The sequence below is a fragment of the Corynebacterium sp. HMSC074A09 genome, from assembly GCF_001811545.1.
Taxonomy (GTDB): Bacteria; Actinomycetota; Actinomycetes; order Mycobacteriales; family Mycobacteriaceae; genus Corynebacterium; species Corynebacterium hiratae.
The window spans coordinates 139,359-223,005 of the sequence record NZ_KV805124.1 but is presented as its reverse complement, the minus strand read 5'-3'; the positions used below and the strand labels follow the sequence as shown (position 1 = coordinate 223,005).

The 83,647-nt window shown below is 60.9% G+C and carries 77 protein-coding genes, 1 tRNA gene and 2 pseudogenes; 38 read left to right on the top strand and 42 right to left on the bottom strand.

Annotation, left to right across the window (positions count from 1 at the left end; translation table 11 throughout):
* Window positions 1-241: 241 nt before the first annotated feature.
* On the bottom strand, window positions 242-952 hold the full coding sequence (locus HMPREF2807_RS03395) for a GAP family protein (RefSeq protein WP_070510511.1): 711 nt from the start codon (window positions 950-952) through the stop codon (window positions 242-244).
* A gap of 182 nt (window positions 953-1,134) precedes the next feature.
* Here HMPREF2807_RS03395 and HMPREF2807_RS03385 point away from each other — a divergent pair, with 182 nt between their 5' ends.
* Window positions 1,135-1,746: a TetR/AcrR family transcriptional regulator gene (locus HMPREF2807_RS03385; RefSeq protein ID WP_046647280.1), complete on the top strand. Its 612-nt coding sequence runs from the start codon at window positions 1,135-1,137 to the stop codon at window positions 1,744-1,746.
* 102 nt (window positions 1,747-1,848) lie between these two features.
* Here HMPREF2807_RS03385 and HMPREF2807_RS03380 read toward each other — a convergent pair whose 3' ends face one another.
* From HMPREF2807_RS03380 to HMPREF2807_RS03360, 5 genes are read right to left on the bottom strand one after another with little or no spacing between them, the layout of a single operon-like run.
* On the bottom strand, window positions 1,849-2,331 hold the full coding sequence (locus HMPREF2807_RS03380) for a mycothiol transferase (protein ID WP_046647282.1): 483 nt from the start codon (window positions 2,329-2,331) through the stop codon (window positions 1,849-1,851).
* Between the two features lie 18 nt (window positions 2,332-2,349).
* Window positions 2,350-3,477, bottom strand: coding sequence for an aminotransferase class I/II-fold pyridoxal phosphate-dependent enzyme (locus HMPREF2807_RS03375; protein WP_070510507.1), 1,128 nt, complete (start codon window positions 3,475-3,477; stop codon window positions 2,350-2,352).
* Window positions 3,478-4,116: a DUF3239 domain-containing protein gene (locus tag HMPREF2807_RS03370; RefSeq protein WP_049154135.1), complete on the bottom strand. Its 639-nt coding sequence runs from the start codon at window positions 4,114-4,116 to the stop codon at window positions 3,478-3,480.
* Between the two features lie 4 nt (window positions 4,117-4,120).
* Window positions 4,121-5,758 carry a DNA repair helicase XPB gene (locus tag HMPREF2807_RS03365; RefSeq protein ID WP_049154137.1) on the bottom strand — a complete coding sequence of 546 codons (1,638 nt, stop codon included), beginning with the start codon at window positions 5,756-5,758 and terminating at the stop codon, window positions 4,121-4,123.
* Window positions 5,759-5,794: 36 nt separating this feature from the next.
* On the bottom strand, window positions 5,795-7,897 hold the full coding sequence (locus tag HMPREF2807_RS03360) for a helicase-associated domain-containing protein (protein WP_070510505.1): 2,103 nt from the start codon (window positions 7,895-7,897) through the stop codon (window positions 5,795-5,797).
* Window positions 7,898-7,997: 100 nt separating this feature from the next.
* On the opposite strand from HMPREF2807_RS03360, the gene HMPREF2807_RS03355 reads away from it, so the two are divergent.
* Window positions 7,998-8,183 carry a hypothetical protein gene (locus HMPREF2807_RS03355; RefSeq protein WP_010187772.1) on the top strand — a complete coding sequence of 62 codons (186 nt, stop codon included), beginning with the start codon at window positions 7,998-8,000 and terminating at the stop codon, window positions 8,181-8,183.
* Between the two features lie 129 nt (window positions 8,184-8,312).
* Here HMPREF2807_RS03355 and HMPREF2807_RS03350 read toward each other — a convergent pair whose 3' ends face one another.
* Window positions 8,313-8,915: a TetR/AcrR family transcriptional regulator gene (locus tag HMPREF2807_RS03350; RefSeq protein WP_232751611.1), complete on the bottom strand. Its 603-nt coding sequence runs from the start codon at window positions 8,913-8,915 to the stop codon at window positions 8,313-8,315.
* 173 nt (window positions 8,916-9,088) lie between these two features.
* On the opposite strand from HMPREF2807_RS03350, the gene HMPREF2807_RS03345 reads away from it, so the two are divergent.
* Window positions 9,089-9,982, top strand: a complete 894-nt coding sequence (locus HMPREF2807_RS03345) for an SNG1 family protein (protein ID WP_232751609.1) — start codon at window positions 9,089-9,091, stop codon at window positions 9,980-9,982.
* A gap of 100 nt (window positions 9,983-10,082) precedes the next feature.
* Here the strand turns inward: HMPREF2807_RS03345 and HMPREF2807_RS03340 are convergent, their stop codons facing one another.
* The gene (locus tag HMPREF2807_RS03340) at window positions 10,083-10,721 is read right to left on the bottom strand and encodes a resuscitation-promoting factor Rpf1 domain-containing protein (RefSeq protein WP_070510501.1); all 639 of its coding nucleotides are present in this window, start codon (window positions 10,719-10,721) and stop codon (window positions 10,083-10,085) included.
* A 527-nt stretch (window positions 10,722-11,248) separates the two neighbouring features.
* Between HMPREF2807_RS03340 and HMPREF2807_RS03335 the strand changes: the two genes are divergently transcribed.
* The gene (locus HMPREF2807_RS03335) at window positions 11,249-11,629 is read left to right on the top strand and encodes a cold-shock protein (RefSeq protein WP_070510499.1); all 381 of its coding nucleotides are present in this window, start codon (window positions 11,249-11,251) and stop codon (window positions 11,627-11,629) included.
* A gap of 163 nt (window positions 11,630-11,792) precedes the next feature.
* On the opposite strand, the gene HMPREF2807_RS03330 is transcribed toward HMPREF2807_RS03335, so the two are convergent.
* Window positions 11,793-12,374: a DUF2771 domain-containing protein gene (locus HMPREF2807_RS03330; protein ID WP_070510496.1), complete on the bottom strand. Its 582-nt coding sequence runs from the start codon at window positions 12,372-12,374 to the stop codon at window positions 11,793-11,795.
* 11 nt (window positions 12,375-12,385) lie between these two features.
* Window positions 12,386-13,237 (bottom strand): glutaminyl-peptide cyclotransferase, encoded by an 852-nt coding sequence (locus HMPREF2807_RS03325; protein WP_083306670.1) that lies wholly within the window; start codon window positions 13,235-13,237, stop codon window positions 12,386-12,388.
* Between the two features lie 65 nt (window positions 13,238-13,302).
* On the opposite strand from HMPREF2807_RS03325, the gene HMPREF2807_RS03320 reads away from it, so the two are divergent.
* From HMPREF2807_RS03320 to HMPREF2807_RS03310, 3 genes are all read left to right on the top strand, one after another.
* Window positions 13,303-13,932, top strand: a complete 630-nt coding sequence (locus HMPREF2807_RS03320; protein ID WP_369816135.1) for a DUF3027 domain-containing protein — start codon at window positions 13,303-13,305, stop codon at window positions 13,930-13,932.
* A gap of 124 nt (window positions 13,933-14,056) precedes the next feature.
* Window positions 14,057-15,460, top strand: coding sequence for an NCS2 family permease (locus tag HMPREF2807_RS03315; protein WP_070510493.1), 1,404 nt, complete (start codon window positions 14,057-14,059; stop codon window positions 15,458-15,460).
* Window positions 15,461-15,504: 44 nt separating this feature from the next.
* Window positions 15,505-16,326, top strand: a complete 822-nt coding sequence (locus HMPREF2807_RS03310; protein WP_070510491.1) for a TrmH family RNA methyltransferase — start codon at window positions 15,505-15,507, stop codon at window positions 16,324-16,326.
* Here HMPREF2807_RS03310 and HMPREF2807_RS03305 read toward each other — a convergent pair.
* The 3 genes from HMPREF2807_RS03305 to serC form a co-directional block, all read right to left on the bottom strand.
* A complete protein-coding gene (locus HMPREF2807_RS03305) occupies window positions 16,278-17,108 on the bottom strand; it encodes a DUF6928 family protein (protein WP_070510489.1) in 831 nt (276 codons plus the stop codon). The genes HMPREF2807_RS03310 and HMPREF2807_RS03305 overlap by 49 nt on opposite strands.
* 6 nt (window positions 17,109-17,114) lie before the next feature.
* A complete protein-coding gene (gene sepH / locus HMPREF2807_RS03300) occupies window positions 17,115-18,299 on the bottom strand; it encodes a septation protein SepH (protein ID WP_070510487.1) in 1,185 nt (394 codons plus the stop codon).
* Between the two features lie 155 nt (window positions 18,300-18,454).
* Window positions 18,455-19,585 carry a phosphoserine transaminase gene (serC, locus tag HMPREF2807_RS03295; RefSeq protein ID WP_070510485.1) on the bottom strand — a complete coding sequence of 377 codons (1,131 nt, stop codon included), beginning with the start codon at window positions 19,583-19,585 and terminating at the stop codon, window positions 18,455-18,457.
* A gap of 151 nt (window positions 19,586-19,736) precedes the next feature.
* On the opposite strand from serC, the gene HMPREF2807_RS03290 reads away from it, so the two are divergent.
* The 6 genes from HMPREF2807_RS03290 to HMPREF2807_RS03265 all read left to right on the top strand — a co-directional run bounded on the left by HMPREF2807_RS03290 (window position 19,737) and on the right by HMPREF2807_RS03265 (window position 26,081).
* A complete protein-coding gene (locus HMPREF2807_RS03290) occupies window positions 19,737-21,029 on the top strand; it encodes a citrate synthase (RefSeq protein WP_083306669.1) in 1,293 nt (430 codons plus the stop codon).
* 128 nt (window positions 21,030-21,157) lie between these two features.
* Window positions 21,158-21,514 (top strand): FKBP-type peptidyl-prolyl cis-trans isomerase, encoded by a 357-nt coding sequence (locus HMPREF2807_RS03285; protein ID WP_010187736.1) that lies wholly within the window; start codon window positions 21,158-21,160, stop codon window positions 21,512-21,514.
* A gap of 174 nt (window positions 21,515-21,688) precedes the next feature.
* Complete coding sequence (locus tag HMPREF2807_RS03280; protein ID WP_070510483.1) at window positions 21,689-22,546, top strand: aldo/keto reductase; 858 nt, start codon at window positions 21,689-21,691, stop codon at window positions 22,544-22,546.
* 472 nt (window positions 22,547-23,018) lie between these two features.
* The gene (locus HMPREF2807_RS03275; protein WP_070510480.1) at window positions 23,019-23,363 is read left to right on the top strand and encodes a DUF485 domain-containing protein; all 345 of its coding nucleotides are present in this window, start codon (window positions 23,019-23,021) and stop codon (window positions 23,361-23,363) included.
* Window positions 23,364-23,366: 3 nt separating this feature from the next.
* Window positions 23,367-25,013: a solute symporter family protein gene (locus tag HMPREF2807_RS03270; protein ID WP_070510479.1), complete on the top strand. Its 1,647-nt coding sequence runs from the start codon at window positions 23,367-23,369 to the stop codon at window positions 25,011-25,013.
* 51 nt (window positions 25,014-25,064) lie between these two features.
* Window positions 25,065-26,081 (top strand): hypothetical protein, encoded by a 1,017-nt coding sequence (locus HMPREF2807_RS03265; protein WP_070510477.1) that lies wholly within the window; start codon window positions 25,065-25,067, stop codon window positions 26,079-26,081.
* A gap of 23 nt (window positions 26,082-26,104) precedes the next feature.
* Here HMPREF2807_RS03265 and HMPREF2807_RS03260 read toward each other — a convergent pair whose 3' ends face one another.
* Both HMPREF2807_RS03260 and HMPREF2807_RS03255 read right to left on the bottom strand, forming a co-directional pair.
* Window positions 26,105-27,031, bottom strand: a complete 927-nt coding sequence (locus tag HMPREF2807_RS03260) for a DUF1906 domain-containing protein (RefSeq protein ID WP_070510474.1) — start codon at window positions 27,029-27,031, stop codon at window positions 26,105-26,107.
* A 127-nt stretch (window positions 27,032-27,158) separates the two neighbouring features.
* Window positions 27,159-27,587: an OsmC family protein gene (locus HMPREF2807_RS03255; protein ID WP_070510472.1), complete on the bottom strand. Its 429-nt coding sequence runs from the start codon at window positions 27,585-27,587 to the stop codon at window positions 27,159-27,161.
* A 195-nt stretch (window positions 27,588-27,782) separates the two neighbouring features.
* Here HMPREF2807_RS03255 and HMPREF2807_RS03250 point away from each other — a divergent pair, with 195 nt between their 5' ends.
* Together HMPREF2807_RS03250 and HMPREF2807_RS03245 are read left to right on the top strand one after the other, a co-directional pair.
* A complete protein-coding gene (locus HMPREF2807_RS03250) occupies window positions 27,783-29,567 on the top strand; it encodes a flavin-containing monooxygenase (RefSeq protein ID WP_070510471.1) in 1,785 nt (594 codons plus the stop codon).
* Between the two features lie 203 nt (window positions 29,568-29,770).
* On the top strand, window positions 29,771-31,981 hold the full coding sequence (locus HMPREF2807_RS03245; protein WP_070510469.1) for a LamG-like jellyroll fold domain-containing protein: 2,211 nt from the start codon (window positions 29,771-29,773) through the stop codon (window positions 31,979-31,981).
* Between the two features lie 362 nt (window positions 31,982-32,343).
* Here HMPREF2807_RS03245 and HMPREF2807_RS03240 read toward each other — a convergent pair whose 3' ends face one another.
* From HMPREF2807_RS03240 to HMPREF2807_RS03220, 5 genes are read right to left on the bottom strand one after another with little or no spacing between them, the layout of a single operon-like run.
* On the bottom strand, window positions 32,344-34,116 hold the full coding sequence (locus HMPREF2807_RS03240) for an ABC transporter ATP-binding protein (protein WP_070510466.1): 1,773 nt from the start codon (window positions 34,114-34,116) through the stop codon (window positions 32,344-32,346).
* A complete protein-coding gene (locus HMPREF2807_RS03235; protein ID WP_070510464.1) occupies window positions 34,109-35,857 on the bottom strand; it encodes an ABC transporter ATP-binding protein in 1,749 nt (582 codons plus the stop codon). Before HMPREF2807_RS03235 ends, HMPREF2807_RS03240 begins: the two co-directional genes overlap by 8 nt.
* Window positions 35,858-35,864: 7 nt before the next feature.
* Entirely contained in the window at window positions 35,865-37,334 is a 1,470-nt protein-coding gene (locus HMPREF2807_RS03230; protein WP_049147404.1) for an ABC transporter ATP-binding protein, read from the bottom strand.
* Complete coding sequence (locus HMPREF2807_RS03225) at window positions 37,331-38,056, bottom strand: energy-coupling factor transporter transmembrane component T family protein (RefSeq protein WP_034969655.1); 726 nt, start codon at window positions 38,054-38,056, stop codon at window positions 37,331-37,333. The genes HMPREF2807_RS03230 and HMPREF2807_RS03225 overlap by 4 nt, the downstream gene beginning before the upstream one ends.
* Window positions 38,053-38,688, bottom strand: a complete 636-nt coding sequence (locus HMPREF2807_RS03220) for an MptD family putative ECF transporter S component (protein ID WP_070447309.1) — start codon at window positions 38,686-38,688, stop codon at window positions 38,053-38,055. Before HMPREF2807_RS03220 ends, HMPREF2807_RS03225 begins: the two co-directional genes overlap by 4 nt.
* 140 nt (window positions 38,689-38,828) lie before the next feature.
* On the opposite strand from HMPREF2807_RS03220, the pseudogene HMPREF2807_RS13370 reads away from it, so the two are divergent.
* Window positions 38,829-39,089 (top strand): annotated as a pseudogene (locus tag HMPREF2807_RS13370) (IS481 family transposase); the annotation flags it as partial.
* A gap of 43 nt (window positions 39,090-39,132) precedes the next feature.
* On the opposite strand, the gene HMPREF2807_RS03210 reads toward HMPREF2807_RS13370, so the two are convergent.
* The 5 genes from HMPREF2807_RS03210 to HMPREF2807_RS03190 all read right to left on the bottom strand — a co-directional run bounded on the left by HMPREF2807_RS03210 (window position 39,133) and on the right by HMPREF2807_RS03190 (window position 41,901).
* Window positions 39,133-39,205 (bottom strand) — tRNA-Arg (locus HMPREF2807_RS03210).
* 96 nt (window positions 39,206-39,301) lie between these two features.
* Window positions 39,302-39,589 (bottom strand): glutaredoxin domain-containing protein, encoded by a 288-nt coding sequence (locus tag HMPREF2807_RS03205; protein ID WP_070510462.1) that lies wholly within the window; start codon window positions 39,587-39,589, stop codon window positions 39,302-39,304.
* Window positions 39,589-40,134 (bottom strand): dihydrofolate reductase, encoded by a 546-nt coding sequence (locus HMPREF2807_RS03200; protein ID WP_070510460.1) that lies wholly within the window; start codon window positions 40,132-40,134, stop codon window positions 39,589-39,591. Before HMPREF2807_RS03200 ends, HMPREF2807_RS03205 begins: the two co-directional genes overlap by 1 nt.
* On the bottom strand, window positions 40,134-40,958 hold the full coding sequence (locus HMPREF2807_RS03195) for a thymidylate synthase (protein WP_070510458.1): 825 nt from the start codon (window positions 40,956-40,958) through the stop codon (window positions 40,134-40,136). Before HMPREF2807_RS03195 ends, HMPREF2807_RS03200 begins: the two co-directional genes overlap by 1 nt.
* Before the next feature lie 70 nt (window positions 40,959-41,028).
* The gene (locus tag HMPREF2807_RS03190; protein WP_070510456.1) at window positions 41,029-41,901 is read right to left on the bottom strand and encodes an NAD-dependent epimerase/dehydratase family protein; all 873 of its coding nucleotides are present in this window, start codon (window positions 41,899-41,901) and stop codon (window positions 41,029-41,031) included.
* A gap of 104 nt (window positions 41,902-42,005) precedes the next feature.
* Here HMPREF2807_RS03190 and HMPREF2807_RS03185 point away from each other — a divergent pair, with 104 nt between their 5' ends.
* Window positions 42,006-42,674 carry a TetR/AcrR family transcriptional regulator gene (locus HMPREF2807_RS03185; RefSeq protein WP_070510454.1) on the top strand — a complete coding sequence of 223 codons (669 nt, stop codon included), beginning with the start codon at window positions 42,006-42,008 and terminating at the stop codon, window positions 42,672-42,674.
* Between the two features lie 41 nt (window positions 42,675-42,715).
* On the opposite strand, the gene HMPREF2807_RS03180 is transcribed toward HMPREF2807_RS03185, so the two are convergent.
* On the bottom strand, window positions 42,716-43,474 hold the full coding sequence (locus HMPREF2807_RS03180; RefSeq protein WP_198531364.1) for a 3'(2'),5'-bisphosphate nucleotidase CysQ: 759 nt from the start codon (window positions 43,472-43,474) through the stop codon (window positions 42,716-42,718).
* 34 nt (window positions 43,475-43,508) lie between these two features.
* Here HMPREF2807_RS03180 and HMPREF2807_RS03175 point away from each other — a divergent pair, with 34 nt between their 5' ends.
* The 5 genes from HMPREF2807_RS03175 (at window position 43,509) to HMPREF2807_RS03155 (ending at window position 52,201) form a co-directional block, all read left to right on the top strand.
* Window positions 43,509-48,452 (top strand): Lhr family ATP-dependent helicase, encoded by a 4,944-nt coding sequence (locus HMPREF2807_RS03175; protein ID WP_070510452.1) that lies wholly within the window; start codon window positions 43,509-43,511, stop codon window positions 48,450-48,452.
* A gap of 87 nt (window positions 48,453-48,539) precedes the next feature.
* On the top strand, window positions 48,540-49,808 hold the full coding sequence (locus tag HMPREF2807_RS03170) for an alpha-hydroxy acid oxidase (RefSeq protein WP_070510451.1): 1,269 nt from the start codon (window positions 48,540-48,542) through the stop codon (window positions 49,806-49,808).
* A 27-nt stretch (window positions 49,809-49,835) separates the two neighbouring features.
* Window positions 49,836-50,657 (top strand): DNA-formamidopyrimidine glycosylase family protein, encoded by an 822-nt coding sequence (locus HMPREF2807_RS03165; protein ID WP_070510449.1) that lies wholly within the window; start codon window positions 49,836-49,838, stop codon window positions 50,655-50,657.
* 10 nt (window positions 50,658-50,667) lie between these two features.
* Window positions 50,668-51,081, top strand: a complete 414-nt coding sequence (locus HMPREF2807_RS03160; RefSeq protein ID WP_070510447.1) for a YccF domain-containing protein — start codon at window positions 50,668-50,670, stop codon at window positions 51,079-51,081.
* 52 nt (window positions 51,082-51,133) lie between these two features.
* Window positions 51,134-52,201 (top strand): HNH endonuclease signature motif containing protein, encoded by a 1,068-nt coding sequence (locus HMPREF2807_RS03155; protein ID WP_232751608.1) that lies wholly within the window; start codon window positions 51,134-51,136, stop codon window positions 52,199-52,201.
* 159 nt (window positions 52,202-52,360) lie between these two features.
* Here HMPREF2807_RS03155 and pgi read toward each other — a convergent pair whose 3' ends face one another.
* The 3 genes from pgi to HMPREF2807_RS03140 form a co-directional block, all read right to left on the bottom strand.
* Entirely contained in the window at window positions 52,361-53,995 is a 1,635-nt protein-coding gene (gene pgi, locus HMPREF2807_RS03150; protein ID WP_070510443.1) for a glucose-6-phosphate isomerase, read from the bottom strand.
* Between the two features lie 101 nt (window positions 53,996-54,096).
* Window positions 54,097-54,999, bottom strand: a complete 903-nt coding sequence (locus HMPREF2807_RS03145) for a trypsin-like serine protease (protein ID WP_070510441.1) — start codon at window positions 54,997-54,999, stop codon at window positions 54,097-54,099.
* 67 nt (window positions 55,000-55,066) lie between these two features.
* Window positions 55,067-55,429, bottom strand: coding sequence for a chorismate mutase (locus tag HMPREF2807_RS03140; RefSeq protein ID WP_070510536.1), 363 nt, complete (start codon window positions 55,427-55,429; stop codon window positions 55,067-55,069).
* 112 nt (window positions 55,430-55,541) lie between these two features.
* Here HMPREF2807_RS03140 and pcrA point away from each other — a divergent pair, with 112 nt between their 5' ends.
* Window positions 55,542-58,049, top strand: a complete 2,508-nt coding sequence (gene pcrA, locus HMPREF2807_RS03135) for a DNA helicase PcrA (protein ID WP_070510439.1) — start codon at window positions 55,542-55,544, stop codon at window positions 58,047-58,049.
* A gap of 4 nt (window positions 58,050-58,053) precedes the next feature.
* Here pcrA and HMPREF2807_RS03130 read toward each other — a convergent pair whose 3' ends face one another.
* The 5 genes from HMPREF2807_RS03130 to HMPREF2807_RS03110 all read right to left on the bottom strand — a co-directional run bounded on the left by HMPREF2807_RS03130 (window position 58,054) and on the right by HMPREF2807_RS03110 (window position 64,097).
* Window positions 58,054-58,809, bottom strand: a complete 756-nt coding sequence (locus HMPREF2807_RS03130; RefSeq protein ID WP_046646982.1) for a M23 family metallopeptidase — start codon at window positions 58,807-58,809, stop codon at window positions 58,054-58,056.
* 399 nt (window positions 58,810-59,208) lie between these two features.
* The gene (locus HMPREF2807_RS03125) at window positions 59,209-61,899 is read right to left on the bottom strand and encodes an FtsX-like permease family protein (protein ID WP_070510437.1); all 2,691 of its coding nucleotides are present in this window, start codon (window positions 61,897-61,899) and stop codon (window positions 59,209-59,211) included.
* A 1-nt stretch (window position 61,900) separates the two neighbouring features.
* Complete coding sequence (locus HMPREF2807_RS03120) at window positions 61,901-62,617, bottom strand: ABC transporter ATP-binding protein (RefSeq protein ID WP_070510435.1); 717 nt, start codon at window positions 62,615-62,617, stop codon at window positions 61,901-61,903.
* A complete protein-coding gene (locus HMPREF2807_RS03115) occupies window positions 62,614-63,156 on the bottom strand; it encodes a PadR family transcriptional regulator (protein ID WP_070510433.1) in 543 nt (180 codons plus the stop codon). Before HMPREF2807_RS03115 ends, HMPREF2807_RS03120 begins: the two co-directional genes overlap by 4 nt.
* 188 nt (window positions 63,157-63,344) lie before the next feature.
* The gene (locus HMPREF2807_RS03110; RefSeq protein ID WP_046646979.1) at window positions 63,345-64,097 is read right to left on the bottom strand and encodes a M23 family metallopeptidase; all 753 of its coding nucleotides are present in this window, start codon (window positions 64,095-64,097) and stop codon (window positions 63,345-63,347) included.
* Window positions 64,098-64,465: 368 nt separating this feature from the next.
* On the opposite strand from HMPREF2807_RS03110, the gene HMPREF2807_RS03105 reads away from it, so the two are divergent.
* The 3 genes from HMPREF2807_RS03105 to purH are packed head-to-tail and all read left to right on the top strand — an operon-like array spanning window position 64,466 to window position 68,347.
* The gene (locus tag HMPREF2807_RS03105) at window positions 64,466-66,127 is read left to right on the top strand and encodes a cell division protein PerM (protein WP_232751607.1); all 1,662 of its coding nucleotides are present in this window, start codon (window positions 64,466-64,468) and stop codon (window positions 66,125-66,127) included.
* Window positions 66,128-66,167: 40 nt separating this feature from the next.
* Entirely contained in the window at window positions 66,168-66,773 is a 606-nt protein-coding gene (purN, locus tag HMPREF2807_RS03100) for a phosphoribosylglycinamide formyltransferase (protein WP_070510429.1), read from the top strand.
* A gap of 41 nt (window positions 66,774-66,814) precedes the next feature.
* The gene (purH, locus tag HMPREF2807_RS03095) at window positions 66,815-68,347 is read left to right on the top strand and encodes a bifunctional phosphoribosylaminoimidazolecarboxamide formyltransferase/IMP cyclohydrolase (RefSeq protein ID WP_070510427.1); all 1,533 of its coding nucleotides are present in this window, start codon (window positions 66,815-66,817) and stop codon (window positions 68,345-68,347) included.
* A 222-nt stretch (window positions 68,348-68,569) separates the two neighbouring features.
* Here the strand turns inward: purH and HMPREF2807_RS03090 are convergent, their stop codons facing one another.
* A complete protein-coding gene (locus HMPREF2807_RS03090; protein WP_070510425.1) occupies window positions 68,570-69,388 on the bottom strand; it encodes a flagellar basal body-associated FliL family protein in 819 nt (272 codons plus the stop codon).
* 226 nt (window positions 69,389-69,614) lie between these two features.
* Here HMPREF2807_RS03090 and HMPREF2807_RS03085 point away from each other — a divergent pair, with 226 nt between their 5' ends.
* On the top strand, window positions 69,615-70,496 hold the full coding sequence (locus HMPREF2807_RS03085) for a hypothetical protein (protein WP_070510423.1): 882 nt from the start codon (window positions 69,615-69,617) through the stop codon (window positions 70,494-70,496).
* 17 nt (window positions 70,497-70,513) lie between these two features.
* A complete protein-coding gene (locus HMPREF2807_RS03080; protein ID WP_070510421.1) occupies window positions 70,514-71,374 on the top strand; it encodes a hypothetical protein in 861 nt (286 codons plus the stop codon).
* Window positions 71,375-71,380: 6 nt separating this feature from the next.
* On the opposite strand, the gene HMPREF2807_RS03075 is transcribed toward HMPREF2807_RS03080, so the two are convergent.
* Window positions 71,381-72,028, bottom strand: a complete 648-nt coding sequence (locus tag HMPREF2807_RS03075; RefSeq protein WP_046646972.1) for a hypothetical protein — start codon at window positions 72,026-72,028, stop codon at window positions 71,381-71,383.
* 144 nt (window positions 72,029-72,172) lie between these two features.
* Between HMPREF2807_RS03075 and HMPREF2807_RS03070 the strand changes: the two genes are divergently transcribed.
* Both HMPREF2807_RS03070 and HMPREF2807_RS03065 read left to right on the top strand, forming a co-directional pair.
* Entirely contained in the window at window positions 72,173-73,420 is a 1,248-nt protein-coding gene (locus tag HMPREF2807_RS03070; RefSeq protein ID WP_070510419.1) for a serine/threonine protein kinase, read from the top strand.
* Window positions 73,421-73,556: 136 nt separating this feature from the next.
* The gene (locus HMPREF2807_RS03065) at window positions 73,557-74,237 is read left to right on the top strand and encodes a hypothetical protein (protein WP_070510416.1); all 681 of its coding nucleotides are present in this window, start codon (window positions 73,557-73,559) and stop codon (window positions 74,235-74,237) included.
* Here the strand turns inward: HMPREF2807_RS03065 and HMPREF2807_RS03060 are convergent.
* The 6 genes from HMPREF2807_RS03060 to rpmB form a co-directional block, all read right to left on the bottom strand.
* Window positions 74,234-74,950 (bottom strand): TetR/AcrR family transcriptional regulator, encoded by a 717-nt coding sequence (locus HMPREF2807_RS03060; RefSeq protein WP_070510413.1) that lies wholly within the window; start codon window positions 74,948-74,950, stop codon window positions 74,234-74,236. The genes HMPREF2807_RS03065 and HMPREF2807_RS03060 overlap by 4 nt on opposite strands.
* Window positions 74,951-75,050: 100 nt before the next feature.
* Window positions 75,051-75,833 carry a hypothetical protein gene (locus HMPREF2807_RS03055; RefSeq protein ID WP_070510412.1) on the bottom strand — a complete coding sequence of 261 codons (783 nt, stop codon included), beginning with the start codon at window positions 75,831-75,833 and terminating at the stop codon, window positions 75,051-75,053.
* Window positions 75,834-76,051: 218 nt separating this feature from the next.
* A complete protein-coding gene (gene rpsR, locus HMPREF2807_RS03050) occupies window positions 76,052-76,306 on the bottom strand; it encodes a 30S ribosomal protein S18 (RefSeq protein WP_010187626.1) in 255 nt (84 codons plus the stop codon).
* A 15-nt stretch (window positions 76,307-76,321) separates the two neighbouring features.
* Window positions 76,322-76,627: a 30S ribosomal protein S14 gene (rpsN, locus tag HMPREF2807_RS03045; RefSeq protein ID WP_010187625.1), complete on the bottom strand. Its 306-nt coding sequence runs from the start codon at window positions 76,625-76,627 to the stop codon at window positions 76,322-76,324.
* Window positions 76,628-76,630: 3 nt separating this feature from the next.
* Window positions 76,631-76,795 (bottom strand): 50S ribosomal protein L33, encoded by a 165-nt coding sequence (rpmG, locus tag HMPREF2807_RS03040; protein WP_010187624.1) that lies wholly within the window; start codon window positions 76,793-76,795, stop codon window positions 76,631-76,633.
* A gap of 2 nt (window positions 76,796-76,797) precedes the next feature.
* Window positions 76,798-77,034, bottom strand: coding sequence for a 50S ribosomal protein L28 (gene rpmB, locus HMPREF2807_RS03035; protein WP_010187623.1), 237 nt, complete (start codon window positions 77,032-77,034; stop codon window positions 76,798-76,800).
* Window positions 77,035-77,533: 499 nt separating this feature from the next.
* Here rpmB and HMPREF2807_RS03030 point away from each other — a divergent pair, with 499 nt between their 5' ends.
* The 8 genes and pseudogenes from HMPREF2807_RS03030 to HMPREF2807_RS13365 form a co-directional block, all read left to right on the top strand.
* Complete coding sequence (locus HMPREF2807_RS03030; protein ID WP_005530151.1) at window positions 77,534-77,803, top strand: type B 50S ribosomal protein L31; 270 nt, start codon at window positions 77,534-77,536, stop codon at window positions 77,801-77,803.
* 15 nt (window positions 77,804-77,818) lie between these two features.
* The gene (rpmF, locus tag HMPREF2807_RS03025) at window positions 77,819-77,992 is read left to right on the top strand and encodes a 50S ribosomal protein L32 (protein ID WP_010187615.1); all 174 of its coding nucleotides are present in this window, start codon (window positions 77,819-77,821) and stop codon (window positions 77,990-77,992) included.
* Window positions 77,993-78,258: 266 nt separating this feature from the next.
* Window positions 78,259-78,957, top strand: a complete 699-nt coding sequence (locus HMPREF2807_RS03020) for a response regulator transcription factor (protein ID WP_049154197.1) — start codon at window positions 78,259-78,261, stop codon at window positions 78,955-78,957.
* Window positions 78,954-80,564, top strand: a complete 1,611-nt coding sequence (locus HMPREF2807_RS03015; RefSeq protein WP_070510410.1) for a HAMP domain-containing sensor histidine kinase — start codon at window positions 78,954-78,956, stop codon at window positions 80,562-80,564. Before HMPREF2807_RS03020 ends, HMPREF2807_RS03015 begins: the two co-directional genes overlap by 4 nt.
* Window positions 80,565-80,675: 111 nt before the next feature.
* Window positions 80,676-82,214: a S1C family serine protease gene (locus HMPREF2807_RS03010; protein ID WP_369816134.1), complete on the top strand. Its 1,539-nt coding sequence runs from the start codon at window positions 80,676-80,678 to the stop codon at window positions 82,212-82,214.
* A 110-nt stretch (window positions 82,215-82,324) separates the two neighbouring features.
* Window positions 82,325-82,918, top strand: a complete 594-nt coding sequence (locus tag HMPREF2807_RS03005; RefSeq protein WP_046646961.1) for a MogA/MoaB family molybdenum cofactor biosynthesis protein — start codon at window positions 82,325-82,327, stop codon at window positions 82,916-82,918.
* Window positions 82,918-83,184 carry a hypothetical protein gene (locus HMPREF2807_RS03000; protein ID WP_070510408.1) on the top strand — a complete coding sequence of 89 codons (267 nt, stop codon included), beginning with the start codon at window positions 82,918-82,920 and terminating at the stop codon, window positions 83,182-83,184. Before HMPREF2807_RS03005 ends, HMPREF2807_RS03000 begins: the two co-directional genes overlap by 1 nt.
* 230 nt (window positions 83,185-83,414) lie before the next feature.
* Window positions 83,415-83,620, top strand: a pseudogene (locus HMPREF2807_RS13365) (IS256 family transposase); the annotation flags it as partial.
* Between the last annotated feature and the right edge of the window lie 27 nt (window positions 83,621-83,647).

Here is an 83,647-nt window from a genome sequence, read left to right as displayed (position 1 = left end):
TAGGGACGCGAGATGAGAAGCCAATGGGTCATCAAAACTACAAGAGGAGAGTAATAGGGAGACAATACTAGTGAACCCTATCCGCGCCATCATGCGTTTCATTAACATAACCTCCTTCTCGTGCCTATCCTAGGAAAGTGTAGATAGCAGTCCAATGCTAGCCCAGAGGGCGCACTGGTTCAGAGCAGAAGCTTCAAGGAGCTCTTCAATCGACGATACCGCTCAAGGTTTAACCTGACACTTAACCGATCAATCCGAGCCCTTGTGCACTCGATGCCGCCATGTAGCCTCCCACAATTGCCGCGATCCACAGCAACGTCACTTTCGTTTCATACTCCAGCCGACGGATGGCGCGCTCCAGACGAGGAAAAATAGCCGGCCCCGCTGCGCCTGCAATGACGGCCACAAGAATTGCCGGTAGGACCATGATGATGCAGTACCCCGCAATAATCGCGACCTTGCCGCTAAACCCGAATGACATGGTCTGGATAATTCCCATTGCGCCTAGGTAGGGCAACATCGTCGCAGCCTCGACAACGGCAGCACCTAGCGCAAGCCCCACCATGCCGGTCGCACTCAATGACGCACTTCGTGCAAGGCGAGAAGCCCGACTCTTCGACACCTCGCCGTTGGTGGTCCGCGTGGCCGCGGGCTTTTTGGGGTTTGGCGAGAACACACCGAAGATGAAAAGCCCCGCGCCCAGAACGAGCGTCACCCACTGGAACCAATCAGTCTCGCTTACGCCAGAAAGCCTCGATACTGCCGCATCGAACCCTAATAGAAGCGCAATACCAAGGCCGCAGTAGGCCGTGGCGATCGTAGCGAGATAGGTGCTCAATAGGACTAAACGTACTCGTCGCCAGATAACAATCAGTGCAATAGGAATGACAAGGGTTCCTGCACTCAAACTATCTACGAGTGCAAGGCCAGCAAGGGGAAGGAAGTCTGACATGGAATTCTCCAGTAGTCGGGTGTTTGCGGGGAGGTTGACCTTAGATTCGCAAGAGGCCCCAATCCAGCTTCATACGTTTGTATTAATCGCGGGCTTGGTACGATTGTACGAGGCGCAATGCGCGAGTGCAACTACACTTATGAATGGCTCATCGCATCTGAGCTACGCAAGATTGGAGCTCCATGTCCGTTGATCGCAACACACCCATCACCGGCACCGCCGCAGTGATCGCTGATGCTGCCATTCGAGTGATGGTCAGCCAGGGTCTCGATGCCCTGAGCGTGCGCAACGTCGCCACTGAGGCTGGCGTTGCGCCTGGGACTGTCCAGTACCAGATGGGTAAACGGGACGACATCATCGCGAAAGCTTTTGTCAGGTCGTTGCAGCGCCAGGAGTCGCGGGCCCTTACTCAAACCGATGCGACGGATTTTCACGCGGCGTTCCACGGTCGCCTGGCTGAACTCTTGCCAATTGGACCTGTCCAGCGCGAGGATTCCGCTGTGTGGGTCATAGTGGGAGCTGCTGCCTCGACGCGCGAATGGCTGGCTGACTTATACGACGCCGAGGTGACGAAGTTTCGGGCGCGCGTGTCTGAAGGTCTCGAAGCAGCGCAACGTTTCGGAAAGCTGGCCCGAGGACTGTCTCCTGAGCAAGGTGCTCGTCTTGTCACTGCACTGGTCAACGGGCTGACGATCGACTACCTCAATGCTCCTGTGGACTCGGCGAAGCAGTTGTTGGCAGACCTTGCTTCGGGACTCGCGCTGATTGTAGAACCCGGTTCTCCTAAAGACTAGGACGGTACTGGGGCTGGAGGTGCAGCATGCCCCTTCATTCTCAGGAAGTCCTCTAACCCATGTCAGCGCGGAGGCACTGTGCCAGTCACCGGCGTGTGGATGTTAATCGACGGGTGAAAGCTCGAGTATCTCGCAAACGGCATCCATGTGTCCGGCGTGCCTGGATACTTCGGCCAGTAGATGGGACAACACCCAGTCGACAGTGGGGTGCCTGCCGTCCTCGTCAGCTTGGGATGCAGGCTCTCCCGGTGGATACGTTGCAAGCAAAGACAAGGCATCTTCCCACTCCTGTCGAAGGGCATCGACGAAGGTCTCGACTGTGACCTCGGGATCCGTGTTCCAGTCTTCATGTGGAGAGTCATCGGTCCACGGGACCGGAAGATCAGCGCCTACCACAACATTTGCGATCCAAAACCGGATGACGTACCGCTGATGGTTCAGAAGCCCCGCAACGGTCCAGCGACTACGAAGGGGAACGTGTGTCACGCCTGAGCGATCTACCTGAATGGCCATGTCGACGATCGAGTCGAGTTGGCGCTGGATCTGATCAGTCAGCTCGGAATAGGACTTTGGTGTGGTGGGCATGTGCAGGAGCCTGAATTCTTAGGACTCTGCAGTTAGACGCCGCACGGCCTCGCGGATGACCTCGGGGCGCTTGCAGAAGGCAAAGCGCACCTTGTGCTGCCACGGTTCCGGGTTGTCCGTGAAGGCGGCCAGCGGGATGGCGGCTACGCCCTTTGTTTCGGGCAGCTGCATGCAGAAATCGATGCCGTTTAAACCGGTAGAGGAGATATCGGCAACCACGTAGTAGGTGCCGCCGGTGTCATGCACGTGGAATCCCAGCTGCTTGAGGCCCTCCACAAGGATGCTGCGGCACTCTGCAAGCTCAGACACCATGCCGTCCAGCCATTCCTGTTCATAGCGCAGTGCATGGGCCACGGCCGGCTGGAAGGGCGTGGTGGAGACGAAGGTGGTGAATTGCTTGGCTTTGATGACGCCGTCGAGAAGCTTTGGCTCCGCGATGGCCCAGCCGGTCTTCCACCCGGTGCAGTTGAAAGACTTGGCGGCAGATGACACCGTGACGGTGCGCTCAGCCATTCCCGGCAGGGAGGCGATGCTGACGTGGTCGGTGCCGAAGGTGAGGTTTTCGTAGACCTCGTCAGCTAATACGAGGAGGTTCTTTTCCACGCAGAGCTCGGCGAGCTCGGTGAGTGCTTCGCGGGAGAAGACCGAGCCGGTCGGGTTGTGCGGGGTGTTGATGATGACCATGGCGGTCTTGTCCGTGATGGCTGCGCGCACGGCATCGACGTCGATGTCCCAGCTGTTGCCGGATTCTTTCAAGGGGACGGGGATGCGGGTGGCGTCGGCAAGCGCGATGGCGGCGATGTAGGCGTCGTAGTAAGGCTCGAGGACAATGACTTCGTGTCTGGGCTCCACTAGGCCAAGCACCGTGGCGGTGATGGCCTCGGTGGCACCGGCGGTGACTACGACGTGATCCTGCGGCACGGAGTAGGTCTCCGCGATGGCGTCGACCAGGTCTGGGACCCCGCGTAGGGGAGCGTATTGGTTGTTGCCGCCGGCGATATTCTCCTGGGCAATCTCCAGCATGCGCTGCGGGCCGTCGCTATCGGGGAAACCCTGGCCAAGGTTCACCGCGTCATTCTCCACGGCAAGGGCGGTCATGGTGGCGAAGATGGTTTCGCCAAATTCTTGTAGTCTCTCAACAGTCATTTAGAGCACCAATAGATCGTATTTCGTAGCCTTCACATCGGTCAGACGCTTGCGTGCGCGCTCGAGGCGCTGCCACTGATCCTCCGGAATGGACTTGCGGGCAATCGTCACGGTTTCCGCATCCGGGGTGCCCCAGGCAATCGGCATGGGAGTGATCTGCTGCCAGTGGTCTTTATCGCTTGAGCTGCGCTGGCCGGAGACCGCGGCCACCGGGACCTTGGTGCCCACGGTGCGCTTAATACCCGGGATGTTGCTGACGGTGCGCAGGCACGCGCCCCACCGCGGCGGTGCCTTCGGGTCAACGTTGGTATTTACCAAAGCCATGAGGACCATGTCGCGCTCGTTGACCTCCGCGACGACCGCGGGGGCTAGCGGATAGGAGTCGTAGAGCTTCTGGGCCGAGCCAACCTTGCTCGAAGCCAAGACACCGATGACGGCGCAAAAGATGCCGAAGAGCGCCATACCGACCGCCAGCGTGATGCGCCAGACGGCGTCGATTCCAAAATAGACGGCAATCGCGCCGATAATAAGCACGAGGCCCATGACGAGGCCGGAGTTGCGCAGGCGTGAGGAATCACGCAGGAGCTCGTTGTTCTTCTTGGCAAAGTCTTCGTTGACTTCAAACTTGAAAATCTTCATCAGCTCACAAGTCTACTTCGTCCACCAGCCGGTAGGCATAACCTTGCTCGGCCAAAAAGCGCTGGCGGTGCATGGCGTATTCCGCGTCGATCGATTCGCGCGCCACGAGAGTGTAGAAGGTGGCCTCCTGCCCGTCCTTCTTCGGGCGCAGCAGGCGGCCCAAGCGCTGCGCCTCTTCCTGGCGGGAACCAAAGGTGCCGGAGACCTGGATGGCCAGGGCAGCCTCGGGAAGGTCGATGGAAAAATTCGCCACCTTGGACACCACGAGGGTGGCCAGCTCGCCCTCGCGGAATTGCTGGAAGAGCTTTTCGCGCTTGGCGGTGGAGGTCTTGCCGTCGATTACCGGTGCGTTGAGGTGCTCGCCGAGCTCCTCCAGCTGGTCCACGTAGGCGCCGATGATCAGTGCCTGCTGGCCTGCATGTTTCTTCAGCAGCTTGTCGACGGCCCGCAGCTTCGCGCCTGCCGATGCCGCAATCCGGTAGCGCTCCCGAGCTTGTGCGGTGGCATAGAGCAGGCGCTCCTCCTGCGTCATGTCCACGCGCACCTCGACGCAGTCCGCGGTGGCGATATAGCCGGCGGATTCCAGTTCTTTCCACGGTGCGTCATAACGCTTGGGGCCGATGAGCGAAAAGACATCGCCCTCGCGGCCGTCCTCGCGGATCAGCGTGGCGGTCAGTCCCAAGCGGCGGCGCGATTGCAGGTCGGAGGTCATGCGGAAGACCGGGGCGGGCAAGAGGTGGACTTCGTCGTAGATGATAAGGCCCCAGTCGTGGGAATCGAAGAGTTCGAGCGCGCGGTATTCGCCCTTGGTCTTGCGCGTGACCACTTGGTAGGTGGCGATGGTGATGGGCTTGATCTCTTTCTTCTCACCCGAGTACTCACCAATTTCCTCCGGCATCAGGCTGGTGCGGCGCAATAGTTCATCGCGCCATTGGCGCCCGGCCACGGTGTTGGTCACCAGGATGAGCGTGGTGGCCTGTGCTTTGGCCATGGCGGCAGCACCCACGATGGTTTTGCCCGCGCCACAGGGCAGGACCACGATGCCGGAGCCACCGGACCAGAAGGATTCGGCGGCATACTGCTGATAATCCCGAAGCTCCCAGTCCACCTCCTCCGTGCTCAGCGCGATGGGGTGGGATTCGCCGTCGACGTAGCCGGCGCGGTCATCGACGGGCCAGCTGGCTTTGAGCAGCTCTTGTTTGAGCCGCCCGCGCGCGGAGGGTGGCACGGCGATGGTGTTGTCGTCAATGCGCGGGCCCAGAAGCTCGCTGACTTTCTTGGTGCGCGTGAGCTCCTCTAGGATGACGGGCTCGTCCGATTCGAGGATGAGACCGTGGGCTGGGTGGGCCAGCAGGCGCACGCGGCCGTAGCGCGACATGGTCTCGGCGACGTCGATCAGCAGCGCCTGCGGCACCGGGAAGCGGGAGTAGTTCTCCAGAACGTCGACGACTTGCTCGGCATCGTGCCCGGCGGCGCGGGCATTCCACAGGGCTAGTGGGGTGATGCGGTAGGTGTGAATGTGCTCGGGCGCGCGCTCCAGCTCGGCAAAAGGCGCGAGGGCTGCGCGTGCCTCGTTGGCTTGCGGGTGATCCACCTCGAGGAGGACGGTCTTGTCCGATTGGACGATGAGTGGTCCGGGCATGATGAGGCCTTTCTACTCTGGGCGTCAGGGAAAGATTTAATCCCTGTCGGCAAAGCGGACGGAGGAAATGCGGTGAACTGGGAAGCGCACGGGTTTGCCCGCTGAGCCTAGGGCATCAATGTAGCCGCCCTCAACGGAGAGTGGTGTCACGGTCACGGTGCGGATATCGCCGCTCTTATCGGCATAGGAAATCACGATATCGGCGTGGAAGCGCGCGGCGGCACGGGCGAGGGTGAGGGGATCTGGTTCCTCTTCCTTCTGCGCGCTGGGATTCTGTGCTGATTGCCGCAAGGCCTGCACAGCGTCATCCACCGAGGCGGGCTTGCGCTTGCGGGGCTTAGTGCGTGGCGTGGGCAAAAGGTAAGGCTCGGGGGCGACGGCCAGGGAGGCGCCGGATTCATCCTCCGCAGTGGGGGAGAGGCCCTTGGCGCGTAGTTTCTCCAGCAGCTCGCCCACGCGCAGCTGGGATACCGCCACGGTGGGCGCGAGCAGGCGCAGGCCGGGGACTGAGGCGACGGCGAGTTCCAACAGCGCGGGGTCCTCGCTGCGGAGGTAGGAGAGCGCAGGACCACTGCGGAGGGTGCCATGGCGCTTGGCGACGTCCCCGATGGCAAACCCCAACGCCTGCGGCACGCCCGTCGGGGAATGCTTTTCCAAGAAGTCGGTCATTTCCTGGGTGGTGAGGCCCTGGTCCATGCCGCGGCGGATGGTGGACTCACTGATGCGGTACACGCTGGCTAGGCCCGGGGATTCGAGGTCTGCTAAGGATGCGAGGGTGCGGTGTGTGTCTGGCTCAAGGGGGCCGGGCACGAGGACGGTGAGGTCCTGCTGGATGATGAACTCGCTGACCGTCTCAGGAACGAGGCTGGTGGCCGCAGCGGAATCTCCCAGCACGCGGGTGGCCTTGCCCAGTGCCACCGCGCCGATCCATTCGGCTTCGGCGCGCAGCTTCTCGATGGTCAGCGTGCGCGTGTGGCTGGCAAAAAGTGGGGAGCGAAAGCGCAGGTCTTCCCAGAACTCCTCGTCGTCCAGCGCGACTGCGGAGTGTGCATAGACGCCGAGGACGAAGGCACGAAAGTGCGGCAGGCGGCGCACAATACTGTCTTCTGCGAGCACCCGGGTCTCAGCCCAACTGGCCCAAGGGGAGGTGCGCCAGGCATCGAGAAGAATGCGCCACTTCTCCCCGAGATCGGCCTCGAGCCAGTCTTGGGACCCGGTGGTCGGGGCGAGGAAGTGTCCTTCCAGGCCATCCGGCTCGCCGCGGTGGAGAAGCCTGGCGTGGTGGCCCAAACAGATGAGTCGCGCGACCTCCTCCTTCTCCAGAGCGAGATCCTTGGCCAGCTGGTTGAGGGGGCGAACGCCGACCGAAGAATCCTTGAGCAGCGCTACCGGATGGCTTCCAAGCAACTCGATGAGCCGCTCCATGCCCCGCACGGCTTCCAGGCCAGCTGCGGCACCGGCGTCATCCGCCTTGGTATCCGGCTCCGGGGTGCCGGCACGCCCCGAGGGAGTGGTGGGAATGGGCGGGGTGGTATCACCAGCCAGCAGACGGGCAAGCGAGTGCGGCAGGCGCACCGAGTGCGCGTTGATACGCTCCAAGAAGCCCTTGGCCAGCAGGCGCTTGGCGGGATCCTCGGAGTTGATGTCTGGCTCGGTGTCGGTGGTATAGCCCATGCCGTCGCTAGCGCTTAAGGCATCGAGGACTCGGCGCTCTTCGGGAGCAAGTGTGGCTAAGTCCTTTTCATTGAACTCGACTTGGTTGCGCAGCGACCAACCGGTGGGAAGCGAGCCCATGACGGTGGTGACGATGCGCACCTGCGGGGCATCGCCGAAGACGAGGCCGCGCTCCTTGAGCTGCCGTGTTACTTCAGGGTTGGTGTCTTCCACCATGTTGACCTCGCCGCCGCGGTGGGCGATGTCCTCCAAGGCAGCTAGCTGCTCGGCATTGCTTGCTGCTAAGGCATCCGCGACGTGCATCGGAAGTGTCAGACGCGAGGCCAGCGCGTCGAAGTCCTTCGGTGCGGGGGAGAGAACATCGCTGCGGTTGCTCAGTAGGGCGCGTAGGTCCTCATCGGGCAACTGGCTGAGCCAGTCGCGGTAGCTCTCAGTGACGCGGGCGCGGTTGGAGGGGGTGGTCATAATGACGATCAAGCTTAGTAGTTAGTAGGCGGGGGAGGCGTGGGGCCCTCGTTGGGTGAATAAGTTACTTTTTGCCGCGGGGTTTGGAATAATGAGAAGCATGTCGAACGAGAACAAAGGCTTCGTATCCCCGGCTTGGCCGAAGAACAGCCCCCGCGAGCACGCTATTACTGAACTTACTGCACCTTTTGCTGGTGCTTCCAGCCCGTACGGTGACGACCTGATTCTGCCGATGCCGGCAGAAAAGCTCAACTACGTTCACCCGTACACCCGCATCAACCGCTAAGTAGGCGCGCAGAAAACTGCGCTTTGCTCAGCGGATGTGCCGAGCCTGACCGGCTTGCTTTCAGCCCCTCCGAGAATGTTCTCCTCGGTGGGGCTATACGTGTTTGTGCTGAATGCTTTTGTTCCGGCGTTAGTCGGCACGGGCTTGGGCTTTAAAGCCGTCGAGCAGGGTATCGATGAGTCGGGTTTGAATTTCTGAAAGACGCTCGATGTTCGCCAGTGCTCCGGGCGCCGGGCGGGTGATGAGACCGATATCGATGTGGAGTTCGAGTGGGGTGAGGGACTCGGGGCAGAGGCCCGCTTGTCGCGCGGGTTCGATAATCGGTTGGTAGATCGACTTCAGTTCAGCTGTGCGTTGAGCGGCGACCTTCTGCACGTCATTGTCTGAGAATGAGGCAGTATTCACCTCGGCTGCCGCTGCTTGAACAACCGCGGCGAAGTTAAGGCTGGCGATCCGATGAATAATATCGCGCCAGGTGCCTTCGGGATCCTCGTCGAAACCTTGTAGGTGGCTGTCCACCTCTTCTTTGATGTGTGCTACCTCCGCGCCGGTGACGGCATCGATGAGGGAGAGCCGTTCGGGGAAGTGGCGTGAGACCGTGGCAACGCCCACGCCGGCCTTCTTGGCGATGGAGCGCATGGACGCGCCCGGTCCCTCGCTGATGAGCAGCTGCCTGGCTGCTGCGACGATGGCCTGCTTGTTTTCTGCTGCAGCTTGTCTCACAGCTTGCATCATATCAAACGGAACACTATGCTCCACTTTGTAAGTGAAACACCCTGTTCCGTTTGGAGGTTAGAAGTGTCAGCGGTGAAAAGTCAGGAAGGAAAGCAGCCATCGGTTGCTGTGAAATCGATAGTTGCCATTGTGGGGATCCCCGTCGTCATCGGCCTTATGCTGTGGGCGTTTTGGCGCCCACCTTTGCGTCGGGTCCGGCTGGCGTTCCGGTTGCCATTTCGGCGCCGGAGCCCATGCTCGAAGGCATCTCGCAGAAGATTGAGAGTGCGGCGGGGGATGAGGCCCCGGAGATCGTCGTGAAGCACAGCGAGGCCGAGGTGCGCGACGCGGTGCTGCAGCGTGAAGCTGTTGGTGGACTGGTCATCTCCCCGCAGGGCGCGAGTGCGCTCACCGCTGCGGGAAATGGTGCTCCCTACGTGACGATGATTGATGGCCTCGCTGGCCAGCTTGAAGCACAAGGAATGTCCGTAAAGAAGCAGGAGCTGGCGCCGACGACGAAGGAGGACCCGCAGGCGAGCGGAATCACTCTACTTGGCCTGCCGCTGGCTTTTGGTGGCATTATTTCCGCTGTCATTGCCACCTTTGCATTTCGTGGCAAGAAATGGGTCAAGCTGGGGGTTCTCGTTGGTATTGCGCTTTTCGGCGGGCTCGTTGCTACGTGGATGCTGCACTCCGTCTATGGAACCCTCGGTGGCAGCTTCGCTGCCGAGTGGATGGCTATCGCGGCGGGCATCCTTGCGACGTCTGCGGTGACTGCAGGCCTTGCGGGGGTGATGGGTGCCGCGGGTATTGGAATCGGTGCCGTGCTGACTATCTTCTTAGCGAACCCGCTGTCGGGTCTGGCAACCGGCCCGTGGCTGCTGCCTACCGGGTGGTCGACGCTGGGGCAGTGGATGCCCATCGGCGCGACGGGTCACCTAGTCCGCTCGCTGTCCTTCTTTGATGGGCAAGGCTTCGGCCATGCGTGGTGGTCGCTAGGGCTGTGGATTGTTGTTGGCCTAGTGTTGCTGGCCTGTGATCGGTCGCGCGCTAAGGAAGACGCTGCCGTTGAGGAAAAGGCTTAGTCAAAACTAAAAGAGGCTGGATGGAGAAAACCATCCAGCCTCTTTTGTGTAGTTAAAGCTTTGCCTTTATGTGCTCAGCTTGCACGGCGCGGCGCGCTGCTTAGCGTGCAGCCAGAACCTGTGCCAGCGGGTCGATGACGTGGCGGTTAGCGGAGTAGAAGGCGTTGAAGTCGTGGCGGTTGGCCTTGTACTGCTCGGTGAAGGAAGCCGGGATGGTCAGGCCGTACTGGGTAGCGGTGTCCTCGATGAGGGTGTAGAGGGCATCGGAAGCCAGCTCGTCGGTGGGTTCCTCGGCAGCCTCTTGGACAGCCTGCGGTGCTTCGGCCGGAGCCTGCGGTGCAGCCGGTGCCGGAGCGGCGTTGACGTTGCGCGGGGTCGGGGCGGAGTTCAGGCCCAGGCTAGCGGAGCAAGCCGGCCATGCGCCCCAGCCTTGCTGTGCCAGGGTGCGCTCAGCAACAGCGATCTGCTGCTCACGGGTAGCCAGGTTGGCGGTTGGAGCGAATTCGCCGCCGCCGTATGCCTGCCAGGTCTGAGCGTTGAACTGCAGACCGCCGTGGTAGCCGTTGCCGGTGTTGATGGCCCAGTTGCCGCCGGACTCGCACTGTGCGAGGCGGTCCCAATCGGAATCCGGTGCAGCGGCAGCGTTCGGTGCCATGATGGCTGCGGCGGCGCCCACGGCAACAGTGGAGGCGGCAAACTTGGTGGCGATGGACTTGTTCTTAGCGGAGTGGCGTCCCATTAAAGTATTCCTTCTCTAGGTTGTTCTTGCTTTCTCGCGCCCAGATGATGCCCAGTCCGGCATATGGTTTTGCAATTGATGTTCATGTTCATGCACATCATGTATGGCCGCCGTGTGGAAGCCCGGACTGTGTTTGGGGCGAGACTTCCACGGCCGGCGGCCGAAGTGCCTGAGGGAGAGAGTAGCGGTTTATAACGAAACAGTCACGTTAAATGGCCCAAAACGGTAACGAAAGTGCCGATTCCTCTGCGTTTCCCCTGTTCGCGCCGTATATGTTAGCTACATCACATATGTAACGGGTGTGGTTGCTGGGGTGATATCTATCGTGGGTTTCTTTGTCGGGAGTCGGAGGGTTAAAATGTATCTCTTTAAAAGTTCCACGGATAGTTCCTCCGCGCGGCCGCATGAATTCGGATCACGCTTCGCCGCGCTTCCTCGTCCCAAGACTGGCGGAGCCTAAAAGCCTGGTGCCTGGCAGCGCCTAAGCTTTGAAAGAGGAGAGACGGAAAGAAAGTGAGTGAAGAGCCATGCCTATCGGCAAAGTGAAGTGGTATGACGCGGACAAGGGCTTCGGCTTTGTCAGCAACCCCGGCGATGAAGACGTCTATGTTGGTCGCAATGTGCTGCCCAAGGGCGTTGATGAGCTGTACCAAGGCCAGCGCATCGACTTCGATTTCGCGGCTGGCCGCCGTGGCCCGCAGGCGCTGCGCGTGAAGGTGCTGGATGCTCCGCGCCGCCGCACCCCGGCCCGCAAGCCGGAAGAGCTGGCGAGCATGCTCTCCGACGTCATGACACTACTTGAGACCCAGGTGCAGCCGGTGCTGAGCCAAGGACGCTATCCGGAGCGCAAGACTGGCCGCCAAGTTGCCGAGATTCTGCGCGCTATTGCCAAGGACTTGGATAGCTAAGCGCCTAGAGGCTTAGGTCTAAACCTACAAAAGGGTCTAAACCTGCAAAAGTGCCCTAGTTGCCAAAAGTTGGGCTGATTTTTCAATGATCAGTCCGAAGTTTGGCAACTAGGGCACTTTGTCGTTTGTGTAGGCGCGTGGGGCAGCGCGCGCCGCAGCGCTGCTACTTCTCAGCTGGAGCTTCGCCCGTGGCCTTGGACTCCTTGAGCTCCTCATCCGTCATGGTGGACAGTGACCATACCGTGTGCATTGGGGTCTCTTCGCCGTTGGCATCTTGGCCAATCATGAGGGTAGAGATTTCCACCACCATCAACTTCGGGCGTTCACCGGTGGAGGCTTCAATCGGCGGCACAGAGCCGGGGATCTCCAGCGAGGTGGTCTCGTTGGCGCCGTGAGAGGTGCTGTCATTAGCAGCCGGGTCATCGTAAATCGAAAGCACCGACCACTCATGGTTGGAGATGGCTTCGGGGATCTCCAATTTCAAGGTGTCATCGGGACCCACCGTCAGGTTAGGTACGTCGCCTTCTTCGCAGTCGGTGCCGGGCTCGCAGACGATATAGGGCGCGACCTCCAGTGTCTCATCACCTACCGTGGCAGTGATGGTGACGTCTTTCGGGTCGGGACCCGGGCGGTCATTCCACCACTTTTGGAACATCACCACCGCCACGACAATGACTGCCACGGCGATAATGAGCGCCAGAAATTGCAGCAGTGACTTCTTCCTTGCTTGCTTCACGGTAGCCATGGCTGAAAATCCTACTCGAAGCGCACCCGGTACAGCTCATTCCATAGCTTGCCGGTGATCCAGAACTCGTCTGTGCTCGGGATATGGGCAATGCCGTTGAGGACCGCGTTGGGATCTGCAGAGGGAACGTGGTTGAGGTTCGCGGTATCAATGACCGCAGTGACCACGCCAGATTCCGGGTCGATGCGCAGGATATCCTCGCTCATCCACACATTGGCATAGACCGCACCATCGACGCACTCAAGCTCGTTGAGGTTGTCCACGGGGGAGCCGTCGAGGGTGACCTCGGTGCGTGGGCCGAGCTCCTCGAAGGTTACTGGGTCGAGATGGCGCAGTGTGGCGGAACCATCGGACATGATGAGCTCGGAACCCGCGTTGCACAGGCCCCAGCCCTCGCCGTCATGGGTTGCGCGGTCGAGCTCGTCGAAGGTTTCGGGATCTCGGAGGAAAGCCGTACCGGATTTCCACGTCAGCTGCCAGATGCCGGCGTCGGTCTGAGTGATACCCTCGCCGAAGAATGAGCTCTCGAGCGCGATTTCTTCCGACGGGGTTTGCGCCCCCGGCTCAAGGCGCAGCAATCGAGACTTCCCTTTCAGTCCAGTGCCGATCAGCAGGTTGCCGGCGGGGTCGACCTCCAAGCCTTGGGTGAAGGTATCGGGAGGCAGCGGCGCGGTGTCGAGGACGGTGACGCCGAGGCGCTCTGGGGAGCTTGCGCTTGGCGACGCCCCACCCGTCCCCGTAGACGAGGAAGCGTCCTCGCGCGCGGGGTGAGAAGAGCATGACGCTAAGGGCGCGAGCAGTGTGGCAGCGGAGAGGGCAGCAGCAAGCGCGCGGAGGGCGCGGGCGGTGTGGGGGAGAGGCATGACTGTCATTGTGCACTATGGCGCGGTACGTGATTAATAATGGGAGAGTGACTCGCAAGAAAAAGATGCATTCCCCGCTTCTCGATTCGACGGCTGTCAACCTGGCGCGCCGGGCCGTGGAAGAGGTAGGTGAGGGGGACGTCGGCAAGCACCGCGGCGTTGCCGGAGTAGGCCGCAACGTGGCCACCCACCGTTTTGATGCGCACGTGCCGGGCTATCCGGGGTGGGAGTGGCATGCCGTCGTTGCCTGTGCGGAAGGCTCGCGCACGCCGACCGTCAACGAGGTCGCGCTCGTTCCCGGCGGTCAGGCCCTTCAAGCGCCGGAATGGGTTCCTTATTCCGAGCGCCTGCGCCCAGGAGACCTGGGCCCGGGCGACCTTATGCCGCCCGCACCCGATGACGAAAGGCTTGATGATGGGAAACTTTCCGAAGCGGGCATCAAGGAGGCCAAGGATCGCTGGCGCAAGAAGTATGGGCCTAATTCGGACATGGCGGCCCAAGCCCAGCTGCAGTGCAAAACCTGTGCTTTCTATCTCGAGTTGATGCCCAACTTTGGCGTCTGTGCCAATGAATACTCGGCGGATGGAAAAGTGGTGCACGCCACCTATGGCTGTGGTGCGCATTCCGGCACGACCATCCGTGAGGAGGGATCGGAGCAGGAGCGCCCCTTCGATGATGAAAAGCCTATCTATTAGAAGGTGCTCTTCTCCCCGCACGCAGCAGCGATGCCGCGTGCGGGGTTTGCGTTTTAGTGCCTGGATGGAGCACCCTTAGCAGGTAAAACTTCATTTCTCTAGATAGAAGGGGCGCTCTCTCACGATGAACGCAGCTATCGATCGCTATTTCAAGATTTCCGAACGCGGATCCACCGTAGGAACTGAGGTCCGCGCCGGCGTGGTCTCGTTCTTCGCGATGGCCTACATCATCCTCCTCAACCCTCTCATCCTGGGCACGTCCGCTGACGCTGCCGGCACCACCCTGGGCATCCCGCAGGTCGCCGCCGCCACCGCCTTGGTAGCAGGTGTCATGACCATCGCCTTCGGCATGATTGCTCGCTACCCGTTCGCCATGGCTGCGGGCTTGGGCATGAATACCTTCGTGGCCGTGACTATGGTTTCCCTCAACGGCCTGGAATGGCGCGAGGCCATGGGCCTCGTCGTCATTGAAGGCATCATCATCGTCCTGCTGGCCATCTCTGGCTTCCGCCAGGCGGTCTTTGACGCCATCCCGGCCTCCATGAAAGCCGCGATGGGCGTCGGTATCGGCATGTTCATCGCGCTCATCGGTTTCGTGGACGGCCACTTCGTCACCCGCGTGCCGGATGCCGCGATGACCACCGTCCCGGTGAGCCTGGGCGTTAACGGCTCGATCGCTACGTGGCCGGCCTTCGTCTTCGTCGTGGGCCTGATTCTCTCCGCCTTCTTCGTCATCCGTCGAGTACGCGGCGGCCTGTTCATCGGCATCGTCATCACCACCATCATCGCCATGATCATTCAGGCCTTTACCGGTTCCGAGGACTGGGGCATGGCCACCCCGGAGGTGCCCAGCTCCCTGGGCGGGCTGCCGGACCTGTCGATTGTGGGCCAGGTCGATCCGATTAGTGCCTTCACCAAGCTGGGCGTGGTCTCCACCGTGCTGCTCATCTTCACGCTGCTGCTCACCAACTTCTTCGATGCCATGGGCACCATGAACGGCCTGGGCAAGCAGGCCAACCTCGTGGATGAGAAGGGCAACCTTCCGGAGATGAAGACCGCCCTGGTGGTTGAGGGCTTTGGTGCCGTCGCCGGTGGTGCTGGTTCGGTCTCCTCCAACACCGTGTTCGCGGATTCGGCAGCTGGTATCGGTGACGGTGCCCGCACCGGCCTGGCCAACGTTGTCACCGGCATCATCTTCCTGCTGGCCATGTTCCTCACCCCGCTCTACGAGATCGTGCCCATTGAGGCAGCAGCACCCGTGCTCGTCATCGTCGGTGTGATGATGGCTGCACAGCTCAAGGACATCGAGTGGAACCGCATGGAAGAGGCCATCCCGGCCTTCCTCACCATCGTGGTTATGCCCTTTACCTACTCCATCGCCAACGGTATTGGCGTGGGCTTCATCGCTTATGCACTGATGGCCACCTTTGCCGGCAAGGCCAAGAAGGTGCACTGGATCATGTGGCTCGTGGCCGCTCTCTTCGTGGTCTACTTTGCCATGGAGCCCATCAGCTCGCTGCTGGGATAGCCCGCCTGGGTTGAGCTCTCAACCCTGCGCCTAAACTAGGGGCCATGCGTTTTGTCATCGATGACCCTACAGACCCTCGCCTGGACGATATCCGCGATCTCAAGCACGCGGATAAATCCGGCGAGGGTTTCGTCTTTGGTGAGGGCCCACTGTGCGTGGAGCGCCTGCTTGCCTCACGGTTCCCAGTACGCTGCATCATTGGCTTTGAAGGAAAGCTCGACACGTTCTTAGCGAACCACGATGTTGGCGATATCCCCGTCTATCAGGTCACTCGTGCCACCTTGGGGGAGGTCACCGGTTTCGACATGCACCGCGGGCTGGTTGCCGCGGCCGACCGCGCGGAAGCCTGGACCGTGGACGAGGTCATCGAGGGTGCTAGCACCCTGGCCATCATGGAAGGGGTGGGGGACCACGAGAACATCGGCTCGCTCTTCCGCAATGCCGCAGGCATGGATGTCGACGGCATCCTCTTAGGATCGGGGGCTGCGGATCCTCTCTACCGGCGCTCGGTGCGCGTGTCCATGGGTCACGTTCTGCGCTTGCCCTGGGCGCGTTTCGACGGCGGCTTTACCACCTGGCAGCGGGGTCTAGAGAAACTGCGCGAACAAGGTTTCAGGCTGGTGTCGCTGACCCCGCACCCAGACGCCGTGCATATTGCCGACGCCCTAGAAGGCGCAGACAAGGTAGCGCTGCTGGTCGGTGCGGAGGGGCCAGGATTGACCGAGCACGCCATGCGTGCGACCGATGTGCGCGCCCGCATTCCCATGGCCGAGGGCACGGATTCCCTTAATGTGGCGACGTCGGCAGCCATCGCCTTCTACGAGCGCCAGCGCTCCCAAAGGTTCCGCGAGGTCGATACCGCGTAGCGTCGCACCAGGCCGCCGAGGTGCTTGGCGGTGCGGATAATCTCCTCACCGGTAGATTCCGGCTCGAGGTCGTACTCTTCGTAGTCGTCATAGTCATTGAGCCCCAGCTTCGACACTGAGGTGGTGGCTACCTCGGCCACGCTGCGGCGCGGCGGGGGAGTATCGACCTTGGGCTCGGGGCGCCCGTCGGTGGCGTAGCCAACGACGTCCACGTCGGGGCCGTCCGCGCCGACCTCGATGCCCAACCAGAATTCCTGGGCCGCCTCGGTGATATTGAGTGGCTCAAAGGGAAGGGAAATCCCACCCACCGGCTCATCCATCTCCCCGGCCCAGAAAGGGGCCTCGAAGGTTTCGGGCAGACCATGGTCCTCGTAGAGGTTAAAACGCGTCCCGCACAACGAGCGGCGCAGGCGGCTGCCCGTCCAGTGGGCGAACCCGGCATAGCGAGTCTCCGGATTGGAGGCGAAGGCGTAGATTTCCGTGGCGGGCACGGCCTCGCGCAAGGTCCGGGACAGCTGGGAGAGAGTCAGCTGATCGTCGTGGATGATGGTTTGCACCACGGTCACACCGGGATAGCCGCCCACATAGAACTCGCTCGCGCCGGGCTCGGCGGAACGGTTGAGGGGGAATTGCCCAATGGGAGTCACCGGCAGTGCGGGATTGAGTTGAGCGATGAACTTGCGGCCGAAGCCGCGGTCGGCCTTAGGCTCACCGCGGAGGACCTCGGCGGGGTCGGCGGCGGTGACGTACCAGAGAGTGAGAACGGCGCTTTGAGTATCCACGGCAGGCTACTCGCGGGGGCGCTTAGTGGAGGAACGAACGCCGAGCAACACATCCTCCCAGTGCGGGGTGACGGCCTTGCGGCGGCGCTTGGTGGGCTTAGGTTCCGGATCCGGGTTCTGGAGGAAGTCCTCGTCCACCCCGGTGTCCTTCTCATCCGTCTGCTGTGTGGCCTCCTCGTTAGACGAGGCCGTGTCGGCATCGGCTGCGCTCTCGGCGGGGTGCTCCCCACCGTGCGGGGAGGGAAGAACGGAAGGCTCGGCGTACGCGCCGGCGTCTGCCTCGTTATTGGCGTCATCGCCGCCGGTGTAGGAGGACAGCTCCGTCACGCCAGGGGTACCGGCGCGTGCGGCTTCGTTGACCTCGCGGCCCTCGGCGTATTCCCGCCCGTCGATGGCTTCGTCGTAGCGCTCGCCGCGGCCCACGGAGGTCAGCGAACGCACCGGTTGCACGAAGTCCGGGTCGGTGAGGTCTGCGGCCACAGAGTTGCGTGCCTCCACCGTGGCCGGGGAGGACATGGTCTGCTTAAAGGTCCACTCCGCTTCGTTGGCGGACAGCCCAGTCTTCCACGTGATGCGCAGGATCCACGGTTCGCCTTGGTGGCGGTAGGCGTCCCACGTCGCCTCCGACAGGGAGTGCCCGCGCGCGGCAAAAGCGGTGGCCAGGATCTCCCACAGCGTGAGCTTGGCTGGGCCATCTTCGCGGATGGGGTGGGCCTGCTTGGCGACGTCCGCGATGCGCGCCCGCTCCAGCAGCACCGGGTGCGCGAAAGGTTCGATGCGGGATTCTGGAACCTCGAGCTCCTCGGCGATCTCCGCAGCGGAAGCACCGGCGCGGATGCGGGCTTGAATCTCGTTGGGGCGCAGGCGGATTTCTTGTGCCTGCGGTGCGGGCTGGCTCTGTGGGGAAGAAGGCGAGCCACCAGAGGCAGGCATGACGGTGCGCAGCCCGGTGGAGTGGTCTTGCTGCGCGGAGGCGGGGGAGGAGTCGCTTGCCTCCTCGTCGGTGCTTTCTGCGTCCTGCTCCGCCCCCTCGTTCTCGGAAGCGGGCTCGGTGGAATCAGCAGAATCGGCGGGAGCGAGAAGCTCGCGAAGCTCGTCGGTGACCTCGAGGAAGAACTCCTCACCATCCTCGGCCCGGAGGACGAGCGAGGTGTCAGTTGAGTCGCTGGGTGCGAGGAAAATCTCGCGCATGGTGGGCGCTCCTTAGCCTGGTAGCGGACATGTGATGAAGTCCACTTTACCCAGAACATGCCCCGAACTCTGGCAAGAGCGCGGGGCATGTTGTACGCGGCAACAAATAATTGCAACAAATGTTGTTGTGCGGCCTAATGGGTTTCGAGCGAATCCTAACGGTTGTCTAGGACGTAATCGATAGCCTTGGTGAGCTTGGTGACGTCCGCCGAATCGATCGCCGGGAACAGGCCCACGCGCAGCTGGTTGCGGCCGAGCTTGCGGTAGGGCTCGACGTCGAGAATGCCGTTGGCGCGCAGCGTGGCGGCGATAGCGGCGGCATCGACGCTGTCCTCGAAGTCGATGGTGCCCACCACGAGGGATCGTGCGGCAGGTTCGGCCACGAAGGGGGTGGCCTCCGGGCGGGATTCTGCCCAGTTGTACAGGATGGAGGAGTTCTCCGTGGTGCGCTTGACCATGCCGTCGAGACCGCCGTTGGCGTTCATCCACTTCACCTGGTCCTCCAGCATGAGGAGCGTGGCGACGGCCGGAGTGTTGTAGGTCTGGTTCTTGCGGGAGTTGTCTACCGCAGTCTGCAGGTTGAGGAAAGCCGGGATGAAGCGATCGGAGGAGTTGATCTTCTCGATGCGTTCCAGGGCTGCCGGGGACATAGCAGCCAGCCACAGGCCGCCGTCGGAGGCAAAGCACTTCTGGGGTGAGAAGTAGTAGACGTCAGCATCGGACATGTTGACTGGCAGGCCGCCGGCGCCCGAGGTGGCGTCGATGACAACAAGCTGCTCTGCGTTATCGGGGTTGGGGCGGGCTACCGGAACCATAGCGCCGGTGGAGGTTTCGTTGTGGGCCCAGGCGATGATGTCGGCGCCCTCGGCGTCGGCAGCCTTCGGGTCTGGGGCGGTGCCAACCTCGGCTTCGGTGACGAGCGGGGCGTCGAGCCAGGGGGCTCCGGCAGCGGCTTTAGCAAATTTAGAGGAGAATTCGCCGAAGCTTAGGTGCGCTGATTTCTTCTCAATCAGGCCGAAGGTTGCGGCGTCCCAGAAGGCGGTAGCGCCGCCCAGGGAGAGGACAATTTCATAGCCCTCTGGCAGCGCGAACAACTCGGAGAGCCCCTCACGGATGGAGCCGACGAGATTCTTGACGGCTGGCTTGCGGTGCGAAGTTCCAATGATGGTGTCAGCACCGGCGGTGATTGCCTCAATTTGGGCGGGACGGACCTTGGACGGCCCGCAGCCGAAGCGGCCGTCGGTAGGGAGGAGATCTGCTGGCAGGACGAGTTCTGAGTTGCTCATGTGGGCAGTGTAGCCTAGTTTCGTTCGCGCACTAGATACTTTGCCAGGATTGCCAATGTTGGCAGAGTCACAAGTTTTGCTAAAGTGTGAAGAGGTTTAGTCTTGTTGCGCCGGCCTTGGCCGGCGTTGAACATTGAGGAAAGGAAAACACGTGGCATCTGAAAACAACAAGGTTGTACTGCAGTACCCCGGTGGCGAGTACGAGATGGACATTAAGCAGTCCACGGAGGGTGACTCCGGCTTCGATATCGGCAAGCTCCGTAACGAGACCGGCCTCGTTACCTTCGACCCGGGTTATGCGGCTACTGGTTCCACCGAGTCCAAGATCACCTTTATTAACGGTGAGGAAGGCATCCTCCGTCACCGTGGCTACGACATCGCGGATCTCGCTGAGAACGCCACCTTTAACGAGGTGTCCTACCTGTTGATTAAGGGACACCTGCCGACCGAGGACGAGCTGTCGAAGTTCAACACTGATATCCGTCACCACACCCTGCTGGATGAGGATTTTAAGGCCGCCTTCAATATCTTCCCGCGCGACGCGCACCCGATGGCCGTTCTTGCCTCTTCCGTTAACATTCTCTCCGCTTACTACCAGGATCAGCTCAACCCGCTGGATGAGAAGCAGCTGGATAAGGCAACCGTCCGCCTGCTGGCCAAGGTGCCGATGCTGGCCGCTTACGCTTACCGTGCATCCCAGGGCAAGCCCTACATGTACCCGGATAACAAGCTGAACGCTCGCGAGAACTTCCTGCGCATGATGTTCGGTTACCCGACTGAGGAGTATGAGGTCGACCCGATCGTGGCCAAGGCTCTGGATAAGCTCCTTATCCTGCACGCTGACCACGAGCAGAACTGCTCCACCTCCACCGTTCGCATGATTGGCTCCGCGCAGGCCAACCTGTTCGTCGCCATCGCCGGTGGTATCAACGCCCTGTCCGGCCCGCTGCACGGCGGCGCGAACCAGGCCGTTCTGGAGATGCTTGAGGATATCCAGAACAACCACGACGGCGACGCCACCGACTTCATGAACCGCGTGAAGAACAAGGAAAAGGGCGTTCGCCTCATGGGCTTCGGCCACCGCGTGTACAAGAACTACGACCCGCGCGCGGCAATCGTCAAGGACACCGCACACGAGATCATCGATCACCTGGGCGGCGACCCGATGCTGGACCTGGCCATGAAGCTCGAGGAGATTGCGCTGAACGACGACTACTTCGTCTCCCGCAAGCTCTACCCGAACGTGGACTTCTACACCGGCCTCATTTACCGCGCCATGGGCTTCCCGACGGACTTCTTCACCGTCCTCTTCGCCATCGGCCGCCTGCCGGGCTGGATTGCTCAGTACCGTGAGCAGCTTGAGCTCAACACCAAGATCAACCGCCCGCGCCAGATCTACACCGGCGAGACCCTGCGCAAGGTCACCCCGCGCAGCGAGCGCTAAACAATAGCCCATACGCTGCATTTCTAGGGCCGAGCCCCACATCTCCCCTTATACTGGGGAGTGTTGTGGCTCGGCCCACGTGTATGCGGCCAGCAAAGAAGAAAACAGTCCAAGGAGGATAATCCCCAATGGAAAAGCCCGTAATTGAGCCGGCAACGGAGCCTGCTCCCCAGGACCTTGTCATCGAAGACATCGTGGTGGGTGACGGCGCCGAAGCCCAGCCGGGCGGCTTCGTTGAGGTCCACTACGTAGGTGTCGACTATGAGACGAACCAGGAGTTCGACTCTTCGTGGGGTCGTGGTCAGTCGATCGAGTTCCCGCTGACCGGCCTCATCGCCGGCTGGCAAGAGGGCATCCCGGGCATGAAGGTGGGCGGTCGCCGCAAGCTGGTCATCCCGCCGGAGAAGGCCTATGGCCCCGCCGGTGGTGCACACCCGCTGTCCGGCCGCACGTTGACCTTCGTTATCGACCTCATTCGTGCCTAAATCCAAAGCCTAAAGGAATGAAGGGATTGCCTCTGTCCTTCGGGCTGTCGACGCCCTGACCGTCCTGAGCGCCGCGCCTTGTGCGCAGTCGGTCAGGGCTTTGGCGCGTTAAGGGCTGTCCGTGCGAGTAGCGATGCCAGAATCTTGCCCCACAGCGCGCGGGAGTGCGGCACAATGGAAGTCATGAGTGTCCCACAAACCACGTTCAATGATGACCGCGAGATGCCCCTGCTGGGGCTTGGAACCTACAAGCTGCGCGGGGAGGATCTCGTCCGCTCCGTGCGTGAAGCAATCGAGCTGGGCTACCGCCACTTCGACACCGCTACCCTCTACGAGAACGAAGAAGAGCTGGGCCAGGCGTTGCATGACGCCATGAAGGCTGGCGACGTCACCCGCGATGAGCTCTTTATTACCAGCAAGGTTTGGCACGATCACCACGGTAAAGACAAGGTAGGCCAGGCCTTCCGTACATCCCTGGACAAGCTGCAGCTGGATTACCTCGACCTCTACCTCATCCATTGGCCCTGGCCGCAGGGCGGGCTGTACGTGGAGACCTTCGAGGAGATTGCCCGCATGCAGGGCATGGGGCAGATCGCGTCGATTGGCGTGGCTAATTTCTACGAGGAGACCCTGCAGACTCTGATCGATGAGACGGGTATCGTTCCGGTCCTCAACCAGGTGGAGTTGCACCCGGGCTTTACTCAGCCGGAGCTGCGTCAGTTCCACGACAACCACGGAATCGTGACGGAGGCGTGGTCCCCGCTGGCGCGCGGTGTGATCCTCAATAATCCCGAGGTCATCGCCGTCGCTGAGAAGCACGACATCACCCCGGGCCAGGCTGTGCTGGCGTACCTGTTGAGCAAGGGCATTTCCGTCATCCCGAAGTCCAGCCGCCGAGAGCGCCTAGCGGAGAACTTCGCGGCCGCGGAGGTGGAGCTTGTACCAGAGGATGTTGCCGCACTCGATGCGCTCGACGGTCAGGAAGGTTTTGGCCGCATGTTTAAGGATCCGCGTGAGTTCCCTGGCGCTTAAATAGCCGGGCACAGTCCCAGCGCGAGCGATAGAACCCGCCTTCCACGCTTTGCTTCTCCTTCACCATATTTTTCTTATTCCTTATAAATAGGGATAAATAGGGGAGGGGCGGAGCGGGGAAGGCGGGTTTTGTTGTGCCTTCTGGCAGTGGGCATGCAAGGGGGTGAGGGTGCTCTGAGGGGTGCCGCAGGGGGCGAAGATCTGCACAATGGCTGCGAAGTTTCGCTTTGCTAAATTAGATTCACTGTTTGGAGTTTCCTGTGGGGGTGTTGGCAACGCGATAGAAATCCCATGTCATCGCGGTGGTAGGGGGTAATAAAAGTGTGCGTTATTAACTTTTCTTGGCAGGATTTACAACCTTGCAAGAGAGGTTAGGTAACTTACTGGGCAAGGCAAAACGTGACTGAAGACACTGTAGTTAGTCTCTCACCGCGGTTTGTGGAGAAAAGATTCCCCTTGTAAGGAGAGCGACATGACTGACGCACCTGCTTCGATTGACTCGCGCCGCGAACCGACGCCGCAAGAGTTCGTCGAGATGCGCGATAGCTCGCAGTTTGCGAAGCTGCGCGGCACATACCGCAAGTTCACCTTCCCCATGACTGTGGCGTTCTTTGTGTGGTACGTCCTCTACGTGCTGGCCGCCGTTTTTGCGCCAGACTTCATGGCTATTGAACTTGGGGGAGGTTGGAACGTTGGCCTCATCTTCGGTCTGGCCCAGTTCCTGACCACCTTTATCATCACGTATATCTACGTCAATTACGCCAATAAGAACATCGAGCCGCAGGCGGCGGCTATTCGCCAGGAACTGGAGGGCTAAACAATGCAGACCATTACTTTGGCCGCAGCGGAATCCTCCGCCGGCAATCCGATTCTCAATATTTCAGTCTTCGCGGCGTTCCTTGTTGTCACCATGTACGTGGTGCTTCGTGCTGGTAAATCCACGAAGGAAGCCTCTGACTTTTATACCGGTGGCGGAAGCTTCTCCGGCCGCCAGAATGGCTTGGCTATCTCCGGTGACTACCTGTCCGCCGCGTCCTTCTTGGGCATCGTCGGTGCTGTCGCCCTCAACGGCTACGATGGCTTCCTTTACTCGGTCGGCTTCTTCGTTGCTTGGCTCGTTGCGCTGATGCTCGTCGCCGAGCCGATGCGTAACGTGGGCCGCTTCACCATGGCGGACGTGCTGTCCTTCCGTCTCAAGCAGCGTCCAGTGCGCGTGGCGGCGGCGATTTCCACTCTGTTCGTCTCGCTGTTCTACCTCATCGCCCAGATGGCCGGTGCCGGTTCCCTGGTGGCCGTGCTGCTGGATATTCACGAGTTCAAGTGGCAGGCCGTCGTCGTGGGCATCGTGGGCATCCTCATGATCGTCTACGTCCTCGTTGGTGGCATGAAGGGTACGACCTACGTGCAGATGATCAAGGCCGTGCTTTTGGTCACCGGCGTGGTTATCATGTGCATCCTGACCTTCGTCATGCTGAAGGGTGGCTTCAGCACGCTCTTCACCCAGGCAATTGATATGCACGCCAACTCCGCTGCTATCCAGGAGAAGGGTTACGAGGCCTCCCAGATCATGGAGCCGGGCCTGAAGTACGGCAAGAACCTCACCACCAAGCTTGACTTCATCTCCCTGGGTATTGCCCTCGTGCTGGGTGTCGGTGGTCTGCCGCACGTTCTCATGCGCTTCTACACGGTGCCGACCGCGACCGAGGCTCGCCGCTCCGTTACCTGGGCCATCGTCATCATTGGTGCTTTCTACCTCATGACCCTGGTGCTGGGCTACGGCGCTGCCGCCCTCGTTGGTCCGGACCGCATCCTCGCCGCACCGGGCGGTGCGAACTCCGCGGCCCCGCTGCTGGCGCTGGAGATCGGTGGCTCCATCTTCATGGCGGTCATCTCCGCGGTGGCCTTCGCTACCGTTCTGGCTGTTGTTGCTGGCCTGGCCATCACTGCGTCGGCCTCCATCGCGCACGATATCTACCACTCCGTCATCCGCAACGGTGAATCCACTGAGGCTGAGCAGGTCCGCGTCTCCCAGATCACCGTGGTCGTCCTGGGCATTGTCTCCATCATCCTGGGCATTCTGGCCATGACCCAGAACGTTGCCTTCCTGGTGTCCCTGGCCTTTGCCGTGGCTGCTTCCGCCAACCTGCCGACCATCCTGTACTCCCTGTACTGGCGTCGATTCAACACCGCAGGTGCCGTGGCGTCGATGTACACCGGTGTTATCTCCTGCCTGGTGCTCATCTTCCTGTCTCCGGCGGTCTCCGGTACCCCGACCTCGATGTTTCCGAACGCCGACTGGTCCATCTTCCCGCTGTCCTCTCCGGGCCTCGTGACCATCCCGCTGGCCTTCTTCGCCGGTTGGATCGTGTCCATCATGACCCCGCCGGACAACCTGGAAGAGCTGTCCGCCGAGATGGAGGTTCGCTCCCTGACCGGTGTGGGCGTGGAGGCTCCGGTGGACCACTAAGCGCCACCTCAAGCACTACATTCCAAACGGTAGCGGGTAGACTCTAACCTCGTGTTTTACCCGCAGCCTCGTTATAGGGCGGTACCAGCGCGTGCTGGTGCCGCCCTTCTGGCGTGCGTGCTCGGTGCCACGGCCCTTGTCGCGTGCTCGCCTGCGAATGAAGAAGACTCCACGGTGGGGCGCCCAACGCACACCAGCACGGCTACTCCCGGCCCCATCGCGCATAAGAAGGGCGATCCACAGCTCGCGGCGGTAGGGGACACCGTGGGGCAATTCCTTAAGGGGGATGACGAGAAGTCAATCACGTACTACCGCATTGAGACAGGCATGCACATGGGCTCGCCCACCGAGCACCAGCCGCGCTATGCGCTCAGCCTGATCAAGCTCTACATCGCCGCCTACGTGCTGGAGCACGGTTCCTTCGAAGACAAGTACCTAGCGTTGGACATGATTGCTGATTCTTCGGATGAGAGCGCCGGGAAGCTCTTTGAGAAGTACCCGCGGTCCATCGATGCAATCGCCAAGGAATATGGGCTGGACTCTACGTCAGCGGGGGAGGATTGGGGTCACTCGATGACCTCCACCTATGACGTGGTGCGCTTCATCGTTCAGCTCTTGGAAGATGATCCGACGCACCCAGTTTTGGTGGCGATGTCCCACGCCGATGCCGTCTCAGCCGATGGCTACCAGCAAAACTATGGCACCGCGAAGCTCAGTGACGTCGTGGGCTCCAAGTGGGGTTGGTCCGACAGTAAGGACCGCCATTCCTCGGTGTCGTTTGGAGAGAATTTTGTTGTGGCTGCCTCCATCGAGGGCTCAGCCGAGGAGCTCACGTCCTACGTGCGCAAGGAAATCACGGGTAAGAACCTCGTGAAGGGAAACAACTTGAACAAAGAGGCGCTGGCCCATCCCGGCGCTAGCACCACGCGCTTGACGACGTCTACCGCTGCCCCCTCCAGCATCTCAAAGCCAGCGGCGTCCACAGAGTCGCCGGAACCGGCGTCATCGACCACGTCGTCGTCCTCCACGCCGTCTTCTTCGGCGGCGAAGACAACGGCGGCGCGGTAGAGACCAGCGCCGCCGCGTGTTGATTAGCTCATGGATTTGCGCACGGTGTTGAGGATATCCACCGCGCCGCGCACCTGGTCATTGCTAATGGAGGAGCCGGCGATGGTGATGCCATCGCCGCTGACGCTGGAGCCGCGCCCGGTGGGATCCGGCAGGGAAACATTGGGCAACGGGATGTCGTCAGGCACTGCCGGGATGTCCTTGACCTTTGGCGGCTCCACAGCACCATCGCCCGGGGTCCACTGGCCCCAGTCGTTGGCATATACGGTGTTGATATCGCACGTAATGCCGTCGATAGTGGCTTGATTCTTGGCCTTCTGGTGGATGGTGGTGCGCGGGTGGAGCTTTCCGCCAGAGCCCCAGTCGTGCATCCAGTAGAACTGGCCGATGCGGTCGGCAACACACCAGTCGATGACGTTGTAGTTGCCATACACGCCAGTCTGGTAGCCCGCGGCGCTCAGCGCTGCGGAGAAGGCCTTGAGGTAGGGGCGGATCTGGTTCTCGTACTGGGCGCGGGTGGGATTGTCATCGATGGCAATGTAGATGGGGCGCCCGGTCGGCCCGCCCGCAGCCTTGTGGATGGCGATGGCCTGCGGCGCATGGACTGCGGCGCCCGCAGCGCCGTTGAGCCAGTCCGCAGTTTCCGCGCGGCCAAACTGGTAGATGGAAGCGGTCTTGAGGCCTGCCGCTGCGTTGGCCTTGGTCTCCGCCAGGGTGACAGGCTTGCCCTTCATCCATTCGGCGCCGGGGCGGCGTTGGGATACGTAGCGGATGGCGCCGAGGTGGCCGGCTGCCTTGATGGCGCGGGCGGAAGGAACACCGGCAGAGAAGTCGATGATGGTGCCCAAAGCTGGGCCCACGGCGAGAGCAGCGGGCGCCTGGCTACCGATGGCACCGGCGGCCAGCGTGAGGGCACCGGCCTTGAACAGGGAACGACGGGACAAGGACATGGTGTGAATTCTCCTTGGGAGGCGGTGAAGAAGAAAGTTTCCGCAATCACTTTAGTCACAATGGTTGAAAATTGCACCAGGGGTAGCATTTGCTGGGTGCGACGACAATCCCTTTGTCTAAAGGTGCTTAAGACTCTGTCGTGCGGAAAGTGACGTTAGTGGGGTTTTCCACCGTGCGGGATACGGTGCAGTCCTTTTCTTGGGAGATGCGCACGAGGCGCTCCACCATGGACTGGGCTTGGCGCCCGGCGTCGGTATCGGGAAAGCGGAGGGAGAATTTCACGTCGACGTCGCTAAGCCTTGAGGCGCCGTCTTCGTCGACGCGGGTGCCTTCCACCTGGATGTCGAAAACCTCCGGCTCCGTACGTCGGGAGGTAACTACGTCGACGTCCACGGCTGAGCAGCCCGCCACGGCGGCGAGGAGCAGCTCAACAGGACTCAGTAGTCCTTCGCCCGAGCCGAACTCGAGGCTGGCGCCCGCCGCGTTCGTGGCGCGGTAGTGGCCGGTATCGACGCGGGTGACATCGACGTTGTACTTCTTAGTGATGTTGCTCATGAGCGTTCATCCTAGCGGCGGAAACAGGGGTAGGGGCGAGGGCTTTGCAGGTTGCCACACCGCATGCGTCATGCTGCGGAACTTTTAAAATTCTCCCTTTACAAAATTGTCACGCGGGGGAGAGGGTGTGATGTGCATCTCGCTGTGGGGGTAGGAATGGGAGAAATTGTTTCCCTTGATGAAGGAGTTGTGGCTATGACGACTGCGGAAATTAAAGGCTGGCTTGACAAGCTCGTCCACCTCACTGACCGTGAAGCACCGACGGCAGCGGACGTGGAGGAAGTCTTTGAACCCGGGGGCTTCTGGCGGGATCTTGCCGCGGTGACGTGGAACCTGCACACCGCCGAAGGTTCGGAAGCCATCGCCGCGATGATTGCCGGCACTGACGCTGCGCTCGACAACCCGGAGATAACAGAGGTGGAGGACGAAGGCAATGGCGTGACGCGGGTCCACTTCACTTGTGAGTCTGCGAACTTCTATGTCACGGCAATTGTTCGCCTCCGGGGAGACAAGGCTTGGACCTTCCTCACCTCCGCGCGCGAATTGAAGAATTTCCCGGAGCCTAAGGGGCGCCGCCGCCCGCTGGGCACGGAGCATAAGGTGATCAAGGACGCTAAGAACTGGGCAGATTTGCGGGAAGAACGCCGTGCGGCACTGGGGCATACGGAACAGCCTTACGTCCTCATCATCGGTGGTGGCCAGGGCGGTATCGCGCTCGGGGCTCGCTTGAAGCGCCAAGGTGTTCCCACGCTCATCGTCGATAAGGCAGGCCGCCCCGGCGACCAGTGGCGCGGCCGCTACCACTCCCTGTGCTTGCACGATCCAGTGTGGTACGACCACCTGCCGTACCTCCCCTTCCCGGATGACTGGCCGGTGTTCACCCCGAAAGACAAAATGGGGGATTGGTTGGAGCACTACGTGGGCATCATGGACTTGGATTACTGGACCAATAGTGAGTGCGTGAAGGCCTCCTTCGATGAGTCCAGCGGCACGTGGAAGGTCACCGTTCGCAAGGACGGAGAAGAGATTCTTCTGGAGCCCACGCAGCTGGTTTTGGCCACGGGTATGTCCGGAGTTCCGAATCGTCCGCACTTGGAGGGACAAGAGAACTTCGCCGGGGAAATCCGGCACTCCTCGGAGCATCCGGGTGGTGCGGGCGATGAGGGCAAGGATGTCATTGTGCTGGGCGCGAACAACTCTGCTCACGACATCGCCGCGGACCTCTACGCGCACGGCGCGCGGCCAGTCATGATTCAGCGTTCGTCGACGCACATCGTGCAGTCGGATACCCTGATGAAAGATGTCTTCGGCCCGCTCTACTCGGAAGAAGCCGTGGAGGCCGGTGTGGACACAGATAAAGCGGACCTCCTCTTTGCGTCCTGGCCCTACGCCGTGCTTCCCGACGTCCACCGTGAAGTCTTCGATGGCATCCGTGAGGCCGATAAAGACTTTTATGACGGTTTGGAGAAGGCCGGCTTCCAGAATGACTTTGGCGATGACGGCTCGGGCCTTTACCTGAAATACCTGCGCCGTGGCTCGGGCTATTACATCAATGTTGGTGCCAGTGAGCTGGTCATTGATGGCTCCATTCCGGTGAAATCTGGTGTGTCCATCGCTGAGGTGAAGGAGAAATCCGTGGTGCTGACGGACGGCACCGAACTACCCGCCGATGTCATCGTGCTGGCCACTGGATATGGTTCCATGAACGGCTGGGCCGAGCAGTTGATCTCCAAGGAAGTCGCCGACACCGTGGGCAAGTGTTGGGGCTTGGGCTCGGATACCACCAAGGATCCGGGTCCGTGGGAGGGCGAGCTGCGCAACATGTGGAAGCCCACGCAGGTTCCGCAGCTGTGGTTCCACGGCGGTAACCTGCACCAATCGCGCCATTATTCGCGCTACCTAGCGCTTCAGCTTAAGGCGCGCTATGAGGGGATGGATACTCCGGTCTACGAACTGGCGCCGGTGTACCACACCTCTTAAGGCAGACGAGCGCAGGCAGGAGCCTGCGGAAGTAGATGGCAATGCCATGAGGAAGCTAAAAGGCGGGTAGTCATTTAAAAGGAAATTCACATTGTGGTCACGCGGTCGCAAACTCCGGGCCATAATCTTTCCTTGTCTCTGTCGGTTGTTCCATGGCTTAAACCATGGAACAACCTCACTACCTCGTTTAGATAGGAAGATCTATGACTGCTCGCCGCGTGCTCGGCACCCTGGTCACCGCCTCGGTGGCCGGTACGTTCCTCGTCGTCTCTGCCTCTGCTGCCGAACCTTCAGAAGGCCTGGGCTCGCGTTTTAGCATCGGCGTGCTGCCGGATACGCAGTTCTACTCCCGTTACTCCACCCCGGAGACCGGCAACTTGGCCCAGGCGCGCTACGGCAGCGAGCCTTTTAAGGCGCAGGTCGAGTGGTTGGTGAAGAACCAGGAAGCGCTCAACATGGACTTCGCTACGCACCTTGGTGACGTGGTGGACCAGCCGGACGTCGACGGCGAGTGGAAGGTTGCCGATGAGGCCATGAAGGTCCTCGACGGTTCCGACCTGAACTACTCCATCCTGCCAGGCAACCACGACATGATTGAGGATAAGTCAGCGCACCCGTACAACGACTACTTCAGCGCCGAGCGCGCCAAGACCGCCAACCCGGAAACCTTCCAAGAACGCCACACTGCGGTCAACAACGACTCTGAGTACCACATTTTTGAGGCCGAGGGTCAGAAGTACTTGGTCCTGGCGCTGGCCTGGCGCGCGGACGATGAGGCCCTGGACTGGGCCCAGGGTGTTCTCGATGCCCACCCGGACCTGCCGGTCATCCTCACCAGCCACGAGGTTCTCAACATCGATGGCGCCGGCGAGGTCTTCTACTCCGATGACTACGGCCAGGGGCTGTGGGACAAGTTCATTAAGAAGAATGACCAGATTTTCCTCACCATGGGCGGCCACCACCACGGCGCGGGCTACCGCGTGGATAAGAACGATGCTGGCCACGATGTCATTGGTATCCTGCAGGACTACCAGATGGCATACCAGGGCGGTAACGGCCTGCTCGGCGTGCTTGAGTTCGACCTCTCCGGCAACGAGCTGGAGATGACCGCCCTGTCCCCGTGGGTCGCGCAGAAGCCGGCAAAGGAGCTCACGCAGTTCGACAAGCTCATCCTCGATGGCAAGGGCGATAGCTACCACGTGCCGCTGAACTTCAAGGAGCGCTTCGCTGACTTCGCCCCAGACTGGTCCATCGGCGATGAGAATGACCCGGACCTTGGCCAGAAGGCCCGCGACATCGTTGAGGAAGGCTACACCCCGTACACCATTCCGCAGGACCAGCTTCCGGAGGGCCCGAACGACTTCGTGAAGTCCGACAAGACCGTCTTCCACTGGCGCCCAGGCCAGACCAAGGACAAGGACGGCGCGCAGCTTAGCGACGGCGACGTGGCCACCGAAGGCGCAATCATTCCGGATGCCTTCGGTTCCGACGGTGCCGGTGACCTCGTTCGCGAGGGTGGTCCTTCCAACACGGGTGAGCGCATCACCTACACCAAGGATCACCACCCGCTGTCTTCTGATTCTGGTTCCCTCTACTGGTCCGACCCAGCCGGCAAGGCCGCGATGGCGGAGTTCCGTTCCAAGGAAGGCGCTGAGATCAACAAGGTCGATACTTCCGCGGGCTACACCTTCGAGTCCTTTGTGAAGATTCCGAAGGATTTCAACGGCTCTGAGCACGGCTGGGGCAGTGCGCTCTCCCGCGACTCCAGCATCGCTGAGCTTGTCGACGGCTCCGAGGACACCGACCCCACCGTCATGTTCGGCATCTCCAACCTGCGTGAGCTGCGCTGGTGGGCGGAGCCCAAGGAAGGCGAAGGCTCGACCGTGTGGTCCCACGAGGTGCCCACCGATGAGTGGATGCACATCGCCGTGGTGAACAAGCCGGATTCCGACACCGTGGAGATGTTCATCAACGGTGCACCGATCCTGCGCAATGCCAAGGGTGCTGAGGGCCTCCTCCCGCGCGATTTGCAGTGGGTCATGGGCGCTGGCTTTGATAACCGCAAGCCGCAGGACCCGTGGTACGGCTGGATTGGTGAGACTCGCCTGACCCAGGGCGTTCTGGATTCCGACGAGTGGCTCACCGCCCGCCCGGCCGTCCAGAAGGACCCGTCCGAGGACGACAACACGCCGTCCCAGCCGACGGATCCAACCGACACGAATGAACCTTCCATCGACGACATGGGCCAGGCCTTCTTCGCCGGCTCCAGCCGTGGTGCGAAGGTCATCCTGCCCATCGTCGCTGTCATCGCAGTCCTCGGCGGCGCGGCCTATGGCCTCATCCCCACCATCAACCGCGTCTTTGGCCTGAACATCCCGCAGCCTCCGCTGCCGAAGATTCCGGGCCTGAACTAGCGCTCAGCCCACGAACCTCCGTCCCCCGACTCACATTGAGGCGGGGGTTATCTATTGTGTTGGCACGTTTCGCGGCGGCCTCTATTTGTTAGAAAGGTCGCTTGACTGATTCGGCTTCACAGTGCTTCGTGGGCCCGAAATCGCTAGGGCAGCATGTGCTTGCCCGTGCGCAAGGAACTGAAGATTAAGGAGAACCATCATGAACAACAAACTGGCGAAGGCATGGCCAACGCCGCGCAGTGGTCGCTCGTAGCCGCTACCGCATTCTTCGCTCTGAGCTTTGTCGGTGCACTTAGGGTGCTCCGTGCTGCGGGGGGGAGAGAAGGGTGCCCCCGCAAACAACGCCGATCTCGGTGCCCGCGTTAATCGCGTCCCGAACTGATTTTCCACCCGCGTGCTGCTTTGCGTTGCTGCCAGAAGTGACGGTAGATACCGGGGACATCGGAAAGCTCAGAATGCGTGCCCAGCTGGCTGACTTGCCCGTGTTCATCCAAGACTACGATTTGATCAGCAGATTTGATTGTATCCAGCTTATGGGCGATGACAATAAAAGTAGATTGCTCCCGTAGCTCGTCCATCGCAGCAAGAATGTTTGCCTCATTCTCTGCATCGAGCGCGGAGGTAGCCTCATCAAAGAGTACAATCGGCGCTTGCTTGAGAAGCGCGCGAGCTACAGATACGCGCTGGCGTTCACCACCGGATAGAAGCCGCCCGCCTTCACCAACAGGAGTATGCCACCCTAGGCGGTTGGCAATAGAAGTCACGCCTGAAAGATCAGCTGCGCGGAAGACTTCCTCATCGGAGGCGTCGGGACGACCAACGCGGATATTAGCGATTAACGAGTCGTCGAAGAGGTAGACGTCCTGAAAGACCATGGACAGTCTGGACATTAACTGTTCGGTTCCAAGCTCGCGGATATCTACGCCGTCAACCATCACCGCCCCGGAATCTACATCCCAGAATCGCGAAATAAGGCGCGCAATTGTGGTCTTTCCGGAGCCAGAAGGACCGACAATGGCGGTAACGGTGCCTGATCGAGCATGGAAAGTGACATCTACCAATACTGGTTTATCGCCGTATCCAAACGTGACATTACGCAGCTCTACATTTCCCGAACCATCGCCTGGGCGCGGAGTAGTGGGTTCTGGCAGGGAAGGAGCATCCGTGATGAGCTCAGTTTCTGCGAGCGCGATACGACCGGCGTCTAAACCGACGAAAGAAGAACCTAGCTGCTCAAGCGTGCGGGTAAACCTCAAGCTGATTCCGATGATCGCAATTGTTTCTAGTGGCGATAGGGCGCCTTCAACGGCAAGATCCGCGGAGACCATAATGAGAGCCACGATGAAGATCTGCACTACTATGCCGTTGAGTAGCAAAGCTAACGTGGATACGCATAGCTCGCGTATTCGTGCTTTATGGTCGATTTCTAGTGCTTGCTCTAGTGGCGCAAAAACTTGTGATTGTCCTGCCGCACGCAGGGCTGGTTGACGGTTAGCAAATTCTACGATGCGCTGGGAGAGCTCTTTACTCGGCCCCAGTGCGCGGTTCGATGCTTTCTCACGAATCCATGCAGCCAACTGCATCACCACGAGCGCCAATGGTGCGATGATAAGAAGGACCAAGCCCAGCTTCGGGTTCCAGAAACACGCTCCTACTAACAAGGTGACAAGTGCCGCGCTATCGCGGTATATCGTTCCTTGAACATGCGCAATGGTCTCGGACGCCACCATAAAGCGATCTGAAACGAGGCGAGATAGGCCGCCGGTATTAGCCGGTACGAACCAGCCGAGCGGTAGCGTTGCTAATTTATCGCCCACAGTCGTGTGCGCGGCTCGGATGAAATCCAAGGCCGTGTGGTAAGAGGCCAGGGTTGCGAAAAATCGTAGCGCAAAAGCTACGAGCGCAATTGCCAAAAGCGTCCACATCCATGGTGCGATCGTCGTATCCCCATCGAGTGCCTTTGTAAGTGGCACGAGCGTGAGAACGGCGAGGCCATCAAGCACGCCAACGATAAGCGATAGACAAGCATACCTTTTATTGAGCTTATGGCCTACAGGACTTTGCAGCTTTTTGACACTGCGAGTGAGTAGCGGATCACGAAGACGCGAACTAACAGGCGTAGTGGCATTAGACATGAGAATTATCCTTCATAGGCTTGAGGCAGATTATTTGGTCTGCTCCTTGGATGGACTCCGGCTTGTGGGCGATGACTAAGACGGTCTTGCCTCTGACGAGTGTGGCTAGAGCTGCTTGAATTTCTGCTTCGCAGTCAGGATCAGTTGCCGCAGTAGCTTCATCCAGGATCAAGATTGGGGCATTGGTAATGATTGCCCGGGCAATAGAAATGCGTTGCTGTTGTCCACCGGATAAAGAGGTGTCTTCACCAACAACGGTGTCGAGCCCAGCCGGTAAAGCGCGAATATCAGCAGCTATGTGCGCAGCCTCTGCGGCTTGCCAGATCTCTTCATCGCGGGCTTCTGGGCGTGCAAGGCGAATGTTTTCCCGAATACTCATACGCAGTAAGTGAGGATCTTGTAAGACGAAAGCCACAATGCGGTACAAACTGTCGAAAGTGAGATCACGGATATCCACGTTGTTGATAGTGATTGTGCCCGAATCTGGATCCTGGAAACGCGCCAGCATCGTTGCTGCTGTGGATTTGCCAGACCCGGAGGGGCCAATCAATGCCGTGACAGTGCCTGCATTTAGTTGCGCAGAAAAGTCTTGGAGGACTGGTTTGTCTGGGGCGTAGCTAAAGCTGACCTTATGGAACTCCACCTCCATGTCTTGACTACTGGCATCGAGGCTCTTTTGGCCTTCTTTCACATGGGAAATTGTCATGACTTCATCAAGGCGCAACGCCGCATTGCCAGCGAGCTGGTAAGACCACATCATTTGGCCGACGGTTTGAATCGTGCCCGGTATCACCAGCGCAATTAACGTTGTTGCGATGACTTCAGCGACCGTGACATAGCCACCAGCTATCAGCAGGGAACCGGCTCCTACATTGATAAGGATGAGGACAGGAACCGCCACCACAGACTCTGAGATTGCGGAAACACGCAGAAGCGGACGTACCCACTCGTAATAGAATTCCGCGAATTTTTGGGCAGCTTCGCGATATCGAGCGTGGGCTTTGCCAACGGTGCCGAAAGCCTTGACGACGGAAATACCTTCGGAGAACTCCACCGCAGTCGCAGAGACCTCACCCAGATAATTATCCATTTCCGCAGTTTTTGTGCCCATATCTTTCATTGAATACGCTTGGATTGCTAGGAAAATGGGCACAGTGGCAATAGAAAGTAGACCAAGGCGCCAATCCAAGATAAAGGCATAAACCAGAAGCGCGAGGGGCGTAAAGATCGCGGCGACCTTCTCTACAGGAGCATGGGCTGTCAGGGTGTGCAGAGTTAACGTATCGTCCTCGACGGCTTTGCGGACTTTGCCGGAATTAGTCTGGCTAAACCACGAGAGTGGTGCTTTCGCAATAGCGGTAATAATTCGGCGCCGGTTAATCCCCACCAGCTTTGCATCAGCGAAGTGGGTGATCGCAAGGGCAAGGAAATAGAAGAATAGCTGTCCCAAAAATGCAGCAAGTAGCCATTTCACAATGGACGCGACGTCATCAGTATTGCCGTCGATTAGAGCATTTCCCAGTGCCACCAACGCGACGTAGGGTGCTACGGCCAGTACCGAGGATATAAGCGAGAGAAACTGTGCGAAGTAGATGGTTGTTTGCACTGGGGCCAGTAGCTTTTTTAGAGCGACCTGCCCGGCTTTTAGTTTTGCGCGAGCCTCTTCTTCCGGTGACGCACCGTGTGATTCTGGTGCGTGGGTTCCGCTTGATTCTGTGGAACTTTGTTTTACTTCAGACATTACTTTCTCAATTCTTGTTGATGTCAGTCATATCGATGATTCTGGTGACTGATTCTTGGATGAATTCGTGGTCATGGGTGATGACGATGACCACTGCTCCGCTTGCTGCAAGAGATCGAAGGAGCGCAGAGATGGATTGCAGTTGGCGCCAGCCCACGCCAGAGGTAGGTTCATCGAAGATGTAGACCTCTGCTTGCTTGGCTTGGGCTGAAGCTATGGCTAAGCGTTGCCGTTGCCCACCGGACAGAGACTGCGGATGCCGTTGGGCCATTCCTGCCAGATCGAGGCGATGGAGAATCTCATTGACATCGATATGGTCCCGCTTCTTCTTTGCCAGTCCGAGCGTTACTTCTTCTTCGGTGGTGGCTGCGAATAACTGGCGGCCAACATCTTGCATCACCATGTACGCGGTACGTCTGCGGGCAGCCGCTCCTACTCGTTTGCTGTTCAAACGAAGACTACCGCCGCGTTTGGGAGAAGCAAGACCACAAATGATCCTGGCGAGGGTGGTTTTTCCAGCGCCGTTGGGCCCGATTAAGGCGGTGACTTCGCCGCTGGGGAAAAATACGTGGTCAATGTTTAGCACCTCATGCGTGCCATAAGAAAAACAGATGTTGCTTAACTCGAGTCCGCTCCGCTGGGGATCGGCGTTTTCGAGCGTGGGTGGTACCGGCACGCTCGCGGGCAGGGGAACGTGGTGTAAGCTGCGTAGCCCCAATTGTTTGCGTTCGGGTTCGTCTAAGGCATAAAACTCCTGAGCGTGGAAACTCCGCGTTATTTTTCCCTGAGTCAAGTAAATAACTTGGTCAGCGATATCTTTTAAGAAAAAGAGGCGGTGATCAGCGATAATGATCGTTGTGCCTAATTCCTTCAAGCGGTGTAGCGCGCGTGCAAGAATATCGATGCTTTCCATGGAGAGATTGGACGTGGGTTCATCGAGAAGCACGAGACTGCCCGGGGACACAAGCGCGCATGCGCATGCCACGTTTTGTAACTGTCCACCGGATAATTCTTTGAATCGCCGGCCCCGAAGATCGTTAATGCCTAGTAGCTCGACCGCTGATTGAATCCTCGACTCAATTTCTGTGGGATCCACACCAAGGTTTTCTAGCCCGAAGGCCAATTCTGCATTGACGCTTTCAGTGAAAAATTGTGTCCTTGGATTCTGGAATACTGAGGCGCTGAACTCGATGGCTCGGGACAGCGGTTCTTCCGCAGGGTTAAAAGCCTGGTCATCCTTTATAATAGTGATGGCGCCTAGTAGCTCTCCTGGATTGAAATGGGGGATGAGTCCGTTGATCAACTTGAGTACCGTGGACTTTCCCGATCCGGAATCACCGGTAATCAGTAGACACTGTCCTGGAGAGACAGAAAAAGACACATCAGATACACCTTGAATGCCTGGCCGAGCGCCCAATGGATATGTAAAAGAAGCGTTGTGGGCGTTTACACTGGTTGCGATACTGCGTTCGTTCATAAGTGGACCTCCGTGGGGAGCCAGACAGAGGCAACAATGAGGCCCAACCCAGCTAGTGCAGTTGCATCGACAAGCTTGAAGGAAAGATCGGCGGTGGTGGTTGGGCGTGTGGGGCCTCCCAATCCGCGGACAAGAGCAGAGGCAGCGAGCTCATCACCAGCGCGGACGACGGCGCCTAATAGGGGGATGATCAGCATCGCGGACGATTGTGTGGGCTGTGTGATCCAGCTTTTTACTCCAGGCTGGAGACCCCGAAGGACCATGGCATCGCGGATCGCTTTGGCTTCTGCCACGATTATCGGCAAAACGCGCAGGAAAACCGCCGGTGGAATGGTGGCCCAGCCTGGTAAACGCAGGTCCCGCAGTGCTGAGGTCAACGTGGATGGTGTGAGAGTGAGCAAGCCGAATGCGCCGATGGACATGCTGATGACAAAACGGCTTAGCCACGAAAAAATTGCCGCTGAAAAAGCGAAAAATGTGGAGCCAGGAAGCTGTAATAGGCCCCAATACCCTAGATAGGATAATGCAAAAGCGAACAGGCAAATAAGACCATAGTGTGGCTTTACTGTAGCTAGTGCGATGGAGCTGAAGGCGATAGAAATCAGCAGTGTCGGTAGGTGGCCGTGGCTGAGAGCTACCGCATTGATTACTAGAACAGAAAGCAGCACGGTCCGTGGATCGATCGAAGATCGACGAAGCACGCCCTGTTTTTGCAGGCTCACAGGAGACCAGCGCTTTCAAAGTGTTTGCGGCTGACGCGAACTCCGACCTTTCCTCCGATAAAGCCGACGATGAGCGCACAAATGGCCAGTACTCCAATGGTCCATGGCTGGAAGATATCCGACATAGCATCGGCGTATTCTTGACCCATTTGGTCTGCGATATCGACGTAGTATGAGTCCGTATCCAGAATTAGCGGGATAAAAGGCAAAGAAATCCAGACACAGAAGATGCCGTAGGCAATAGGGAAGGACTTGGCAATACTGAGGTGGCTTTTTGTAATAATCAAATCTGCGATAAACCCAAGAATTATGCTTCCCAGCAAGGTCCAGAAGTAGTGTCCGGTGAGCATGAATGCTAATCCGTTAATACCACCGACGAGGGTGAAAGCACCCATTTTGGACGTGCGGACGGCATAAAGCGCTAGCACGATTCCGTTTGCGATTGCCGCGATAAACCATCCAATAAACATGAATTGTGGTCCTGCGAATCCAATCATTCCGCTTATAAAGGTGATTACAAAGTAAAGTGCAGCAAAGATGCCAGCGTTGATGAGATCTCTGGTGTTTAAACGTGCCGTCGACCCACTGGATGAGCTTGTACTCCGTGCGGGCGTAGAGGACTGTTTGGTCATAGTAAACCTCGATTCATGAAAATCAGGCAAGGTAAGGCTTGCCTAATACATATAATACTGTTTATAAACTATTTCTAGTATTGATCTGAAGGTTCACCCTTAATGGGGGCGAATGCAGATAAGCTGACATCAAACCAGAGCACGACTACCGACTACGCACCGACAAAGTAGGCACGAACGGCAAGACAGCACTGCGATGGGGCGACAAACTACGCCGCCTCTACATCGGACGCCGATGGGGCGGAGAACCCATCACCATGGTCTGCGTCGACAACCACGTCGACATCAAAATAACCGCCACCGGGGCACAAATCGCCGCCTACACACGCACCGAGGAAAAGATCTATTACAACAAGAAAGACAACGAACTCAACCCCAACGGGGCAACTAAAAACAAAAAATTTCGAGACACCGACCGGAACGATGTCTCGAGACTTCACAGCGTGCCCCAGAGAGGATTCGAACCTCCGACACCGGCTTTAGGAGAGCCGTGCTCTATCCCCTGAGCTACTGGGGCAGGGGGTGCGTTGCGCACCTAGGTAAGACTAGCAGCCCTGCTTAGGGCGGCGGTAAACGCGTGGCCTTTGGTCGCGCTGGCTGCGGGGGGGGGGGCTTATTCGCCGGCCAGCTCCGCGTACTTGGCGCGGACCTCGCTAGCAGCGGGATTGGTGGCGTGGGTGCCGTCGGAGTAGAGGACGGTGGGCACGATGCGGTTGCCGTCGTTGACGGACTCAATCCACGCGTTGATGTCTTCGGTGCCTTCGGCTTCGGCGTCGACAAGCGCGTGCGGGGTCTCCGTGCGGTTGAGTGCGGAAATGAGGCGCTGGCAGAACGGGCACCAGTCGGCAAAGAAGATGGTGACGTGCTCAGTGGTTTCGGGAGTGGCAACGTTGGTGCTCATTATGCAGCAGCCTTTCTGTCGTAGGTGAGGAAGCGGTATTTCATGGGCAGCTCACTCGGCGGCTGCCCGGGGATGGTGAGGTGGCCAGATTCGGAGGTGAGCCAGTCGGTATCGGCAGATAGGCTGAATTCCTCCGGCACTTGCGGGGCCAGGACGGCATCTGCTCCGTAGGCATCGCCCACCTGCACGCCCATGAGGGTGAGCTCGATTGTATCCACGCGGTCGAGGGCGGAGTTATAAAGCTGGCCGCCGCCGATGATCCAGGCGTCGCCGGGCGCGGTTTCGAGTGCCGCGTCGAGGTTATCCACCACGGTGGCACCCGCGGACCACTCGCCAGGTTCGCGGCGGGACAAAATGATGTTCTCCCGACCGGGTAGCGGGCGGAACTTGGGGTTGAGGGATTCCCACGTCTTACGGCCCATGATGACGGGCGCGCCCATGGTCACTTCCTTGAAATGCTTGAGGTCCTCCGGCACGTGCCAGGGCATGACCACGCCGTCACCAATGACACTGTCGAGGGACTGAGCCCAGATTGCGCCCAGCATTAGACGGACACCTGAGCCTTGATAGTGGGGTGGGGGTCGTAGCCGATGACCTCAAAATCATCGAAGTCATAGTCAAAGAGGCTTTCGGCCTTGTGGAGGTTAAGCTGCGGGTATTCGCGGGGCTCGCGGGAGAGCTGTTCCTTGACCTGTTCGATGTGGTCGTTGTAGATGTGGCAATCCCCACCGGTCCAGATGAGCTCGCCCACCTCGAGGCCTGCTTGCTGGGCAAACATGTGGGTCAGCGCGGCATAGGAAGCCAGGTTGAAGGGAACACCGAGGAACATGTCCGCCGAGCGCTGGTAGACCTGCATGGAGAGTTTGCCGTTTGCGACGTAGAGCTGGAAGAGCAGGTGGCAGGGCATGAGCGCCATCTTGTCCAGCTCAGAGACGTTCCATGCGGAGACCAAGTTGCGGCGCGAGTCCGGGTTGTTCTTGAGCGTGTCCAGGGCGACCTGGATCTGGTCGATGTGCTGGCCATCCGGAGTGGGCCAGGAGCGCCACTGCACGCCGTAGACAGGGCCCAGCTCGCCGTCCTCATCGGCCCACTCGTTCCAGATGCGGACCTTGTTCTCCTGTAGCCATTTCACGTTAGACTCGCCGCGCAGGAACCACAGCAGCTCACCAATCACGCCGTGGAAGTAGACCTTCTTGGTGGTCAGGAGGGGAAAAGACTCCGCCAAGTTATAGCGCAGTTGGGCGCCGAACAGGGAACGGGTGCCGGTACCAGTGCGGTCGCCTTTGGGTGCGCCTTCTTCGAGGACACGGCGCAGGAGGTCCTCGTACGGTGTTTTGAGGGATGAAGAAGCAGCGGGAGTTTCACTCATGACGTCCAAGTGTAGAGCGTTCAAAAAGTCTTAGGTAGTGAGGTAGGGCTACTAGTGGTTGGATTTGTCACTACGCCGACTGAGCTTGATGAATAGCCTTTAATGCTTCGTCGGTTGGGGTCGCCTGCCATGCGGATTTAGCTCCGGTAAGAATGGAGGGACGGTCCCACAGGTAGCTCATTTCTTGTAGGCCTCGCAGGTCCGTGCTGACAATGCCACCTAGCTTCAGCATCCATGGTCGAATCGTGATGGGGGAGTGTTGGCATCCGGCGCTTCGAGCAAATTCAGCTTGGGTGAGTGCGGGCGCGCAAGGCGTGGAAGCTATAGGGGGTGTCGATTCGTTCAGTAGTGCGTCAGCTAGCGCACGGGCGAAGTCGGGAAGGTACGTGACCGAGTGTTTAGCGTGTGCGTTAAAAAGAGCAAGGGGACGCTTCTTCCCGATGATGAGCTGATGGTAAACGCATCCGGGGCCAGCATCTGGTCCGTACAGATCGGCCGCGATTACCGAGGTAGTGCGCGAGGGAGAGGCTAAGCGGTTCTCGATTAGGGTCGCTCGAACACCGGGTTTGCCATTGTGGGATCGGGTGAGGGGCGTGTCAGGCGAAATTACCTCGTAAGTCTGGTCGAACCCATACATCGATTCGGGAAAGACAACGGGGATGCCCCGTTGGGCGGCTACCTCTAGCACGGTTTCTTCAGCTGGAATGAGCAGGTCGCGCCACTTTTGTGCGTCGTATGGGGCATGGATGCAGTGGGCAATTCCGTCGATCTGTTCTGGATAGGCGTCACTGTGTGTTGCATCGCCTTTCTTGAACTGCACGTTCCTACTGGCGGCGAAATGGGGCTGCCATCGCGTCATGATTGTGCATGTGTGCCCTCTTTTAGCGAGTTCGCGTGAAAGTGATCGGCCCACGGGGCCTGCCCCGGTGATGAGAAAATGCATTAGGTGACCTCTGCTCTAAATAGTGACTAGTGCTCTCTAATTCTATAATTGCAGTTATTCAGATTCAAGAGCAGTGCTCTCTTTCTTGTTGATATAGTTTCTATATGTCAATGACCCCAAGAGCGCGTGCTCGCGAACAGACGATGTTGCGCATTGTTGAGGTAGGGCGGGAGCAGCTTGATAAAGGCGGCCCAGAAGCCTTGAATCTTCGTGCAATTGCACGTGATTTGGGGATAGTTTCTTCGGGTATCTACCGCTATGTGCCCGACAGGGCCCACCTATTAACGATGCTGATCGTTGATGCGTTTGAAGCACTTGATGATGCCGTTGTGCGGGGAATCGGTGAGGCTACTGAGACGCGGGACAGATTCCTGCGCCTTGTGTTTGCTATGAGGGCGTGGGCTTTGGAGTTTCCTCAAAGGTGGGCGCTAATTTATGGCACGCCCATCATTGGATACGAAGCGCCAGTTTCAGAGACTACGGTCGCGGGTACAAAAGTTAGTCGGCGTCTGGCCGAGTTGTTAACTGAGGCCTCGGTTGAACAGTTAGAACCGCGTTCCTCTCAGTTCTCGCGCGACCTTGCCGCAGCCGCTGATGAGCTTGATGTAGAACTTTCCGCTGACGTCATGGAAAAGGCGCTTGAAGCGTGGATAAGTATTATTGGCGTAATAAATGCCGAGGTATTTGGATACCTCGGCAAAGACACGCTGCATGACCACCACGAGTTAAATGCTCGAATGGTCTCTCGTCTTGCAGATGAGTTGGGGATTTAACCTAGCTGTGCTGCATAGAAAGGTAACGCAGCACGAGAAACCTAGTAACCGCCGTTGGCCTCCGCGTAGGCGGCGGCGTGTTCCAGAATCTCGTCTGCTAGCTCCGGGCGGCAGATCAGCAGATCCGGGATGAAGGTGTCCTCGTTATTGAACTTGATGGGGGAGCCGTCCAGACGCGAGCAGTGCAGGCCCGCAGCCAAAGCCACGCCCACCGGGGCGGCCTGGTCCCACTCGTACTGGCCACCGGCGTGGATATAACCGTCATAGTCACCCAAGAGCACGTGGATGGCCTTCGCGCCTGCGGAGCCCGCGCCTACCGTCTCAAAGCCCATCTTCTCCGCGACGTAATCCGCCACCTTCGGCGGGCGGTTGCGGGAAACCACGAACTTCTTCGACAGCGGGCCGGTCACCGCGCGCACGTCGGAAGACTTAAAAGTCACGCCCATGTCCGGCATGCCGACTGCCGCGTGGGTAGGGGTGCCGTTTTCGACCAGCGCGATGTGGACGGCCCAGTCCTGGCGGCCGGTGGCGAACTCCTTGGTGCCGTCGAGCGGGTCAATGATCCACACGCGTTCCTTCTTCAAGCGGCTCAAGTCATCGGCAGCTTCCTCCGACAGGACGCCATCCTGCGGGCGGTGCTGCTCAAGGACGCGGGCGATCCATTCCTGAGCGGCCTCATCACCGGCATCACCCAGCGCCAAGCCGCGCAGCAGGCCACCGTTGCGTACGCCTTTGAGGATCTCGCCGCAGCCTTCGGCGAGGGAGTTGGTTAGACGGGAATCAGAAATCTCAACGGTCATAGTGACCAGATTAGCGCGCGCGATAGAGTAGGGCATGTCTAAAAACGTTCTGGCGAAGTTCCGCCCGCAGGTGGCCGGTTGGTTCCAGGACGTTTTCGCCGCCCCCACCCCAGTACAAGAACAAGCGTGGCAGGCTATTTCCGGTGGTGCGAATGCACTGGTTGTCGCGTCAACCGGTTCCGGTAAGACGCTCGCGGCTTTCCTGTGGGCCCTGAATTCCTTGGTGGAGCGCGAAGGCCAGACCGCGCTGCCGCTGAGCAATGAGCCTTCCCGCGAGGGCGCGCATGATGGCGTGAGAGTGCTGTATATCTCACCACTCAAGGCTTTGGGTGTGGACGTCGAGAACAATTTGCGCGCCCCGCTCAACGGCATCGCCCGCACCGCCGAGCGGCTGGGCCTGGAGGTGCCGGATATCACCGTCGGCGTGCGCTCAGGCGATACCCCGCAGACTGAGCGCGCCCGCCAGGTGCGCAAGCCACCGGACATCCTCATCACCACGCCGGAATCGGCCTACCTCATGCTCACCTCCAAGGCAGCGGGGATTTTGAAGACCGTGGATACCGTCATCATCGACGAGATCCACGCCTTGGCCGGCACCAAGCGCGGCGTGCACCTGGCGCTGACCTTGGAGCGCCTCGGGCTCATCGCCGGGGAGTTTCAGCGCATTGGTTTGTCGGCGACGGTGCGCCCGCTGAGTGCTGTCGCCAACTTCTTGGGTGGCGACCGCCCCGTGGATATCATCGCGCCACCGGCGAAGAAGCGATGGCAGCTCGACGTCCACGTGCCGGTCGAGGACATGTCGGACCTGCCCACCCCGGAGCAGGGCTCGCCCATCGGGGAGGCGACTGTCGACGACCCCCTGGGCATCTCCGAAGGCCCCCAAGACGCGGTACGCGTGCACGCGCACCGCAAGGAAGAAGGCGGGGTGGGAGACTCCGCCCTGCCCACAGCGAAGTCCATCTGGCCCTTCATCGAGGAAGAGCTCTATGCCGAAGTCATGGAGCACCGCTCCACCCTCGTCTTCGTTAACTCGCGCCGCACCGCCGAGCGGCTCACCAGCCGGCTCAACGAGCTTTATGCCCAGGAGCACGATCCGGAGTCCTTGAGCCCAGCGACCCGGCGCGACCCGGCCCAGCTGATGAAGCAGGTGGACGTCGCCGGGAAGGCTCCTGCGGTTATTGCCCGCGCGCACCACGGCTCGGTGTCCAAGGATGAGCGCGCGTTGACGGAAACCATGCTTAAAGAAGGCACGCTCAAGGCCGTGGTTGCCACGAGCTCCTTGGAACTGGGCATCGACATGGGCGCGGTGGAGCTGGTGGTGCAGGTGGAATCCCCGCCCTCGGTGGCCTCGGGCTTGCAGCGCGTGGGCCGCGCCGGGCACTCCGTCGGCGCGGTCTCTCACGGTTCCTTCTATCCCAAGCACCGCGCGGATCTCGTGCAATCCGCGCTCACCGTTGCCCGCATGGAGGAGGGCCTCATCGAGGAAAAGCATTCCCCGCGCAACCCGTTGGATGTCTTGGCACAGCAGACGGTGGCGGCGGTGGTGGCGTCGGCAAGCGCGGGCACGAGTGAGGGACTCGAGGCCGACGCTTGGTACGAAACCGTGCGCCGCGCCTGGCCCTATAAGGACCTGGCGCGCGAGGTCTTCGACTCCGTGCTGGACCTGGTCAGTGGTGTGTATCCCTCGACGGATTTTGCGGAGCTGAAACCCCGGGTGGTCTATGACCGCGTGACGGGCGTGCTCACCCCGCGCCCCGGCGCGCAGCGCGTGGCGGTGACCAACGGCGGCACCATCCCGGACCGCGGCATGTTCGGGGTGTTCCTAGTGGGAACTGGTGAGGCCGGTTCCGCGCCGCGCCGCGTGGGTGAGCTCGATGAGGAAATGGTCTATGAAACCCGGGTGGGGGATATCTTCACCCTCGGCGCGACGAGCTGGCGCGTGGAGGAGATTACGCGCGACCAGGTGCTGGTGACACCCGCGCCGGGGCATACGGGGCGTTTGCCCTTCTGGAATGGTGACTCCGCGGGGCGGCCCTATGAGCTGGGCAAGGCGCTGGGGGCATTCCGGCGTGAAGCATTTTCGGACCCGTCTATCGTGCGCGGCGTCGATGAGAACGCGCGGCGCAACATCGCCGCTTACCTGCACGAGCAGAACGAGGCCACCGGGCTCATCCCAGATGAGAAGACGCTGCTGCTAGAGCGATTCACGGATGAGCTGGGGGATTGGCGCGTGCTGCTGCACACCCCGTTTGGCAGGCCGGTGAATGCGGCGTGGGCGCTGGCGGTGGGCCAGCGCGTGGCGGAGCGCACCGGTATGGACGCCCAGGCCGTGGCGGGCGATGACGGCATCGTGCTGCGCCTGCCGCAGGGTGAGGCGGACCCGGATGCCGCGCTGTTTCTTTTCGACGCCGATGAGATCGCCGACATCGTCACCGAGCAGGTGGGAAACTCCGCGCTCTTTGCTTCTCGTTTCCGGGAGTGCGCGGCGCGAGCGCTGCTTCTGCCGCGGCGTAACCCGGGCAAGCGCGCGCCCTTGTGGCAGCAGCGCCAGCGCGCGGAGCAGCTTCTCGACGTCGCCCGCAACTACCCCTCTTTCCCCATCATCCTGGAGACCGTGCGCGAGTGCGTGCAGGATGTCTATGACTTGCCGGCGCTCACGGAGGTCATGCGGGAGCTGGCACACCGTCGCATTCGCATTGCGGAGGTCACCGCGGAGCAGCCTTCGCCCTTTGCGTCTTCGCTGCTGTTCAACTACACCGGCGCGTTCATGTACGAGGGGGATTCACCCCTGGCGGAAAAGCGCGCGGCGGCCCTGGCGCTAGACCCGGCGCTGTTGGCGAAGCTGTTGGGCACGGTGGAGCTGCGCGAGCTTCTCGACGGCTCCATCATCGCCGAGGTTCACGCCCAGCTACAGCGCACCACTCCAGAACGTCAGGCACGCACGACGGAGGAGGTCGCGGACCTGCTGCGCGTGCTGGGCCCCATCCCGGTCGAGGAGTTTGCTGCGCACGCCACGGTGCCTCTGCGCGCACTCGATGCGCTGGGCGCGCGCATCATGCGGGTGCGCATCAACGGCCGCGAACATATTGCCCAAGCGCTTGATGCGCCGCTGCTTCGCGACGGCCTGGGCATCCCCGTCCCACCCGGTATCCCCGCCCAGCAGGCCACGATTACCGATGCCGTGGATCAGCTGGTCAGCCGTTGGGCGCGCACGCGCGGGCCGTTTGTGGCGCGCGATGTACAGGAGGCCTTTGGCCTGTCGGCTGCGGTGGCGCACTCGACGCTCAACGGTCTGGACTCCATCCTGGCGGGGCACTACCGGCAAGGCGTGGAGGAACAGGAATACTGCGCGTCTGAAGTTCTCAAGCTCATCCGCTCGCGCTCGCTGGCGGCAGCCCGGGCGGCCACGCAGCCGGTTTCGCCTGCGGCCTTTGGGCGTTTCCTCCCTGACTGGCAGCAGGTGGCGGCGGTGGGCCGGCGCCCGGTGCTGCGCGGGGTGGATGGCGTCTTCGCCGTCATTGAGCAGCTGGCCGGGGTGCGCCTGCCGGCCTCGGCCTGGGAGAGCCTCATCTTGCCTGCACGCGTAGGTGATTATTCGCCGACGATGCTCGATGAGCTCACCGCCAGCGGCGAGGTTCTCATCGTGGGCGCGGGCAAGGCTGGCTCCAACGACCCGTGGATCATGCTGTTGCCGGCGGACTATGCCGCACAGCTCGCCCCGCAGGTCTCCGCCGAGGAGGCTGGCGTGTCCATGCTGCAGACCCAGCTGCTGGAGGCTTTACAGGGCGGCGGCAGCTACCTCATTTCCGATATCCAACCGCAACTGAGCGGTACGCCTGAGGAGGTTCGCGAGGCCCTCTGGGGACTGGTGGAGGCAGGGCTAGTCAGCCCCGATTCCTTCGCTCCTATCCGGGCCCACCTGGCAGCAGGTGGGAGCGCCGGGCGTGCGGCGCATCGCGCGCGGCGCAGACCTTCGCGCTCACGACTGCGCATGGGGCGCACTTCCTTTGCACAATCGCACAACGCATCTGGTGCGCAGGCCGCGCCCGACGTGGTGGGGCGGTGGTCGCTGTCCGTGCCCGCCGCGACGGATGCAACGTCGCGTTCCATCGCGCACGGCGAGGCCTGGCTGGACCGCTACGGCGTGCTTACCCGTGGCTCTGTGGTTGCCGAGGACGTCCTGGGAGGTTTCGCCCTGGCCTATAAGGTGCTCTCCGGTTTCGAGGAATCCGGCAAGGCGATGCGCGGCTATGTCATTGAAGGACTGGGTGCCGCGCAGTTCTCCACACCCGCGGTCATTGACCGCCTGCGCGGGGTGGATGATTCGCCGGACGTCACCGGTTGGCCCTCCGGAACCCGCGAGCCGCAGGCCTATGTCCTGGCCGCGACCGACCCTGCCAACCCCTATGGTGCGGCGCTGCCCTGGCCCACTACCGATGCCGGCGAATCCGCGGCCCGCCCCATCCGCGCCGCGGGTGCCTTGGTGGTGCTCATGGATGGACTGCCGGTGGCTCACCTGACCCGGGGCGGAAAGACGTTGACCACGTTCTTCAACGCTTTGCCCGAGGGAATCGAGCGCACCGAGGTACTAGCCGCAGTGCTTGCAGGCCTCAACGAGCTGGTGGCCGCCGGGCGCTTGAACAAGCTGGTCATTGAGAAAGCGAACGGGCGGCCCATCTTCGAGTCGAAGCTGGGCGGTGAGCTGCGCGCACTGGGCGCGGCACTGACCCCGAAGGGCGTGCGGATTACTGGCTCTGCCCACACCGCCTCTTCCGGCCGTGCAGGACAGCACGGCAAATCTGGAGAAGCCACGCGCTCCGCTGAACCTTACCGTCCCGCACGTCGCGGTGGGCGCCGCGCCGTCGAGGCGATGGAGGAGCTGTCCTTCGATGATCCGGAGGATTCCACTGAGTCTGGTGGCCCATCGACTACGCCGGGAAGCCCAGGTGGTTTCCGCCCGCGCCGTCGACGCCGCTGAATGTTAAACCTCAGCGTTTGGGTGTGGGCATTTCAGAGGTCTAACCTCAGAAGTTGATAGCCCAATAGAAAAAGGAGTCTTGTTTCCATGCGGCTAAAGCGCCAACTGCCCAACGTGTCCGAGCTCAAGAACCTCATGCGGTTCGAAGCACCCAACCTCGACCGCCGGACAGCACGCCTGGCAGAGGCCGCTGATGTGTGGGATCTGCGCAAGATTGCCAAGCGCCGCACACCCAAGGCTGCCTTCGACTACGTCGACGGTGCCGCCCGCGATGAGGTCAGCTACCGCGAATCCCGCGATTTCTTCCGCGACGTTCGCCTCATGCCCAACGTGCTCAATGGTGCGCACGACATCTCCTTGAGCACCGAGATCGCCGGAGAGCCCGCGGCCCTGCCTTTCGGCATCGCGCCGACCGGCTTTACCCGCTTCATGCATGCCGAAGGCGAGGACGCTGGTTCCCAAGCCGCCCGCGACGCAGGCATCCCGTTCACGCTCTCCACGATGGGCACGCGCTCGGTGGAGGAGGTCGCGGCGTCGCAAGGCACTAGCGGGCGCCGCTGGTTCCAGCTTTACCTGTGGAAGGACCACTCCGCCTGTCAGGAGCTCATCGAGCGCGCGGCGGCTAACGGCTATGACACCCTGGTGGTCACCGTGGACACGCCCGTAGCCGGGCAGCGCCTGCGCGATACCCGCAACGGAATGCGCATCCCGCCGCGCCTGACCGCAGGCACCGTCTTCGATGCCGCATGGCGCCCCGAGTGGTGGTTCAACTTCCTCACCACGGACCCGGTCACCTTTGCCTCCCTGACCTCGACCACCGGCACACTAGGCGAGCTGGTCAACACCATGTTTGACCCAGGCCTCAACTTCGAGGACCTAGCGTGGATTCGCAAGCAGTGGACGGGCAAGCTCTTCGTCAAGGGAATCGTCAACCCCGAGGACGCCCGCAAGGTCATCGACCTTGGCGCCGACGGCATCGTGGTCTCCTCCCACGGCGGGCGCCAGCTCGACCGCGTGGTCAACACCCTCCAAGCCCTTGAGGCCGTGCGCGCGGAGGTAGGCCCGGACGTGGAAATCATCTACGACTCCGGCATCATGTCCGGCGTCGACATCGCCATTGCGCTGTCTCTGGGTGCGGATTTCGTCCTCATCGGCCGCGCCTACCTCTACGGGCTGATGGCCGGCGGCAAGGAAGGCGTCGACCGCGTCATTGAGCTGCTCGCGGAGGAGTTCAAGAACACCCTCCAGCTGCTCGGCGTGAAGAAGATCGAAGACCTTTCCCGCCAGCACGTGGTCACCCCGTGGGAGCCGGGTGCGCTGGCATTCGGTGAAGGAAGGAACACGCCGGTAGAGTAGGCACCCGTTTGGTGAGGAGGTTCTGCTGTGCCCGAGGGTGATTCCGTACTGCAGCTGTCGAATCGGCTGCAGTTCATGGAAGGCCGGCGCGTAACCTCCTCCTCCCTGCGCGTGCCGCGCTATGCCACCGTGCGTTTCGACGGGCTGGTGTGCGAGGAGGTCTGGCCCTATGGCAAGCACCTCTTCATGGATTTCGGCGGCGAGCTCATCCTGCATACCCACCTCAAGATGGAAGGCACGTGGGCCATCCACTACGCCGGGGACCGCTGGCGCAAGCCCGGCCACAGCGCCCGCGTGGTGCTGCAGATGGAAAACACCCCGCGTGATATTGAGCTGGTGGGGCACTGGTTGGGGCTGGTGGAGGTTTTCCCCACCCGCGAGTTTGAGCAGCGCATGGCGCACCTAGGCCCCGACATCCTCGCGCCAGAATGGGCGGAAGGCGGCTTTGAGGAGGCCGTACACCGCATCGAGTTGCGCCCCGAGCGCAGCATCGGCGCGGCCCTCCTGGACCAGCGCAACGTGGCAGGCTTGGGCAACGAATACCGCGCCGAGGTCTGCTTCCTGGCCGGCGTTCATCCAGCAACACCTGTAGCGCTTGTCGACGTCCCCCAGATCCTCACCATCTCCCGCCGCCTCATCTGGGCCAATCGAGACTCGCCGGTACGTGTGACCACCGGCGTGAAAAGGGCAGGGGAGACCACCTATGTCTTCGGACGCAACCGTCAGCGCTGCCGACGCTGCGGCACGCTCATTGAGAAATCCACGCTGGGTGGTGTGGACGCCGGCGGCGATGAAGGGGAGTTAGAGCGCATCATCTGGTGGTGCCCGCACTGCCAGCCGCGTCGCTAGGCTGGGATGCATGAAGATCATTTTGAACATCATCTGGTTGGCAACTGGTGGCCTTTTCCTCGCACTGGGCTACTTTCTCCTCGGCATCCTGGCCTGCATCCCCGTCGTGACGATTCCTGCCGGTGTAGCCTCGATGCGTATGGCGAATTTCGCCCTGTGGCCTTTCGGGCGCTCCGTCATTCAACCAGTCAAAGGTACCGGTGGCATGTCGCGGTTCTCTAACGTTGTCTGGTTCCTTGTCGCTGGCCTGTGGCTGGCTATCGGCCACGTCACCACTGCAGCGGCGCAGGCAGTGACCATCGTGGGCATCCCGGTGGCTCTGGCCAACCTGAAGATGATCCCGGTGACGTGCTTCCCGTTCGGCCGCAAGATCGTGGACTCTGACCACATCCCCTTTGGCTGGGAGTCGATGATCAAGCTCTAAAATCTCTGTCTCCGGTTGCGGGGTTGCCTAGGGTGTTTTAGTGTTCTGGGTCATGGGGGATTTAGAGACCTATTTCTCCTACCGCAACTCGGGGATTTCTTTGGTGGAGCAGGCGGTAGGAGGGGAGAAACGCTTACGCGCACTCGGCGCTTCACCTGCCGATGCCGCCGAATTGGCTGGCTTGAACCACATCTACTTCGGCGCTACCAAGTTCACGGGTAAGCAACGCACTGCCCGCAGCCGAGCCGCCGAACAGCGCCATGATCTGGCCACGTTAAGCCTCATTGAGTCCTACACGAAGAAGCTGAAGAACCAGCTGCATGCCTGGAACCTACGGATCAAGCTCGCCGGCACATCAGCATTGAACATCCCAGCCGTGGCGGCCAAGCGCTTAAAAGAGCTCAAGCCCAAACGCGTGCCCACACCTGGTGTGCGCATGACCTATCGCGCTGATGGTCCGCACTCGCTGACCATTACCGATGACCCCATGACCGTGACCGAGATGCGCGGCGTGCTGGAATCCATCAACCAGAACAACCTGCTGGAAGCAGCCAACCACGTCTTCTTCAACAAATCCCATGGCGGAACCAAACCAGCCGTGCTCACCAGCGTCGTTGTCACCTTGGACAAGCTCGACAAGATTGTGAGCGGCGACGGCGATGACATCGTCCTTGAGCTGACCAATGGCGGCCGCATGACCGGCACGGAATTTCTGAACTATAAGTTTGCCGAGATCGGCTACGTAACCCTCATCCACCCCGCGATCGGGCCGGTGTGGCTGCACCGGATGAAGCGTTTAGCCGGGTTTGAGCAGCGCATCATGGCCAGTGCTGAACATCCCACCTGTGCCAGGAAGGGATGCAATAAGCCCGCTGATTATGCTCAGGTGCATCACCTTGTGCCGTGGAAGGCAGGAGGGGCTACCAACCCGCCGAATCTGACCATGTTGTGCGCCTATCACAACGGCATTAATGACGATGACCCAGAGAAACCAACAGGTGCTGGATATGTCTTCCGACTACGCGGCGATGTGGACTACATCCCTCCCTGGGGAGAACCGATAACCGCCCAGGCTGCGTATCAAGCTGCGCAACGCGGACTCGGACCGCCCGGCGGGTAAATCGCCACGCGGGCGAGCCCACGGGGGCCGCCCGATAGGTAAATCCTCACGTGGGCGCCCACAGGGCCTCCGCGGCGTTGGCGATCCCGCACGTCGATTGCGCGTCAAAAACGGGTGAACCCCCGACCGTTCGGCCGGGGGGACGTCGCCAAGCAGTGCTTAGCGGTGCTTGCGGTACCAACCGATCAGAGCATCGGTGGAACCATCGCCGGATGCGGCCTCCTCCTTGCCGGAGACTGCCGGTGCCAGGTCATTAGCCTGCTGCTTGCCCAGCTCCACGCCCCACTGGTCGAAGGAGTTGATGTCCCAAATGATGCCCTGGGTGAACACGATGTGCTCGTAGAGCGCGATCAGCGCGCCGAGGGCCTGCGGGGTGAGTTCCTCCGCCAGGATTGTGGTGGATGGGCGGTTGCCCGGCATCACCTTGTGCGGGACCACGGCCGGGTCCACGCCCTCAGCGGCAATCTCTTCTGCCGTCTTACCAAAGGCCAAGACCTTGGTCTGTGCGAAGAAGTTGCCCATGAGCAGGTCATGCATCGAACCGGTGCCGTCCGCGGTGGGGAAGTCTTCCTTCGGACGGGCAAAGCCGATGAAGTCCGCCGGGATGAGCTTGGTGCCCTGGTGCATGAGCTGGAAGAAGGCATGCTGGCCGTTGGTGCCCGGCTCGCCCCAGTAAATCTCACCGGTCCCGGCGCTCACGGCGGTGCCGTCGCGGCGCACGGACTTGCCGTTGGACTCCATGGTCAGCTGCTGCAGGTAGGCCGGGAAGCGTCCGAGGTCCTCGGAGTAGGGCAGCACCGCATGGGTCTGCGCGCCGAAGAAGTTGGAGTACCAGACCCCGAGCAGACCCATCAGCGCCGGAACGTTTTGCTCCAGGGGCGCGGTGCGGAAGTGCTCATCCATGGCGTGGAAGCCCTCGAGGAAGCGCATGAAGTCCAGCGGGCCGATGGTGCACATCAGCGACAGGCCGATGGCGGAATCGACGGAGTAGCGCCCGCCCACCCAGTTCCAGAAACCAAACATGTTCTCAGGATCGATGCCGAACTCCGCGACCTTCTCCGCGTTGGTGGAGACCGCAACGAAGTGCTTGGCGACGGCCGACTCGTCACCATCAAACTGCTCAATCAACCAGCGGCGCGCGGCGTGAGCGTTGGCCAGGGTTTCCTGGGTGGTGAAGGTCTTGGAGGCCACGATGAAGAGGGTGGAGCCGGCGTCGAGGCCGTCGAGAGTCGCGGCGAGATCCGCCGGGTCGACGTTGGAGACGAACTCCGCGCTAATGCCCGCCACTTCGTAGGAGCGCAGGGCCTTCGCGGCCATGGCCGGGCCCAAGTCGGAGCCGCCGATGCCGATGTTGACCACCTTCTTGATGGTGTGTCCGGTGTGGCCAAGCCACTCGCCGGAGCGCAGCGCAGTGGCGAAGTCGCGCATGCGGCCCAGCACCTCGTGGACGTCGGCAGCGACGTCCTGGCTGTCGACGCTCAAGTCCTTTTCCACCGGCAGGCGCAGCGCGGTGTGCAGCACGGCGCGATCCTCGGTGTTGTTGAGGTGCTCGCCGGCGAACATTGCGTCGCGGCGCCCCTCGACGTCGGCAGCCCGGGCGAGGTCCACCAGTGCGGTGACTACTTCCTCATCGATGAGGTTCTTCGACAGATCCACGTGCAGGCCCGCGGCGTCGAAAGAATAGTCTGCGGCGCGGGAAGCGGAGTTAGCAAAAAGCTCACGCAGGTTGAGGTCCTTCTTGCTTTCAAAAAGCGAGGTGAGCGCGGCCCACTGCGGCTGAGCGGTGATGTCCATTGCAAAAGCCTTTCTGGCAGGTAGCAGACATGAAACTTACTGTGTCCACCGTAGTCCAGAAATCCCTTCGCTGCCGAGGCAGAAGACCGTACTGCGTTGAGCTAGGAGTAGAGCTTCAGGTTGAATTGCTCCATCGTGTTTCCGATCTCCATGGCACCAGTTTCGGGGCCGGTGTAATCATCGTAGTTGCCAAAGGACAAGACACCTACCGCGTACAGTTTGCCGTCGATGGAGGCGTAGACAGGACCGCCGCTATCTCCGGGTACGCTCTCGCTGCCAAAGGTGAAGAGTCCTTGGTTTTCGAAGCGGTCAATGAAATCGTCGCAGGCAGCGCCTCCCGCGGAACCGGCAAAACACATCGTGGGCTTCTTGTGAGTGACATCCTCGAGGCTCATCCAACCGGCCAAAGGCGCATTGAAGGCCGGTGCGGTAGATACTTTGGCGGCTGGGTTGGACACTTCGATCAGTGCAATGTCGGCCGAGTTGATGCTATCGGTGTTGGTGTTGCGGGCCTTCTTTACCATCTGGCCTATCTCTACCGCGTTGCCGGATTGATCGTCGTAATAGAAGGTGTCGCCCGTGTCCCCGCAGTGCCCGGCGGTGAGGATAAAGAGGCGCTGCCCATCGCCGGCGAAATGACCGGTGGAGCACCGGCCACCGTTTGTGCCGTTGTAGATGGGCGCACCCGGCGTCAACACCCCCAGGCTCATGAAGTAATCGGCAGCGTCAGGAGCTATCAGGTTACGTCGGGGCTCCGGTCGCTCCGCTTGAGGGATTTCGGTGGTGTTATCCCAGAGCGCATCGCCGTCGAGGGGCTCCTCGAAGCCTTGCGTTGTTCCGGATGCTGCGGAACCCTGCCTGCGGTCGGAGTCGCTGACGGCGGGAAGATCGAGCGTCGTGGTGGAAATGGTGGTCTCAGCGGAAGAAGAGGTGCTGCAGGCGGATAACACGGACGCAGCGGTGGCCGCGGCGAGAATCGCAGCCAGGCGAGAGGAAAAGCGCATGGCGCGAGCCTAACCCACCGCATGTTTAAGGGCGCGAGTGCTGGGGACTGGTCCGTGCGGCGTTTGATCAGCCGAGCTTGCCGCGCCCTAAGCGCAGGAGGGCGGAGGCGATGGCGGGGCCTTCCTCCCCGAGCTCGTCGCGGAACTCATTGAGGATCGCGATTTCGCGGGTATGCACCAAACGGGTGCCGCCTGAGCTCATTCGCGTCTTACCAATGGTGCGCGAAATGTCGGTGCGGCGCTTGATAGCGTCGAGAATAACGCGGTCGAGGCGGTTGATCTCTTCGCGGTAGCGCTGAATCTCGGCATCACTCAGCGGGTCATCGGTGCCCGACGGCATGCGAATGTCGAGCCCATTGTCCACGACGTTGGGGTCTTGGTGCTCGGGGCTCAAGCCAGAGTCTGCGTTGCCAGGATGTGAAGAGCTCATGACATCAGATTGTGCCACCACGCCGGGCGAAAAGGGGAATTACCAGCTTTCACGTCGACCAGAAGTGCGGTGAGGGGCAATGTCCGGTGGTGCTAGTAGGTTGGAGAGCATTATGAATAGCAAATCTCCTTTCGTCCCCCGTTCGTCTTCCGATTCTTCCGTCGGCGGCCTGTTTCCTGCGCCCGAGAGCAACGTCGACGCCCCTTCCGGTCAGGGCTCTGATCCGTTGCTCGAGGGCTTAAATCCGCAGCAGGAAGAGGCTGTGACGCATTCGGGCTCGCCGCTGCTTATTGTGGCCGGCGCGGGCTCGGGCAAGACTGCAGTGTTGACTCGCCGCATTGCGTACCTTATGCGGGAGCGCGGGGTGGCCCCCTGGCAGATCCTCGCCATTACCTTTACCAACAAGGCAGCCGCGGAGATGAAGGAGCGCGTCGGCCAGCTTGTCGGCCCCGTCGCGGAGCGGATGTGGGTGTCCACCTTCCACTCGATTTGCGTGCGTATCTTGCGCAATAACGCCCAGCTCGTACCGGGCTTGAACACGAATTTCACCATTTATGACGGCGATGATGCCCGCCGGCTGCTCACCATGATTGCGAAGGACATGCAGCTGGATCTGAAGAAGTATTCGGCGCGTGTTCTGGCTAATCAGATTTCCAACCGCAAGAACGAGCTCATCTCCCCGGAGCAGGCGCGCGCGGAGGCAGAGAGGACGAAGAATCCTTTCGAGCTCACCGTGGCGAGCGTGTACGAGGAATATCAGCGCCGCCTGCGCGCGGCGAACGCGGTGGACTTCGATGACCTCATCGGGGAAGTAGTGCGCATCTTTAATCAGCACCCGCAGGTGGTGGAGTTTTATCGTCGCCGCTTTAAGCACGTGCTTATCGACGAATACCAGGACACCAACCACGCGCAGTATGCATTGGTCTCGGCTTTGGTGGGCCGGGGCGAGCTGCCGCCGGATGCTCCGGAACTGTGCGTGGTGGGTGATTCGGATCAGTCGATTTATGCCTTCCGCGGAGCCACCATCAGGAATATCCAGGAGTTCGAGCGGGATTACCCGCAGGCGCACACGATTTTGCTGGAGCAAAACTACCGTTCGACGCAGACCATTCTGAACGCGGCGAACGCGGTCATCGCGAAGAATGAGGGCCGCCGCGAGAAGAACCTGTGGACCGCCCACGGCCAGGGCGAACAGATCGTCGGCTACGTGGCGGATAATGAGCACGATGAGGCACGGTATATCGCCTCGGAGATTGATTCCCTGGCGGATAAAGGTACGGCGTATTCCGATATTGCGGTGATGTACCGCACCAACAATGCCTCCCGCGCGCTGGAGGATATTTTCGTGCGCTCGGGCATCCCGTACAAGGTGGTCGGTGGCACGCGCTTCTATGAGCGTCGCGAGATCCGGGACATGGTGGCCTACTTGCGCATCATGGATAATCCGGATGACACCGTGAGCCTGCGCCGAATCATTAACGTGCCGAAGCGCGCTATTGGTGATAAAGCGCAGGCGCAGATCGCCCTGCACGCGGAGAACCTTGGCGTGAGCTTTGGTGCTGCTCTCCGTGATGCGGCGGAGGGCAAAGTAGCCGGACTCGGCACGCGGGCAGTGAATGCCGTAACCAAATTCAACGAGATGATGGAAGGCGTACGAGCGCAGATCCCGGGCATGGTCAATGAGGTGACGGGCCAGCCGGATTTGGGGGAGTTGCTCAACGCGCTTCTTGACGCCACCGGCTACCGCGCGGAGCTCGAGAACTCCAACGATCCGCAGGATGGTGCGCGCCTGGATAACCTCAACGAGTTGGTCTCGGTGGCCCGCGAGTTCAGCTCTGAGGCCGCTAATGAGATGGCATTCATGGGTGCGGACGCAGAAGAAGCACCCGAGCTAGCAGAAGGTGAAGCCGCGCCGGGCTCGCTTCAGGCGTTCCTTGAAAAGGTCTCACTCGTGGCGGATGCGGACCAGATTCCGGACCACGAATCCGGGGTGGTCACGCTGATGACGCTGCACACTGCGAAGGGCCTTGAATTCCCCGTCGTCTTCCTCACTGGCTGGGAGGACGGACAGTTCCCGCACATGCGCTCCCTGGGTGACCCGAAGGAGCTGAGCGAAGAACGCCGCCTTGCCTACGTGGGTATTACGCGTGCTCGGGAACAGCTCTACCTCACGCGCGCGATTCTTCGTTCGTCCTGGGGTAACCCGGTGACGAACCCGGCCAGTCGCTTCCTCGCCGAGGTCCCAGAGGACCTCATCGACTGGCGCCGTGAAGAACCAGACAGCTCGCTGTCTGGCGCGTGGGGCGGAGATGATTCCTACCAATACGGGCGAACCTTTGGCTCGGATAGCGGGTTCTTCCGTGGAGGCGGCTATGGCTCGCGGAGCGCTGCGTCTTCCCCTTCGCAGCGCTCGCGCAAGCCGGCCTCGGCAACGTCGATGCCGAAGAATAACCATCTCAATTTAGTTGTGGGGGACCGCGTCAACCACGCGAAATACGGGCTGGGCACGGTCATCGAGGCCTCCGGGACCGGCGCGCGGGCGACGGTCACCGTGGACTTCGGTTCAGCGGGCAAGGTTCGCCTCATGCTCATCGGCGGAGTGCCGATGGAAAAGCTCTGATGCTTTAGATGAGGATGCCGCGCTCGCTGAACCAGTCCACCGGATCGACGGCCGCGCCGCCGCCCGGGTGAACCTCGAAGTGCAGGTGCGGGCCGGTGGAGTGGCCCTCGTTGCCGATGACGGAGATTTGGTCGCCGGCCTCGACGCGGTCGCCGACGTCGACCAGCAGCTGGTCGCTGGGCATGTGGCCATAGACGGTGATGGTGCCATCGTCGTGCTGGATGCGGATCCAGTTGCCAAAGCCTTGGGCAGCGCCGGAGGAAATGACCTCGCCGTCCATGACAGCGTAGATGGGGGTGCCAATGGGGTTTGCCACATCGATGCCGTTGTGGAAGGAACCCCACCGCGGGCCGAAGCCAGAGGTGAAAGTTCCGGAGGTCGGAAAGACCACGGTGTTACCGTCCGCGTCCTGGCCGCGAGTAGGGGTGAGGCCGGAGTGATCGCCCTGCGGGGCGAAGGCCTCGGCGAGACCAGGAATGCTGGAGGGATCGAGGACGATCTCGAAGCCGTCCTGCGTGGTGTTGACCTCTGGGACGGATGCCCCGTTGAGGGCACCGGCTGTCGAAATGAGCAGCCCCGAGACGGCTTTGAAGAGGTCGGCCTTGGATTCTTCCTTGACTTCGACGTCGGCAGCGGACGGGTCCTTGGAGGACCCGTCGGAGACGTCCACGCTTGCTGCCGGTTCGGCGGCGAACGCTGGGGTCGTCACGGTGGCGGTGCTAACCGCCACGGCGGCGAGTGCGCTGAGCGTGCGCTTCATAACTTCACGTCCTTAAGTCCTGCTGTGGCCCGCTGGGTATGCGGCGGAAGCCTGTGAGCAATAGGGGAGCGGCCGTATCAGCCGCAGTGCGCCTTAAAGCCCGCGACACGCCGGTGCGGTTGCAACCGAGTGCTGAGGCTGTGTGGCAACGAGATACAAACTATCCCGCGGGACCACCCTGCGCAACGCTTAAAAATGCAGGTAAATCCAGGAATTGTTCGAAAAACTATCGAACAGCCCAGCGTGTTGCGCATGTGAAAGAAGTGAAAATTGTTACAGGGGTAAAGTAGAGGTTTAAAGAATGGGGGTGAGATTTGGGGGGTGAAAAGTGCAGCGCTCCCGGCCAATCTTTCAGCCGAGAGCGCTGGGGTTGTGGGCGCTGCTACTTGGTCAGCGCTGTTAAGTCAGGGAACGTGATTCGCTGCGATCCCGCGCGGTGAGCGGGGCCGTTTTGTCGCTGCGGTTGATCGCAGCCGCGAGGGCGGCAGCCAACAGTGGCACGACGAGCACGGCGAGGAATTGCCACCAATCCGGGGTGAAGTAGTCCTGCGGGCGCAAGCCATGGAGCGGCGTCGAGAAAACGTATCCTGAGCTATCGGCAAAGAAGTACGTGCCGAGATGTCCGGCAACCACACCAAAGAGCATGCTTACGGTGGCCAGCATCCACGTCTGCCATGCTGCCACCTTGGACATCAGCGAAGGGTCGGCGCCGATGGATTGCAGCACGGTGCTTTCCTGGCGCATGCTGCTCGCTGCGTTGGCAATGATGAGTGCGAGCACGATGAGGCAGACGATCCCCATTCCGAGGCCCAGGTAGTAGCGGAAGCTCTCGGGAGTAGAGACGGCGAAGCTTAGCGAGTATTGCGATTGCGAGGCGCTCGCTGTCAGGTCTTGTAGCTCCTCACGCTCTGACTCGCTCGGTGGCTCGTCGAACGCGAGGGCTTGGCCCACGTAGAAGGGCTCCATGTTCAGCTTTTCTGCTGCCTGCTGGCTAATCAAGACCACGTCGCGGGCCGCGGTGGGTAGTGCCTCTACAACCGGCAGATCCGCGTCCTGTGCCCCGCTCGGTTCTTGGCTGTCAATGCGGTTATAGGATTTTACGGTCACCGTTCCATGCGTCTTATCGCCGACGTGGCTGCTGTGGGGAAGCACGATGCCGCCGGCATCCAGCGTTTGTGCCGCCGCGCGACGATCTTCCTCCGAGTCGAACTGCCACAGCTCGAGCTGGGAAGAATCCGTTTGAACCATCCTGCTTTGATAGATCAGCGGGTTATAGGGGAACGATGTCATCAACTCGTGGGCGCACTCCTGGCGAGCCTCTTCGGACTCATCGGTGCGCCGCCCCTGATTATCCACGAACACTGCCCTCTCAACCGGCTTGCTGAGATCGACCTGCTCGCACTGGTAATCAAACTCGGTGGTGAGCTCGTAAAAAGTGCCATCCTCTGGAAGGCTGTAGGACGTCGTCCACGAGGGGAAAGCAGAGAAGGGATACGTACGGGCGGTGGTGGTCTCCAGGATGGCCTCTACCGCTGCGCGTTCTTCCGGCGTGGACACCTGCGTTGGTTGCTCAAACGTCGCCTCCTCAATCAGCGCAGAAGTAGGCGGCATGACGAGCTTTTCTTCGGCGGTGGTCTTTGCGCTATCCGTCATGATGCCCACACCAAACAGGGAGGCTACGAAGGCAACTGAAACGAGAGCGATGGACGTCGGCAAGGCATGCATGCTGCGCCGGGTCAGGCCGCGTCCAGCCAGACGCAACGCGAGGGGGCCGCGGCGCGACAGCAGGGAGCACAAGAAGACCAAGGCAGGGGCAGACGCGGCAACCGCGATGACTCCGAAGAGAGCCAGCACCGTGGGGATGTACTGTCCCCAGGGGGTGAAGCTGAATAACACGAGCAGAAGCAGGAATGCAGGGCCGATGGCCATCCACCGCCGGAAGCGCAAGAGGCGGTCGGGAGCAGCTCCCTGGATTGCAGTGGAGAGGGCACCACGTTGCGCCAACCACGCGGGAACGATGGAGACAATGACACAGCCTGCCACCGCCACGAGCCATGCGAGGCCAATAGCTAGGAAGGGCGGGCGTGCGGCAAAGTCCGGGTAGCGGGCTGCCCACCACGCCCACGAAGCTGCCAGGCCAACAACCACGCCGATGGTGGCGCCGATAAGCCCCATCAGTAGGCCATAAGCCATCACCGCGAACATGATGTGGCGCGGTAGTGCGCCCTGGCTCGACATCAGCGCGTACAGGCGTGTATTGCGTCCGGTAGCCAGTGTGAAGACGGGCGTGAGAAGGAAAAGGATGAGCAATCCGGCGATGGCGTAGAGGCCAAAGAAGAAGAGCACGAAAAGAATACTGCTCAGGATTCCGCCAAAGGAATCCGGCTCAGAATCGGGGCGGTCCGTATCTCGCAGCTCCGCTGCCCAGATTTCCAGCCCGGCTTCACGGGCGCGGTCGGCATCCTCCTCGGTCAGCGGTGTATCACCCACGATGGCCCAGGTGGTGCGTGTTGTAAAAGAAGGGTCGCTGAGGGCCTCATTGAGGGTGGGGGAGGTGACAAAATCATAGTTTTCGGGAGCAATGGCCGCGACTGTGGCTTGGTGGTCACCGCTGAGGGCGTTGGTGCGCACGGTGATAACGTCCCCCACGGAGGCGTCGATCTTGCGCGCGGTCGAACGCGATAGAACTGCCTGGTTGGGGCCAAGATTGAACTTGTCGACGGCCTCCTGTGCTGGCTCCGGCGGATTCTCTGCGTCGAACTGATCTACCCAGGAGTTGGTTGACTTCCCATTATGGATTAGTGACGTGCTAGAAAAAGTGGCGACCGGGCTGACACTGAGGCCCTCAGGAAGCACCTCGGCAGCCAAGCGTGGTACGTCTTCGTTGCTAATGTCCGAGCGCTCGGCGCTGATCTGCCGCTCGGGTGAGCTCAAGGCCGCGGAGAGCCGACCGGAGGAATTATCAAAGAGCGCCATTCCAATCACGAGTGCCACTGGCAGCGCGATGAGCAAAACGGCGGCTAGCGTGCGCCACGGGTGGCGCCACAGGTCGCGCCTCGTCGGGCGGGTGGCGGCATTAATGCCGGACATACTAACGCACCTCCTCGCCGGTCAAACGCCCGTCGCGAACCATGACGACACGGTCGGCCCAGCCCGCGAAACGCGGCTCGTGGGTAACCAAAATGCCGGAGGCGCCGGCGTCGATACGCGCGCGCAGGACCTTCATGATCTCTTCGCCCGTCGAGGTGTCGAGGGCGCCGGTGGGCTCATCCGCAAGCAGCACCTTGCGCGGTCCGATGAGCGCGCGGGCAATGGCCACGCGCTGGGCCTGGCCGCCGGAGATTTCTTCCGGGAAGCGGTCGATGGTGCCGTCGAGGCCAACCTCGCTGAGAGCTTCCTCAGCGGCCTCGCGGCACTGCGCAGGCGAAAGTCCGTCTAGCTCAAGAGGGAGGGACACATTCTCACCGACGGTGAGGGAAGACACTAGGTTGAAGTGCTGAAATACCAAACCAAGGTGTCGGCGGCGAGCGATAGCTGCCTTGGCCTTGGAGAGCTGGGAGGCATCGGCGCCGTCGAGAAGCACGCGCCCTGATGTTGGCGGCTGCAGCAGGCCCGCAACGTTGAGCAGCGTGGACTTACCGGAACCAGAAGGGCCCATGACGGCTACCAGTTCGCCCGGCTGCAGTTGCAAGTTCACGGAATCCAAGGCGGTGACCTGGCGGGCACCGCTGCCGAAGACGCAGGTAATGTTTTCGAGCTCGAGAGGAAACGGCATGTGCTGGGTCGTGGGCACGGAGTTGGGGGTCATCGCGGGGCCTCCTCGGTGGTGGTTGGGTTGGTTAGGGATTCCACGCGGTCGAGCCAGCGTGAGAGAGATTCCAGGTCGAAGATTTGGCGCTCAACAGCCAAGCGCTGGGCGCTGCGCTCTGCAGGCAGTTCCGAGGCTTGGCGGTTGAGCTCACGCAGTTGGCGGACGGTGGCAAACCGCTGGGCGTCGAGGACGGCAATGACGTCGACGTCGGAGCGTCGCGCTGCAAGCGATACTTTGAGCACGAGCTCATCGCGCTCGATGGCGTCGTTGTGCAAGGTGGACATCCACCACTGTGAGAGTTCTTCGCGGCCGGCGGGGGTGATGGCATAGCTGGTGGCGCGCCGCCCCGTGGGGCCGGTGAGCTCACCGTCGGTGGCGATGAGACCATCGCGCTCCAAACGGCTCAACGTTTGGGCGACTTGGCCCATGTTGAGCGGCCAGAGGTTGTCGAAGGTCTCAGCAAAGCGGTTTTTGATGTGGCTGGCAGTAGCGGGCTCTTCACTCAGCAGCGCAAGCACGGAATGTTTGACGGACATGGTCACCTCCTTGGCGGAGGGCAAGGGAGGAAATCTTTCGGTACATACCCAGTAAGTTACTGGGTAACCTTCTGTCCGGTCAACGGTTGGGGCAGGCGGGGGTGGAAGGTGGGGGAATGCACAAGGCGGTATAGGGCAACAGTGCCCTATACCGCCTTAGCGCTGGAGGAAGGATTTAAAAGCGTGGCTTAGCTGATGTTGATGCCGCGCTCTGCGAGCCACGGAATCGGGTCCACGGCGCCCTCGCCGGTGGGGTGAATTTCGAAGTGCAGGTGAGAACCGGTGGAAAAGCCCAGGGAGCCCATGCCGGCGATCTTCTGGCCAGCGTGGACGCGCTCGCCCACGGCGACGTCGAGGGTCTGCATGTGGCCGTAGACGCTCATGGAGCCATCATCGTGCTTGATGCGGATCCACTGGCCGTAGCCGGAGGCCGGACCGGAGTCGATGACGGTGCCGCCCATAACGGCGAGGATGGGGGTGCCCACGGCATTTGCGATGTCAATGCCGGAGTGGAAGGAGCCCCAGCGGGGGCCGAAGCCGGAGGTGAAAGTGCCCTCTGCGGGGCGGGCGATGGTCGGCGCGCGGTTGGCTTCATCGGCGGCGGCGCGGGCATCGGCGGCCTGGATGGCCTTGTCGAGCTGCGTAGCCAAGTCGGCGACCGGCTTGGACTCGGCGATGGCGAGGATCTGCGGGGCTGCGTCTTCGACGGCAGCCTGCGCGTTCTTCAGCGGATCGGTATCTGCCTGCAGGGTGTAGTCGACGGACTGTGCCTTGGTTTCCCCGGCGCCAGCGGATTGGATAGTACCTGCTGCTGCGCCGCCAACGCCTGCGGTGGATACGGCGCCTGCCGCAACAGTCATCACTGCCAGACGTCCCTTCGCGGTCTGTGCGGTGGTGATTTTGCGGTGGCGTCCTACGCTTCGCTGAGTCTTGCTTCGCATGAACTCTTCTTCCGTCCTCAATTCACTATCGCCCGCCCAGAGCAAACGTTACGTTTCAATCTGGGTGGTTATCCGATTGTGACCTTCCTGTTACCAACGAGATGTAACAGTAGCGTCTCGGCGAATGCAGAGCAAGCCAGATTGCGGTTTTTCTTCTGGATATCTGGGAAGAGCCGCACATAATGAAACGACAGCTGATTCCTGTGAATGAAGTGAATCGATCTCCGTGGAGTCGCCGGGGCTTTCCGTGGTCGGCATGAGTAGTGCGCACTCGTGAAGTTTTCCTTCGGGGGTGCACCGCACCATTTAGCGCTTACCTCGCCGCGCCACCCCCGGTGGGGGAGGGGGCCGTGGCAAAGTGGACGCCGATGAATAAGAACACGAGTCCCCAGTCCAGATCGTCAGCGCGCCCACGCGCGCACGTGCGTGGGCGCGGTGATAGTGCTGAGCACTCTGAGCGCGGGCACCGCAGAGATCGTCGAGATCCAGCGCAGCGCATCAAAGGGGTCGAGTCCGACAAAGCTCGCGCCCGCCGCGCGCAGGCCCCTACCACGCTCCGCGGGCGTATTCGCCGCATGCTCATTGTCGTCGGCGTTCCGAACCTCGTCGTCGTGCTGGGCATTCTCGTGGTCGCTATCGCGGCACTGCTTCTGACAAGTTCCCCGTCGGCATGGCTGCCCACCATCGTCGGGGAAGCATGGATGGTCTTTAACCTTGCGCCTATCCGCGCGGGCGGTGTTGACGTGGGCTTTATCCCGGTTCTGCCTGCGCTGCTCCTAACCTGGCTGGTGGGGCGGCGCGTGCGGGCGGCGGTTAAGGATAAGGCAAGCATTAATGACCTCATCGTTTTGAGCGTGTGCGTGTTGCTGGTTCCCTTAGCCCTTACTGTCATCGCATGGCTGATGCTGTGGGACGCTGGCAAGGTCTACGATGTTTCCCCTCCGGAGCTGTACCGTGTGCTTCCCCGTATGTTGTTATTGCATGCGGTCGCCCTCATTGGTGGAATGGGCCCACGCCTGTGGAAGGCCCTGGCCAAGCGCAGCGGGGTCCCCCGCGTGTTCGTCGATGCCGCCCAGATAGGCTTGAGCTACCTCGGATACCTTTTTGCTGCTGGTTTCATTCTCGCGGTGGTCTTGTGGGGAGTCGGTTGGACGCGTCAATCAGAGATGCTCGCCGAGTATCCAGTCCTTAATGCATTGGGAACCGCCGGTCTTTTCCTGCTGAGCGTTCTCTACCTCCCGAACGCTGCCGTTGCTGCGGGAGCGGTGCTGAGCGGTTCGGAGCTACACATCGGTGAAGGCACCAGCGTGAGCCTCTTTAGCGGCCACGTGGTTCCGCTTCCACCGCTGCCGTTGGCTGCCGCAGTTCCACCGTCGATTAGTTCCTGGGCTGCTGTCCTGCTGATTGTTCCCGCCGTTGCGGCGGTGGTGGCGTTTTACCGTCGCCGCGCACTGGTCTCCTTCCAGGTTGCGCTCGTGGCCACCGTCACCGCCGCGGTAGCCGCACTCGTGGCTGTGTACGGCGTGTCCGGCGCGCTGGGCGTATACGGCTACACCGGTCCCGAGGTATGGACCGCAGTGGGTCTGAGCTGTCTGTGGTGCCTAGTCGTGGGATGTGCATTCGCAACGGCACAGGCAGTGACGGCGTGGCGTGCGCGCCGCGCGGCTGCCCCTGAAGCGCCCACAGAGACTGAAGAGGCCGTGCACACACCCGTCAACGCGGCGAACGCTGTGCCGGTTTCTGCCTTGCTTGACGACGCCCCCGACACAGCCGTTGTCGCAGAGTCCACGACCGAGACCGAGACTAAACCCGAGGATGACGTGGACGAGGACAGCGAGCCCGAGCCCGAGGCCGAGGCCGAGCCTGAAGCCGAGCCTGAGGTCGGCAGCGATGCGGATGCTGAGGTGATTGACGCCGAAGTCGTCGAATCGGACGAGACCGAGGGGGACGACGAGCAGCCAGTCGAGGAGGCAGAACCAGAGGAAGAAGATGTGTCTGAGGCAGAGGACGAGGCCCCCTCAAAGGAGTAAAATTCCCCGGTTCAGGGCGGCAGCGGCTAGGCTGTAGCGCGTGACTACACCGCACCAGCCCGCTGCTTCTGCCCGCCTTAACGTCGTGGTACTTGTTTCTGGAACCGGCTCCTTGCTCCAGGCCATCCTCGATGGCCAGGATGAGCGCTATGGCGTCGTGAAGGTCGTCGCGGACGTGCCCTGCCAAGGCATCGAGCGCGCGCAGGCGGCGGGAATCGCCACCGAGGTCGTAGAGATGGGTGCTGACCGCACCGAATGGAATAAGCGTCTGGTTGCCGCAGTGGATTCTGCGCAACCAGACGTTGTTGTTTCTGCAGGTTTTATGAAGATCCTGGGGAAGGATTTTCTGGATCGCTTCGAAGGTCGCACCATCAATACCCACCCCGCGCTCTTGCCCGCCTTCAAAGGCGCGCACGGCGTGCGCGATGCGCTGGCCTACGGCGCCAAGGTCACAGGCTCGACCGTCCACTTCGTAGATGCCGGCGTCGATACCGGCGCCATCATTGCCCAAGAGCCCGTGCGGGTCTTGCCGGGGGATGATGAGGCCAGCTTGCACGAGCGCATCAAAGTGGTCGAAAAAGAACTCATCGTTGCCGTCCTTCGCGCCACGCGCGTGAAGGGCGAGGAACTCAGTATTCAGCTCTAACTACCTCTCATTACCGCAAGGAAGGCTTAAGTCCCCGTACCATGAGCGAAGATCGTAAGAACATCAAGCGCGCACTCATCAGCGTGTACGACAAGACCGGTTTGGAGGACCTTGCCCGGTCCCTGGATAAGGCCGGCGTGGAGATCGTTTCCACCGGTTCCACCGCGAAGAAGATCGCGGACTTGGGCATTGAGGTCACGCCCGTCGAGAAGCTCACCGGCTTCCCGGAGTGCCTCGAGGGTCGAGTCAAGACCTTGCACCCGCGCGTGCATGCGGGGATCCTGGCGGATACCCGCAAGGAGGACCACCTGAAGCAGCTGGAGGAGCTGGAGGTGGATCCGTTCCAGCTCGTCGTGGTGAACCTGTACCCCTTCCGTGAGACGGTGGCTTCTGGCGCAGACTTTGATGGCTGCGTGGAGCAGATCGATATCGGTGGCCCGTCCATGGTGCGCGCGGCTGCCAAGAACCACCCGTCTGTTGCTGTGGTCGTGGATCCGGCTCGCTACGGCGAGGTAGCTGACGCTGTGGCCAACGGCGGCTTTACCCTGGAGCAGCGCCGCGGTCTGGCCCGCGATGCCTTCCTGCACACCGCTGATTACGACGCCGCGGTGTCCGCATGGTTCGTCGATCAGCTCAGCGACGGTGACGTGACCACGCCGCTGCGCTACGGCGAGAACTCTCACCAGAAGGCAACCGTGACCCGCATCGGTACCACTGGTTTGGCCAACGCGAAGCAGTTCAACGGCAAGGAGATGAGCTACAACAACTACCAGGATGCCGACGCCGCCTGGCGCGCCGCTTGGGATCACGAGCGCCCGTGCGTGGCCATCATCAAGCACGCCAACCCGTGCGGCATCGCGGTGTCTGAGGAGTCCATCGCGGCTGCTCACCGCGCGGCTCACGCCTGCGACCCGATGTCTGCCTTTGGCGGAGTCATCGCTGTGAACCGCGAGGTCACCGTGGAGATGGCCGAGCAGGTCAAGGAGATTTTCACCGAGGTTATTGTGGCTCCGTCCTACGAGGAAGGCGCCATCGAGGTCCTCAAGGCCAAGAAGAACCTGCGCGTGCTGCAGGCAGAGCATGAAGCGCCCAAGGAGGAAGTTAAGTTCATCTCCGGCGGCATGCTCACCCAGGAGCCGGATACCTACCAGGCAGAGGGCGATAACCCGGCCAACTGGACCCTGGCTGCTGGTGAGGCTCTGAATGAGTCCGACCTGGCGCAGCTGGAGTTCGCCTGGCGTTCCGTTCGTGCGGTGAAGTCCAACGCCATCTTGCTGGCCAAGGACAACGCCACCGTGGGCGTGGGCATGGGCCAGGTCAACCGCGTGGACTCTGCAAAGCTGGCAGTCGAGCGCGCTAACACGCTTGCCGACGGCACCAACCGCACCGAAGGTTCCTTCGCTGCTTCCGATGCCTTCTTCCCCTTTGCCGATGGCCTGGAGGTTCTCCTCGAGGCTGGTGTCAAAGCCGTGGTTCAGCCGGGTGGTTCCATCCGCGATGAAGAGGTCATTGAGGCCGCTCAGAAGGCTGGCGTGACCATGTACTTCACCGGCACTCGCCACTTCTTCCACTAAGCCTGGCAAAGGCGCTGCCATGGGCAGCACACAGCCGTCTCCTTCATTCTTGCGCACCACTGCGTGGGAAGGGGAGGCGGCTTTCGCATGCACGCGAGCTATCCCTCGAGGACAATAACTGCCCTAAACGACGAAGTTATGCGCCGCCACCGCGGTCAGAGCCTATAACTTTGGCAACAAGGGCAGCTTCGGCGCCACGGCGTGATGGCCCGGCGGTGCGCGCTACTGCGCGTGGAGGGAAGCCACCGCGAAGCCAGAGTTGTCCGCGGGATTGCCGCGGGCGTCCTTATAAGTAAAAGTAAAGCGCAGTTCCTGGTGGTCTGCGATGTTGATGGGCATTTCGAGAGCTTCCTCTGCTGGAACCTCGAAGGAGGCCAGCTCAGCACCGTCAGCGCCGTTGACGGTAACGGTGGCACTGGCAACGTTCGTATTTGCGCGGTCATCGCTAAATCCAAAGACAGCGATAAGTTGGCTGTGTCCTTCGCTCAGCTGCACGTCAGCGATGTTGGTGCTGCCGGACTGCGAGACATAGGAATCCGGGAAGAACGTGCGGGCAATGACTACGCCGCCTGCTTCCAAGTCGGTGTCGATGCGCGCGGACGTGGTGATTGGAGCTCCCGCGAGCGAGGCGGTCGTCGTCGGCTCAGAGGAGGCACCGGTCTGCGAATCGTCGGAGGATTCGCGGCCCCAGATAAACCACGCGCCCACACCGAGGACCACAGCCAGCACGATGAATAGGGAGATCAGCGCCGCAATAGCGCCGCTGAATCGTCCCTTGCCTTGTGGAGGAGCAGGCGCGGAGTACTGGGACGGCTGGGGTTGGGGCGGCGGTGTAGGTGCGCCACCACCGAAGGAGGACGGCGCGGGGGCACCTGTTGGCTGCCCACCAAACGGCGGTGTGTTGCCAAAGCCACTCGGGCGAGCCTGTGGCTGGCCGGGTGGAACGGGAGAACCGCCGGGGCGGCCAAACCCGGGGGAACCGAAGCCGGAAGGGCCGGAGTTATGCGGCGGCGTGCCCGAAGGGCCGGTAGGAAAAGTCATGGCGGGAGAATAACAGCCTTTCCGTGCGCAGGAAGGTGGAGTATAAGAGGTACCTCTAACAATCTAAACTCTGTGACACCGTCTGTGTGGTGTGAGGGACACTCCCGTGGGAGTACTCCCCACCGCGTACGAACGCCACCGTCACCAGTGCGGCTGTGTAAAGATAGTAAAGATAGAAACGTGCCCACAGGGCGCACTCGACATGTCTAGATCTACGGAGGCCTCGGTGACTGATTCAGATCGCAACCATGGATTCGGCTCCCAGCACCCGCAAGGAAATGGTGGCCAGCCACAGCCTTCCCGCAAGGAAACTCACCCGGACACTGTGGATTTTGAGGCCCCGCCCACCCAGGAACGCCCCGTGCACCCTCGGGCCTTCCCGCAGGAAGGTGAGCGCAACTACTCCAACCCCTTCGCCCACTCCGGAGCGCAAGGCAACTACGCCCAGCAGCAGTTTCCCACCCAGCAATTCCCGCCCCAGTCAGCACCGCAGGGCGGCGGCCAGTACGAACAACAGCCGTTTGCTTATTCCACTGCTTATTCGGAGAGCGCGCCGGCGCACCGTGGTTCCGGCAACGGCGGAAAGTATGTGCTCATCGCCGTGCTGATCCTGGCGGTGCTGCTCGTCATTGCCGCGCTGGCCTACCTTATCTTTTTCAAAAATAGCGGCACGGGAACTCAGGCTGATGCGCCCCTGACCACCGCGGCGCAGCTCACCGAGGACAACGACGACACCCAAGAGACGGTTTCTGCGGCGGATGAGGCGGAAAAGACCACGGAGAAAACTACGACGAGCTCCGCCTCACAGAAACGCCCGGAGCACCCCGACTTGCCTGCGGGGGCGATACCGGCGAACGACGCCGCGCGGAAAAATGAGCCCGGCGGCAACTTCAACAGCGTCTACCGCGGCACTGAGGTGACGTCGGAGCCATTCGCCAACGCAGTGCGCGACGAGTACGTCAAGCACTGGGTGGATACCCATGAGTATGACGCCACGATTGAGGCCTACAGCCCAACCACCAAGCAGAACTACACAATGGATTGCTCCGATAACGGTGAATTTGTCACCTGTAAAGGTGGCAACAATGCGGTTGTGTACATCCTCTAATGCGCAGGCGGTCAACGATGAAACAAGCAGCACGAGTGGTGATCGCGGGGATTGCGGTGGCGTCGCTAAGCGCCTGCACCATCGGCGATGTCTCCGCACCGGAGCAACCCACGGCAGCGAGCAGCCCCCAGCCCACCCTGCCTGAGTCCACCCCCGAAAAGGAGCCACCCGTGATTGAGGCCTCCGACATCCACGAAGCCCTCGAAGCCATCGCTGCCGACAACCCGGGGACCGGAATCGCGGTGGCCGGCGCAGATACCGTCGCCGCAGCAGGCATCACAGACCCGCAGTCCGCATGGTCCACAGCGAAGGTGCCGCTGGCCATTGCCGCCGAGCGCGCCGGCGTGGCCGATCCGGAGACCGTGTCGCGGGCGATTACCTTTTCCGATAATGCCGCGGCCGATTCCCTCTGGGAGGCACTCGGCGGGGGAGAGCACGCCGCGCAGGCAACCCAGGAGATCATCGGCACGGCTACTGTCCCCGCCACGCCACCGCGCCCCGGCTTTAGTGCATTTGGCCAAACGCAGTGGCCGGTAGCCGAGCAAGCAGAGTTTGTCGCCGCCCTGGGATGTCAGCAGGGCACTGACCCCGTTCTGGCAGCCATGGGACAGCCCGATCCCGCACAGCAGTATGGGCTGGGCACCCTCGAAGGAGCAGTCATGAAGGGCGGCTGGGGCCCAGCCGAGGACGGGGCCTATGAAGCCCGCCAGATGGGGCTTGTCCCACTGGGCGGGCACACGGTGGCGGTTGCCATCTATGCCAAGGCCGAATCCGGGAACTACGGAGAAGCCCAGCAGATGCTCACGCGCCTAGTCAAGCAGCTCGCCGCCGCCGAGGTGGAATGGCCCGATGCAGGCTGTCAGCAAGGCGCGGTCTAAGGACCCCTAGCGCGGCCAGTAATCCTCGAAGGTCCCGGCCTCGCCATCGATGTCATAGTCCGTGCCGCGGATGGTGAGTACGGAACCGGTGTCCTCACCGCTGGTGGGGTCGAGGATGGAGGCGGTATAGGAGCTGCCTTCACCCCGGGCCGGTCCGAAAGCGGCACCGCTAGACCACACGCCGCGGTAGAAGAGCGAGTCCTGCTTTTCGCAGATAACGATGTGCGAAACCGGATCGGAACCTGCGGCGGCGAAGACCATGTCCTCGCCCTGCTGGCAACGCGCCTCCGGGTAGTCGGACCAGCCGGCGGCGGTAAGGCCCTCTGGGACGTCAGCAGCTCCAGGGCTGGCTGAGGTCTCTGGTGCTTCCTCGCTCGGCGCGCCTTCCGTGTCTTCTTCTTGGTCGTCTTCTGGTGAGGTTTCTTCCACGGAGGCTGGCGTGTGCTCCGAGGATTCGGCAGTACTGGGGGTTTCCTGGCCGGTGGAGCGGACGTGATTCCAGATCACGGCACCGGAAATCAGGAGTGCGATAAGGATGGCGATCGCGCAGATGATCGGAACGAGGTTGCGCTGGTCGGGCTGGGTCTGTTGAGGCCCGCCGTGCACAGGGCTCGTGTGCTCGTAGGGGTTAGTGCCAAATCCTGGGGTGGTCATAGGGTCCTTGGAAAACTATAGAGAACAACAGGTAGCATAACTGGCTCCCGCATGCCTGACTGAACCACGGTGAAGTCCCCTCCATTTGGGGGCGATGGGACATGGCACCCCCATGCTTGGTTGTGCATATGATGCAATGGGGCGGTGACTAATTCCTACTTCGTGCAATGGCTGACCCAGCAGAAGCGGTACACCAACGTGTACCTGCTGGGTGAAGGCGGCATGGGGCAGGTCTTCCATGCCACCGATCCGGATCTTTCTCGTGAGCTTGCCGTCAAGGTGCTGCTGGATGATGTCCGCGATGAAGCCTCCCACGCCCGCTTCAACAACGAAATGAAGGCGCTGACCAAGATTGGCAGTCACCCGGGAGTGGTCCAGTTCTATTCCAAGGAGTCCACGCCGCGCGGTGACGACGTCATGATGATGGCGTTCATCGACGGCGGAACCCTGGCGCACGCCATCCGGGAACGCGCGCAGGAAGGCCGGGGGTTTAGCGTGGCTGAGGTGGTCTACTACCTCACGCCGATTGCCTCGGCGCTGGACTACATGCACCACGAGCTACACCCCGGGTGGGTACACCGCGATATCAAGCCCGCCAATATCCTGCTTCGCAAGGACCCGGGCAGCCTGCCGCCTGCCGTGCTCAGCGATTTCGGGATCAGCATCGAAGAGGGGCAATCCCGTCTGACGAAGGTTGGCCACATCGTGGGCACTGAAAAGTACCTGGCCCCGGAAAATAATGGTCATGCCTACGGCGATGACGATATGTCGGCGCGCGCGGATGACTACTCGCTAGCGCTTATTGCATTCGAGATGCTCACGCTGCATCACCTCAAGGACACGATGCCGCGCAGTGAGTGGGAAGGGCAGCGGCGCATCCCGGACTTGTCCAGCGATGCTTTCACGACGTTCCTCGCGAAGGACACCGCACGGGTGGTGACTCAGGTGCAGACTGTCCTGAACAAGGCGCTGGATAGCGTGCCCATGCAGCGCTATGCGCGCGCCCAGGATTTCATTGCCGCGCTTGGCGACGTCTCCCGTTCCCAGCCCACCACCAACCGGGTGACGGAACCCGCGCAGCCACGGCAGGCAAAGACCCCTGGGCAGCCGACGCAACACTGGCCGCGACCTGCCGGTTCCTTTGGGTCTGTCGAGCAGGCTATACCGACCGGTTTTGTGGCTCCCGCCAACCCGGTCGCCTCACCCGGGACGGTATCTCCCTCCACGCCGGTGACTCCTGCGGTACCGGGGGCTACCGTTCACAAGCGTGCCGCGGCAGAGCCTAGAGCTGCCAAGTCAGCCGCAAAGGATAATCAGAACGCTCTGATCATCACAGTCACCGTTGTTGTCATCATCCTCATTTTCGTGGTGACATGGGCCATCGTGTCCTAGTCCCCAACAAGCTGGGGCAAGCGGCTTGTCCCCGCAGTACTGTGGTGAGAGCCGCTACACTGTAGGGCATTGTTGAGGCATATCGCCGAGCCGAAAGGCGATGTGCGCGAATTTCCAGCCGCCTACGGAGGTGTCCATGAGCCAGCAACAGCCACTCCCATCGCACGACGCGCCCCGAGGGCCCAGGTTGCGCATCGATGACCTGATCGGCGGCGTGCTGGTCATGGCACCGGGCGAGGAAGTCGTCGTCGGTCGCGCTGGTGACTTCCGGGTCGGCGAGGGGGACCTCACCCTGCACCGTCAGCTTTTCCAACTGTGGTACGGCGGTCAAGGCTGGATGATCTGCAACGTAGGCAGCCACATTCCGCTGCGCATCGAGCTGCGCGGGGTTAAGGGATTCTCCCGCATCGATCTCGGCCCGCGCTCGGTGGCGGCCGTGCCGCCGGGCCCGTCACGAATTACGTTTGAAACCCCGGAATGCCCCTACGAGCTTTACATCGATGTCGAAAACAGCAACTACTCGCGTCGGACTAAGCGCGAGCAGGACCTCGATGAGGAGCGCACCCGCACCCGCCATGTGCCCAACGATGAGCAGGAGGAGCTGCTTTGCCAGCTAGCCAGCTACCTCAAGAAGCCGGGCTCAACTGATGCCGATATTCCCTCGGTGCGCGAGATTGCTGAGGCTCTGGACTGGACCGAAAAGAAAACCAACCACAAGATGGATCGCCTCGTGGACAGTCTTCGGGCGGACGGCGAAAAGGCCTATAAACCGTATAAGACCTTCTTGGCGCATTACGCCATCCGGCACGGTCGTTAGCGCGCCGTCTTCTTGCGGTCGGCTGCGGCAGCGGCGGCTGCCGAGATGGAGTCGTTGCGGTTCTTCAGCAGTTCCAAGGTAGTGGCTTCGGCGTTGTCGGGAGGGGTGGTGCCGAGGACTGCTAGGGCGGCGTCGGCAAGCATGGCGGATTGCTCCGGCACGCGCTGCGAGGCGTCGAAAGGCGCGGTGCCATCGTTGGGGCGCATCTCAATGACGGAAAGCGCGATGTGGAAAGGAAGCTCCACGCGCGGGTCATCATCACCAACAATGCCAGCGGCGGCCGTGCGGAAGTGATCCTTGAGGCGATCACGCTGCTCGTGGTACTCGCCGAACTCCGGGGAGTTAGCCACCGGAAGCTGGTACAGGCGGCCCACGTTCCACGCCGAAGTCAAGAGCAGGCGGGACTCCGCGGCCACCAGGGACCACAGGCGCTGCGCCGGCGCTGCATCCGAGGCCGCGAGCTCCTCCGCCAGCTCGAGTGAGGGCTCGATGGTGGAATTCAGCAGCGTGAGGAAGATATCCGTCTTGGAAGGGAAGTGATAGTACAGCGATGCCTGCCGGATACCGACGGCATCGGCGATCTGGTGCGTCGAGGTTGTCGCAAAGCCCTGGGTGGTGAAGAGCTCGGATGAGGCATCCAGGATTTCCTCGCGCGCGGTGTTTCCCCGGCGGCGTGGGCTATTCTTCCTTGGCCTGCCAACGCTACCTGCCATGAGGCGGACTCCCTTCGATAAAATTCACGTAATAACTGACGGCAAGTCAGTAATCGTACACCCCGCCGCGAACGGCGTTCGTCAAAGCGTAGCTTTGACTTCAGCTAACCACATTACCGTGCCGGATCATGATGGATTCGACGGCAGCGGAGACTGTGCGGCACGCCGAGCCGTAGGCGGTGCGGTCCAATGGCGGAAGGTCTTCGAGAATAATGCTGTGCTTATCGACGCCCTCGTACCACCGCCCCAATTCCAGCGCGATGCCCGTGCCCCACGCCAGGCTCAGGCCTTCTGCCTCGGCCGCGGTGAGCAATTCGCGTTCCACGCCAATGGCAAGGCGGTCAGGGGTGGGTCGAGGAGCCGGCGCTGCCCAGCGGGCTATGGCCGAAACGGGGGCGAGTAGGGAACGGCGAATGGACACCTCGGCGGAGCGGTCCGGCAGCCCGTCCACGAGCTTGAGGGGCGCTGGCCGCTGCGATACAGCCTCGGCATAGAGTTCCTCCTCGCCGCCGGTGCCCAGCGGCAGGCCGGCGTCAGCGCGAGTTGAGGCGCATTCCGCGACTGCGCCGCAGGGCAATCCGGCCTCGATGATGACTTGCTCCAGCTGCTCGTCGGCGCCCAGCCAGGTGATGGGAAGTGAGGGGAGAAGATCCCCGCGGGCGGCAGCGCCTGTCAGCCGCACAGGGCTAGCAAGGCCTGGGGAGCGAACAATATCGGTGACCACGCGGGAAAACCACGCCGCAAGCTCGACCCCGTCAGCCCGGTGGGCGGTGGCATTGCGCAGAAGGTCCTGGGCTTCTTCCAATAGTCCACGCGCATGGGCGGGGGAGTGGCAGTGGGCGGCTAGTTCGCTGAGATCGGTAAGGGATTCGTGCAGCGGCATCAGGTGTTAGTTGCCTTTCCGTCAGGGGCTTTCTAGCTCTTCAATGTAGCACTGGGAATTTGCGGGGCGGCAGAGCAACTGCCCTAACCGCGAAAACGACGACCGCCGCCTACCTGCCCCGAGGTGGGGAAGGAGGCGGCGGCCTGAAAGCTCTTTTGTCCTGTCCTAGTGAGTCACGAGTACAGCGGCAAAAGTGCGCTGTTGAAACCAGCTAGTGTTTAGCGGGACGTGAACGGCAGGAGAGCCATTTCGCGTGCGTTCTTGACGGCAGTAGCAACCTGACGCTGCTGCTGCGGGGTCAGACCGGTGACGCGACGGGAGCGGATCTTGCCGCGGTCGGAGATGAACAGACGCAGGGTCTTGATCTCCTTGTAGTCAACCTTCTCAATGCCCTCGGCCTTGAGCGGGTTCTTCTTCGGGCGGCGGGTCTGCTCCATACGGAACTTCTTGTGGTTATTACGCTTGACAGCCATTGTATGGGTACCCCTTTACCAGCTGGACTTGCGAACGCCCGGCAGCTCACCACGGTGAGCCATGCCGCGCATACGGACACGGGACAGACCGAACTTGCGGAGGTAACCGCGCGGACGTCCATCAGCGGAGTCGCGGTTACGGACGCGGACGCGGGCGGCGTCGCGCGGCTGACGGTTCAGCTCGAACTGCGCCTCGAGGCGCTCTTCGTCCGGGGTGTTCGGGTTCTTAATGATTGCCTTGAGCTCAGCGCGACGCTCCGCGTAGCGGGCGACGATTTCCTTGCGCTGCTCGTTCTTGGCGATCTTTGACTTCTTAGCCATAAATTATCGCTCCTCGCGGAATTCGACGTGCTTGCGGACGATCGGATCGAACTTCTTCAAGGTGATGCGATCCGGGTTGTTGCGCTTGTTCTTACGGGTCACGTAGGTGTAACCGGTGCCCGCAGTGGACTTCAGTTTGATGATTGGACGGATGTCATTACGTGCCATCTTTAGATCTTCTCCCCACGTGCGCGAATCTTAGCCACGACGGACTCGATGCCATCGCGGTCGATGATCTTCATGCCCTTGGTGGAAACGGTCAGGGTGATGGTACGGCCCTCAGAGGGCAGGTAGTACCGACGACGCTGCACGTTGGGGTTCCAACGGCGCGAGGTGCGGCGGTGCGAGTGCGAGACCTGCTTGCCGAATTCCGGCTTGCGGCCCGTTACCTGGCAAATAGCCGACATGGGTCTTCTTTCTCCTAGCCGCCCACATCGAAAGCGACTAACGGAGGCCTATTTCCGCGGTGAGGCGCGGCGCTCGAAAAAGTGAGGTTGAGCAGGAGGCTTAATCCGTTGAACACCAGTTGATGGGGGCGTAAAACGATTACTTTGACAACAGCAAGGGGAAATCTTACATGCCACAGCCTGCAGAACCTAATCACCGCCGGCATGCGGGCCGGCGTGGATACCTCTGATCTATACCTGATCTATGGCGCGTTCCTGCCGAAGGGGCAGGTGAGGGGCGTGGTTGTGGATTTTGTCCGTCGGAGCGCGGCGGTGGCGGCCGGAGCGATTTCGGTTTTAATGCTGGTGGCCTGTAGGATATGTCAAGTTGTCGGCACGAGCCGCACAGTTTGTAAGTATAGAGACCCAACTCGGGCACGATCCTTTCACACTTCCTTCCACGCCGGAGATGTGTTGCGGAAGGAACCGACCCGTAGTTCAACCCTGAGGGAATCGACATATGAAGAAAGATATCCACCCGGATTACCACCCGGTGGTCTTCAAGGATGCCGGTACCGGCCACTCCTTCCTGACCAAGTCCACCGCTACCTCCGATCGCACCGTTGAGTGGGAAGACGGCAACGAGTACCCGCTCATCGTCGTTGACGTCACCGCTGAGTCCCACCCGTTCTGGACCGGTGCCCAGCGCGTTATGGATACCGCTGGCCGCGTTGAGAAGTTCAACCAGCGCTTCGGTGCAATGGCTCGCCGCAAGAAGAAGAACGCGTAAGGAGGATAGGAAAAGATGGCAACTCCTAAGTTTAAGAAGTCCCGCGCGAACACCCACTCTCGCCGTTCCCAGTGGAAGGCTGACAACGTCGCCCTCCAGGAAGTCACCATCGACGGCCAGACCGTGCGCATCCCGCGCCGTCTGGTGAAGGCCGCCAAGCTCGGCCTGGTCGACGTGGAGCAGTTCTAAGGCTTTCTAAGCCTCAAGGCTGCGAATTCTGCCCCGAGGGATTCACCCTTTCTGAGTGAATCCCTCGGGGCATTTGTGTTGGCCTAGTTGCCCGCTGCAGTGACTCATTCTCGAGGCTGCAGTGCTTGGCTGCGGTGCCTTTCTTGTCTGGGCGTTCGCTGATGCCACGGGTAGTGGGGTGAATAAAATCTTAAGGGGTGATTTAAGGGGGCGAAAGAACTAGGCCCACTTCGTGAATGCGCCTTAGATAGGACATAATTGGAAACATGAAGATTCTTGTCGTGGATGACGAGCAAGCCGTACGCGAATCGCTTCGCCGCTCCTTGAAGTTTAATGGCTACGACGTAATGTTGGCCGCCGATGGCGTAGAGGCTGTCGAGATGGTCCACAGGGAGAACCCAGGACTGCTCATCCTCGATGTGATGATGCCGAACATGGACGGCTTGGAAGTCTGCCGAACCTTGCGCAGTGAGGGTTGGGACCGTCCAATCCTCGTGCTCACGGCTCGTGATGGCGTGTCTGACCGCGTTGCAGGGCTCGATGCGGGTGCCGACGATTACCTGCCCAAGCCTTTCGCTCTTGAAGAGCTTTTGGCTCGTGTTCGTTCCCTGGTCCGTCGTGCTGCTGCGGAGTCGATCAGCAAGCAGCAGCCCGTTGAAACCCAGCTGAGTTTTGAGGACCTCAAGCTCGATGCCGATACGCGCGAAGTCACCCGTGGTGACCGTCAGATTTCACTGACTCGCACCGAATTCGCCTTGTTGCGCCTGCTCATGGAGAACCCTCGCAAGGTGCTCTCCCGCAACACCATCTTGGAAGAAGTATGGGGCTATGATTTCCCCACCTCCGGAAACGCTCTCGAGGTGTACATCGGCTACCTGCGTAAGAAGACCGAAGAAGATGGCGAGCCGCGTCTTATCCACACTGTGCGTGGCGTCGGCTATGTCATGAGGGAGGCTATCGCGTGATTTTGCGGAGGCCCGCGCCCGACGCGGTGCCTTCTGAAGACCTAGATTCCACGGCGTGGTTGGGCCTGTCAGGTCGTCGCGGCTGGGCTTCGCGGGCGCCGCTTCGGTGGCGCCTTTCTTTGGTTACCGGTGTCGTTGTCGCTGTCTCGGTGGCAGTGATGACGTTGGTGACCTACTGGTTGGTTGCGGCGTCGATGACGGCGAGCGTCGATAAGCAAATCATGCAGCAAGCGGATGTGCTGATGGAGCAGGCGCAGGATCCTCGATTCGTGGAGAATATCGATCAGGAGATCGCCTCTTTTAAGCTCTACAACCCTTCGACGAAGGTCTCTATCTCTCCGCCAGCAGCCACCTTTTCCTATGGTGATGCCTTGCCGGTGGGTGGGGACTTTAAACCGGACGGGGACACCATGGAAAGCTCCATTCGCACCCTGGGTGGTGAGCGCGTGCTGGCCAAATATCAGGAAGGTGGTGCCACGGTAGTCCTGGCCAAAGACCTTGGTTCCACTGAGGAGATCGTGTCCGCGGTGGGCTCCGCGCTGCTGATCATCGTGGCCTTTGGCGTGCTGCTTTCCGTCTTCGCAGGAATGGTGGTGTCCAAGACCGGCATGGAGCCGATCGCTCGCCTCAAGCGGGCTGCCGATTACGTGACGCAGACCAATGACCTGCGGCCGATTGCCGTGGAGGGCAACGATGAAATGGCACAACTTACTGTGTCCTTTAACCGAATGCTTTCCGCCCTGCAGCACGCGCGCGTGCAACAATCGCAGTTCGTGGCTGATGCCGGCCACGAACTTAAAACCCCACTGACGTCCATGCGGACGAACATTGAGCTTCTCATGATGCTCAACAAGTCCGGTGGTGGGTTCGGCATCAGTGAGGAAGACCGGCGTGACCTCGAAGATGACGTGATGGCGCAAATGTCTGAATTGGCCACGCTGATCGGTGACCTCGTGGACCTAGCGCGTGAAGACGCTACTGAGAAGGAACCGGAGCCCGTTGAACTGCACGAAGTGTTGGAGCATTCGCTCAACCGTGCCAAGCGCCGCCGTCCTGACGTGGACTTCCGCGTGCGGTTTATCCCGTGGATGATCGACGGCGATCCTTTTGCCCTGGGCCGCGCCACCCTCAACCTCATGGACAATGCTGCGAAGTGGTCCCCGCCGACGGGGACCGTGCGCGTGTCCATGCGGCAAATCGCTCCTGACAAGGTGCGCCTGCGCGTTGACGATTCCGGCCCCGGCATCGCTCCGGAGGAACGGGATAAGGTATTTGAGCGCTTCTACCGTTCTGCTGAAGCCCGTGCCATGCCGGGATCCGGATTGGGCCTAGCAATCGTGAGATCTGTGGTGGAGAGGCACAACGGAGAGATCACCATCAAGGATTCCGCCGACAGCGGAACACGCATGGAGGTTATCCTGCCAGGGCACCCCACCGAAGGTGATGCATTGGTGGACGGGCTGGAAGACTTGCCCTCCGATTTCCAGTCCGAACTCTCCGCTGAGCAGCAGTCAGCGGGGCAGTTACAAGACCCCGTGGTGGGCCAACCGAAGGAGCACAACGACCGCGGCCATATCTTTGCGGAGCGGTGGTTCAATCAGGGCTAGTGTGTCGGGGATCACCCCAGCTCAAGGCGCACAGGAAACGCCCAGCTTCTCGTAGCACACTGGCAGACTAGTAACAGATGCGCGCCAGCGCGGTGGTGCACACTACCTGACATGAATATGAGGAATTCGAGCATGGATAATCCCATGGACAGCCCGCAGAACTCTGACGGACGGGGACAGCCACAGCAGCGACGCGAGGTACCTTCTGCGGGAAGCGGATCGAATGGCTGGAACCAGCCGCGGTCGGATACACCGAGGCAAGGCGGACAGTCGCCCTACGGAAGCCAGGCGGGGCAGGGAGCCCAGCCTTCGTCTTTTGGCAACCAGCCTTCCCAGGCACCTTACGGGGCGCAGGCGCCGTATGGCGGTTCGAATTATGGATTCGGTCAACAAAATCAGCAGCGTTTGGCAGCACAGCAGCCATCGGCAGGGCAGCACTCGCAGGAGGGAATACAGCCTTATGCCGGTCAGCGCTACACTGCGGCGCATGCTGGTGATCAGAACCAGTTCTTCGGGGGCCAAGAGGGATCAGGCGTACGGGTCGTGGAACCGAGCGATGAGCCTAAGACCAAGCGCAAGGTCGGCCTGGTGTCCATGATGCTCGTAGCCGCCATCGCTGCCGTCGGTGTTACCGGCGCGGTGGTCGGAACGGTGGGCAAAGACAAGTCCTCCACCTCGACGGTCAATGAGGTTCTGGAGCGCCAGCCGGTGGCCAACAGCACCGGTAAAGAGCCCGCCGACGGCTCCGTCGAGGACGTGGCATCGAAGGTACTTCCAGCAGTGGTATCCATTTACTCCATTACCCGCTCCGGCGGTGCCGAGGGCTCGGGCTCGATTATTTCCCCGGACGGCTACGTGTTGACCAATCACCACGTCGTCGCCGGCGCGGATCAAGGCGGGCGCTTGGAAGTGACCATGAATGATGGTTCGCGCCACAGCGCCACGTTTGTGGCCTCGGATGCGACCACGGACGTTGCTGTCATCAAGATCGATGACGTTAACGATCTTCCCTTCCTACAGTTCGGTGATTCGGACGCAGCCGCGGTGGGGCAAGAGGTCGTTGCCGTAGGTTCCCCGTTGGGACTCAACGCTACGGTGACTTCCGGAATTGTCTCGGCGAAGAACCGTCCCGTCCGTGCTTCGCAGGAAGGTGGGGAGTCCTCGCTGATCGACGCCATCCAGACCGACGCCGCCGTCAACCCAGGCAACTCCGGTGGCCCCTTGGTGGACATGGAAGGCAACATCATTGGCATGAACTCGATGATTGCCTCGCTGTCGGGTGGTTCGAATTCCGAGGGCGGTTCCATCGGTCTGGGATTCGCTATTCCCTCGAACTTTGCCAAGCGGATGGCCGATGAGCTCATCAACAATGGCAAGGTCAAACACCCAACCTTGGGTGTTAAGGTCCGCGCGCAAAGCGACACCCTTGGTGCGGAGATCGTCGATGTAGAACGTGATAGCCCAGCCGATAAGGCAGGGCTCAAGTCTGGTGACGTGGTCACCCGCGTCAACGATCGGCTTATTGAAAGCTCTGATGCCCTCATCGCGGCAACCCGTTCCCAGGAGTTCGGCGCGACCGTGACCTTGGAGGTACGGAGTCGAGACAGCGAAGATGTGAGAAAGGTAGAGGTAACGCTGGCAAGCGAGTAAGTTAACAAATACTTGGGCGGTGCGTGAGCGCCGCACGAATACCGCACCCTGAGACCTTGTGAAGAAACCACTACCGGAAGATTCCGTCCCTACCTTTAAGGAGAACCTCCGTGGCAGAAAACACCGACGCAACTGAGTTGCTGGGGCGCGATGCCTCACGCGAACTCGATGATGTCACCGAACCAGATGATGCCTTCCTTATCGCGAGCGAACAAGAACAAAGCGTTCAAGCACCGCGCCGCGCGCTCGTCGTCATCGTTACCGACCACCCAGATGATGCAGCGCAGGACACGTCGCGCTTGGCGGGCGAACTGTTGGCTGAAGCTGATTTCACCGTCGACGGCGCAGTAATCGTTCGTTCCAAGAAGTCCAAGATCCGGCAGGCGATTGAAACCGGCGTGGTTGGGGGCGTTGACTTGGTTCTCACGATTGGTGGCACGGGCGTTGGCCCGCGCGATAAGACCCCAGAGGCGACTCGCGCGGTGCTGGACCAAATGGTGCCTGGCGTGGCGCAGGCCCTGCGCTCGTCCGGCCAAGCATGCGGTGCGGTGGATGCGTGCACATCCCGCGGCATTTCGGGAGTGTCTGGTTCAACGGTGATTGTCAACGTCGCGTCTTCCCGCGCGGCGGTACGTGATGGCATGGCTACGCTGACCCCCTTGGTGCACCACCTCGTTGATCAGCTGCAGAAGTCCAGCGTCTAATGGCTGATTCCACACCGCGTACCCCGCGTGCGCGCCGTCGCGTGAAGCGTCCGTCGACGGCCGAGAATTACGATCGCAGTTTTGATGTTCCTCACGGGCCAATGTCTGGGGCCGCTGGCTCTTCTTCCGTCGCAGGGGCCGATGAGCTGCGCACCGTGAGCTTTGAGGCGGACGCAGGCGGCCCCGGTGGTGACAGCGAGGACGAGGCCACGGGAGAGGCCTTCTACCGCGAGAACATGCCGCCGCATTTTGGCACCACGCAGTAGTGCGTGAGCAGCGGGCGGAGGCATAAGAGAATCCCGCAGAACTGGCTTAAGGGACATTTCGTGTGGATAGATCGATGTGGATTACTGGAACAGCCTGGGATAATGCCTTGATCTTGATTTGGAATCGGTTCCAACGGGCCGATCTGTGAAATCAACACCGAATAACACTAGGTCTGTGGTAGGTAAGCCGCAGCTGGTGCAGTTAGGTCAATTCCTATGGCGACTTCCGCACTGAAGCCCCTGTACCTCCACTGGGGCTAGCCAGGCATCAAGACTTCGGCCGCAATTGGGGAGAGCGGCATACGCGGCCTGGGCAAAAGAAGAACTCACACGACGCGGCCACCCCGACGGGCGACCTGCCACATTCGATACCGGCATCGACAATGAGTGGAACCCCAGCTTAGGCATAAGAAAAGGCTGGGCCGGACGCTCCTAAATCCACACGAAATGTCCCTTAGCGCGA

What these genes read in the sequence shown, in the direction of transcription:
- HMPREF2807_RS03395 (WP_070510511.1), bottom strand. Translation starts at nt 952, where the DNA reads ATGTCAGACTTCCTTCCCCTTGCTGGCCTTGCACTCGTAGATAGTTTG.
- HMPREF2807_RS03385 (WP_046647280.1), top strand. Translation starts at nt 1,135, where the DNA reads ATGTCCGTTGATCGCAACACACCCATCACCGGCACCGCCGCAGTGATC.
- HMPREF2807_RS03380 (WP_046647282.1), bottom strand. Translation starts at nt 2,331, where the DNA reads ATGCCCACCACACCAAAGTCCTATTCCGAGCTGACTGATCAGATCCAG.
- HMPREF2807_RS03375 (WP_070510507.1), bottom strand. Translation starts at nt 3,477, where the DNA reads ATGACTGTTGAGAGACTACAAGAATTTGGCGAAACCATCTTCGCCACC.
- HMPREF2807_RS03370 (WP_049154135.1), bottom strand. Translation starts at nt 4,116, where the DNA reads ATGAAGATTTTCAAGTTTGAAGTCAACGAAGACTTTGCCAAGAAGAAC.
- HMPREF2807_RS03365 (WP_049154137.1), bottom strand. Translation starts at nt 5,758, where the DNA reads ATGCCCGGACCACTCATCGTCCAATCGGACAAGACCGTCCTCCTCGAG.
- HMPREF2807_RS03360 (WP_070510505.1), bottom strand. Translation starts at nt 7,897, where the DNA reads ATGACCACCCCCTCCAACCGCGCCCGCGTCACTGAGAGCTACCGCGAC.
- HMPREF2807_RS03355 (WP_010187772.1), top strand. Translation starts at nt 7,998, where the DNA reads ATGTCGAACGAGAACAAAGGCTTCGTATCCCCGGCTTGGCCGAAGAAC.
- HMPREF2807_RS03350 (WP_232751611.1), bottom strand. Translation starts at nt 8,915, where the DNA reads ATGCAAGCTGTGAGACAAGCTGCAGCAGAAAACAAGCAGGCCATCGTC.
- HMPREF2807_RS03340 (WP_070510501.1), bottom strand. Translation starts at nt 10,721, where the DNA reads ATGGGACGCCACTCCGCTAAGAACAAGTCCATCGCCACCAAGTTTGCC.
- HMPREF2807_RS03335 (WP_070510499.1), top strand. Translation starts at nt 11,249, where the DNA reads ATGCCTATCGGCAAAGTGAAGTGGTATGACGCGGACAAGGGCTTCGGC.
- HMPREF2807_RS03330 (WP_070510496.1), bottom strand. Translation starts at nt 12,374, where the DNA reads ATGGCTACCGTGAAGCAAGCAAGGAAGAAGTCACTGCTGCAATTTCTG.
- HMPREF2807_RS03325 (WP_083306670.1), bottom strand. Translation starts at nt 13,237, where the DNA reads ATGCCTCTCCCCCACACCGCCCGCGCCCTCCGCGCGCTTGCTGCTGCC.
- HMPREF2807_RS03320 (WP_369816135.1), top strand. Translation starts at nt 13,303, where the DNA reads ATGCATTCCCCGCTTCTCGATTCGACGGCTGTCAACCTGGCGCGCCGG.
- HMPREF2807_RS03315 (WP_070510493.1), top strand. Translation starts at nt 14,057, where the DNA reads ATGAACGCAGCTATCGATCGCTATTTCAAGATTTCCGAACGCGGATCC.
- HMPREF2807_RS03310 (WP_070510491.1), top strand. Translation starts at nt 15,505, where the DNA reads ATGCGTTTTGTCATCGATGACCCTACAGACCCTCGCCTGGACGATATC.
- sepH (WP_070510487.1), bottom strand. Translation starts at nt 18,299, where the DNA reads ATGCGCGAGATTTTCCTCGCACCCAGCGACTCAACTGACACCTCGCTC.
- serC (WP_070510485.1), bottom strand. Translation starts at nt 19,585, where the DNA reads ATGAGCAACTCAGAACTCGTCCTGCCAGCAGATCTCCTCCCTACCGAC.
- HMPREF2807_RS03285 (WP_010187736.1), top strand. Translation starts at nt 21,158, where the DNA reads ATGGAAAAGCCCGTAATTGAGCCGGCAACGGAGCCTGCTCCCCAGGAC.
- HMPREF2807_RS03280 (WP_070510483.1), top strand. Translation starts at nt 21,689, where the DNA reads ATGGAAGTCATGAGTGTCCCACAAACCACGTTCAATGATGACCGCGAG.
- HMPREF2807_RS03275 (WP_070510480.1), top strand. Translation starts at nt 23,019, where the DNA reads ATGACTGACGCACCTGCTTCGATTGACTCGCGCCGCGAACCGACGCCG.
- HMPREF2807_RS03270 (WP_070510479.1), top strand. Translation starts at nt 23,367, where the DNA reads ATGCAGACCATTACTTTGGCCGCAGCGGAATCCTCCGCCGGCAATCCG.
- HMPREF2807_RS03260 (WP_070510474.1), bottom strand. Translation starts at nt 27,031, where the DNA reads ATGTCCTTGTCCCGTCGTTCCCTGTTCAAGGCCGGTGCCCTCACGCTG.
- HMPREF2807_RS03255 (WP_070510472.1), bottom strand. Translation starts at nt 27,587, where the DNA reads ATGAGCAACATCACTAAGAAGTACAACGTCGATGTCACCCGCGTCGAT.
- HMPREF2807_RS03250 (WP_070510471.1), top strand. Translation starts at nt 27,783, where the DNA reads ATGACGACTGCGGAAATTAAAGGCTGGCTTGACAAGCTCGTCCACCTC.
- HMPREF2807_RS03245 (WP_070510469.1), top strand. Translation starts at nt 29,771, where the DNA reads ATGACTGCTCGCCGCGTGCTCGGCACCCTGGTCACCGCCTCGGTGGCC.
- HMPREF2807_RS03240 (WP_070510466.1), bottom strand. Translation starts at nt 34,116, where the DNA reads ATGTCTAATGCCACTACGCCTGTTAGTTCGCGTCTTCGTGATCCGCTA.
- HMPREF2807_RS03235 (WP_070510464.1), bottom strand. Translation starts at nt 35,857, where the DNA reads ATGTCTGAAGTAAAACAAAGTTCCACAGAATCAAGCGGAACCCACGCA.
- HMPREF2807_RS03230 (WP_049147404.1), bottom strand. Translation starts at nt 37,334, where the DNA reads ATGAACGAACGCAGTATCGCAACCAGTGTAAACGCCCACAACGCTTCT.
- HMPREF2807_RS03220 (WP_070447309.1), bottom strand. Translation starts at nt 38,688, where the DNA reads ATGACCAAACAGTCCTCTACGCCCGCACGGAGTACAAGCTCATCCAGT.
- HMPREF2807_RS03205 (WP_070510462.1), bottom strand. Translation starts at nt 39,589, where the DNA reads ATGAGCACCAACGTTGCCACTCCCGAAACCACTGAGCACGTCACCATC.
- HMPREF2807_RS03200 (WP_070510460.1), bottom strand. Translation starts at nt 40,134, where the DNA reads ATGCTGGGCGCAATCTGGGCTCAGTCCCTCGACAGTGTCATTGGTGAC.
- HMPREF2807_RS03195 (WP_070510458.1), bottom strand. Translation starts at nt 40,958, where the DNA reads ATGAGTGAAACTCCCGCTGCTTCTTCATCCCTCAAAACACCGTACGAG.
- HMPREF2807_RS03190 (WP_070510456.1), bottom strand. Translation starts at nt 41,901, where the DNA reads ATGCATTTTCTCATCACCGGGGCAGGCCCCGTGGGCCGATCACTTTCA.
- HMPREF2807_RS03185 (WP_070510454.1), top strand. Translation starts at nt 42,006, where the DNA reads ATGTCAATGACCCCAAGAGCGCGTGCTCGCGAACAGACGATGTTGCGC.
- HMPREF2807_RS03180 (WP_198531364.1), bottom strand. Translation starts at nt 43,474, where the DNA reads ATGACCGTTGAGATTTCTGATTCCCGTCTAACCAACTCCCTCGCCGAA.
- HMPREF2807_RS03175 (WP_070510452.1), top strand. Translation starts at nt 43,509, where the DNA reads ATGTCTAAAAACGTTCTGGCGAAGTTCCGCCCGCAGGTGGCCGGTTGG.
- HMPREF2807_RS03170 (WP_070510451.1), top strand. Translation starts at nt 48,540, where the DNA reads ATGCGGCTAAAGCGCCAACTGCCCAACGTGTCCGAGCTCAAGAACCTC.
- HMPREF2807_RS03160 (WP_070510447.1), top strand. Translation starts at nt 50,668, where the DNA reads ATGAAGATCATTTTGAACATCATCTGGTTGGCAACTGGTGGCCTTTTC.
- HMPREF2807_RS03155 (WP_232751608.1), top strand. Translation starts at nt 51,134, where the DNA reads ATGGGGGATTTAGAGACCTATTTCTCCTACCGCAACTCGGGGATTTCT.
- pgi (WP_070510443.1), bottom strand. Translation starts at nt 53,995, where the DNA reads ATGGACATCACCGCTCAGCCGCAGTGGGCCGCGCTCACCTCGCTTTTT.
- HMPREF2807_RS03145 (WP_070510441.1), bottom strand. Translation starts at nt 54,999, where the DNA reads ATGCGCTTTTCCTCTCGCCTGGCTGCGATTCTCGCCGCGGCCACCGCT.
- HMPREF2807_RS03140 (WP_070510536.1), bottom strand. Translation starts at nt 55,429, where the DNA reads ATGAGCTCTTCACATCCTGGCAACGCAGACTCTGGCTTGAGCCCCGAG.
- pcrA (WP_070510439.1), top strand. Translation starts at nt 55,542, where the DNA reads ATGAATAGCAAATCTCCTTTCGTCCCCCGTTCGTCTTCCGATTCTTCC.
- HMPREF2807_RS03130 (WP_046646982.1), bottom strand. Translation starts at nt 58,809, where the DNA reads ATGAAGCGCACGCTCAGCGCACTCGCCGCCGTGGCGGTTAGCACCGCC.
- HMPREF2807_RS03125 (WP_070510437.1), bottom strand. Translation starts at nt 61,899, where the DNA reads ATGTCCGGCATTAATGCCGCCACCCGCCCGACGAGGCGCGACCTGTGG.
- HMPREF2807_RS03120 (WP_070510435.1), bottom strand. Translation starts at nt 62,617, where the DNA reads ATGACCCCCAACTCCGTGCCCACGACCCAGCACATGCCGTTTCCTCTC.
- HMPREF2807_RS03115 (WP_070510433.1), bottom strand. Translation starts at nt 63,156, where the DNA reads ATGTCCGTCAAACATTCCGTGCTTGCGCTGCTGAGTGAAGAGCCCGCT.
- HMPREF2807_RS03110 (WP_046646979.1), bottom strand. Translation starts at nt 64,097, where the DNA reads ATGCGAAGCAAGACTCAGCGAAGCGTAGGACGCCACCGCAAAATCACC.
- HMPREF2807_RS03105 (WP_232751607.1), top strand. Translation starts at nt 64,466, where the DNA reads ATGAATAAGAACACGAGTCCCCAGTCCAGATCGTCAGCGCGCCCACGC.
- purH (WP_070510427.1), top strand. Translation starts at nt 66,815, where the DNA reads ATGAGCGAAGATCGTAAGAACATCAAGCGCGCACTCATCAGCGTGTAC.
- HMPREF2807_RS03090 (WP_070510425.1), bottom strand. Translation starts at nt 69,388, where the DNA reads ATGACTTTTCCTACCGGCCCTTCGGGCACGCCGCCGCATAACTCCGGC.
- HMPREF2807_RS03080 (WP_070510421.1), top strand. Translation starts at nt 70,514, where the DNA reads ATGAAACAAGCAGCACGAGTGGTGATCGCGGGGATTGCGGTGGCGTCG.
- HMPREF2807_RS03075 (WP_046646972.1), bottom strand. Translation starts at nt 72,028, where the DNA reads ATGACCACCCCAGGATTTGGCACTAACCCCTACGAGCACACGAGCCCT.
- HMPREF2807_RS03065 (WP_070510416.1), top strand. Translation starts at nt 73,557, where the DNA reads ATGAGCCAGCAACAGCCACTCCCATCGCACGACGCGCCCCGAGGGCCC.
- HMPREF2807_RS03060 (WP_070510413.1), bottom strand. Translation starts at nt 74,950, where the DNA reads ATGGCAGGTAGCGTTGGCAGGCCAAGGAAGAATAGCCCACGCCGCCGG.
- HMPREF2807_RS03055 (WP_070510412.1), bottom strand. Translation starts at nt 75,833, where the DNA reads ATGCCGCTGCACGAATCCCTTACCGATCTCAGCGAACTAGCCGCCCAC.
- rpsR (WP_010187626.1), bottom strand. Translation starts at nt 76,306, where the DNA reads ATGGCTGTCAAGCGTAATAACCACAAGAAGTTCCGTATGGAGCAGACC.
- rpsN (WP_010187625.1), bottom strand. Translation starts at nt 76,627, where the DNA reads ATGGCTAAGAAGTCAAAGATCGCCAAGAACGAGCAGCGCAAGGAAATC.
- rpmG (WP_010187624.1), bottom strand. Translation starts at nt 76,795, where the DNA reads ATGGCACGTAATGACATCCGTCCAATCATCAAACTGAAGTCCACTGCG.
- rpmB (WP_010187623.1), bottom strand. Translation starts at nt 77,034, where the DNA reads ATGTCGGCTATTTGCCAGGTAACGGGCCGCAAGCCGGAATTCGGCAAG.
- HMPREF2807_RS03030 (WP_005530151.1), top strand. Translation starts at nt 77,534, where the DNA reads ATGAAGAAAGATATCCACCCGGATTACCACCCGGTGGTCTTCAAGGAT.
- rpmF (WP_010187615.1), top strand. Translation starts at nt 77,819, where the DNA reads ATGGCAACTCCTAAGTTTAAGAAGTCCCGCGCGAACACCCACTCTCGC.
- HMPREF2807_RS03020 (WP_049154197.1), top strand. Translation starts at nt 78,259, where the DNA reads ATGAAGATTCTTGTCGTGGATGACGAGCAAGCCGTACGCGAATCGCTT.
- HMPREF2807_RS03010 (WP_369816134.1), top strand. Translation starts at nt 80,676, where the DNA reads ATGAATATGAGGAATTCGAGCATGGATAATCCCATGGACAGCCCGCAG.
- HMPREF2807_RS03000 (WP_070510408.1), top strand. Translation starts at nt 82,918, where the DNA reads ATGGCTGATTCCACACCGCGTACCCCGCGTGCGCGCCGTCGCGTGAAG.